Annotated in this window: 101 protein-coding genes and 1 tRNA gene (2 of these 102 only partly in view); 43 read left to right on the forward strand and 59 right to left on the reverse strand. The window is 43.9% G+C overall.

The genetic code is table 11. The features are described 5' to 3' along the window. Together QEP06_RS02115 and QEP06_RS02120 are read left to right on the forward strand one after the other, a co-directional pair. A protein-coding gene (locus tag QEP06_RS02115) for a hypothetical protein (RefSeq protein ID WP_285268871.1) crosses the window boundary here: on the forward strand, positions 1–476 show its 3' portion. Its footprint begins 127 nt before the window's first position; 476 of the gene's 603 nt are visible here — the last part of the coding sequence; the start codon falls outside the window, past its left edge; it ends in the stop codon at positions 474–476. Further along, positions 466–1,200 carry a DUF72 domain-containing protein gene (locus QEP06_RS02120; protein ID WP_285268872.1) on the forward strand — a complete coding sequence of 245 codons (735 nt, stop codon included), beginning with the start codon at positions 466–468 and terminating at the stop codon, positions 1,198–1,200. The genes QEP06_RS02115 and QEP06_RS02120 overlap by 11 nt, the downstream gene beginning before the upstream one ends. Here QEP06_RS02120 and QEP06_RS02125 read toward each other — a convergent pair. The 7 genes from QEP06_RS02125 to QEP06_RS02155 form a co-directional block, all read right to left on the reverse strand. Then, positions 1,197–2,174 carry a polyprenyl synthetase family protein gene (locus QEP06_RS02125; protein WP_251833295.1) on the reverse strand — a complete coding sequence of 326 codons (978 nt, stop codon included), beginning with the start codon at positions 2,172–2,174 and terminating at the stop codon, positions 1,197–1,199. The genes QEP06_RS02120 and QEP06_RS02125 overlap by 4 nt on opposite strands. 106 nt (positions 2,175–2,280) lie before the next feature. Further along, a complete protein-coding gene (locus QEP06_RS02130) occupies positions 2,281–3,159 on the reverse strand; it encodes a hypothetical protein (protein ID WP_285268873.1) in 879 nt (292 codons plus the stop codon). Then, a complete protein-coding gene (locus QEP06_RS02135; RefSeq protein WP_285268874.1) occupies positions 3,152–3,874 on the reverse strand; it encodes a YoaK family protein in 723 nt (240 codons plus the stop codon). The genes QEP06_RS02130 and QEP06_RS02135 overlap by 8 nt, the downstream gene beginning before the upstream one ends. Continuing rightward, positions 3,874–4,908 carry a dual-specificity RNA methyltransferase RlmN gene (gene rlmN / locus QEP06_RS02140; RefSeq protein ID WP_251833292.1) on the reverse strand — a complete coding sequence of 345 codons (1,035 nt, stop codon included), beginning with the start codon at positions 4,906–4,908 and terminating at the stop codon, positions 3,874–3,876. The genes QEP06_RS02135 and rlmN overlap by 1 nt, the downstream gene beginning before the upstream one ends. Before the next feature lie 88 nt (positions 4,909–4,996). Then, on the reverse strand, positions 4,997–6,046 hold the full coding sequence (queA, locus tag QEP06_RS02145; protein WP_251833291.1) for a tRNA preQ1(34) S-adenosylmethionine ribosyltransferase-isomerase QueA: 1,050 nt from the start codon (positions 6,044–6,046) through the stop codon (positions 4,997–4,999). Between the two features lie 99 nt (positions 6,047–6,145). Continuing rightward, positions 6,146–6,619, reverse strand: a complete 474-nt coding sequence (locus QEP06_RS02150; protein ID WP_285268875.1) for a hypothetical protein — start codon at positions 6,617–6,619, stop codon at positions 6,146–6,148. A 158-nt stretch (positions 6,620–6,777) separates the two neighbouring features. Continuing rightward, on the reverse strand, positions 6,778–7,266 hold the full coding sequence (locus QEP06_RS02155; RefSeq protein ID WP_285268876.1) for a DNA-deoxyinosine glycosylase: 489 nt from the start codon (positions 7,264–7,266) through the stop codon (positions 6,778–6,780). Positions 7,267–7,336: 70 nt separating this feature from the next. On the opposite strand from QEP06_RS02155, the gene QEP06_RS02160 reads away from it, so the two are divergent. Continuing rightward, positions 7,337–7,885 (forward strand): hypothetical protein, encoded by a 549-nt coding sequence (locus tag QEP06_RS02160; RefSeq protein ID WP_285268877.1) that lies wholly within the window; start codon positions 7,337–7,339, stop codon positions 7,883–7,885. 58 nt (positions 7,886–7,943) lie between these two features. Here QEP06_RS02160 and QEP06_RS02165 read toward each other — a convergent pair whose 3' ends face one another. After that, positions 7,944–9,938: a S9 family peptidase gene (locus tag QEP06_RS02165; RefSeq protein WP_285268878.1), complete on the reverse strand. Its 1,995-nt coding sequence runs from the start codon at positions 9,936–9,938 to the stop codon at positions 7,944–7,946. Between the two features lie 241 nt (positions 9,939–10,179). Next, positions 10,180–10,527 carry a phage holin family protein gene (locus QEP06_RS02170; RefSeq protein WP_285268879.1) on the reverse strand — a complete coding sequence of 116 codons (348 nt, stop codon included), beginning with the start codon at positions 10,525–10,527 and terminating at the stop codon, positions 10,180–10,182. Positions 10,528–10,740: 213 nt separating this feature from the next. Between QEP06_RS02170 and QEP06_RS02175 the strand changes: the two genes are divergently transcribed. After that, complete coding sequence (locus QEP06_RS02175) at positions 10,741–12,291, forward strand: M20/M25/M40 family metallo-hydrolase (protein ID WP_285268880.1); 1,551 nt, start codon at positions 10,741–10,743, stop codon at positions 12,289–12,291. A gap of 72 nt (positions 12,292–12,363) precedes the next feature. On the opposite strand, the gene xth is transcribed toward QEP06_RS02175, so the two are convergent. After that, entirely contained in the window at positions 12,364–13,134 is a 771-nt protein-coding gene (gene xth, locus QEP06_RS02180; RefSeq protein ID WP_285268881.1) for an exodeoxyribonuclease III, read from the reverse strand. A 72-nt stretch (positions 13,135–13,206) separates the two neighbouring features. Here xth and ku point away from each other — a divergent pair, with 72 nt between their 5' ends. The 8 genes from ku to QEP06_RS02220 all read left to right on the forward strand — a co-directional run bounded on the left by ku (position 13,207) and on the right by QEP06_RS02220 (position 20,170). Further along, positions 13,207–13,986, forward strand: coding sequence for a non-homologous end joining protein Ku (gene ku, locus QEP06_RS02185; protein WP_285268882.1), 780 nt, complete (start codon positions 13,207–13,209; stop codon positions 13,984–13,986). 21 nt (positions 13,987–14,007) lie between these two features. Next, the gene (ligD, locus tag QEP06_RS02190; protein WP_285268883.1) at positions 14,008–16,560 is read left to right on the forward strand and encodes a DNA ligase D; all 2,553 of its coding nucleotides are present in this window, start codon (positions 14,008–14,010) and stop codon (positions 16,558–16,560) included. A gap of 71 nt (positions 16,561–16,631) precedes the next feature. Then, on the forward strand, positions 16,632–17,069 hold the full coding sequence (locus QEP06_RS02195; RefSeq protein ID WP_285268884.1) for a DUF6526 family protein: 438 nt from the start codon (positions 16,632–16,634) through the stop codon (positions 17,067–17,069). A 30-nt stretch (positions 17,070–17,099) separates the two neighbouring features. Continuing rightward, positions 17,100–17,264 (forward strand): phosphatidate cytidylyltransferase, encoded by a 165-nt coding sequence (locus QEP06_RS02200; protein ID WP_251833280.1) that lies wholly within the window; start codon positions 17,100–17,102, stop codon positions 17,262–17,264. Between the two features lie 5 nt (positions 17,265–17,269). After that, positions 17,270–18,127: a glucose 1-dehydrogenase gene (locus tag QEP06_RS02205; RefSeq protein ID WP_285268885.1), complete on the forward strand. Its 858-nt coding sequence runs from the start codon at positions 17,270–17,272 to the stop codon at positions 18,125–18,127. A 31-nt stretch (positions 18,128–18,158) separates the two neighbouring features. Continuing rightward, positions 18,159–19,265 (forward strand): DNA topoisomerase IB, encoded by a 1,107-nt coding sequence (locus QEP06_RS02210; protein ID WP_251833278.1) that lies wholly within the window; start codon positions 18,159–18,161, stop codon positions 19,263–19,265. A gap of 35 nt (positions 19,266–19,300) precedes the next feature. After that, a complete protein-coding gene (locus QEP06_RS02215) occupies positions 19,301–19,588 on the forward strand; it encodes a hypothetical protein (protein WP_251833277.1) in 288 nt (95 codons plus the stop codon). 75 nt (positions 19,589–19,663) lie between these two features. Then, positions 19,664–20,170, forward strand: coding sequence for a YcxB family protein (locus QEP06_RS02220; RefSeq protein WP_285268886.1), 507 nt, complete (start codon positions 19,664–19,666; stop codon positions 20,168–20,170). 4 nt (positions 20,171–20,174) lie between these two features. On the opposite strand, the gene QEP06_RS02225 is transcribed toward QEP06_RS02220, so the two are convergent. The 8 genes from QEP06_RS02225 to mnmE all read right to left on the reverse strand — a co-directional run bounded on the left by QEP06_RS02225 (position 20,175) and on the right by mnmE (position 28,445). Beyond that, a complete protein-coding gene (locus QEP06_RS02225) occupies positions 20,175–21,005 on the reverse strand; it encodes a hypothetical protein (RefSeq protein WP_285268887.1) in 831 nt (276 codons plus the stop codon). 145 nt (positions 21,006–21,150) lie between these two features. Next, positions 21,151–21,831, reverse strand: coding sequence for a DedA family protein (locus QEP06_RS02230; RefSeq protein ID WP_285268888.1), 681 nt, complete (start codon positions 21,829–21,831; stop codon positions 21,151–21,153). A 169-nt stretch (positions 21,832–22,000) separates the two neighbouring features. Beyond that, a complete protein-coding gene (locus tag QEP06_RS02235) occupies positions 22,001–22,609 on the reverse strand; it encodes a DUF4142 domain-containing protein (protein ID WP_285268889.1) in 609 nt (202 codons plus the stop codon). A gap of 316 nt (positions 22,610–22,925) precedes the next feature. Beyond that, positions 22,926–24,671, reverse strand: a complete 1,746-nt coding sequence (locus tag QEP06_RS02240; protein ID WP_285268890.1) for an endonuclease — start codon at positions 24,669–24,671, stop codon at positions 22,926–22,928. A gap of 14 nt (positions 24,672–24,685) precedes the next feature. Continuing rightward, positions 24,686–25,288 (reverse strand): tRNA methyl transferase PRC-barrel domain-containing protein, encoded by a 603-nt coding sequence (locus tag QEP06_RS02245; protein WP_285268891.1) that lies wholly within the window; start codon positions 25,286–25,288, stop codon positions 24,686–24,688. A 142-nt stretch (positions 25,289–25,430) separates the two neighbouring features. Beyond that, entirely contained in the window at positions 25,431–26,519 is a 1,089-nt protein-coding gene (locus tag QEP06_RS02250) for an ATP-grasp domain-containing protein (protein WP_285268892.1), read from the reverse strand. A gap of 44 nt (positions 26,520–26,563) precedes the next feature. Then, on the reverse strand, positions 26,564–26,998 hold the full coding sequence (locus QEP06_RS02255) for a DUF1810 domain-containing protein (protein ID WP_285268893.1): 435 nt from the start codon (positions 26,996–26,998) through the stop codon (positions 26,564–26,566). A 64-nt stretch (positions 26,999–27,062) separates the two neighbouring features. Then, positions 27,063–28,445, reverse strand: coding sequence for a tRNA uridine-5-carboxymethylaminomethyl(34) synthesis GTPase MnmE (gene mnmE / locus QEP06_RS02260; RefSeq protein ID WP_285268894.1), 1,383 nt, complete (start codon positions 28,443–28,445; stop codon positions 27,063–27,065). 243 nt (positions 28,446–28,688) lie between these two features. Here mnmE and QEP06_RS02265 point away from each other — a divergent pair, with 243 nt between their 5' ends. The 4 genes from QEP06_RS02265 to QEP06_RS02280 are packed head-to-tail and all read left to right on the forward strand — an operon-like array spanning position 28,689 to position 32,150. Further along, complete coding sequence (locus tag QEP06_RS02265) at positions 28,689–29,021, forward strand: hypothetical protein (protein WP_285268895.1); 333 nt, start codon at positions 28,689–28,691, stop codon at positions 29,019–29,021. 19 nt (positions 29,022–29,040) lie between these two features. Then, the gene (locus tag QEP06_RS02270) at positions 29,041–30,507 is read left to right on the forward strand and encodes an MFS transporter (protein WP_285268896.1); all 1,467 of its coding nucleotides are present in this window, start codon (positions 29,041–29,043) and stop codon (positions 30,505–30,507) included. Between the two features lie 23 nt (positions 30,508–30,530). Beyond that, the gene (locus tag QEP06_RS02275) at positions 30,531–31,694 is read left to right on the forward strand and encodes a M20 aminoacylase family protein (RefSeq protein WP_285268897.1); all 1,164 of its coding nucleotides are present in this window, start codon (positions 30,531–30,533) and stop codon (positions 31,692–31,694) included. A 24-nt stretch (positions 31,695–31,718) separates the two neighbouring features. Next, positions 31,719–32,150, forward strand: coding sequence for a phage tail protein (locus QEP06_RS02280; protein WP_251833258.1), 432 nt, complete (start codon positions 31,719–31,721; stop codon positions 32,148–32,150). A gap of 49 nt (positions 32,151–32,199) precedes the next feature. On the opposite strand, the gene QEP06_RS02285 is transcribed toward QEP06_RS02280, so the two are convergent. The 3 genes from QEP06_RS02285 to gyrA form a co-directional block, all read right to left on the reverse strand. Further along, positions 32,200–33,972, reverse strand: a complete 1,773-nt coding sequence (locus tag QEP06_RS02285; protein WP_285268898.1) for an aminopeptidase P family protein — start codon at positions 33,970–33,972, stop codon at positions 32,200–32,202. Between the two features lie 144 nt (positions 33,973–34,116). Continuing rightward, positions 34,117–35,505, reverse strand: coding sequence for a tetratricopeptide repeat protein (locus QEP06_RS02290; protein ID WP_285268899.1), 1,389 nt, complete (start codon positions 35,503–35,505; stop codon positions 34,117–34,119). Positions 35,506–35,558: 53 nt separating this feature from the next. Next, positions 35,559–38,183: a DNA gyrase subunit A gene (gene gyrA / locus QEP06_RS02295; RefSeq protein WP_285268900.1), complete on the reverse strand. Its 2,625-nt coding sequence runs from the start codon at positions 38,181–38,183 to the stop codon at positions 35,559–35,561. 147 nt (positions 38,184–38,330) lie between these two features. Here gyrA and QEP06_RS02300 point away from each other — a divergent pair, with 147 nt between their 5' ends. Then, positions 38,331–38,645: a DUF4286 family protein gene (locus QEP06_RS02300; RefSeq protein ID WP_285268901.1), complete on the forward strand. Its 315-nt coding sequence runs from the start codon at positions 38,331–38,333 to the stop codon at positions 38,643–38,645. An 11-nt stretch (positions 38,646–38,656) separates the two neighbouring features. Here the strand turns inward: QEP06_RS02300 and QEP06_RS02305 are convergent, their stop codons facing one another. Continuing rightward, positions 38,657–39,691, reverse strand: a complete 1,035-nt coding sequence (locus QEP06_RS02305; RefSeq protein ID WP_285269365.1) for an aldehyde dehydrogenase family protein — start codon at positions 39,689–39,691, stop codon at positions 38,657–38,659. 51 nt (positions 39,692–39,742) lie between these two features. Then, positions 39,743–40,234, reverse strand: coding sequence for a CinA family protein (locus QEP06_RS02310; protein ID WP_251833252.1), 492 nt, complete (start codon positions 40,232–40,234; stop codon positions 39,743–39,745). Between the two features lie 92 nt (positions 40,235–40,326). Here QEP06_RS02310 and QEP06_RS02315 point away from each other — a divergent pair, with 92 nt between their 5' ends. From QEP06_RS02315 to QEP06_RS02355, 9 genes are all read left to right on the forward strand, one after another. After that, positions 40,327–41,844: an FAD-dependent oxidoreductase gene (locus QEP06_RS02315; protein WP_285268902.1), complete on the forward strand. Its 1,518-nt coding sequence runs from the start codon at positions 40,327–40,329 to the stop codon at positions 41,842–41,844. 22 nt (positions 41,845–41,866) lie between these two features. Next, positions 41,867–42,064, forward strand: coding sequence for a hypothetical protein (locus QEP06_RS02320; RefSeq protein ID WP_285268903.1), 198 nt, complete (start codon positions 41,867–41,869; stop codon positions 42,062–42,064). A gap of 125 nt (positions 42,065–42,189) precedes the next feature. Next, positions 42,190–43,593: an exodeoxyribonuclease VII large subunit gene (gene xseA, locus QEP06_RS02325; protein WP_285268904.1), complete on the forward strand. Its 1,404-nt coding sequence runs from the start codon at positions 42,190–42,192 to the stop codon at positions 43,591–43,593. Further along, positions 43,577–43,771: an exodeoxyribonuclease VII small subunit gene (xseB, locus tag QEP06_RS02330; protein ID WP_251833248.1), complete on the forward strand. Its 195-nt coding sequence runs from the start codon at positions 43,577–43,579 to the stop codon at positions 43,769–43,771. Before xseA ends, xseB begins: the two co-directional genes overlap by 17 nt. 126 nt (positions 43,772–43,897) lie before the next feature. Next, positions 43,898–44,248: a 4Fe-4S binding protein gene (locus QEP06_RS02335; RefSeq protein WP_251833247.1), complete on the forward strand. Its 351-nt coding sequence runs from the start codon at positions 43,898–43,900 to the stop codon at positions 44,246–44,248. 74 nt (positions 44,249–44,322) lie between these two features. After that, a complete protein-coding gene (gene serC, locus QEP06_RS02340; protein ID WP_285268905.1) occupies positions 44,323–45,378 on the forward strand; it encodes a 3-phosphoserine/phosphohydroxythreonine transaminase in 1,056 nt (351 codons plus the stop codon). Between the two features lie 24 nt (positions 45,379–45,402). Further along, on the forward strand, positions 45,403–46,362 hold the full coding sequence (locus tag QEP06_RS02345; RefSeq protein WP_285269366.1) for a D-2-hydroxyacid dehydrogenase: 960 nt from the start codon (positions 45,403–45,405) through the stop codon (positions 46,360–46,362). Between the two features lie 7 nt (positions 46,363–46,369). Beyond that, complete coding sequence (locus tag QEP06_RS02350) at positions 46,370–47,614, forward strand: DUF1015 domain-containing protein (RefSeq protein WP_285268906.1); 1,245 nt, start codon at positions 46,370–46,372, stop codon at positions 47,612–47,614. Between the two features lie 115 nt (positions 47,615–47,729). After that, positions 47,730–48,083: a diacylglycerol kinase family protein gene (locus QEP06_RS02355; RefSeq protein ID WP_251833244.1), complete on the forward strand. Its 354-nt coding sequence runs from the start codon at positions 47,730–47,732 to the stop codon at positions 48,081–48,083. Positions 48,084–48,148: 65 nt separating this feature from the next. Here the strand turns inward: QEP06_RS02355 and QEP06_RS02360 are convergent, their stop codons facing one another. The 6 genes from QEP06_RS02360 to QEP06_RS02385 all read right to left on the reverse strand — a co-directional run bounded on the left by QEP06_RS02360 (position 48,149) and on the right by QEP06_RS02385 (position 55,824). Beyond that, a complete protein-coding gene (locus tag QEP06_RS02360) occupies positions 48,149–50,092 on the reverse strand; it encodes a S9 family peptidase (RefSeq protein ID WP_285268907.1) in 1,944 nt (647 codons plus the stop codon). Positions 50,093–50,182: 90 nt separating this feature from the next. After that, complete coding sequence (locus tag QEP06_RS02365) at positions 50,183–50,761, reverse strand: hypothetical protein (RefSeq protein WP_285268908.1); 579 nt, start codon at positions 50,759–50,761, stop codon at positions 50,183–50,185. Between the two features lie 2 nt (positions 50,762–50,763). After that, on the reverse strand, positions 50,764–52,155 hold the full coding sequence (gene lpdA / locus QEP06_RS02370; protein WP_285268909.1) for a dihydrolipoyl dehydrogenase: 1,392 nt from the start codon (positions 52,153–52,155) through the stop codon (positions 50,764–50,766). 62 nt (positions 52,156–52,217) lie between these two features. After that, complete coding sequence (locus QEP06_RS02375; protein ID WP_285268910.1) at positions 52,218–52,844, reverse strand: DUF305 domain-containing protein; 627 nt, start codon at positions 52,842–52,844, stop codon at positions 52,218–52,220. Positions 52,845–52,932: 88 nt separating this feature from the next. Next, positions 52,933–55,362 carry an alpha-ketoacid dehydrogenase subunit alpha/beta gene (locus QEP06_RS02380; protein ID WP_285268911.1) on the reverse strand — a complete coding sequence of 810 codons (2,430 nt, stop codon included), beginning with the start codon at positions 55,360–55,362 and terminating at the stop codon, positions 52,933–52,935. Positions 55,363–55,593: 231 nt separating this feature from the next. Further along, complete coding sequence (locus QEP06_RS02385) at positions 55,594–55,824, reverse strand: hypothetical protein (protein WP_285268912.1); 231 nt, start codon at positions 55,822–55,824, stop codon at positions 55,594–55,596. Between the two features lie 537 nt (positions 55,825–56,361). Between QEP06_RS02385 and QEP06_RS02390 the strand changes: the two genes are divergently transcribed. Beyond that, positions 56,362–57,735: a helix-turn-helix domain-containing protein gene (locus QEP06_RS02390; RefSeq protein WP_285268913.1), complete on the forward strand. Its 1,374-nt coding sequence runs from the start codon at positions 56,362–56,364 to the stop codon at positions 57,733–57,735. Positions 57,736–57,867: 132 nt separating this feature from the next. On the opposite strand, the gene QEP06_RS02395 is transcribed toward QEP06_RS02390, so the two are convergent. The 3 genes from QEP06_RS02395 to amaB form a co-directional block, all read right to left on the reverse strand. After that, complete coding sequence (locus QEP06_RS02395; RefSeq protein ID WP_285268914.1) at positions 57,868–58,113, reverse strand: putative signal transducing protein; 246 nt, start codon at positions 58,111–58,113, stop codon at positions 57,868–57,870. A 102-nt stretch (positions 58,114–58,215) separates the two neighbouring features. Next, positions 58,216–59,550 carry an L-lysine 6-transaminase gene (gene lat / locus QEP06_RS02400; RefSeq protein ID WP_285268915.1) on the reverse strand — a complete coding sequence of 445 codons (1,335 nt, stop codon included), beginning with the start codon at positions 59,548–59,550 and terminating at the stop codon, positions 58,216–58,218. Between the two features lie 36 nt (positions 59,551–59,586). Beyond that, complete coding sequence (amaB, locus tag QEP06_RS02405; RefSeq protein ID WP_285268916.1) at positions 59,587–61,170, reverse strand: L-piperidine-6-carboxylate dehydrogenase; 1,584 nt, start codon at positions 61,168–61,170, stop codon at positions 59,587–59,589. Positions 61,171–61,277: 107 nt separating this feature from the next. Between amaB and QEP06_RS02410 the strand changes: the two genes are divergently transcribed. Then, positions 61,278–61,439: a hypothetical protein gene (locus QEP06_RS02410; RefSeq protein ID WP_251833233.1), complete on the forward strand. Its 162-nt coding sequence runs from the start codon at positions 61,278–61,280 to the stop codon at positions 61,437–61,439. A 1-nt stretch (position 61,440) separates the two neighbouring features. Here the strand turns inward: QEP06_RS02410 and QEP06_RS11650 are convergent, their stop codons facing one another. The 4 genes from QEP06_RS11650 to QEP06_RS02430 all read right to left on the reverse strand — a co-directional run bounded on the left by QEP06_RS11650 (position 61,441) and on the right by QEP06_RS02430 (position 63,846). Further along, positions 61,441–61,764 (reverse strand): GNAT family N-acetyltransferase, encoded by a 324-nt coding sequence (locus QEP06_RS11650; protein WP_341850003.1) that lies wholly within the window; start codon positions 61,762–61,764, stop codon positions 61,441–61,443. Next, the gene (locus QEP06_RS11655) at positions 61,733–61,999 is read right to left on the reverse strand and encodes a GNAT family N-acetyltransferase (protein ID WP_341850004.1); all 267 of its coding nucleotides are present in this window, start codon (positions 61,997–61,999) and stop codon (positions 61,733–61,735) included. The genes QEP06_RS11650 and QEP06_RS11655 overlap by 32 nt, the downstream gene beginning before the upstream one ends. Positions 62,000–62,050: 51 nt before the next feature. Beyond that, entirely contained in the window at positions 62,051–63,094 is a 1,044-nt protein-coding gene (locus tag QEP06_RS11660) for a bifunctional transcriptional activator/DNA repair enzyme AdaA (RefSeq protein ID WP_341850005.1), read from the reverse strand. 152 nt (positions 63,095–63,246) lie between these two features. Beyond that, positions 63,247–63,846: a DUF2911 domain-containing protein gene (locus tag QEP06_RS02430; protein WP_285268917.1), complete on the reverse strand. Its 600-nt coding sequence runs from the start codon at positions 63,844–63,846 to the stop codon at positions 63,247–63,249. A 296-nt stretch (positions 63,847–64,142) separates the two neighbouring features. Between QEP06_RS02430 and QEP06_RS02435 the strand changes: the two genes are divergently transcribed. Then, the gene (locus QEP06_RS02435) at positions 64,143–71,354 is read left to right on the forward strand and encodes a T9SS type B sorting domain-containing protein (protein WP_285268918.1); all 7,212 of its coding nucleotides are present in this window, start codon (positions 64,143–64,145) and stop codon (positions 71,352–71,354) included. 546 nt (positions 71,355–71,900) lie between these two features. Here QEP06_RS02435 and QEP06_RS02440 read toward each other — a convergent pair. Further along, on the reverse strand, positions 71,901–72,062 hold the full coding sequence (locus QEP06_RS02440; protein WP_285268919.1) for a hypothetical protein: 162 nt from the start codon (positions 72,060–72,062) through the stop codon (positions 71,901–71,903). 279 nt (positions 72,063–72,341) lie between these two features. Between QEP06_RS02440 and QEP06_RS02445 the strand changes: the two genes are divergently transcribed. Further along, positions 72,342–72,998: a WYL domain-containing protein gene (locus QEP06_RS02445; RefSeq protein ID WP_285268920.1), complete on the forward strand. Its 657-nt coding sequence runs from the start codon at positions 72,342–72,344 to the stop codon at positions 72,996–72,998. 1 nt (position 72,999) lies between these two features. Here the strand turns inward: QEP06_RS02445 and QEP06_RS02450 are convergent, their stop codons facing one another. The 4 genes from QEP06_RS02450 to QEP06_RS02465 form a co-directional block, all read right to left on the reverse strand. Then, entirely contained in the window at positions 73,000–73,893 is an 894-nt protein-coding gene (locus QEP06_RS02450) for an AlbA family DNA-binding domain-containing protein (protein WP_285268921.1), read from the reverse strand. 1 nt (position 73,894) lies between these two features. Next, entirely contained in the window at positions 73,895–74,110 is a 216-nt protein-coding gene (locus tag QEP06_RS02455; RefSeq protein ID WP_285268922.1) for a hypothetical protein, read from the reverse strand. 76 nt (positions 74,111–74,186) lie between these two features. Further along, positions 74,187–74,879 (reverse strand): metallophosphoesterase, encoded by a 693-nt coding sequence (locus tag QEP06_RS02460; protein ID WP_285268923.1) that lies wholly within the window; start codon positions 74,877–74,879, stop codon positions 74,187–74,189. 48 nt (positions 74,880–74,927) lie between these two features. Continuing rightward, the gene (locus tag QEP06_RS02465; RefSeq protein WP_285268924.1) at positions 74,928–75,467 is read right to left on the reverse strand and encodes an HNH endonuclease; all 540 of its coding nucleotides are present in this window, start codon (positions 75,465–75,467) and stop codon (positions 74,928–74,930) included. 104 nt (positions 75,468–75,571) lie between these two features. Between QEP06_RS02465 and QEP06_RS02470 the strand changes: the two genes are divergently transcribed. Next, positions 75,572–76,216 carry a hypothetical protein gene (locus tag QEP06_RS02470; protein ID WP_285268925.1) on the forward strand — a complete coding sequence of 215 codons (645 nt, stop codon included), beginning with the start codon at positions 75,572–75,574 and terminating at the stop codon, positions 76,214–76,216. Between the two features lie 261 nt (positions 76,217–76,477). Here QEP06_RS02470 and carB read toward each other — a convergent pair whose 3' ends face one another. The 4 genes from carB to QEP06_RS02490 form a co-directional block, all read right to left on the reverse strand. Next, complete coding sequence (carB, locus tag QEP06_RS02475) at positions 76,478–79,657, reverse strand: carbamoyl-phosphate synthase large subunit (RefSeq protein ID WP_285268926.1); 3,180 nt, start codon at positions 79,655–79,657, stop codon at positions 76,478–76,480. Positions 79,658–79,691: 34 nt separating this feature from the next. Then, on the reverse strand, positions 79,692–80,051 hold the full coding sequence (locus QEP06_RS02480; RefSeq protein ID WP_285268927.1) for a four helix bundle protein: 360 nt from the start codon (positions 80,049–80,051) through the stop codon (positions 79,692–79,694). Then, positions 80,044–81,150 carry a carbamoyl phosphate synthase small subunit gene (locus QEP06_RS02485; RefSeq protein ID WP_285268928.1) on the reverse strand — a complete coding sequence of 369 codons (1,107 nt, stop codon included), beginning with the start codon at positions 81,148–81,150 and terminating at the stop codon, positions 80,044–80,046. Before QEP06_RS02485 ends, QEP06_RS02480 begins: the two co-directional genes overlap by 8 nt. Before the next feature lie 172 nt (positions 81,151–81,322). Continuing rightward, positions 81,323–82,213 (reverse strand): aspartate carbamoyltransferase catalytic subunit, encoded by an 891-nt coding sequence (locus QEP06_RS02490; protein WP_285268929.1) that lies wholly within the window; start codon positions 82,211–82,213, stop codon positions 81,323–81,325. 242 nt (positions 82,214–82,455) lie between these two features. Here QEP06_RS02490 and acs point away from each other — a divergent pair, with 242 nt between their 5' ends. From acs to QEP06_RS02515, 5 genes are all read left to right on the forward strand, one after another. Further along, a complete protein-coding gene (acs, locus tag QEP06_RS02495; RefSeq protein WP_285268930.1) occupies positions 82,456–84,363 on the forward strand; it encodes an acetate--CoA ligase in 1,908 nt (635 codons plus the stop codon). 74 nt (positions 84,364–84,437) lie between these two features. Then, the gene (gene fsa, locus QEP06_RS02500; protein WP_251833223.1) at positions 84,438–85,091 is read left to right on the forward strand and encodes a fructose-6-phosphate aldolase; all 654 of its coding nucleotides are present in this window, start codon (positions 84,438–84,440) and stop codon (positions 85,089–85,091) included. Between the two features lie 141 nt (positions 85,092–85,232). After that, on the forward strand, positions 85,233–85,865 hold the full coding sequence (locus tag QEP06_RS02505; RefSeq protein WP_285268931.1) for an NAD(P)H-dependent oxidoreductase: 633 nt from the start codon (positions 85,233–85,235) through the stop codon (positions 85,863–85,865). Positions 85,866–85,884: 19 nt separating this feature from the next. Continuing rightward, positions 85,885–86,319, forward strand: a complete 435-nt coding sequence (locus tag QEP06_RS02510; RefSeq protein WP_251833221.1) for a MarR family winged helix-turn-helix transcriptional regulator — start codon at positions 85,885–85,887, stop codon at positions 86,317–86,319. Between the two features lie 5 nt (positions 86,320–86,324). Beyond that, positions 86,325–86,747: an organic hydroperoxide resistance protein gene (locus QEP06_RS02515; RefSeq protein WP_285268932.1), complete on the forward strand. Its 423-nt coding sequence runs from the start codon at positions 86,325–86,327 to the stop codon at positions 86,745–86,747. A 76-nt stretch (positions 86,748–86,823) separates the two neighbouring features. On the opposite strand, the gene QEP06_RS02520 is transcribed toward QEP06_RS02515, so the two are convergent. The 4 genes from QEP06_RS02520 to QEP06_RS02535 form a co-directional block, all read right to left on the reverse strand. After that, a tRNA-Arg gene (locus QEP06_RS02520) sits at positions 86,824–86,897 on the reverse strand. 22 nt (positions 86,898–86,919) lie between these two features. Continuing rightward, positions 86,920–88,698 carry a TonB-dependent receptor gene (locus QEP06_RS02525; RefSeq protein ID WP_285268933.1) on the reverse strand — a complete coding sequence of 593 codons (1,779 nt, stop codon included), beginning with the start codon at positions 88,696–88,698 and terminating at the stop codon, positions 86,920–86,922. 48 nt (positions 88,699–88,746) lie between these two features. Then, on the reverse strand, positions 88,747–91,707 hold the full coding sequence (locus tag QEP06_RS02530) for a tetratricopeptide repeat protein (protein WP_285268934.1): 2,961 nt from the start codon (positions 91,705–91,707) through the stop codon (positions 88,747–88,749). Positions 91,708–91,867: 160 nt separating this feature from the next. After that, positions 91,868–95,416 (reverse strand): T9SS type B sorting domain-containing protein, encoded by a 3,549-nt coding sequence (locus tag QEP06_RS02535; protein ID WP_285268935.1) that lies wholly within the window; start codon positions 95,414–95,416, stop codon positions 91,868–91,870. Positions 95,417–95,546: 130 nt separating this feature from the next. Here QEP06_RS02535 and QEP06_RS02540 point away from each other — a divergent pair, with 130 nt between their 5' ends. Continuing rightward, complete coding sequence (locus tag QEP06_RS02540) at positions 95,547–97,235, forward strand: amino acid permease (RefSeq protein ID WP_285268936.1); 1,689 nt, start codon at positions 95,547–95,549, stop codon at positions 97,233–97,235. Between the two features lie 7 nt (positions 97,236–97,242). Next, positions 97,243–97,554 carry an Mpo1-like protein gene (locus QEP06_RS02545; protein WP_285268937.1) on the forward strand — a complete coding sequence of 104 codons (312 nt, stop codon included), beginning with the start codon at positions 97,243–97,245 and terminating at the stop codon, positions 97,552–97,554. Between the two features lie 32 nt (positions 97,555–97,586). On the opposite strand, the gene QEP06_RS02550 is transcribed toward QEP06_RS02545, so the two are convergent. Next, the gene (locus QEP06_RS02550) at positions 97,587–98,261 is read right to left on the reverse strand and encodes a hypothetical protein (protein WP_285268938.1); all 675 of its coding nucleotides are present in this window, start codon (positions 98,259–98,261) and stop codon (positions 97,587–97,589) included. A 109-nt stretch (positions 98,262–98,370) separates the two neighbouring features. Further along, positions 98,371–99,303 carry an SPFH domain-containing protein gene (locus tag QEP06_RS02555; protein ID WP_251833213.1) on the reverse strand — a complete coding sequence of 311 codons (933 nt, stop codon included), beginning with the start codon at positions 99,301–99,303 and terminating at the stop codon, positions 98,371–98,373. A gap of 362 nt (positions 99,304–99,665) precedes the next feature. On the opposite strand from QEP06_RS02555, the gene QEP06_RS02560 reads away from it, so the two are divergent. Beyond that, positions 99,666–102,503 carry a S8 family serine peptidase gene (locus QEP06_RS02560; protein ID WP_285268939.1) on the forward strand — a complete coding sequence of 946 codons (2,838 nt, stop codon included), beginning with the start codon at positions 99,666–99,668 and terminating at the stop codon, positions 102,501–102,503. A gap of 2 nt (positions 102,504–102,505) precedes the next feature. Beyond that, positions 102,506–104,293: an amidohydrolase family protein gene (locus tag QEP06_RS02565; protein ID WP_285268940.1), complete on the forward strand. Its 1,788-nt coding sequence runs from the start codon at positions 102,506–102,508 to the stop codon at positions 104,291–104,293. A gap of 1 nt (position 104,294) precedes the next feature. Here QEP06_RS02565 and dgt read toward each other — a convergent pair whose 3' ends face one another. Next, on the reverse strand, positions 104,295–105,650 hold the full coding sequence (dgt, locus tag QEP06_RS02570) for a dGTP triphosphohydrolase (RefSeq protein ID WP_285268941.1): 1,356 nt from the start codon (positions 105,648–105,650) through the stop codon (positions 104,295–104,297). A 78-nt stretch (positions 105,651–105,728) separates the two neighbouring features. On the opposite strand from dgt, the gene QEP06_RS02575 reads away from it, so the two are divergent. Further along, positions 105,729–106,463 carry a DNA-formamidopyrimidine glycosylase family protein gene (locus QEP06_RS02575; RefSeq protein WP_285268942.1) on the forward strand — a complete coding sequence of 245 codons (735 nt, stop codon included), beginning with the start codon at positions 105,729–105,731 and terminating at the stop codon, positions 106,461–106,463. Positions 106,464–106,565: 102 nt separating this feature from the next. Next, positions 106,566–107,486: a T9SS type A sorting domain-containing protein gene (locus QEP06_RS02580; protein WP_285268943.1), complete on the forward strand. Its 921-nt coding sequence runs from the start codon at positions 106,566–106,568 to the stop codon at positions 107,484–107,486. A gap of 75 nt (positions 107,487–107,561) precedes the next feature. On the opposite strand, the gene gcvP is transcribed toward QEP06_RS02580, so the two are convergent. The 7 genes from gcvP to tpx all read right to left on the reverse strand — a co-directional run bounded on the left by gcvP (position 107,562) and on the right by tpx (position 114,352). Next, positions 107,562–110,420, reverse strand: a complete 2,859-nt coding sequence (gene gcvP, locus QEP06_RS02585; RefSeq protein WP_285268944.1) for an aminomethyl-transferring glycine dehydrogenase — start codon at positions 110,418–110,420, stop codon at positions 107,562–107,564. Positions 110,421–110,711: 291 nt separating this feature from the next. After that, positions 110,712–111,362, reverse strand: a complete 651-nt coding sequence (locus tag QEP06_RS02590) for a J domain-containing protein (RefSeq protein WP_285268945.1) — start codon at positions 111,360–111,362, stop codon at positions 110,712–110,714. Positions 111,363–111,432: 70 nt separating this feature from the next. Beyond that, complete coding sequence (locus QEP06_RS02595; RefSeq protein WP_285268946.1) at positions 111,433–111,873, reverse strand: SRPBCC family protein; 441 nt, start codon at positions 111,871–111,873, stop codon at positions 111,433–111,435. 31 nt (positions 111,874–111,904) lie between these two features. Next, positions 111,905–112,765, reverse strand: a complete 861-nt coding sequence (locus tag QEP06_RS02600; RefSeq protein ID WP_285268947.1) for a VOC family protein — start codon at positions 112,763–112,765, stop codon at positions 111,905–111,907. 26 nt (positions 112,766–112,791) lie between these two features. After that, positions 112,792–113,205, reverse strand: a complete 414-nt coding sequence (locus QEP06_RS02605; protein WP_285268948.1) for an SRPBCC domain-containing protein — start codon at positions 113,203–113,205, stop codon at positions 112,792–112,794. A 72-nt stretch (positions 113,206–113,277) separates the two neighbouring features. Next, the gene (locus tag QEP06_RS02610) at positions 113,278–113,706 is read right to left on the reverse strand and encodes a VOC family protein (protein ID WP_285268949.1); all 429 of its coding nucleotides are present in this window, start codon (positions 113,704–113,706) and stop codon (positions 113,278–113,280) included. Between the two features lie 148 nt (positions 113,707–113,854). Then, positions 113,855–114,352, reverse strand: coding sequence for a thiol peroxidase (gene tpx, locus QEP06_RS02615; protein ID WP_285268950.1), 498 nt, complete (start codon positions 114,350–114,352; stop codon positions 113,855–113,857). 158 nt (positions 114,353–114,510) lie between these two features. Between tpx and QEP06_RS02620 the strand changes: the two genes are divergently transcribed. Then, on the forward strand, positions 114,511–115,343 hold the start of the coding sequence (locus QEP06_RS02620) for an NADP-dependent isocitrate dehydrogenase (protein ID WP_285268951.1). 1,387 nt of this gene lie beyond the right edge of the window; only the first 833 of its 2,220 coding nucleotides appear in the window; the start codon lies at positions 114,511–114,513; its stop codon lies beyond the right edge, outside the window.

A 115,343-nucleotide genomic window follows, 5' to 3' on the forward strand; every position in this document is an offset into this window, starting at 1 on the left:
ACTCCTGGGAGCTCTATGCAGGTGAGGAAAAAGCTGAATTTTCGCTTCGTGACGGTAACGGTGAAATCCTCCTTGAAGAACCGAAAAGAGGGGACTATTTTTGCATCAAAACTCCCGGATTACACAATAAGACGGGTGACGGTTATGATTGGGTACAGATCGAGCATATCGAAGAAGAATCTGATGCGCATAACGAGTGTGTGTACATCCGTGTCCGCCCCTGCGCAAACCCTACGAAACCGGATGACCACGTCGCACATTTCTTTGACCCGAAAGCCACATCAAATTTCCTTATAAAACGCATAGGTCGCGAGGTGATTGCAGAAGTTCACGGCCGTAACGAGGTGCCGAATAATAATGATGTGGGTATGATTGAAAAAGTCCGGAATAATATCGTCGCACTTGGCGGGATGCTGATTGCCAGTGAATTGCAATGGAAGGCGCTGACATCAGGCATCATTAAATATGAAGAGTAAAATATATGTGGGCTGTTCCGGCTTCACAGGTCGGGACTGGAAAGGATTTTTCTATCCGGAAAACCTGCCGGGGAAGGAACAGCTCACATTTTATTCTACAAAGTTCAATGCTGTAGAGATCAATTCAACATTCTATCGGAAACCGCGGCAACGAACGCTTGAAAAGTGGCGCACAGCCGTACACGATGATTTCCGTTACTTCATTAAAATTCCCAAAACCATTACGCACATCCTGAAACTCGAGAATACCATGAAGGAAGTTTCAGCTTTCTGCGATTATATTTCTGAAGGGTTGGGGGAAAAACTTGCGGGATTTCTGTTTCAGTTGCCTCCGTCATTTCATTACAGTGAAGAAAATCTTCAGAAAGTTCTCGAAACCGCTGATTCCCACTATCTGAATGTTATCGAATTCAGGCACAGCAACTGGTGGTGCGAGGATATATTTGAAATATTAAAACAAAACAATCTGGTATTTGCAGGCGTGAGCTATCCAAAAGGAATTAGTGATGAATTTATTACAAATCACGAAAAAACAGCTTACTATCGCCTGCACGGCGTTCCGGTAATGTTTAAATCTGAATATTCTGAAATCGAATTGCAGAATCTAGCCGAAAAAATCAAAGGAAGTGACCGCGATGTCTATGTCTTTTTTAATAATACCTGGGGAACAGCCGCGCTGAAAAATGCGCAGTACTTGCAGAAGTTACTGATAAAGAGTAATTAAAATTTACGTTCAATCACATAATCGAGCATAAGCATCAACGATTGTTTCGCCTCACCATCGGGAAATTCATCCAGAATATTCTTTGCCCGCAACTGGTAATTTTTCATCACATCGACCGCATAATCGAGCCCTCCGGACGATTTCACGAACGCAATAAGTTCCTTTACACGTTTCGTGTCATTATTATAGCGGCGGATTGTATTTAAGTAATATTTCCTGTTCTCGGGAGTTGCATTACTCAATGTATAAATGAGCGGTAACGTCATTTTCTGCTCTTTGATATCGATGCCGACAGGTTTTCCAATAAAATTTGAAGTGAGATAATCGAAAAGATCGTCTTTGATCTGGAATGCCATGCCTGTGAGTGTGCCGAATTCCATCATTTTTTTGCCTAAAGCTTCATCTACACCGTTTGATAACACCCCAATCTCGCAACATGCAGCAATCAGCGTAGCGGTTTTCTGCCGGATGATTTCGTAATAAACATCCTCAGTAATATCAAGCTTTCGGGCTTTTTCAAGTTGCAGAAGCTCACCTTCCGCCATTTCCCTGATCGTGCGCGAAATCACCGCAAGCAAATCAAAATCTTTATGGTCTGTAGACAGAAGTACGGCTTTTGACAGCAGATAATCTCCAACTAAAACCGCAATTTTATTTTTCCATAAAGCATTGATCGAGAAGAAGTTCCGACGTTTGAAGCTTTCATCCACCACATCATCATGTACCAGTGTTGCGGTGTGAATAAGTTCAATCATAGAAGCGCCCCGAAAAGTTTTTTCATTCACCTCTCCTACCAGTTTTGCGCACAAAAACACGAACATCGGGCGCATCTGTTTGCCTTTCGTGGTCACAATAAACCGCGTCACCTTGTCGAGCAACGGCACATTACTCTTCATGGATTCGTAAAACTTCTGCTCGAAAAGTTTCATTTCCGCAGCAATGGGCGTTCGGATTTCTTCTACGGTATTGGCCACAAAATGTCTGGTAAAGAGGGTTTATTTAAAAATGAAGACAAATATAATTAAAATCAAGTCAGCTGAAGACTTTTTAAGATCAAAGCAACCCAAATGCCATCGCAGCTTACCTCAGTTTTTCATGCGGTACAAAATACAACCGAGGCTTCACCTTTCCCAGCGGATGCCGGAATTCTTCGCCGGAAATATAAAGTCCGTGGTCATCAGCTGCAATACCTTCAATTTGTCCTAAACTTACTGAGGAGCCGAGATAATATTTCTTTAAAAGTTTGTCGAAAAATACGCCGGGTTGAGATTCTTCAAATATCATGAGGTAAACTTCAGTGGATTTTGTATAACCAATGAGATACAGCTTGCCTTCGTAATAGTCAGCGTCAGTCACCACAAAACCGGTGTTGTACGATTCAGTTTTCTGGGCTGGCTGGGAAAACTTTAAAGTGGGATCGATGATGTAATGACTTGTCGCCCTGGAAGCCCATTCTTTCGTAAAAATGTGGATTTTACCGTTAAGATAAATCATCGCTTCAGCATCATAATCATTGCTGATGATACGCCTTGTAAAATCGGTCTGTTCGGGGTAGTAATAGCTAATGTTTTCGGGCTGATAATCGGTATTCCGCAGCAGACTATCGGCCTTAAATCTGTAAATCTTTAGATCTTTCCGTGTGCCCGCATTGTTACCGAAATCACCAACATACAAGGACACAGAATCGCTCGCAATGGCCTCCCAGTCCAGGTTTTTTACTGATGTTTGAAGGCTGTTTTTAATTTTTGCGGACTTTGGATCAATCTCAAATATCTCGGAAGCATTACCGCCATCATTGATGGTGAAAAGTTTACCATTAAAGAAGCTCAGACCCGAATTTTCCTTTAACGCGTCACTGAAGACCGCAGTTTGATACTTTTTAAGTTTAAAAAATTCGGTCTGTTGTGCCGTGAAACTTTGTAGGAGAAAAAGGGACGAGAAAATGAACAGTCTATACATTGTTTGCATGTCTTCTGAGCAAGATACGGATTTTAATAAAATCGAGAAGAAGGCCGGCTAACAGAAGAAATGCACCGAACAGAAGCGCGTTTAATCCGAATTCGGAATGCAAATAACCGCCCGCGATGCCACCTGCAAAAAACATCCAGATGATTGTGAGACGCAGCCGGATCGATTTTAAAAGTTTAACGCGGTTTGCACGGTCCCGGTAAAAGAAAAGTTGGGAAAATTCTATGCCCATATCGGTGAAAAGTCCCGTGAGATGGGTTGTTCGGACAACTGCATTCGAAATGGTGGTCACCAGTGCATTCTGCATTCCCATCGCGAATAAAAGCGCAAAAGCCACAATATCCGGATTGTTTTCCACCAGCCAACTGCCCGACAGACCGAAGCCAATTAGAATAAATGCTTCAACAAGTGTAGGAATTACGTACATTAGATTCTCACGCCGGCGGAGATAAATTTCTACGACGAAACTTGAGAAAAATGCGCCGGCGAAAAAGGAAAAGACGTAAAATGCGGCGTTAAATGCCAGATAGATATTCCTGTGAAAAGCTTCATCAACAAAAAATGCGAAATGACCGGTAACGTTGGTTGTGAGCGTATTTACAGAGAAGAAACCGACAACATTCACAAGCCCGGCCACAAAACTTAAAAGTGAAGCGATCGCCAGATTATGCTTTTCTGTGCGGGTTTTACCCTTGTGCGAAAACATCAGTCACCTGCTTTATTGGCAAGCTGTCCGCATGCCGCATCTATATCGCCACCGCGGCTGCGGCGCACAAGCACGTTGATTCCTGCGTTTGAAAGTTCGCGGACGTATCTTTCTTCGGCTTCCACACTTCTGTGATCAAATTTTCCTTCACCAATCGGGTTATACTGAATCAAATTTACTTTTGACGGTACTTTTTTAGAATACCTGATCAAGGCTTTAATGTGTTCGTCATCATCATTTATTCCACCCCAAACGCAATATTCGTAAGTGACCGGATTGCCGGTTTTTTGATACCAATACTGCAATGCCTCCATGATTTCCGTCAGTGGAAACTTTTCAGAAAAAGGCATTATTTCGTTCCGGGTTCTTTCGATAGCAGAATGGAGTGAGAGTGCCAGGTTCACACGCAGATTTTCGTCCGCTAGCATCTTTATCATTTTCGGTATGCCCGAGGTTGACACCGTGATCCGTCTTGGTGACATGCCTAAACCTTCGGGTGTAGTGATTTTCCTGATGGCTTCCACCACGTTTTTATAGTTCATCATAGGCTCGCCCATGCCCATAAAAACGATATTGGAGAGCGGCCGATCAAAGTACATTTTGCTTTGCTGATCGATAAGTGCGACCTGATCTACGATTTCCGCAACTTCCAGGTTCCGCATCCTTTTCAGTTTTGCAGTAGCGCAGAATTCACAGTTGAGCGAACATCCCACCTGTGATGAGACACAAGCAGTGGTGCGCGTTTCTGTAGGGATGAGAACAGATTCTACCAATAGACCGTCGTGAAGTTTCACGCCGTTTTTAATGGTTCCGTCCTTGGATTTTTGCAGAAGGTCAACCGAAATCGGGTTGATGGTATATTCAAGCGCAATTTTCTCCCGCAACTCTTTCGAAAGATTCGTCATCTCCTCGATGGAGTGGAGATTCTTACTCCACAGCCAGTCATAAACCTGCTTCGCACGGAATGGTTTTTCACCGAGCGTTACGAAATATTTCTGTAAATCTTCGAGAGATAAGGTGCGGATGTCCTTCAAACCTGATTTTAGATTTTAGATTTTAAATTTTGGATTAAAAAGGTCTGTTCCTTTAATCCAAAATTTAAAATCAATAATTTATAATTTCTTAAAGAATCAGCATTGCATCACCGTACGAGTAAAATTTGTACTCGTTTTTGATGGCTTCTTCGTAAGCATGCATCAGGAAGTCTTTCCCCGCAAACGCAGCAATCATCATCAGCAGCGTAGATTTAGGCGTGTGAAAGTTCGTTATCATTGAATTGGCTACACCAAAATCATGTGGTGGGAAGATGAATTTGTTCGTCCAACCGTGGTAAGGCCCGATTTTCTTATTTGATGATACCGAGGTTTCCAGTGCGCGCATCGTTGTAGTTCCCACGGCACAAACGCGTCGCTGCTCAGCTACTGCATTGTTGATGATATCCGCATTTTTCTGGTCGATAATCGCTTCTTCCGACTCCATTTTGTGCTTGCTCAGGTCTTCAACTTCAATTGGATTGAAAGTTCCAAGACCAACGTGAAGTGTCACTTCGGCAAAATCGATTCCTTTTATCTCAAGGCGCTTCATCAGGTTTTTCGAGAAGTGAAGCCCGGCCGTTGGCGCAGCTACAGCACCTTCATGCTTTGCGTAAATTGTTTGGTAACGCTCTGCATCTTCCGGTTCTACGGCTCTTTTTATATATTTTGGAAGTGGAGTTTCACCTAATTCTTTCAGTTTGGTTCGGAATTCCTCATAAGATCCGTCGTAAAGGAATCTTAAGGTACGTCCACGTGAAGTTGTGTTGTCAATAACTTCCGCAACAAGCGATTCGTCTTCAGTAAAGAAAAGTTTGTTCCCGATACGTATTTTGCGCGCCGGATCTACCAAAACGTCCCAAACACGGGTTTCGCGGTCAAGCTCACGAAGAAGGAAAACCTCGATCTTCGCGCCGGTCTTTTCTTTGTTTCCATAAAGTCTTGCCGGGAATACTTTGGTATTATTAAAGATAAAAAGGTCTTTTTCCTCGAAATAATCTACCACATCACGGAAATATTTGTGCTCGATGGTTTCAGTTTTACGGTCCAAAACCATCAGTTTTGCGTCGTCTCTGTGTTCAGAAGGATGTTCGGCCAGAAGCTCTTCCGGCAGGTGGAAGTTAAAATCAGATGTCTTCATTTTTTTAAATTACGGTTTAAAAATTAGTGCCCGAAAGGAAAATTTTCGGCCTGCAAAGATACGGTTTTGAAAGAGGAAAGTCAAGTTTTTGAATTCTGCCTAGAATTTAAGTTCTGTAGGCAGCGTCAATACAAGGTCAACATTCATATATTCATCGAGTACGACTTCGCAATTCTCCTTGCCTTCAGTTATTTCGGCGCGGGTTACAATATGGTTCCCCGGATAATTGATTCCGTAGTCAACCTCGCTCGAGCGGCTGATGCTGTACATTCGGAAGAGGTTCTTATTGGCAGGACTTAAAGTTAGCCGTTCCTCGGACTCTGGTTTTTTGGCTTTTTTTGAGGTGTATTTCTTCATCAGGACCTGGTGAGTTGAACCCGGGACCTCCATAAATTCAATTCTTTTTTCAGTCTCTTTTGATCTACCATTCAGTTTAAATGAAGAATCGTACGTGAAGCTAAAATATATTTCGCCCTTTACCTTACTTTCTGTAACGGTAAAGCGATGTGCGAGCATTCTTCCTCTGTCGGTTAATAATGCACGGAAAGAATCCGGACCTTTCACTAAATGCATATAATAAGCGAAATCATCAGAATTAAAATAATTTACCGATTCCCCTTCGTGTTTTGGATCTTTAGTTTTCAGCTAATATTTAGTGAGAAAATCGAATGCGTAGGTTTGTGCATTTATGCCTGCACAGAATAACATTAATGATACAAGTAAAGATTTTTTCATAAAAATGTTTTAATGACTTTCCACGCTTCCAGTTTCTTCTCAAAACCGATGGTATGAAGCGGACTTGTAGAAGGCAAAACCCCAAACGGAATTTGCGAATCCTTTCCTAGTATTTTCTGAACTTCTTTCGACGATTTTTGCCCGTTGCTGAAAACAGCTTTTATATTAGGATAATCGGAAATAAGCTGAAGTACGTCATTATGTTCCTCTTTCCGGATTTTCGCATCCGAACTTCCCTCACGCTCGCAAGAATCAATGACGTCCCAAAGTGCAATGTCATATTTGGCTAAAAGCTGCTTTCTGGCGTCGTAATCATTCTGAAATTCTTCCTCAAATAAGTGAAACAGGATCTTCCAAAACTGGTTTTGCGGATGCGCATAATATTGCTGCATTTGAAGCGATTTTACTCCAGGCGCGGAACCGAGAATCAGCACCTTGGAGGTTTCGGAAATGATCGGAGGAAAAGATGTGATGCGGTTCGCCATATATTTTTAAATCAGAATAAAAAAAAATGGAATGATAAATGTAAGACCTAAAAATATAAAAATTTATGTTATGAAAAAGTTATCACTGATCTTCGGATTATTCGCCATGCTGATCGTGAGCAGCTGCCGCGATATCGTAAATACCGTTCTGGACGCTCTGCCACCGTTTGACGTGCCGTATTCCACTAATGTTCCCGTGCCGCTTGCGGCGGTGAGTACCACCACATATACACGTACACCGGAAATCCCGATGAACATCAATCTTGATGCAAAAATTAAAGAAAACAACCCCAACTACTCTATCAACAACCTGAAATCGGTAAAACTGAGCACACTGAAAGTTGACTTTGTAAGTTCAACGCTTGATACAAGATTAAATGCCATCAAAAATGCAAGAATCTATGTGAAAGCGCCCAATCAACCGGAAAGGTTGATCGCTACTGCCTACGACAACACAAATCCTGATACCATCACATTCACGGTCGTGGATGAGGAACTGATCAATTATTTCAGGACCAACGAAAACTCACTCATCTTTGAAGTGATGGCTTCCACGCCCACTGCAGACCAGCTGACGGTGCGTATCTCTTCAGGATTTAAGATTAGAGTACAGCTATAATTTTAAATATTTCGCATAAAAAAATGGCTTTTGAAATCTCAAAAGCCATTTTTTGTTTTTAAAGTGTTTCTTTCAGCCATCCGAAGAATTCGCGTTGCCAAACAAGTGCATTGTGCGGATTCAGCACCCAGTGGTTCTCATTCGGGAAATACAGGAATTTCGCTTTCAGACCGTGCAGTTTTGCCGCCTGGAAAGCTTCCTGGCCCTGCTCGTAAGGCACACGATAATCAATTCCACCCTGAATGATCATGATAGGTTTGTTCCATTTATCCACGAAATTGATCGGATTAAAATCGGTGAAGGCTTTCGGCAAAGGTTTGTCCGTGAGTTTTCCGATATCCCAGTTTGCAAACCAAAGCTCTTCAGTGGTCAATGCCCAGGATTGCATATCGAAAAGCCCGTCATGCGCGATGAAAGTCTTGAAACGGTTCTCGTGGATACCGGCCAGCATAAACACGCTGTATCCGCCGTAACTTGCGCCCACGGCACCCATTCGGTCACCATCCACGTAAGGAAGTGTTTTGGCGTAATCTGTAGCTGCCAGATAGTCCTGCATTACCTGCCCGCCCCAGTCCTGAGAGATCTGTTCGTTCCATTTCGTACCCCAACCTGGCATTCCGCGACGGTTAGGTGCGACGATGATGTAATCGTTAGCGGCCATCAGCGCAAAATTCCAACGTGTGCTGAAAGTCTGCGTAAGCGCAGATTGAGGTCCGCCCTGGCAATAAAGCAAGGTTGGATATTTTTTTGAAGCATCAAAATTCGGTGGGTAAATGAACCACACGCCCATTTCTTTACCGTCCGTGGTTTTCACCATTTTAAGTTCGGTTCGTGAAGGTGTGATCTTTGCGTAATTCTCTTTATTGATGTCCGTCGCACGCACCATTTCACCATTTTTCAAATTTACTTTGAAGAGATCAGCGTTATGATTCATGTCTGTTCTTCCTACCAGAAGCGAGTTTTTGTCCTGCGCATAAATTTCGGTAACATCAAAGTCTCCTTTCGTAATCTGCTGGATCTTTGCATTTTTCGGATTTAATGAAAACAGCTGGCGCGTTCCACGAAATGCGGTCGTGAAATAAATTGTTTTCGAATCTTTTGTCCAGAAAACATCGCCAACTACACTTTCATCCCAGTTTTGCGTGAGATTCTGCACTTTGCGTGTCTTCCAGTCCATGATTTTCACGTCATTTTTATCAGCTTCATAACCGTCGCGCGCCATAGATTGCCACAAAAGCGTCTTGCCGTCGGGCGAAAATTTCGGCCCTACATCATAACCTTTGTTATCGGCTGTCAAATTGGTCGTGATACCGTTCGCCAACTCATAGACGAAAATATCGGTATTGGTCGATTTCGCATATTCAGCGCCGCTTAAAGGTTTGGTTACATATAAAAGCTGCGCTGAATCCGGACTCCAGATGAAATCTTCAGCGCCACCAAATGGCCGTTGCGGTGCATCCCAGGGCTTTCCTTCGAGCAAATCTTTAGCTGAAGACACATCATCAGCCACATTCACCACAAAAACATGGTTGTATTTTCCTTCATTGAAATAATCCCAATGGCGGTGATTGAGGTCTGTGTAGATGTGCGCGGTAGATTTCGGAACGTCCTTGTATTTGTCTTTCCCGAGGACGGTCTCAACGAGAACCTGCTTGCTGAACGCTACCTTCTTCCCATCGGGAGAAACTACGATGTTATCCACATCGCCAATATTGTAAAATTCATTCCACGTCTTTCCAGCATCTTTAGAAATGAAAATCTTACCACCTTCTGAAGCATATAAACCGTTTGCATCCCACTGTATCAGCGATTTTTTGCCTAAATCAAGTGAGGTAGTTTCCGCACTTTTAATGTTAAAGAAAAAATTAGTCTTATTGTTTTTTTCCGTTTTCAAATCGGTCTTCCCAACGGAATAGATCAGTGAAGAATGATCGGGGGAAACGGCGCTGACGCCAATCTTGTTAAGTGTCCACAAAGTTTCGGGCGTCATCACATTCTGTGCGTTCATTAGAAAAGGCGCGGCCAGCGCGAGCAATGAGTTTTTAAAGTTCATAAAGGATATATTAAATGATGAAGTGCTGCATAGCACGACGGTGCTGCACAAAGATAAAAAATTAAGGTACACCTAAAATCGGTGTGCGCAGAATCTCGGGAAACATCTCATGTTCCCGCGGGAAATGATGTTAAACTTTCAACTCTTAGAAAGTGGCATGGAAGCAAAGCAAGCATAGAAGCTCACCACATGGTTACACCGCGCGATTTTCAGGTTAAATCTTAATATTTAAATATTTGATTTAATCATCTGATGACCCGGCGATCCCGCCAAGCAATGACGTAATCAGCGAAAGTGCGATACTGAATATCAAAGCCCACCAAAAGCCGTCAACCACCATTCCGTCAATGAAATAATCGGCGATCAGAATCACGATAGCATTGATGACGAACGAGAATAATCCAAGTGTGATGATTGTCAACGGCAAACCTAAGATGCTCAGGATCGGCTTTACGATAAGGTTTAAGACACCGAGAACGATTGCAAACACAATCGCGGTAGAAAATCCTTCGAAATGTACACCGGACAGAATTTTAGTCAGAAAGAACGCTACAACAGCCGTAATCAGAAGTCGGATAATTAAATTCATAGCTTAATTTTTAATTAAAGATTATTATTGAAAGGTTTGAAATTAGTCATTTCCTTTAAGATTACAAAAATTCAAACACAGCGAAACGTATGCCTTTATGGAAAAAATACAGCACGATTAGCTTTAGGAAAGCCTTTCCAGAACCGATTGCAGCACAACTTCGTTTTAAAACGTGGCTTAAATTTATTATCTTCATCGCAAAAATTATTAATAATGAGACATTACGTTAAAGCAATGATGCTTTCTACGGTGTTTGCCGCAAACCTGAATGCGCAGACCACCGATCCGATGGTGAAGAAAATCATGAATGAGACTTACCAGAATTCGCAGCTCGAGCAGCTTGCGTATGAACTTCTCGATGGCATTGGGCCCCGTTTGGTCGGTAGCCCGAAAATGCAGCAGTCGCACGACTGGGCGGTTGAAAGATTTAAAAACTGGGGCATCGACGCCAAAAACGAGCAATGGGGTGAATGGAAATCCTGGGAAAGAGGAACTTCCACTATCGAAATGGTAGCGCCACACAACCGTTCTATTGAAGGAATGCAACTGGCCTTCAGTCCGGCAACCGGATCAAAAGGCGTTACAGCGGACGTAGTGATGTTGCCAGAATTTACCAGCGCAGAACAGTTTCAAACCTGGCTCCCAACCGTTAAAGGCAAATTTGTAATGGTTTCTCAGTATCAGTCTACGGGACGCCCGGAATATAACTGGAAGGAATTTGCCACACCTGAATCATTTGAAAAAATGAAAAAGGATTCTGAAGCAGCTTCTGAAAAATGGCAAAACTCAATAAAAGCTACTGGAGAAACTTCTCGCACGCTGAATGCTAAGCTTGAAGCAGCCGGCGCGGCGGGAATCATTTCCTCGAACTGGTCCAGAGGTTTTGGCGTGAATAAAATTTTCTCCGCGGGCACAAAAAAGATTCCGGTGGTTGATATTTCGCTTGAAGATTACGGACAGCTTTACCGGATGATTCAGCACAAAACCACACCGAAACTTAAAATCACAGCCAATTCCAAAGACCGCGGAACGGCGCCGACTTTCAATACCGTGGCGGAAATCAAAGGTTCGGAAAAGCCGGATGAATACATCATTCTGTCCGCTCACCTCGATTCGTGGGACGGCGGTACGGGCGCTACCGACAACGGAACCGGAACTATCACAATGATGGAAGTGGCAAGAATTCTTAAAAAACTGTACCCAAATCCCAAGCGCACCATCATTGTAGGCCTTTGGGGCAGCGAGGAGCAGGGATTGAACGGCTCACGCGGTTACGTTTCTGCACATAAAGACCAAATGCCAAAAATCCAGGCGGTTTTCAATCAGGATAACGGTACGGGGCGTATCGCAAATATCAGCGGACAGGGTTTTTTACACGCTTATGATTATTTAGGACGATGGCTGAACGCAGTACCGAAAGAACTCACAAAAGATATAAAGACTACATTCCCAGGCTTTCCGGGTGGTGGCGGATCAGATCACGCGTCGTTTGTAGCGGCAGGGGTTCCGGCGTTTATGCTCGGGTCGCTGAACTGGAGCTATGGAAATTACACCTGGCATACCAATCGCGATACGTATGATAAGATTGTTTTTGATGATGTGAAAAGCAACGTGGCGCTTATCGCGATCCTGACTTACATGGCAAGTGAAGATCCCGAAAAAGCATCCGGCGAGAAGATCAAACTTCCGGTTGACTCACGTACTGGCGAGCGGATGAAGTGGCCCGAAGTGAAAGAGCCAACCAGAAAAGGTGGTTTGGATTAAGATTTTTGATTTTAATTGAAAGACGTCTCCCACGAGGAAGACGTCTTTCTTTTTTATTTAAATTTAATAATTTCATTTAAGTTCGATCCACACTGGCCCATGATCACTGGATTTTTCCCAACCCCGGACATCGGTGTCAACACCAGCCTTTTTGAGTTGGGGCAAAACCTCAGGCGAAAGCAGGAAATGATCGATCCGCATGCCGGCGTTTCGCTGGTAAGCATTGCGGAAATAATCCCAAAAGGTGTAGATCGTTTCATTCGGATACAGATGCCTGATCGCATCCGTCCAGCCCTGACCAATCAGATTGTGAAACGCTTCGCGAACTTCGGGTAAAAACAAGGCATCGCTTTTAAACTTTTCCGGCTTGTACACGTCGTTTTCGGTTGGTATCACATTAAAATCACCTGCGAGTACCACTTTCTTACCGGAATTGATCAGCATTTCCGCATGGGCGTCCAGCCGTTCAAACCAATGCAGTTTGTAATCGAATTTCGGACCCGGCACAGGGTTTCCGTTCGGCAGATAAAGACAGCATATAATTAAATCTTTCACTTTCACTTCAAGATAACGGCTTGCTTCGTCCGAATCATCGCCGGGAAGAGACGTTCTGGACACCTGGGGTTTCCCGATCTTCGAAAGTACAGCCACACCATTCCAACTTTTCTGGCCGAGCCAAACTACTTCATAACCCGCTTCGAGGATTGCTTCCTCAGGGAATTTTTCCTGTGGCGCTTTCAGTTCCTGCAGACAGGCAATATCCGGCTGTGTTTCACTTAGCCAACGCAGCAGTACGGGCAACCTGCCATTCACACCATTTACATTATAAGTTGCAATTTTCATTTGACGATTGTTTAAAGTTTTTTCGTTTTTTGATTGGAAGAGTTTTTGATACAGCCATTCAAAACCACGAGTATGAGAGCAATTTGGAATGGAGCCATCGGCTTCGGATTGGTAAATATCCCTATCAAACTTTACACCGCAACCGGCGAAAGCAATCTCGACCTTGATATGCTCGATAAAGATGACCTTTCAAACATCAATTTTAAACGCGTAAATGCAACCACAGGAAAAGAAGTGAAATACGCAGATATCGTGAAAGGTTACAAACTCGAGGACCGGTATATCGTGCTGACGCCGGAAGATTTCGAACAGGTGAATCCGGAAAAGAGCAAATTGCTGAACATCAAACAGTTTGTGGATATAAATGAGATTGACAGTGTTTACTTCGAGTCATCTTACTTTCTGGAACCGCAAAAAAATGGAGAAGATGCGTACAAACTGCTGCTGAATGCCATGATCAAAACGAAAATGGCCGGCATAGGAACATTTATTTTAAGGGAAAAAGAAATCCTCTGTCTGGTAAGACCCTATGAAGATAAAATCTTGATCCTAAACCGGATGCGTTATCCCGAGGAGATCCGGAGTTTTGAAGACCTGAAGGTTCCTTCTGCGAAAAAACCCAATAACGATGAGTTGGAAATGGCAGAATCGCTGATCAAACAGCGCGCGACAAAATTCGATCCGAAAAAATTTAAAAATACCTATAATGAGGACTTGATGAAGATAATCGAAGCCAAATCAAAAGGTAAAACCAAGAAAATCGAGCCGAAAGAAGAAGTTTCATCAAAAGCGACAGATCTTATGGCACAGTTGAAAGCCAGTCTTGAAGCGGGAAAAGCAAAGGCCGGATAACTGGAATAGATTCATAATGCAATGAAAAACCTCGAAGAATACAATAAAAAGCGCGACTTTTCGCAGACCAGCGAACCGGAAGGCGAACTGAAAAGCTCGAAAGGTAAACTGAAGTTTGTGGTGCAGCGTCACGCCGCAAGCCGACTTCATTATGATTTCAGGCTGGAAATGGATGGCGTCCTAAAAAGTTGGGCCATACCGAAGGGTCCATCGCTTGACCCAGAAGACAAACGTCTGGCGATGATGGTGGAAGACCATCCTTTTGATTACCGCACCTTCGAGGGCACCATTCCAGCCGGAAACTACGGCGCGGGCGTGGTGGAAATCTGGGATGAAGGCACTTACGAACCATTAAAAAAGATCAAAAATAAAAGTGATGATCTGGTGATGCAAGGCGAACTCGAAAGCGGCTCGATCAAGATCGTCATGCATGGCAAAAAGTTGCATGGCGAATTTGCACTGGTGAAAATCAAGAATTCGGAAGAAGGAAATCCGTGGCTGCTCATCAAACATAGAGACGAATTCGCTACCGATCATTACGACGCGGAGGAAAATACGAGCCCTGACTCAAAAGTCTCTGAATATCTTCAGAGCAAAAAAAAAAGTCAAAGCGGTAGTGAAACGCACAAATTAAAAGGTTTTAAAAACTATACACCTGCCCTCGCCGGCGAAAAAAAACTGAAAAATTTCATCACTCCGATGTTGTGCGGAACCACCGAAAAGCCCTTCAGCTCACCTGAGTGGGCTTTTGAGATTAAATGGGACGGATATCGCGCCATCGTTGACCTACGAGATGAAATTCAGATTTACTCCAGAAACGGTTTATCTTACACCGAAAAGTTTAGAAAAATCAGCAATTCGCTTAAGCTTCAGCAGCATGAAATGATCCTGGATGGCGAACTGGTAGCCTACGATGATAAGGGAAAACCGAATTTCCAGTGGCTGCAGCGCATCGGGGAAAACCCCAATTTGATCGTCATCTATCAGGTTTTCGACCTGCTTTGGCTTAACGGGCATTCTACGGAAAACATGACTTTGCTGCAGCGGAAAGAGTTGCTGAAAGAGGCATTGGTGGAAACTGATGTCATTAAATATCACGATCACGTCCTCGAAAAAGGCGAAGATTTTTATCGGCTTGTGGAAAGCCTGCAGTTGGAAGGGATGATCGCCAAGAAAACGGACAGTACTTATCAGCGCGGCACCCGAACAGGCGACTGGCTCAAGATTAAAAGCATGAAAACTGATGAAGTCTTGATTTGCGGTTTCACAGCGCCAAAAGGTGGACGGAAGAAATTCGGTTCGCTAATATTAGGCCGGTATTCCAATGGTGAACTGAAATTTTGCGGTCACACCGGAACCGGCTTCAGTGACAAGACGCTGACTGAACTGCACAAAAAGATGGAGCCGCTGATCACTGCAAAATCACCTTTTTCTGAAGTACCGAAAACCAATGATACCGCAACCTGGCTCAAACCAGAACTTATTGCTGAAATTAAATTTACCGAAACTACCGAGGAGCATATTTTCAGACATCCGGTTTTTTTACGCTTGCGGGAAGACCTTAGACCTGAAGATTTAGACACCGCTAAACCTGAGGAAAAATTAAAGACTGAAACTGAACTTCCAGACAGTGTCCCAATAAAAAATACACCGAAAAAGACAGCGGAGGAACTCACCAATTTTGGCGACGAGAAGGTGAGGCTTACCAACCAAAATAAGATTTATTTCCCGAAAGATGGCATTTCGAAAGGTGATTTGATCGCCTATTACCAAAGCATGGCGGAGTACATCCTACCCCATCTCAAAGACCGGCCACAGTCGATGAACCGTTTTCCTAATGGGATTGATGGCATGAGTTTCTACCAAAAAGATGCATCAGATGAAACTCCGTCCTGGATTGAAACGCAGAAAGTCTATTCAGAATCTAATGACAAACTGATCAATTATATCCTGTGTAACGACCGAGCTACGCTTGCTTATCTGAACAATCTCGGTTGCATCGAACTGAATGTTTGGACGAGCCGTGCGAGCACTTCAGACCAGCCAGATTATCTTGTGCTTGATCTGGATCCGTCTGAAAACAACACCTTTGAAGAGGTCATTCTCACGGCGCAAACAGTGAAAAAAGTCCTCGATAAAGGTGGAATTGAAGGTTTCTGCAAAACTTCCGGCTCCAGCGGAATTCATATTTATGTACCAACCGGTGCACAATATACTTTTGAGCAGGTGAAAAATTTTGCACATCTGATGATGCAGATGGTTCAGCAGGAACTGCACGAAATCACCACCCTTGAACGTGCACTTCAGAAACGCGACAAAAGCAAGATCTACCTGGATTATCTTCAAAACCGCCGCGGCCAGACGCTGGCAAGCGTTTACAGTCTGCGACCCAAAAACAGCGCGCCGGTTTCTATGCCGGTTGAATGGGATGAACTTAAGTCAGGTCTTTCGCCCACCGATTTTAATATTGAGAATGCCCAGGAACGCGTTCAGGCCAAAGGCGACCTGTTCAAACCTGTACTCGGGCCGGGTTTTGACATGCTGAAAGCGATCGGTTTACTTGCAGAATCTTGAAATTTGCTTCGGAATATTCTTCAAATCATGTTTTACAGTGGCTTTGGAAGCATTTTTGATAATGCATCAATATGCAGACACAGAACTACAACAACCACAAAAAGTACTACGCGCCACACCATTTTATTTTCCTGCCGCTGCTGATGATTTTGCTGATCGTAGGTGTATGGAATATTTTTACTGATGAGGATAACCAGTTGATTTGGATCTTATTTTCCGTGGTTGTATTTCTCATCTCATATTTGGCAATCATGCTGCGCCAGCATTATGCACTTGGAAATCAGGACCGCATTATCAGGCTTGAATTTAAGCAACGTTACTTTGAAATTTTTGGCGAAAGGTCGGATGAAGTTGCTGAAAAACTCAATTTCCTTCAAATGGCCGCACTGCGTTTTGCGTATGATGAGGAATTTAAGGTTTTGGTCAAGCGCGCGCTTTCGGAAAATATCTCTGGCGATGAAATTAAAAAAGGCATCACAAAATGGCGGCCGGATAATAATCGGGTATAAAACAATAAACTAACATTAAAAAAATAGATTATGAAAAAGTTCACATTATTCAGTTTAATGACAGTAGCATTAATGACTTTAACGGGTTGCGATGTCATAGGAACCATCTTCGAAGCCGGTATGTGGTGGGGAATTATACTTGTAGTTGCAGTGATTGGTTTAATTCTTTGGCTTTTTACTAGAAATAGAAATTAATTGCAATGCAGAAAGATTCAAAAAAGAAAATCCGTCCCGAGCAGTCGCAGGCTAAACCGGGTTTGGAAAAAAACCTAAAACCCAAACCTAAAAGTCAGCCTGCGCTTGCGGGCGATAAATTATCGGGAAAAGTTGCTCTCATCACAGGTGGTGACAGCGGCATCGGACGTGCGACTGCACTGCTGTTCGCAGAACACGGCGCTGATATTGCGATTGCTTATTTGAACGAAACTGCAGATGCCGAAGAAACGAAGAAAGAAATAGAGAAACTCGGTCGTAAATGCCTTCTTATCGAAGGTGATTTGGGCAACGAAACGCATTGTAAAAAGGTGATCAGTAAAACCTTAAAAAAGTTTGGTTCACTGGATATCCTAATTAATAATGCGGGAACACACTGGGAAGCTGATTCCATAGAAGATATCACCACAAAACAGTTGATGATCACGTTTAATGCTAATTTTTTCTCCATTTTCTGGCTGACCAAAAATGCGATGCCACACCTGAAAAAAGGCAGCAGTATCATCAATACAACGTCGGTTACCGCCTATCGTGGAAGTGACCATCTGATTGATTATGCCGCAACAAAAGGCGCGATTCTTTCCTTCACGCGCAGTCTTTCCGCGAATCTTGCGGAGAAGGGAATTCGGGTCAACGCGGTAGCACCCGGCCCTATCTGGACACCGCTTATTGCCTCCACGTTTTCAAAAGAGGCTGTGGCTGAATTTGGCAGTGATGTGCCGATGAAGCGCGCCGGTGAGCCACGCGAGGTGGCCACTTGTTTCCTGTTTTTGGCAAGTGAAGATTCGTCGTATATGACCGGCCAGGTTTTGCATCCGAATGGAGGTGAAATTGTGGGAAGCTAAGTTTCGGGATTGTGAATAACAAATTAAAATAATGAACACCCCTGAAACTGAAATTGTAAAATCGCTTACACCGGCGAAAATCGTGAAGATCATGAAAGACCCGGTGAAATCGGCGAAAGCCGTGAGTCTTGTCTATACCACAGACCGCGACAGCGCGGGCATCGTACGAAAAAAAAGCGGCAAGAAGTACGCTTACTTCATGGATGGTGAAAGAATAAAAGACAAGGAAGAAATAAGCCGGATCAATAAACTGGCTATTCCGCCGGCATGGGAAAATGTTTGGATTTGCGGCTTACAAAACGGTCACCTGCAGGCTACCGGACTTGATGCCAAAAAACGGAAGCAATACCGCTACCATCCGGTTTGGAATGCATTGAGAAACCATACTAAATTCTACCGGATGGTGCATTTTGGATATGCACTGCCAAACATCAGGCTGAATTTGGAAAAAGACCTTTCGCTTAAAACTTTAGAAAAAAGAAAAGTACTGGCCGTGGTGGTAAGCTTGATGGAGAGGACGAATATCAGGATCGGCAACAGTGTGTATGAAAAGCTGTACGGGTCATTCGGGATCACCACGCTGAAGGACAAACATGTGGAGATTAGCGGACAGAAGATCCATTTTTCATTCAAAGGAAAAAAAGGAATCTATCACGATATAGATTTGAGGAACAGAAAGCTCGCAAAAGCCGTTCAAAACTGTAAAGACATTCCCGGGAAAGAGCTTTTCCAGTATTATGACGACGAAGGAAAACGGCATCCGATAGATTCCGGAATGGTGAATGAATATATTAAGGAGATCAGCGGTGAAGATTTTACGGCAAAAGATTTCAGAACCTGGTCGGGAACGGTGAACGCGCTGATCGCTTTTAAAGAAATAGAGGCCGCAGAAAATGACAGTACCTACAAATCCAAAGTAAAAAAGGCATTGGAAATGGTGGCTGAAAACCTTGGTAATACGCCAACCGTTTGCCGGAAATATTATGTACATCCACTGGTCATCAATCTTTACGAAAATAATTCGATCCGGAAATATCTGGATGAACTCGACGCGATTGAAGTTGATGACGGCAAAGCCGGATTAACGAAAGAGGAAAAAATCGTAATGAAAATTCTGGAAACAGAGAAGCCCAGATGAATTTAAAAATTAAATAAACATTAAATAATACTATTATGAAAATCGAGATTCAGGAAAACGAGATCAATCTGCTCCGTCTTGGCGAAACAAGATCTGAAGCAGAGACTGTGAAACGCGAGATCTTTTTTGAAATTCAGGGAAAGGAATATACAATTTGGGTGATACTTGACCGTAACAATACGGGTGAAAACTATGATGACCCCGAGAATTTCTATATGATGAACAAGGCGATGGTAGATGCGGCACTCGTCACTTTTCTCTCTGAACATCATTTCTACAACCATCGCGACGCAGATGGGGACAGGGCCTCAAACAGTATTTAGTACAATCCCACGAAGCCTGAAACTATTGATTTCAGGCTGTTTTTTTTATGCGTTAATATTTCAAAATCAATTTTGATGACAATAAAAACCCAGGTTTCATTCCGGCAATATGTGAGATTACTGTTTGGCCTTACCTACCAGCGTCCGGTGCTGAAACTTCTTCTTGGTCTGGCCGTTCTGCTGATTTTGTGGATTACGTTCTATTATGCAGGAATTCTGGATTTGCCCAAACCCATTATCTATCAGTACATCACACTTGTGCTGATCCTTGTAGCGCAGCCGATCGTGATTTTCACCACCATCTATACGGTCTATCATTCCAGTTTTCAGATTTGCGAACCGCTTGAAATGGAACTTTTACGCGATGAGATACAGATTCGCGGCAATTCGTTTTATATGGAAGTGAAGTGGGAGAAACTCTTTAAAATCATTGAGAAGCGCGACTGGTTCCTGATCTATCAAAATAGTTTATCCGCCATCATCATCGCTAAAAAAGATATGGAACATACTGAAATCACCGAATTCCGCAAGATATTGCAGGACCTCAAAAAAGTTCCTGTGCAGCTGATGGATCAAATTTAAATTTTTAAATGATGTCCGAAATATGCGCCACCACGTCCACCGGATGTGTCCCGTGCTGCAGACTGTCCATCGCAATGCCGAAAGCCAGGATTTCCTTGCTCAGTTTTTTCCCGAAAGTGTCGATTAAATCCACCAATTCGTCCCTTGTGGCGTCAAGTCCGTTGGCTGCAAAGGTTTCTTCCAAAGACTCTGCGATGTCCTCTTCGGGCTCACCATAGGCTTTCCGCGCAATGACATACAACAGGACGTGATCATCTAAAAATTCCGGTGTCGCTTCTGCGTAGGTCATTAGGAATTCCTCATAATCAAACTTTTGCTTGGCACTGTTGAGCACATAATCTACCACGAGATTGAGTTCTTCATCGCTGAAATCTCCCATTTGGTTTGAATTTTCACCTTCATAGTCGTCATCTTCTTCGAAATCGTCCTCATCGAAATCATCTGTGCTCAAAAATTCATCCTCATCACCCATCACATCCAATTCATCATCAGTTAAGCCGCTGTCAAATTCTGTGGTTTCTGCGGCGTTAAGATCGGTTTCGGCAGGATTTCCATTGGCGGTTTTCTGCATTTCTTCCATTACAAGTTGGTGAAAATAAGCAAACCTGTAGCCGTACGCTTCTTCCAAGTCATTCAGTTCTGTCTCTACTTCATCAAGCAGTTCAGCATCTTCCTCCCCTATTTCTTCGGGCGTAGCAACGTGATTCAGCCAATATTTGTCGCGCTGCAGGATGCAGTATACTTTAAAGATGGCTTTCTCAGCCTCGATTTTGTCGGTTTCGATCAGTGTATCAAAAGCCGTAAGGTTTTCAAGGTAAAAATTCTTATCGATCATGGTATGGACGTTTAAAATTAAAAGGAATTGAAATAAATTGCCGGCGCAAACTTAGCTAAAATAGCTTATTTGATAATATATAAATCGGTCTAAATAAAAATGCCGCGTTCTTTTTCGCGGCATTTTTTATAATGTTCAGAACTGATTATTCTGCTTTGTTTTTCTTAATTTTTGCACTGATGAATTCCCAGATCATTGGCAATATGGAGATCACGATGATACCGATAATTACGGTCTCAAAATTTTCCTGCACCACCGGCATGTTTCCGAAGAAATAACCAAGCAATGTAAGGCCGAAAACCCATACAAAACCGCCGATCACGTTATATTTAATGAATGTTTTATAATTCATCGAACCAATTCCGGCCACAAAAGGAGCAAATGTTCTCACTATCGGGACAAACCGCGCAATGATGATTGTTTTAGGACCATTCTTTTCGTAGAATTCCTGGGTTTGAGCGATATATTTTGGGTTTACGAGCTGCTTCTCACCAATTTTCCAGCCGAGGATTTTCAAACCGATATTTTTCCCCAAATAATAATTTAAAGAATCGCCCAATACTGCCGCAACAAACAACAGTCCCAAAACGAGCCACAGATTGAGGCTGGCCACATCACCCGACGCGCTGACGACACCCGCACAGAAAGTACCCGCGGCAAAAAGCAAAGAATCGCCCGGCAGGAAAGGCATCACTACAAGCCCGGTTTCTACGAAGATGATGAGGAAAAGGATGAGGTAAATCCACAAACCGTAATCTACAATCATAGTGAACAGATGCTTGTCGAGGTTTAAGAAGAAATCGAGGATGCTTTGAATTAATTCCATAATGAGAAATGTAAGTTTTAATGGCAGCAAAAATAGTCTAAAGAAATGGGATTTGAAAAAGTGGGGAAAATCTGTTGCAGATGCTTAAGTTTTAAGGTTTTTCTTCGGAATTAAAAAAAATCCTGCGGACGGATGTGGCAGGATTTCGGTGCAATAAAGGAGGTAAAAATTATTTCACTGCTTCACGCAGTTCCTTTGATTGGGTTAAATGCTGCTCAAGCGTAGGAAGCGTCTTTTCTGCAAACTGTTTCAGTGCAGCATCACTACCCTGCGAAGCTTGTTTTTTGAAGAGATCCACGGCTTTCTGATGATCAGAAACCATCATTTCCGCGAAAGCCCTGTCGAAATCCGCACCTGTTTTAGCTTTCATATCGTCGTGCATTCGCTGCTGTGAGGCGTCCGGAGTGGTTGGCAGAGTAAGTCCGGCGGCGGTTGCGAGGCTTTTCAGTTCATCATTGGCTTTTGTATGGTCGCGGACCATCATCTCACCAAAACTTTTCACTTTCGCGTTGTTACCGTTGGTGGCAGCCAACTGTCCGTGCATCACCTCCATCATCCCGCTTTTAGCGGCTTCCATCGCGAAGGTTCTGTCCTGATCATTTAAGGTACCGCTTTGCGTTGTATCACCTGAAACTGCCATGCTGTCCTGAATCATTGCGGTGTCAGCCGGCATGTTCATCTCCAGACTGTCTGTTGACATTTCGTTGGTAGTGGTTTCATTCTTTTTGCAGGCTGTAAGAGCTACAGCGCATACAATTGCTAAAAGTGACTTTTTCATCTTTTTTATTTTTTAATGTTAACGTAATTGATTATCAATACGCTAGCGCTACAACTATTTTGCCAAATGTGTCTGGTGGCTTCTGAGAAGGCTTGAAATAAACACACTAAAAACCTCTCGAAAGGATAAACGACCAAGCTTCATAGCCCCGGCTGACGCGGCATCCCCCGCGCGAGGCGTAAACCGAGCGCGGGGATACAGCAGAAGACGGGTCTGCCTGTGGAAAGATGCACCCAATGTGTTGCTTCTAAAAAAATTAAAATCAAAAAAAACGCGGACCATAAATGATCCGCGCATATATAAAATGAAATTTAGATTACTTAACAATCAATTTTGCTGATTGCGTTTTTGTGGTTACAAAATACAAGCCTTTCGGAAGATTCTTAAGTGAAATCTGTGTATTATTGGTCACATTAGCAACAGTCTGTACTACCTGGCCAGCCGCGTTGTAGATCTTCACTGTTTCCGTGCCGCTAAGTCCGCTGATGAATACAGCCTGAGTGGTTGCAGGGTTGGGGTAAAGTGTGATTTTCTTCGGTGCGATGGCCTGAGAATCTGTTCCTAACGGCGCATAACAAGACCAGGTAAGGTCATCAAACGACACACGGTTTTGTGTTACGTCATCAACCAGCTCGATGGTAAAGTTACCTTCTACATCAATATTCTGGATGGTAGTGGATTTTGCAGTTTTAGAATATGGAATCTGTCCTTTTACCACACCATTGATCTTCAGAGTATAGCTTCCGTCTGAATCGCTGAACGGCAAATAGGTCTTTACAGTAAGCGAACTGATACCGCCGGAAATAGTGCTCGACTTCAGGCTGCCTTTTCTGATGCAGATTGCGCGGCTTGCACCGTCAATACTGATCTGTCCGTCTGTACGTGCATTGGTGGCGGTCCAAACGATCGATTTACTGCTCCAGGTTCTGTCTGCATAAGATGAAGACGCACTTGGGAGGTTTTCGAAATCCTCAGTTCCACAGCTCGTGCCCGAGCCTGTAGAAGCTGGTTCTGTAGTGCCCTGAACGGTTGCGCTGCTGGCAGAGAGGTTTCCGCTGTTGTCTTTAGCAATCACGTGGAAAGTATACGTCGTGGCAGGGTTTAGTCCTGTAACGGTGGTCAACGGATTGAAAACGGTAGCTTTCAGCACATTGTCTGCATAAACCTCGTAGCTGCCTACTGCATTGTTGTCTGTAGACGCCGTCCAGGCCAGAGAAATACTGTTCGATGTCTTCGCAGTCACCGCCAGGTTGGTAGGTGCAGTAGGCGCTTCTGTGTCGCCTTCCGTACCGCCGCTGAAAGTATCAGGCCAGTTGTTCTGCGCCTGTGGGCCACCCCAGATTACAGTCGCAAGATATGGGTTATCAATAAATGGATTTCTGTTTTTCTGTGTCGCAGCTACCACATTGTTGCGCTGGATTTCGAATGCTGAAACAGGGTCTTCCACATTCCATTTAAGTAGGATATCCGGAAAATCTGATGAGTAGGTACTCGGATTCATCGTAATGTTAAGCGGAAGGCATCGGCCGCCGTAACGAACGTACATGTACATAAGAATTCTAGCCACATCTCCTTTCCATTCGTTTCCTGGGTACCAACCACCACGTGATGTTTTGTACGCCGTAGCGCCTGTTCCGTCGTCGAATAAAAGACTTCCGCGGGTGCTGTTCAGGGTGTTATCGGCCGGTCTCAGGTGATGTCCGTCAGCTCCGGGTCCTGAAGTGCCGAGGTTTGGAGTTCCCTTAGATTTCGCATACACGTGTTCACGGTTCCATGTACCGCCTACGGGACGGCTTCTCTGGTGCGTGCCGGATGCCTGAGATCCGTAGATCAGCAACAGGTTGCCCGGAACGGCCGGATCCACATCGCTGGTTTTCATCAAAGTCTGAAGTTCACTGTAAGAAATTACTTTAGTGTGCGTGTTGGTGATGAGGGTTGCCAGGTCACCTTTCAGGGCGTTACCTGTTTTGCTAAAATTTACTGAGTTGTAATACGCGGGAGCGCTTTGGGCGTGAAGTAAGAATGAAAACAAACTTACCAATAAGGATAATTTAAGCTTCATAATGCATTGAATTTTTATTTTTTGTCTAAAGTGTAAATTTTATCTTGGTAAAAAACCGTCACATTTTCGTCCCGCATTGTCAGCGGAAATAACGTTTGGCCTTGTAGAAAAAGTACGTCCGGGAAAATATATAGTTGTGCCTGAACTGCTTTTTGCAGGGAGTTTGACGACACCGATACCTGCAGTGGAGAATCCGTTTGAATATTGTTAAAAGCATCAAAGCCTGGATTTAACGGCCCGAAAGCCAGCACTTCAGTCCACAGACCCGGATGTCCGCTTCCCTCCCCTACGAAAATACGGTTTTCCTGCTCATCAATGCCGATGACATAAAGCGGTTGATCTTTACCACCTACGCTGATGCCTTTGCGCTGGCCAAGCCGGAAATTCCCGAAACCGGTATGTGCTCCCACCAAAAATCCATCAAACAGCGAATACGCGTAAGGCTTAGCACTGGCATAAAGTTTCTCTTTCAGCGGTAAATCTGCAGGTATGGTTTGGCTGTATAGCGGCGATACTGCGGGAATCTCGACTAATTGTCCTTGCTCATTTATCATTAAAAACCGAAAAACGCCGCGTATGATGATCAGGGTGAAATAACGGGCAGCTAAAGTACCCATTTTTAATTAATATGCAAATGACAGAACTCACATTCTGCCAAATCACGACCAATAGCTGATAAATATTATCAAATAAAGAATTTTTTCCGGCGTAAGAAATCCAAAATTGGCACGAATTAACTCCCAGAAATGGGGTCTGTTATCAAAATTCCGGGAAATTGGCATCGATTTTTTTCAGCTCATGGAAATATTTTCTGCAGTTCCGCATAGTTTTCCAACCTTGATTAAACCGGTAGTAGCGCACACCACGTTTTCGGTGTTCTTTTGAAATTTGATAAAGAATGTTCCAGTGACGCGCGAGGATGCGGCAGGCTTCGAAAAGTGTATTACCATTTCCATAGACGTGATGAGGCTCGGCACCGCATCCGTTGTATTCAAGGATTGAAAAATTTTTACCCTGCTTTAAGTCTTCGATCGAAGCACATTTAATATCATAACGGCCATAATAAAGGGTGTCGGAATACGAACTGATCTCATCAAAAATGGAGACCAGACGAGCATCAATCTCCTGATCAAGACTTTTAAGTGAGCATCCACGACTCAGGTTCAGCGCATTGCTCATGCAGATGCGTTCGCCATTTTGTAACACAAAATGCAGTCTGTCTGCGTGTTTTGCCCGCATTTCTGGAAGCCTGAAGCGTAACTTCGGACACGCTGTCATCAGTTCATATAATGTCGAAGTGCCATCACCTACCACATCAAGGAATTCTTTCCGAACAAAACCGGTAATGGTCCCTTTTGCCTCATTAGGAAAGCGATAATAGAAGACACTCACCTCCAGCGGATACGTCACAAATTCCTGCACCACATAGTTTACAAGCATCGCCTCATGATACAATCTGAGCTGTGCCGCGTTGCTGATGATCCTGAACATGAAACCCATCCGGCCCACATCGGGTTTTACAGCGAACGGATACTGAAAAGTTTCGGAAACTGTCTGTTCCAGCTCACTGAACGGAATATTCGCCTTCACGCCTACTGTTTTTGGATAGGTTGCGGGCGGCAAATGCTCATAAATCGACAATTTGGTCACCCCTTCGAATCCGCCGAATTCAAGTTTGGGATTTGATGGTGTGAAAAACCACCAGGAGCGCGCACGGAAGCAGTTCCAGACCCATATGGGAACAATCGGGACGTATTTTATACGCCAGTCCCAGGTCTCCCAGTGCGCGATTTTGTGTAGAATGGGTCTTAGCTGCATACCAATCGTAAAGATAAATAAAGCAGCCATTTCCACTCATGTTTTTGCCTGGACTTGATACTTTATTTAAACAATTAACTCCGATCCGACTGATTATAATTTAAAATTTCAAGGGTGCGCTGGTCTTGTTCAGAGTTAAAAAATTTTGCAAGTGCATCTGTGAAAACCGACTCAACACTTCCATCTGCAAGAGCAAAAAGCGTAAGACTCGATTGCAGTTTGAGGTCATCCGGACTACCGAAAACAGAATGAGGATCACTATCGGACTGGCCGTTCAGAGCAGAAGTTATCTCTTTAAGCCGCTGGCCTAAGATGGGATGTTGTAAGAAATCACGTGCTTCCTTGAAATCCTTTATACCATAATAATTTGCGGTTTCACTGCGGCCCAGACCTTTCAGTTGCGGAAATATAAACCACATCCAGTGCGATTGTTTCTTTCCGTTGCTGATTTCGTTAAGTGCATCAGCGTAGGTATTGTTTTGGGCATCGATAAATCTTTGGAGTGACATCTTAATTTTTTCGGATGCGCAGCAAAAGCCGTTCCCGAAGATTCTGAACAGGATGAACGGTGATTTACTTTCCGATACAGAACTTCGAAAAAATATTTCCAAGCACTTCATCATTGGTGAATTCACCGGAGATTTCGCCGAGGTATTCCAGTGCGTTGCGCAATTCGTAAGCAAGAAGTTCAGTTGTAATTTTTTCTGTAACCGCATCCTCCACTGCCTTTACTGCCTGAAGCGACTTCTGCAAAGCTTCGAAATGGCGCTGGTTCGTGATGACCACATTTTCGTCAGTTTTTAAGCTTTCGACAAAGTGAGTAAGTGAATTTTTAAGCTCGTCCAGATTAACATTTTCCTTAGCCGAAATTTCAAGGAATTTTAAGCTCTGCTGGCCGGTTTCCGCTTTAATTTTCTCTTCAAATGAATGTGTGGCTGCCGAGTTTTTGTCCATTTTTGTAAAGCAGATGACGGTCTCCAAATCATCACGCAACAGGCTTTTCAGCATCGCGATATCTTCAGAAATGTCGGTTGAAGCTGCATCCATTAAGTAAATAAGGATATCAGCTTTGTCAGATTTCTCTTTGGCCTTTTCTACCCCAATTTTCTCGATTTCATCTGTAGTTTCACGCAAACCCGCCGTGTCAATAAGTCTGAACGCATTTCCTTTTATATGAATCACTTCCTCGATCGTGTCCCGCGTCGTTCCGGCAATGTCGCTTACAATCGCGCGTTCTTCATTTAAAAGTGCGTTCAGCAGCGTAGATTTTCCCGCATTCGGTTTCCCGAGAATGGCGACCGCTACCCCATTTTTGAGCGCATTTCCGTACGTGAAACTTTCAATCAGGGATTTTAGTTTTAATTCGATTTTATTCAGCAGCGCCGTCAGCGCCGTGCGGTCTGCAAATTCTACGTCTTCTTCGGCAAAATCCAGTTCAAGTTCTACCAACGACACAAAATTCAGCAAATCAGTTCTCAAAATGGAAATTTCATCCGTGATGCCGCCCTTAAGCTGTTTGAGAGCGACTTTTCGCGAAGCTTCGTTTTCAGACGCAATAAGGTCTGCAATAGATTCGGCTTGGCTTAGGTCAATCCGTCCGTTCATGAATGCGCGCATGGTGAATTCGCCTGCTTTGGCCATGCGTGCGCCGTTTTTCAGCAAAACTTCGAGGATCTTTTTACCGATAAAAGGAGAGCCGTGGTAGGAAATCTCAACGGAATTTTCGGTGGTAAACGTTTTCGGCGCCAAAAAGACCGTAACCATTACTTCATCAATGCTTTCATTGCCGTCTTTTATAAATCCGTAGTGAACGGTGTGCGACTTCACTTTCGCGAGATTTTTACCTTCGAAAACCCTGTTAGTTATTTCCACCGCGTCATCGCCCGAAAGCCTGATGATGCCGAGTGCGCCCATACCGTTCGCTGTCGCGATCGCACAAATCGTGTCTTGCTTCATACCGCAAATTTACGGATTTGGTTTGAGTAGTTTAAAGTTTTAAGGAAAAGAGACTACGAACCGCCGAAACCCAACGGTAGGTTTTCGTGAGACCGTTCAGGAATCAACTTATATCATTCTTAGCTTAAGATATTGTTAATTTTTATATAAATAATTAAATCCACCACTTCCGATTTACACTAAAAGACGTAATTTCATATTGGCATTGAGCAGTTTACAGCCTCTCATCAAAATCTGAATTTTATGGAAAATCCAATACAGGGCACCGACCGGATACTTACCGGTTTCATTCAGGCAGTGCTAACGTTCTACCTTTTCGTCAATTCGATTCTCAATATTGCGCCGCTCGTGAACCGAGATCTCGGTATCGGTGCCAGCTCAATAAATATTGCGGTGTCCCCAGTTGCACTTTTTCAGAAATTCTCGTTGTGGTTTTCGGCGGAATGGCGATCAGACGAGCCGCGCAAAAATTCTCAGAACAAATCTCTGTCTCAATACAATCGGCTGAGCTTTCAGGTGCTGTCAGCGCTCACGGCCCGCAATAAAACACCTGAGAACGGTGGTAAATTTAAATAAGACTTTAAACTAAACTAGCATGGAAAATTCAAGTCAAGTTCACACCTTCCGCGGTAATGACCGCCTGCTGTACGGCATTATACTCGGCGTCCTGGCATTCTGGCTTTTTGCGCAAACAACGCTCAACATTAACGTCGGGATGGCAAAAGACCTCGGAATGGAACAAAACGCAATGAACATCGCGGTCTCCATCACTTCATTATTTTCCGGGATCTTTATCGTTGTATTCGGCGGTTTGGCAGACCGCGTCGGACGCGTCAAGATGATCCAGATCGGTTTTATTTTCAGTATTATCGGTTCAGCACTGGTGGCACTCACGCCTGCAGGTTCTTTGGCAACTCCGGTTCTGATGACCGGAAGGATCTTCCAGGGTCTTTCGGGCGCAGCGATTATGCCGGCGAGTTTAGCCCTCGTGAAAGCGTACTGGGACGGCGCGGCAAGACAACGGGCAGTGAGCTTATGGTCAATTGGTTCGTGGGGAGGTTCAGGCTTCTGTGCATTATTTGGCGGATTGGTTGCCTCTAACCTTGGCTGGCGCTATATTTTCTGGGCCACAGTAGTGATTTCTATAATTGGATTTTTAATGGTAAAAGGTACGCCCGAAAGTAAAGGCGAACCCAAACCCGGCTATAAATTTGATCTTGCAGGCATCATTACATTTATGATTTCCATCATCGCGCTGCAGATTTTGCTTAGCAAGGGAAGTGATTTTGGCTGGACAAGCCTGTTATCGCTAGGTCTTCTATCTGGTTTCGTGATTTTTGGTTTGATTTTCTACAAAATTGAAAGCGGTAACGGTAATGCATTTGTAGATTTTAAATTATTTAAGAATTCAATTTACACCGGCGCCACCAAATCAAATTTCCTGCTTAACGCCACAGCCGGCATCCTGATTGTTTCGCTTTCGCTTGTACAGCTCGGCGCGGGATTAAGCTCCCAGGAATCTGGCTTGCTGACATTGGGATACGCGATCGCAATAGTAGCGTTCATACGTGTTGGCGAAAAGCTTCTGCAGAAATTTGGGGCACGCAAACCTATGATTTGGGGTTCCTTGATTGTCGGATTATCAATCATTTTGCTGATGCAGACACAGGTTATGACGGAGACCTATAAGATTCTGGCGATCATCGCCTACACCCTTTTTGGCCTTGGTCTGGCCTTCTACGCAACACCCTCGACAGATGCTGCTCTTTCTAACCTTCCTGATGACCAGGCAGGTGCAGGTTCCGGGATTTATAAAATGGCTTCCTCACTTGGCGTGGCCTTAGGCGTGGCTGTCTCTGCCGCCGTATTTACGGCTTTAAGTGGCCAAACCGGCCCTATCGAATGGATGGACGGATTGATTAACTTCGCTGGACGCCAGCATAATCTGGCACTTCGGCAGGGCGCATTGGTTGCTTTGGGACTTAATTTATTGATGGTAATTCTGGCCATTATATCAATCCTGATGACCGTTCCAAAACATGTGAAAACCAATAACAATTAATTAAAATATTTAAAATCAATAAAATGGAAACAGCTGTTTTAGACAGAATAAAAGAGGGAAAAGAAATGCTTACCTCATGGATGAACCACATGCACCAGACACCTGAACTGGCGATGACTGAAACCAATACATCAAAATTTATTGTCGAAAGACTTCGCGAAATCGGTGGTTGGGAGATTGCTGAAGGCATCGGGAAAACCGGGATCGTAGCTTCAATGACAGTGGGTAATGGATCAAAATCAATTGGATTACGGGCAGATTTTGACGCGCTCCCAATCGAGGAAACCAATGAATTGCCTTATAAAAGCACCATCCCGGGTAAAGCGCATCTTTGCGGACACGACGGGCACACGACCATGCTTTTAGGAGCAGCCAAATATTTAGCCGAAACTAAAAATTTCAGCGGTACCGTACGCCTTATCTTTCAGCCCGGTGAAGAAACAATGGAGGGTGCGCCCGCCATGATTGCGGACGGGCTTTTCGAAAGCTTTCCCGTGGACGCGGTATTCGGGATGCACAACATGCCCGGATTGGAGCTGGGTAAATTCTATTTCAACACAGGAAAATTCATGGCTGCGGTAGACAACTGGGAAATCGAGATTACGGGGAAAGGCAGCCACGGCTCGATGCCTGAACTCGGTATTGACCCGATCGTGTGTGGTTCATCGCTCGTGTTGGCGCTTCAAACCATCGTTTCCAGAAATCTTTCGCCCTGGCATAATTCCGTAGTGAATGTCGGCTCCTTTCAAGCGGGAATTGCCGGTAATGCCGTTCCGCAGAAGGCTGTGCTTCGGCTAAGTATACGAAATATGGATCCACAAGACCGTAAAATGGTGCTTGATAAGGTGAGGAAGATCACAAAAGCCCAGGCCGAATCTTTTAACTGTGAAGTGGAAATCCGCGAAGGTATTCCCGGAACTGTGCTGGTAAATGCTGAGGAAGAAACGCATTGGGCTGCCGAAGTGGCGAAAAAGACTTTTGGCGCAGAAAATGTGATTACAGATGCGCATCCGTACATGGGAAGTGAAGATTTCGCCTTTATGCTTGAAAAGAAAAAAGGAAACTACTGCATGGTCGGGAACGGTGACACCTATATGGTACATCATCCACAGTATGTTTTTGACCAGCAATTGCTGCCACTGGGCGCGCGCTACTGGGTGGCGCTGGTGGAGAATTATCTTCAGTAAAAAAATTCAACCAAAACTAATACCATGGCTCCTCTAAAAACAATCAACCGCTATCACTTCCTTGCTGAATGGGGTGGCAACCGCGTCGAATTCACTGAAATCAGCGGCCTCGAAATTTACATTGATGTCGTAAATATGCGAAATGGAAGTTCGCCGGAAAATTCAGAATTAAAGATTCCAGGCCTCACAAAGTTCGCCGATGTAGTACTCAAACGGAATATCGTGCAGGGTGACCAGCAGTTCTACGACTGGATCAGGACAAACAGCTTCGGTAATGTGGAACGGCGCGACGTCACCATCCGATTGCTCGATTACCAACATCAGCCCGTGATGACGTGGCGCCTGCGAAATGCTTTTCCCTCACGCTATATCGGGCCAGTGCTGATGTCCGGCGACAGCCATTTGGCTACGGAAAGTCTGGTACTTTCACACGACGGACTAGACCTGATGAAATAAAGAAGCGGCTGCAAATCAATATGCAGCCGCTCCTGTTTAATCAAAATATTTACAGTGGTTTCACCTGTTCAAGGAACCAGGTTTTCACTTCTCCTTCCAAATCTTTTTCAAGTTTCTCACGGCACCAATCGTGGTATTCGTTCAACCACATTTTTTCAGGTTTCGTAAGCAAATCTACTTCGATTACGTTGCGGTCAAACGGACAAACCGTCAGAGTTTCGAACGCATAGAAAGTTCCGAAATCGGTTTTTTCAACTTCCTGGACTGCGATCAAATTTTCATGACGTATGCCGTAATGATTTTCGAGGTAAAATCCGGGTTCATTAGACAGCACCATTCCAGGGATTAAATCCTGAAAATTCATGTCTTTTCGGATGTTTTGCGGGCCTTCATGTACATTCATAAAACTGCCCACGCCGTGTCCGGTACCGTGATTATAGTCTTTCCCCTCCATCCACAGCGCGAGACGCGCAAAAGCATCAAGTTGAACGCCGCGCGTACCTTTCGGGAATTTAACCATGGACAACTGGATCAAACCTTTTAAAGCTAATGTTGAATTTCGCTTAAATTCGTCAGAAGCAGTTCCGAGTGCAAATGTTCGCGTGATATCGGTGGTTCCCTCAAGGTACTGTCCGCCAGAATCAACCAGAATCGTGTCTTCATTAGTAACCTCTTTGCTGCCCTCTTTCGGTGCCGAATAGTGCATGATGGCGCCGTTTTCTTTAAAGCCGACAATACTGCCGAAACTTTCGCCGACGAAATTTTGACCTTCAGCACGGAAACCGCGGAGTTTTTCACCGATGGAATACTCATTCATGGCTTCTTTTCCGGCTGTGTGGGTAAGCCAATACAGGAATTTCACCATAGCCACGCCGTCACGCTGCATCACCGTGCGGAAACCTTCGAGTTCGGTCTCATTTTTAATGGCTTTCATCAGATTGCCCGGAACCGGAGCTTTAATGAAAGTATTGTTGTTTTTCAACGCTTCGAAAATCGACTGGTTGCTGTTAGGTGAAATAAGAATCTTTTGCTCTTTTATTTCATTCAAATAACCGAAAAATGCATCATAATCCATCACTTTTACCGATGATTCCTGCATTTGCTGAATTGCGTCATCATCAAGTTTTTCCTGATCAATGAATAAGACAGCATCATCCATCGAAAGAACGATATAGCCTAAAAAAACCGGATTCGACTGTACATCGCTGCCGCGCAGATTCAGTGTCCACGCCACATCATCAAGACTTGAAATGATATGAAGCGAAGCGTTCTTTTCTTTCATTTTCGAACGTATGTCACTGAGTTTTTCCTTCACAGATTTGCCCGCTCGCTCAACAGGATGTACGAATACAGGGTTTTTCTTCTTATTTTGGGATCTTTCGAGCCATACTTCTTTAAGCAAAGGCAGATCTACCAGCGTAATATTTTTTGCAGCCAGTTTTTGCTCCAAAGTTTCCCAGTTGGTGTTGGATGTGGCGAGTGCGTTTACGGCGACTTTACCATTTTCGGGCGTTTGCGAAATGATCCAATCAATATAATTCGGTGTAGACTCCTCACCTTCTTTCATCAGCACGATCCCTGAACCTTCAAGTTCTTTCGGCGCCTGTACAAAATAGCGCCCATCTGTCCAGAGACCTGCTTTTTCCCGCGTAACAACCACGAAACCTGCCGAACCCGTAAAACCCGAAAGCCACGAACGCTCCTGCCACTCATCAGGTAAATATTCGCTCATGTGCGGATCCGCAGAATAGACAATGAAAGCATCAACATTATTTTCAAGCATTTTCTGGCGCAGCGCCGCTATTTTTTCAGATGAAGTCATATTTAAAATATTTTAATGTGAATGTACGAAGAAATGGGATTTTAGAAAACCTAAAAGACCTAAAAATCGCTTCTCAGTAGTTTTAGAATAAAAAAAGCACCGGATATTTCCGATGCTTCTGTATTGGTCAAATATGAATTCCAATTATTTTCCGGCAGCCTGCATTGCGGCTTCTTTTGCTTTGAATTCCTGGAATTTCGCTTCTTTTTTGTTTGACATGTACAAACCTTTAAGCAAGCTTACAGCATCAAGGCTTTGCTGGTCGTTCTCGTACCATTTTTCAGCATAAGGCAGCGCGGCAGCAAGGCGTGCACGTCTGGCTTCGATAATTTTGTTTGCCTGCTCGGTTTTACCGGCTTTGCGGGCAGCATTGTAATCATCGATAGCTTTCGCATCATCACCCATCGTAAGGTATGTAAGGTTTTGCCAAGCCTGCGCAAAATCTGGTTTTAACTCAACAGCTCTCTTGTAAGATGCTTCCGCATCAGCTGTTGTAGCAGGGTCTTTACTTTGAAGGACACCGAGGTTATACCAGTTGTTTGCATCGTTCGGACTTTTTTGAGTCAGGACTTTCAAGTTGGCTACAAACTCATCCATCTTACCGGATTTGTAATAAGCCGTTCCCTGAAGTTCTGTGAGTTTTGCGCTAGACGGGAACTTTTTAATCCCTGCTTCGATCAGTTTCAAAGCCTCGTCGGTTCTGCCAGCCTCCACTAGAAGTGCAGCATTGGTCTCATACAGCTCCAGTTCGATACTTGGCGATGTTTGGGTTTTAAAATCAGAATATTCTGACGTCGCACCCAGTTTTTTGTTGAGATCCCAGGTTACTTTATCCATTGGTTCCAACTCACCTGTTTTCTTATTTGTCGCAGAGTAAGTTGTCTGAACACCTGTAAAGCCAGATTGGATAAGATCGCTGTAAATATCGATCGCTTCCGTTTTCTTGTCAGCTAATGCATAATTAAGCGCTGAATAATACAGATATTGCTTGTTATCCTGTCCACCTGCTTTGAGTAAATCGTATACTTCTTTGAACTTCGGAGCGGCAGTAGCATAATTCTTTGCCGAATATGCATCCATCGCTGTTTTATTGGCTTTCTCGATCATCGGATTGATTGTATTTCCGATTTTCGAACTTAATGTAGGGGTGTAAGTTTCTTCTTTCAAACCCTGGATACCGGATTTATCAGCTTCAGCTTTACCAACAAAATAGACGCGGTTTTTCGAACTGTCACGACCTGTGTAAATCTTATTTTTACCCAAATCGCTCATTTTAGCTAAATAAGCTGCGCCTTCAGAATTTTTTCCGGCTTTGAGCAAAGACAAACCTTTAGCATAATAGTACTGTTCTAAAAGTGCAGGCTCCAGCAAATAAGTTTTGTCGCCTATCACAGATTCTGCAGCAGAAATCTGCGACTGCGCCGCTGCCAGGTCACCGGCATCTACAGCCTTCACAGCTGCAGCAACTTCTTTTTTCTGTGCGAATGCAAAGGCTGTAGAAACCAATGCAATGCTTAAAAATATTTTTCTCATTAAAGTAAAATTAAAAATTAGTATTCTTAATCCGCGCTGTCTACATCATCCTTTTATTCGCGGTTTTCTTTTTCTTCATCTTCCTCGATTTTTTTCAGCGTTTTTTCATCACCTAAATTGGTGAATGCATTATCTCCGGTTTTTGGAGTCTCGCTGAATTCGGGAAGGTCACTGTTTACGGAAGCAGGAAGTTCATCGGTAGTTTCTTCCGTTTCATCCTCTACATCGTCATCTTTTTCCACTTTTGCGATGGCTGCAATAGAATCATTCCCTTTCAGGTTGATCACTTTTACACCCTGCGTATTTCTACCCATAACGCGAAGTTCGGTCATGCTCATACGAATGGCTACACCAGATTTATTGATGATCATCAGGTCATCTTCATCAGTCACATTCTGAATCGCGATCAGTTCACCGGTTTTTTCGGTGATGTTCAGCGTAATCACACCTTTCCCACCGCGATTGGTGATCCGGTAATCTTCAACGGCTGTACGCTTGCCATAACCTTTCTCGGAAACTACCAGAACGGTCTCATTTTCAACGTCATTGACAACTATCATACCAATAACTTCGTCATTATCTTCAAGTGAGATACCCCGAACACCGATGGAACCACGGCCGACGGCACGAGCCTTCTCTTCAGGGAATCTGATACATTTACCATTTTTCGTAGCAATCATGATTTCAGAATCACCTTCCGTAAGTCTTGCCCCTAACAGTTGGTCATCTTCACGGATCTCGATCGCATTTACACCATTAGTTCTTGGGCGGGAATAGGCTTCAAGCGACGTTTTCTTTATGGTACCGTTCTTCGTAATCATCACCACATTCATGCGGTTTACATACTCGGTATTTTTCAAATCATCTGTTCTGATGTATGCTTTGATCTTGTCATCAGGCTCGATATTGATGAGATTCTGTACGGCGCGTCCTTTTGAAGTTTTAGATCCTTCCGGAATTTCAAATACACGCAGCCAGTAACATTTTCCTTTTTCAGTAAAGAAAAGCATGTACTGGTGATTCGTAGCAGCTACGATATACTCGAGGAAATCTTCGTCACGTGTTGTCGCGGCGCGGTTTCCTACTCCCCCACGGCTCTGAACCTTATATTCTGAAAGTGACGTACGTTTGATATAACCTGCATGCGAAATGGTAAGAACTACCTTTTCATCCGGAATAAGGTCCTCAATTGACATCTCACCACCGGAATAATCGATTTCAGAACGGCGGTCGTCACCGTACTTATCTTTCATCTCCAGCATTTCATTTTTAATGATTTCAAAGCGACGCTCTACTTTTGCGAGGATGTCTTCCAAATCATTAATATAATTCATGATCTCTTCATACTCAGCGCGGATCTTATCGAGTTCCATACCCGTAAGACGCGCAAGTCTTAGATCAAGGATTGCCTGTGCCTGAACTTCTGACAGTTCGAATTCCTTCATCAAGCCCTCTTTCGCCTCTGCGGGATTCGTACTGTGACGGATGATGTGGATCGCCTTATCAAGGTCATCCTGCGTTCCGATCACTTTCATGAAACCTTCAAGGATATGGGCGCGTTCTCTGGCTTTCTTCAGCTCATATTCCGTTCTGCGGATCACTACTTCATGTCGGTGATCTACAAAATGATGGATGATATCTTTAAGGTTAAGCTGTTCCGGACGGCCTTTTACCAGTGCGATATTGTTTACACTGAAAGACGTCTGAAGCGAAGTGTACTTATAAAGCATATTAAGCACCACATTCGGAATCGCATCGTTTTTAAGTTCGTAGACAATTCTAAGACCCTGACGGTCAGATTCGTCACGAATTTCGTAGATGCCCGGAATTTTTTCCTCTTTTACGAGTTCAGCGGTGCGCGCGATCATCTCGGCTTTGTTGACCTGATATGGAATCTCAGTCACGATGATTGCATTTCGGTTGCCAACCTCTTCAAAGTTTATTTTCGCGCGAAGCACGATTCTGCCTCGGCCTGTATGGAAAGCGTCACGTACCCCATCATACCCATAAATGATCCCCCCAGTAGGGAAATCGGGCGCGATGATGTGCTTCATCAGCTCATCTATCGTGATCTCATTATTATCGATATATGCGACGATGGCATCTATACTTTCCGAAAGGTTGTGCGGCGCCATATTGGTCGCCATCCCCACTGCAATACCCGAGGTTCCGTTTACCAAAAGATTTGGGATCTTCGTCGGCATTACGGTAGGTTCCGTGAGTGAATCATCAAAGTTATTCTGGAAATCAACGGTATCCTTATCCAAATCTGCGAGGATCTCATCCGAAATCTTTTTAAGCTTGGCTTCAGTATATCGCATCGCTGCAGGCGGATCACCGTCCATTGAACCGAAGTTACCCTGCCCGTCAACTTGCGGATAACGCAAGCTCCACGGCTGGGCCATACGTACCATGGCATCATAAACCGAGGAATCGCCGTGCGGGTGATATTTACCCAAAACGTCTCCTACGATTCTGGCAGACTTAAGATGTTTTCGGTTGGAAAAAACGCCGAGCCCGTACATACCGTACAAAACCCTTCTGTGAACCGGTTTCAGACCGTCTCTTACATCGGGCAACGCTCTGGATACAATTACCGACATCGAATAATCGATGTAAGAGGACTTCATTTCATCAACAATATTGATGGGAATTAACCTTTCTCCTTCTTTTTGCATAATTTTTATTAATATAATGACAGCCAGACCTTTATGGTGGCCATCTGCCGCTCTATTTACTTTAAAATTTAGAACGTGCTAATTTACGAAAAAATTACCGATTTTTGCGCCTATAATTAAGTACAAAACTTACAAAAAAGCATAGCGATGAGCATTCTAAGTGTGACCTTTCATTCCCCTCTGGACCAGCTGGAAGCCTGGCAGGAGTATTCGAAAAACGTACTGCCCGAAATGATTGCAAATCTGATGGACGTGGAAAGATATATGCTGTCTGATGTGGAAAGCGAAATGATCAACGAAGGTCACAATACGAACCTCCTGCTGATATTCGACAGTGCAGAAAAGCGCAAAGACTTCGTCGAAATCGAACTGCTGAATATTTCAGAACTGATAGAACAAAAGTTTGGTGACAGCATCATGATTTTCACCACCTATTTGAATCCGCAGATTAATAAACTTTAAAATTCCGGAAACTAAATCACCTCGAGGAAGCGCATCGTGTCCACGTGATCTGCATACGTAGAGAGCGACGGATGCTGGGTTTCACCAAAATTGATCGATGCAAGACCAAGTTTGGGTTTTGCAACAACGGTTTGGATGTTTTCTGAATTTTCTGCCAGGAATTTTTCGACTTCCGCAATGTCGTAATAACGTGAAACATTAATTACAGAAAGCGGTGAGAACAGATTTTCGTCCTCTTTCAGCATTACAAAATTGTTGTCCCAGAATTTTTCCTGATTAAGCAGGTAAATAGCGCGGTTATACTCATAGTTGTTCGCGTATTTGTTGTGATTAATGACATCTTTAAAGCTGATAAAACTCTCAAATAGCCGGTCAATCAGGAAATCTGCGGGCAAAAAGAGGCGCGTCACGTTTCTGCAGCCCAACCCGAAATAGCGGAAAATATCTTCAGCAAGTAGTTCCAGTTCGGCCTCGCTCTCATCGCCGCGCAATACGGCGACGGAAGTCCTGTTTTTGCGGATAATGCTCAACTGATCCTTAAAGTAATATTCCAGATAGCGTGCGGTATTATTGCTTCCGGTGGCAATTACGGCATCAAAACCCGCAAGACGTTCAGCAACTTCAAATATGATATTCCCGCCCGAAAATTCATCCCATTTATTTAGTAAAAACGGGAGCAGGCGAATGTCTTTGGATGAAAATTTAATCATTGGGATGTGACCGCTCAGGATAACCGAAACCACATCATGAAAGCCAACCATCGGAATGTTTCCGGCTAAAATCAGCCCTACTTTCTTCGGATTATTGGTAACTCGGTATTGATTGAGCCAGTTTTCAAGATTCTCAGTCGTGAGCTGTTCTGCCCATTCTTGCAGTGCATATCTTTGGTTTTCGATCGTAAACCAGGGATTTTCGATTTCTGAACGCTTCAGCGTCGCGTAGAAAAGCCCGTCGTCGTCAGAATATTCGTGTTCTTCTTTCGTCAGGAAAGCTTTAATATAATCACTTAGTTTAGAAAGTCCCTCGACCTGCGCCTTTTGGTTCATTGCGTAATTTTGCATCGGTGCAAAAATACAAAATCCTTTCTGCTTCTATTGTTATTTGCCGAGCAAGTTGATGAGTTCGAGCAGGATCTTGTCTGCATAGATCTGTTGGTTCGCGGCGAGCCCTAAGTTTTCCTTGCCATAGATTTTTTTTGAAAGAACGGTTTTCCCATGCAGGGTTACCGCGATGTACGCAAATGACCGTTCTATCCCATCCTCGGGAACCGGCTGCGCATATCCCGTAATAGCTACGCCCATTTCAGCGTTGAATTTTTTAGCGATTTCAAACGCCATCTTTTCGGCAATTTCATTAGAAACCGAATTGCACTGCTCTGCAAATACCGGATTTATGTATAAATGCTTTGCTTTCTGCCCCGAATTATAGACGGTCATCCCGCCCTGGAAGATGGTCATGGCATCTTCGGCAAGGGAGAAAATATTCTGCAAAAGTCCGGCGGTACAGCTTTCCGCAAATGCAATGGTCAGTTTATTTTTAATAAGTAATTCAGCTACTTGGGCAAGGTTTTTGTTAGTTTCAGTTTTCATAAGTGATAGTCTGTAGATGCGCTGTAGAAACGCCATTGACGGTACTTCGTCACTATTTTTAATAAAAAATAAACTAACAAAAATAATTCCAAATGAACAGGGACGGCAACAACCAAAGTATTTGGGAAAATGAGATTTTTCCACATGAAACATTTAAAGCTATCACAGACAAATTTGATACAGTAATTGTAGGTGCAGGAATCACAGGCATTTCGTTGGGCCTCGAACTTCAAAACCGCGGCCACCGATGTCTGATTCTGGAACAGGGCAATATCGGTTTCGGCACTACAGGCGGCACCACAGCTCATATCAACAATTTTTTTGATGAATCATATGACCGTTTAATCAGCAAATTTGGCGAAGACAAAGCCCAGACAATTGCTGATAACGCGATGAAAGTTTCGACGATGGTTCGCAACAATGTTCAGGATTACAATATAGACTGCGATTTCGCCGAATGCAAATTTTACCTGTTCAGTGCCGAAAAGAAACAGGATAAGCAGCTTGAAAAAATTCTTGATGCGCATCAGCAACTCGATGTTCCTACACGCGAGGTAGATAAAATTCCTTTTGACATCAGTTTCAGGAAAGCTATTGAAATAGACGGCCAGGCACAGTTTCACCCGCTCAAATATATCAACGCATTAGCAAAAGTCTTTGAGGAAAAAGGTGGCGTTATCTTGACCGGAACTCAAGTTACAGAAGACGACCACAGCGGTGAAAACATTACGCTGAAGACCCAGAATGGCGAAACTTTCACGTGCAAAAATCTGGTTTGGGCCACACACATTCCGCCCGGGATCAACAGATTCAGCATGCTGAATGCACCTTACCGAAGTTATGCTTTAGCAGCCCGTTTAAACTACACACCTGAAAAGATGGCGCAGTCGGCGGATCTTTACGATCCTTATCATTATTTCCGGTATCATCAGTCGGGAAATGAAAACTACCTGATAATCGGTGGTTTTGATCATAAAACCGGGCATGAAGATGACACCCATCAGCCATTTGAAGATCTCATACAGTATGCAAAGGAGAATTTCAGATTCGAGGAAATTGTTTCCAAATGGTCCGCGCAGTTTTATGTACCTTCCGACGGTTTACCGTACATAGGTAAGATGCCGGGCGAACAAAACGTGTACATCGCTACCGGGTACAACGGAAACGGAATGACCTGGAGTACTTTGGCAGCAGAAATTCTGGCTGATACAATTGATGGAATCGAAAGTGAGCTTGGAGAAATAGTAGCGCCGTCGCGAATTGAGATCATGGCCAGCGCGCAGGAATTCGTGAAAGAAAACACGGACGCAGTTTTTCATCTGATTGCAGATCAGTTTACCGCAGATAAAAAAACCGAACTCGAGGAACTGAAAGCCGGTGACGCGAAAGTGATAGAACATGAATCGCAAAAAGTGGCGGCCTACAGAAATAAATCCGGAGATCTCGAACTTGTATCCGCTATTTGTCCGCACATGGGTTGCGTGGTGAATTTCAACACTGCAGAAACCACTTGGGACTGCCCTTGCCACGGTTCACGTTTTGACACGCAGGGAAACCTGCTTACCGGACCTTCATTAACAGGATTAAAACGACTTGACAATGCAAAATAATGACCAACAAACCCCACGCGGCATGTCCACAGTCATCCCGGGGAAAACCACAACCGTGACGCACAATCTTGGCAGTATAGATGTAATTGTTGCACTTTACAATGTCGCCACCGGTAACGAACTGAACGCTGGTGTTACCATTCTGGACGAAAACTCATTAATGATTACAACCGCCAGTGGTACGCCGGAACAGATTCGAGTGGTGATCATGGCGCTATAAGTATTTAAAAATAACAACACCTTTTAGGCCGCGGAAATTTCCGTGGCTTTTTTAGGATGATTAGATTCAAAACCACTATCAGCACTCAAAATAACGTACATTTATTACTTGAAAAACCGTTTTTAATGGCTCCCGACAAGACCGTCAAAATATTTCGACTCTCGCAGGTAACTGCGAGCATCCAGGCTACGATACAGAAAAGGTACAGCAGCCATTTTTGGGTGACGGCGGAGATCAACAGGCTTAATCATTACAGCCATTCGGGACATTGCTACCCTGAGCTTGTGGAAAAAGAAAACGGAAAGATTCGGGCTGAGATCCGTTCTGTGCTTTGGAAAGATGATTTTGCCAGGATCAACCAGCAGTTTATTACGCAACTTCAAACTCCGCTGAAGGATGGAATCAAAGTCTTGATGCTGGTAAAGGTTGCTTTCAATCCCATCTCCGGAATTCAACTTCAGATAAAGGATATCGATCCTGTTTTCACTCTCGGTGATCTGGAACGCGAGAAAAATGAGTCGGTTGCGAAGCTTAAATCTGAAAAAATTTTTGATTTAAATAAATCAAGACCGCTGCCTTTACTTCCGAAGCGGATCGCCATCATTTCGGCTCAAACAAGCAAAGGTTACAGTGACTTCATTAAAATCCTTGATACCAATCCACACCGTTTTACTTTTTTCCACATGCTCTTTCCGGCGTATCTGCAGGGCGACAGATCTGTTGATTCGATTGTTTCAGTGCTGCAAAAGCTGGAGAAGGTAAAAGACCATTTTGATGTGGTGGCCATCATTCGCGGGGGCGGCGGCGATGTGGGATTGTCTACATTTAATAATTTTGAACTCGCAAAAGCAATTGCCACATTCCCTTTACCTGTCATCACTGGCATCGGACATGCGACAAACGATACGGTTTCCGAGATGGTTTCCTATTATAATGCCATTACGCCAACCCAATCTGCAGGATTTTTAATAAAAAGATTTGAAGAATTCTCCGTTCCGGTTGAAGAAGCCGTCAAAAAAATCCAGCGCGAGGCAGAACTGAAGCTGTCCCGGAATAAGGAATTGATTCGCCAGTCTGTGGGATCACTACAATCTAAAACCAGAACGGCTGTGCGACGCAATAGTGAGTCGCTGATGTCTGAGCAGAAACAGATCGCGCAGGCTACACGCTTTCACATTAGATCCGCTTATGAACGCCTCCAAAGCTTTCAAGAGAGAACTTCAGCAGCGTTCAGTCAGAGAATTTCAGCTACGGCGGGTAATCTTACGAAAATTTCCGAAGTTTTAAAGTCAAAATCATTAGTTACCCTAAATGAGCAAATTATCAAACTAAACACGACTGAAAACCAGCTGCGCGCCCTTGATCCCGAAAACGTCCTGCAGCGCGGTTACAGTATCACCAAACACAATGGCTCGGCTGTTTCATCATTAAGAAATGTGAGGAGCGGCGATACCATCGAGAGCATTTTACTTGATGGAACCATAAAAAGTAAAGTAACAGAGAAAATTACAGATGGAAGAAAACATTAATTATACAGAGGCGTTCCGCCAACTCCAGGAGATTGTAGCGGAAATCGAATCCGGTGAAATTTCTGTGGACGAATTAGCCATAAAAGTGAAAAAAGCCACAGAACTGATTAAAATTTGCCGAAAAAAATTATATAGTACTGAAGAAGATGTAAATAAAATTCTGGAAGACCTCGAATGATTGTGGATACCACAATCCACAAAACTTCCTGAAAGCGCCGATAATATTGCATACATGGCAGCGCAACGCTTTAAGGTGCACGGAATTATTTGTAACTTTGCGCAAATTTAAAATAACGACATAGCAATGGCTATCAAAATAACAGACGAATGTATTAACTGTGGAGCTTGCGAACCGGAGTGCCCCAATAATGCAATATATGAAGGAGCCGTAGACTGGAAGGCTTCAGAAGGAACCGCGCTGAAAGGCCGCGTGGTGATGAAATCTGGTCTTACGGTAGATGCTGACGAGCCACAGGAACCTGTGAGTGATGATATCTACTTCATCGTAACAGATAAGTGTACCGAGTGTATCGGCTTTCACGAAGAGCCGCAATGCGCGGCGGTCTGCCCGGTAGACTGTTGTGTTCCGGATGAAGACCATGTAGAATCTGAGGAGAGCCTGCTGATGAAAAAAGCTTTTTTACATGGCGAATAAATAAGACGCTCACATTATTGTGGGCGCTTTTTTTTCACAATTAAGTTAGTCAATTTAACATTAAGAATAATCTCATGAGTAAAGTTCACAATTTTAGCGCCGGTCCGTGTATCCTGCCGCAGGAAGTTTTCGAAAAATCTGCCCAAGCCATCCTGAATTTTAATGATATCGGTCTTTCGATACTTGAAATTTCGCACCGCAGCAAAGATTTTGTCGCAGTGATGGATGAAGCGCGTGCCATCGTGAAAAGACTCATGAAACTTGGTGATGATTATGAAGTGCTGTACCTCGGCGGAGGCGCGAGTTTACAGTTCTTAATGGTTCCTTTTAATCTTTTAAAGACCAAAGCTGCCTATCTGGATACCGGAACCTGGGCTGCAGGCGCTATAAAAGAAGCGAAAATGGTCGGTGAAGTAGATGTCATCGCTTCTTCAAAGGCTGATAATTACGCTTACATTCCGAAAGATTATGTGGTGGGAAGTGAATATGATTATTTCCACTGTACATCAAACAACACGATCTACGGAACCCAGATGAAATCTTTCCCGAAAGTGGATACGCTGATGGTTTGTGACATGAGTTCTGATATCTTCTCGCGGGATATTGATTTTTCGCAATTTGATCTGATCTACGCTGGCGCTCAAAAAAACATGGGTCCTGCAGGCGTTACACTGGTCGTGGTGAAGAAAAGCATTTTGGGCAAGACCGACCGCGTGATTCCGTCTTATCTGAACTATCAGCAACATATCGATAAAGAATCAATGCTGAACACGCCGCCGGTATTTCCGGTTTACGCGTCACTACTCACTTTGCAGCATCTCGAGAAAAACGGCGGAATAGCCGCTGTCGAACAGCGGAATATCTCTAAGGCCCATTTGCTTTATGACGAGATTGACCGCAACCCAAATTTCGAAACCTTTTGCCGCGCTGAAGACCGCTCGCTGATGAATATTTCATTCAAACTTACCGATCAATCTAAAAAAGATGCTTTCGATGCAGCCTGGAAAGCGGCTGGAATCAGTGGATTGAACGGTCACCGCAGTCTTGGCGGCTACCGCGCGAGTATGTATAACGCGATGCCGATCGAAAGTGTGCAGGTGCTTGTGGACGTGATGAGCAGTTTAAAATAAATCCAAAAGCAAATAGACAGTATGATGAAAGTTTTAGCCAACGACGGAATTTCAAAATCCGGTGCTGATGCCCTTGCAAAAGCGGGCATAGTATTGCTGGACGCAAAAGTTTCACAGGAACATCTAACGGCTTATATCAACGAAAACAATATCAACGTACTGCTTGTGCGCAGTGCCACAAAGGTCAGCCGCGAACTTATTGATGGCTGCCCGGGTCTGCAGATCATCGGCCGTGGCGGCGTCGGGATGGATAATATTGATGTAGAATACGCGATTGATAAAGGAATTTACATCATCAATACGCCAAAAGCTTCTTCGCGGTCTGTGGCCGAAATGGTTTTTGCTCACTTTTTCTCACTTGCCCGATTCCTGCATGAATCGAACCGCCTGATGCCGCTTGAGGGTGAAACGCACTTCAGTGCGATGAAAAAATCTTTTTCGAAAGCAATAGAACTCGAGGGTAAAACCTTGGGCGTGATCGGATTCGGCGGTATCGGACAGGAAGTCGTGAAAATGGGCATTTCACTAGGAATGAAGATCAAGGTCTTCACACGAAATATTAAAACTGAAACTTTATCCCTGAATTTCTATGACGGTCAGAGCGTCCGCTTCCAGATTACCACAGGCAATGACTGGGATGAATTCTTAACCGATACCGATTTCATCAGCATCAACACGCCTAAATCTGACGGTTACATCCTCGATACACCACAGTTTATGAAGATGAAAGATGGTGTATTCATCGTAAATACAGCGCGTGGAGGCGTTTTAAATGAAGTGGCACTTATCGATTTTATCGACAACGGCAAAATCGCCGGCGCCGCATTAGATGTTTTCGAAAGTGAACCCACACCTGAACTTCCGTTGTTGATGAACCCTAACCTTTCGCTTTCACCGCACCTTGGCGGCAACACAGTAGACGCACAGGAAAAAATAGGTGCCGAACTTGCCGCGCAAATCATAGAATTAAAACACAAACTTTAAATAATTTATGCCAACTTTTAAGCCTTTCCGGGGAGTTCGTCCCAGCGAAGATTATGTAGACGTATTCCCAACTCACCCACTCGATAACTTTTCACAGGACGAAATCAACAAAAAAGCACAACTCGAGAGTTCTTATATACAGATGATCAAGCCTTACGTGGTGAGCAAATCTAAAGATCTCGACAGGAATCTGCGAAAAATCCGAACCAATTTTGAAGAACTTTTAGACGATAAAACCCTTGTTCAGGACCCTTCAGCCTACTATTTGTACGAACAGGTTCTGCCAAATAAAATGGTGCACCGCGGTCTGCTTGGCCTGGTGAGTGTGGATGATTTCCGAAGCGGAAAGATTAAAAAACACGAGTCCACGATCACACATAAAAAGGAAAAACTGGCTTATTATCTCGAGAAAGTGAACATACAGGCCGAACCGGTTCTGCTCACTTATATGGCGAATCCTAAGGTGGAAATGCTGCTGAACCATGAGGAAAAAAATGTTCCGATCCTGAATTATCTGGATGACAGCAAGGTTCGACACAAAGTTTGGCGGATTGATAACCGCCTGAAAATGCAGCAGTTTAAGGAGGTTTTAGAGCAAATTGACTCATTCTACATCGCTGATGGCCACCACCGGATTGGTTCAACTGCGCTGAATGCCGAAAACATGCGTGAAAAGAATAAAAAACATACGGGCGCGGAGCATTATAACTATGTCTTCAGCTTTCTGGTTTCAAACCAAAGCATTAAAATTCACGATTACAACCGGATTCTTCAGGATCTGAACGGGCTTTCAGAAGAAGAGTTCCTGAACAGGATCAGCGAGAACTTTTTGATTCACGAGAAAGGCGAAACGCCATATTATCCGTCTCAGAAATTCCATATCTCAATGTATCTGGGTGGAAAATTCTATTCGCTGCATGTAAAGCATGACCTGAGAAAAAAGCAAAGCGAGCTGAATGACCTTGATCACTTTTTGCTTGAAGAATTTATCTTAAAGGATATTTTAGGGATTGAAGATGCCAAAACCACCGATAAAATCACCTATGTGAAAGGTAATTCATCGGTTGACGGCATTCATCTGCTTAAAGAAAAAGTAGATTCCGGCGATTTCAAGGTCGGTTTCGGGATTTATCCGGTAAGTTTCAATGACCTGCGTAAAGTCTCGGACAAAAATATCAAGATGCCGCCAAAATGCACGTATATAGAGCCAAAACTCGTAACGGCACTGGTAATGTATGACATGAAGCAATAAATTTTTATTTAAAAACGGTACTTTTGAATTGAAATCTATATTTTTTTTTAAATGACTCTTAATTTCATAAAAATACCATGGCGCAACTGATCTATATGATCGACAAAAACCGGTAATGAGAAAACCGCCATTTTACAAAAGTGTGCTGAATTCCCTGCGGGGATTGGTTTGGATGCTGAAAAATGAACGCAATTTTCAGCTGGAACTTTTAGCTTTAATAATCAATATCATTTTAATATTAATTTTACAAGTTACCGCTGCAGAAGCAGCACTCATTATAATGCTGTGTGCCACCGTGTTATGCGCAGAGATTTTAAATACAGCCATTGAAAAAATCTGCGACATCGTTAAACCTGATTACGATGTGCGAATCGGTATTATCAAAGATATTTCAGCCGGCGCAGTTTTGTTGTTGGCCATGGGTGCAGTTGTGGTTGGAATTTTAATCTATCCTAAATATGTTTTGTGAGAAATAAAACATTTACATAAAAACAAAAGCCATTTCAAGTTATGAAATGGTTTTTATAGTTTTTATTATTTCAGAAGATATTCTTCCATAAAGCGGATCACCGCAAGTCGCTGAAAATCTATATTTTCCTTTTTCCGGAAGCCGTGGCCTTCATTTTTCGCTTCGAGATACCAAACGGTATTTCCCTGTGTTTTCAGTTTGTCACGCATTTGTGTAGCCTCTGTCACCGGAACGCGCGGGTCGTTTGTACCCTGAATAATAAACATCGGTTTCCTGATTTTGTCTGTATTGTGAAGCGGTGCAATCTTGGTAAAGAATGCGCTCATTTCCGGGTCGCGCTCGTCGCCATATTCTACACGGCGCAGGTCACGGCGGTATTCCTCCGTGTTTTTCAGGAAAGTATTGAAATCTGAAATCCCCACGATGTCAACCGAGCAACGGATCTTGTCAGCATACTCATAAGCGGTTGCCAACGTCATGAATCCACCATAACTGCCACCCATGATCATGATCCGGTCTTTGTCGAGTTCGGGTTGTTTTGCGATCCAATCCAGCAAAGCTCCAATGTCTTTTACAGAGTTCATCCGGTTAAAACCGTTGTCGCTTGCGATGAAAGTCTTGCCGAAACCTGAGGAACCGCGGACATTCGGATAGATCAGTGCCACGCCCATCTCGTTGGTGTAATAATTTCCCGAATCTAAAGATGACGCCATCGACTGACCTTCAGGACCGCCATGAATATTGATCAGCACAGGACGTTTGCCCGTAAATTTTTTCGAAACCGGATAGTAGAAACCCGTAATTTTCATCTGATCGAAACTTTTCCATTCGATGAGTTTCGGTTCAGACATGTCAGATTTCAGCATTCCGCCCTGCTCGCTGTCTGTCCAGCGTTCGGTTTTCCCGGAGGCCAGATCGAGTTTATAAATATCTGCGGAAGAATCGTAGGTTGACTGCGACATGAACAGCGACTTTCCGTCCTTGGTAAATTCAAAATTATTGATCAGTCCGCTCGGCAACGTTTTTACTTCGTTGTACTTTTTTGAATCCGCATCCATTAAATACAGCTTGTTGAGGCCGCTTTCATTGGTTTCGAAAGCAATTTTCGATTTGTCTTTTGAAAGTTCGTAGTCCGAAACTTCCCACGGAATTGCGGACGTGAAGTAACTGATCTTTCTTGTCTTAAGATTAAGCGTAGCTAAACGGTCAAATTCGTTATCGCGATCAGTAACGTACCAGATTTCGTCTGCATTTTTGCTGAATTTTGCGCTGCCCTGAACCACCTTTTTTTCATTTCGGTCGGTGATGCTTTCAAGCTTGCCTGTCACGGTATCAAACAGATAAAGGTAAGAGTCATTGGCCGAAACGTATTCACCGATCAGCAGTTTTTTACCGTCATCCGAAATATCATTGATTCCCCAGCCGCCGCCTTTCAGTTCGAGAACGAGTTTTGCTTCCGAAGGCTTCAGCGGATTCATGAAATAGATATCGCGGTCACCGCCGTTCCTTTTTGTTGACGAAAAATAAAATCCTGAACCGTCCTTTTTCCACATGACGCCACCGTTCTGCGATCTGCGGCCATCCGTGAGCATCGTAGATTCCATCGTTTTGAGGTCGAGCCGGAAAAGCTGCCCGAATTCATTTCCGCCAATATCTTTGGAATAAATCAGATATTCGCCTTTTGTAGGTTCATAGGTCGCGAAGTTCACAGGTTCATCAAAAAAAGTAAGTTGTTTTCTCGCGCCCATCGGCCGTGAAAGTCTGTGCAGCTGATTGGTGGATGCAAAACGCGTCACCATAATAATTTCACTTCCGTTCGGATGAATCGCACTGAAATTTGCACTGCGGCTTTCGGAATATTTTTTAATCTTTTCGCTCAAACTTTTGGGAATAGGTGCGATATTTTCGGCAATCAGATTCTCATTAGGCAAAATAAGGTCGATTTTTTCCTGGGCAAAAAACAAGGTTCCGGAAAAAATCAGCGCCGGAACGAGAAGGCTGTATTTCATAATTATAATTTTTATGAAGATATGAATTTTTACGAATGAAAAAACCACTGCAGAAACAGTGGTTTAGAATTATCTTTTTCAGAATAATTTTTATTTCTGATCATATAATTTCAGAATATTTACAAGATCTTCACGTGTTTTCATTGTATCAACCAGCGTCAAAAGATCCGGATAATCAGCGAATCTCTCTTTCAGTTTTTTCCCGGAAGCGTTGAAAAGACCGCTCTTTATTAACTCTTTATTATCTTCAACCAAATACTCCGTAGAGCTATAATTACCGTACAAATTGGTAAAATAGTAATCTATAAAGTAGCTCATTCGGCCTTTGTGAAGCGATTTTACAAGACCCAAATCCAAATGGTCAGGCGCTGCCACAAAAACATGTTTTAAATCTTCTGTGTCTGTAAATTCGATATAGGCAACATCGTTTTCTTTTAGATTAAACTTCTTGCCGAAGTCGTCAATCATGTAAAGTTTCTTTATGACTGTAGCCGGTGAATATGTGGAAAGCTTAAACGCACCCATATTCTGAATGTGACTTTGCACGGTATCAGTAGATTTTTTCAAAACATATCTGGCCGGAAACTGATGATCCTTAAACTGATGTGTTTTTTGTGCAAGAAGCATTACTGAGAACACTAAACTTACAAATAGCGCAAACTTTTTCATTATTATATATGAATCACTTCACCGTAAGCAGCCGCCGCAGCTTCCATAATTGCCTCAGAAACCGTTGGGTGCGGGTGAATAGATTTAATGATTTCGTGACCGGTAGTTTCAAGTTTACGTGCAACGACAGCCTCGGCAATCATATCGGTAACGCCTTCGCCAATCATGTGGCAGCCAAGCCATTCGCCGTATTTAGCATCGAAAATCACTTTCACAAAACCGTCTGTATTGCCGTTTGCAGTTGCTTTTCCACTTGCAGAAAGTGGGAACTTCCCTACTTTCACTTCGTAGCCTTTTTCTTTTGCCTGCTTCTCCGTAAGACCTACCGATGCTACCTCAGGATGACAGTAAGTACAACCCGGAATGTTTGCGTAATCAATCTTTTCTACGTGAAGACCTTTGATTTTTTCAACACACGTGATACCTTCAGCAGACGCAACGTGCGCCAGTGCCTGCGTTGGCAGGATATCGCCAATCGCATAATAGCCGGGAACAGAAGTCTCATACCACTCATTCACAAGAACGCGGCCTTTTTCAACCTGAATTCCAATTTCTTCAAAGCCCTGTCCTTCCACATTGGCAGCAATTCCAACTGCTGAAAGAAGGATGTCTGCCTCAAGTGTAACGTTGCCGTTGGCCGTTTTTACATTGGCCTTCACACCCGCACCGCTTGTATCCACTGATTCTACAGACGAATTCGTCATGATTTCAATTCCTGATTTCTTAAGCGATTTTTCGAGGTGTTTTGATACTTCTTCATCCTCCACCGGAACGATATTCGGCATAAATTCTACCACCGTCACTTTCGTCCCCATTGAGTTGTAAAAGTCTGCAAACTCAACACCGATAGCACCAGAACCCACAACGATCATCGATTTTGGAAGTTCCGGAAGCGCCAATGCCTGGCGGTAGCCGATTACTTTTTTACCATCCTGAGGCAAGTTCGGAAGTTCGCGTGAACGCGCACCGGTTGCGATAATGATATGATCAGCACTGTAATCTGTAGCTTTACCGTCTTTGTCCGTAACCGATACTTTTTTGCCTTTCTGCACTTTGGCAGTACCCATGATGACATCGATTTTATTCTTCTTCATCAGAAATGAAATCCCGCCGCTCATCTTCGTGGCAACGCCACGGCTGCGCTGAACGACTTTGGTAAAGTCGAATCCCGGATTTTCAATTTTATTAAGACCGTAATCTTCGGTATGCTTCAGATAATTAAAAACATGCGCAGATTTCAGCAATGCTTTGGTTGGGATACAGCCCCAGTTGAGACAGATTCCGCCCAGATTTTCTTTTTCGATGATGGCAGTTTTGAAACCCAGCTGCGAAGCTCTGATAGCGGCAACATATCCGCCGGGACCACTTCCGATGACAATAATATCGTAGTTCATGTGTTAAAAAAATTTAGTGCGAATTTACGAAAAATTCGCGTCTAAGCGGTGCCGTGGGTGCGTTAGTTTTTATTCAGCCAATCTTTTAACTGAGTAATTTCAGCGTTTTGCGTTTTCACGATATCTTCTGAAAGTTGCAGCAGTTCCTTTTCTTTGCCATATTTTAGATAAACTTTAGCCATATCCACCGCACTCTGATGATGCGGAATCATCTGCTGTGCATAATCTTTATCGATATCATTGTGAACCGGTATATTTTTATCCATCATACTGGACATCGACTGATTGAGTGCCTGCACGAATTCTTTACTGTCAGCTGACGCATCTTTTCGGTCCTCATACTTTTTCATCAGGTGGATTTCTTTATTTTGGGTTTCGGTCACTTTTCTTGCAAAGGACTTCAGCTCCTCATCTTTACCTTTTTCGAGCAGCAGTTCGGACATGTCTACCGCGCCTTCATGATGTTCCTTCATCATCCGCGAAAAATCTGCGTCATTGTTCCCGGTAATTGCATTGCTGTGCATCTCTTCCATCATGTCTTCCATCTCCGCAATCATTTCATTCTGCTGCACGGGCCTGTTTTCTGTCATGGCGGTATGTTCGGCTACCGCAGTATTGGTTGGGTCTTCTTTCTTACTGCACGACACTGCTAAGGCAGCAACTAACAGCGAAACGACAAGTTTATTCATAATTTTAATATTTAAAAAAAACCATGCAACCTCTCTGCCAGAAAAAAAGCAAACCGAAGTTTGCTTTTTATTTTAAGTTTTCTGAAAATTAAATCTGCGGAAATTTCGCGGGATCGCTTTCATTGAATACCGCATAGACCTTCTCCACGATGTCGTCCACACTCGGTTTGCTGAAGTAATCGCCGTCACTAGCATACGCCGGACGGTGGTTTTCGGCACTGATCGTGAGTGGATCTGAATCCAGATAACGGAAAGCTTTCTGCTTTTCAAGGATTTGCTGAAGGATGAAAGCGGATGTTCCACCTTCCACGTCTTCATCGATTACGACAAGACGGTTGGTTTTCTTCACGCTTTCAGCAATTTCGTGAGTCAAATCGAATGGGATAAGTGACTGCACATCGATCACTTCCGCCGAAATCCCAATTTTCTCAAGCTCCGTAGCGGCTTCCATTACCAGTCTCCAGGTAGAACCGTACGTTACTAACGTGACGTCTCTGCCCTCTTTCGTAATTTCGATTTTTCCAACCGGAACGGTGAATTCGCCGAGGTTTTCAGGCTGTTTTTCTTTAAGACGGTAACCATTGAGACATTCCACAATAAGCGCGGGTTCGTCACTTTGCAGCATCGTATTATAGAATCCGGCAGCCTTTGTAAGGTTCCGCGGAACCAGGATCAGAATTCCTTTTGACAGATTGATGATTCCGGCCATCGGTGAACCTGAATGCCATACACCCTCGAGTCGGTGTCCGCGCGTGCGGATAATAACAGGTGCTTTTTGTCCGCCTTTCGTTCTGTACTGAACGGTTGCCAAATCATCGCTCATGCCTTGCAGGCAGTAAAGAATGTAATCTAAATACTGAATTTCGGCAATTGGTCTAAGGCCTCGCATCGCCATACCGATACCCTGACCGAGGATGGTTGCCTCGCGGATCCCCGTATCAGCGATACGAACGTCACCATATTTTTCCTGCAATCCTTCAAGTCCCTGGTTTACGTCACCGATATTTCCGGCGTCTTCACCAAAAACTAAGGTTTCAGGATATTTTTCAAAGATTTTATCAAAATTATTCCGAACAACTACACGTCCGTCCACAGTCTCCGAATTATCGCTGTAAACTGCCGGAACTTCCTGTACATTGGTAGCTTTCAGCATCGATTGCGAGTAGAGATGTGAGGAGTAATTGTCCTTTTCTACAGCATAGATCTCATCAAGTTTGGCTGCAAGTGCCTGTCTGTCTGCTGAATCGTTATCACGGGTCAGTAGAAGCGTTTTTCTCGCCAGATGGAAGATATCTTTCTTGGCTACGGCAATTATTTTACTGAATTTTTCAATTTCCGATGATACCTCCGGATTCGCTTCCTTTAATTTTTCTACAAGCGGTAGGATTGTGTTTGTAAGGTCGCTAATGGGCTTCTGGTAATTTTCCCAGGCTTTTTTCTGCCCTTCTTTTACGAATCTTTTCGCCTCATTATCAATTGCATCGAGCTCTTCTGCAGTGGCAAGGCTTTCGTCTTTTCCTTCGATTTCGATCGCATAGTCTAAGATCCACTCGCGGAACTTCGCCAGGCCATCAAATTCACCTTCCCATTTTAATCTCTCTTCATTTTTATAACGCTCATGTGAACCCGAAGTTGAATGCCCCTGCGGCTGCGTAACTTCTATCACATGCACGACTACCGGAACACTTTCGGTTCTTGCAAAATGTTCTGCACGTGCATAAGCATCGAGCAATGCAGGATAATCCCAAGCTTTTACCTGAATGATCTCACAACCTTGGTTCTCGCCTTCTTTTCTTTGAAAACCCGACAGCATTTCAGCGATGTCGGCTTTTGCACGCTGATTTTGTGTCGGGACAGAAATTCCGTATCCGTCGTCCCAGATCGATACAATCATTGGCACCTGCAGCGCACACGCGGCATTTAGAGATTCCCAAAAATGTCCTTCCGCAGTGGATGCGTCACCTATAGTACCGAATGCGACTTCATTTCCGCCGTTAGAAAATTTTTCAGAACCTTCAAACTTTACACTCTTATATATATTGGAAGCCAATGCAAGCCCAAGCAAACGCGGCATCTGTCCGGCAGTTGGGGAAATATCAGAAGAAATGTTTTTCTGCTGCATCAGGTTTTTCCAGGAACCGTCTTCATTAAGACTTCTTGTCGCATAATGCCCATTCATCTGGCGGCCGGCCGAAGCCGGCTCCCGGTCTACGCTCGTGTCAGCATAAAGCTGAGCAAAGAAACTTTCGACGCTTACAGCGTTGATCGCCATCGCAAAAGTCTGGTCACGGTAATAACCTGAGCGGAAATCTCCGTTTCGGAAAACTTTAGCCATTGCCAATTGCGGCAACTCTTTACCGTCACCGAATATTCCAAATTTTGCTTTTCCGGTAAGAACTTCACGGCGGCCCAGATAAGACATCTCGCGGGATATTCTGCCGAGTCTGTAATCTTCAATCACCGAGTTTCTGAAATCGCGGAAGGAGACTTCCTGTGTTTCTATATAAGGGGCTTCCATATGAATCTTCGTTTTTACAAATATAAATAAATGATATGGTTTGCCACAGCCCAATTCCCAATTTTACGGAAATAATAATTTAACAGGGTAAAAATTATCATTATGGAATGTTTATTTTTGCAGCCAACAAAACGCCCGTGGTGTACAGGTTGGTATAAAAAAGATTCTTCCGCGACAAGCGCGGAAGAACCAAACACAAATGATGAAAAAAAAAATATATAGATTAGGGGGTTACTTTTTTGGAGGTGGAATAATTTCCCCATCGACTTCAAGATTTGAAGTTCCTGCTGGTTCTGTATTCGTACCCTGTACGTTGTGACTGTCGTCTAATTTACTTGTAGAATCCTGTACTATTTTTAAAGTGGCGGCCTCTGTTGGTGATAATGCTTCGTCTGGCTGTCTGCAAGACTCTAATGTATAGGTAGTGAAAACTACGGCTGCGATAAGTGCAAATTTTTTCATGCGTTTTATTTTTGACAAATGTAGGACAGCCACCAGATGCACCGCAAGTTTTGCAACCGTTAGTTTATAAAAAATAACAAGTAATTCATAAAATTGATGGCGGATTTTAAAAAAAATAGCAGTATTATTGTAAAACAAATGATGAAAAATGATTTATCTACCTGCTAATCATTTTATTACGGTTTTATGCTGTTGAAGTTTTTCCGCCTTGTAATTTTTCTTTTCTGCATCACCTTTTGCATAAATATTTATGCACAAGACACTAAATATGCTAATCTGAGCAATGAAGAAATAGAAAAATTGATTGATTCGAACACAAATGATTCGGATAAATTGTGGCAACTTATAAATATTTACATAGAAAAGTCATTAAAGGAAAAAAATAATGAATCGCTATTCTATGCTTATCGGTATGCCAGTATCAATAGTAAGTATCCTCGCAACTTAGAGTTTGCTGATCGCGCGCTGGAAACGGCAAAAAACTCCGGAATAAGTAAACTCCAACTTGACGCATACTTAAATCGGGGCATTATTCAAATGTCTGAAGAACTCTACCAACAGGCATTGAGTGATATTTTGATTGCTAATAAACTTTCTCAAACTTCACAGGACGAATACATATATAATAAGACGATCTATTTTATCGGACAAAACAAGATATATCTTGGGCATTATGAAGATGCAAAGAAAGAACTGGAAACATGTGTTAGTTTTTTCAAAAATAATCTTCAAACAAAAACCTCACTTGGAAAGAACTACGAAATTTACTACCTATACTCTCTACTAAGCTTAATTGATTCCAACACCAGGCTTGGCGGATTCACTGAAAACAAAGTATTATTAGACGAAGCCTTTTCTTACATTCAAGAAAACAAGCTTGATCAATATTTACCATACTTCATCTCCTCTGAAGGTACTACCGCTTACTACAAGAAAGATTACGAAACCGCCATCTCAAAACTTTCCGAAGCCATCCGGCTCTACAACGACCAATGGCCGCATAACACCGAAGTCTATTACCTCGGTCTTTCCTACTGGCACACGGGAAAGCAGAAATTGGCAATAAAATACCTCGAGGAAATCGATAAACATTATACCAAAACTAAAAAACTGGATCCGCAGTTCCGTTCGGCCTATGAAATTTTAATTACCTACTATAAAGCCGCCGGAAATACTGAAAAGCAGCTCGAATACATTGACAAGCTGATGGTACTCGACCGTTCCTACGAGAAAAATTATAAGTACCTCTACCAAAGAATCGTAAAGGAATATGATACGAACAAACTGGTGGCAGAAAAAAACCGGATTGAGAACACCCTGCAGAAACAGCGGATCATGTTCGTGGGACTTGTCGCACTGCTCATCGCTGGTTTTGTGTTTTTTGGTTTCAGGATTTATAATGAAAAGCAGAATTACAAGAAACGCTTCGAAGAGATCTTGGCTCAGCGGGATGATCACCCCGCCGAAGTGAGCGCAACGGTGATTGAAGACGGAAAATTCGAAGACCAACAGAAACTGGATTATGATTTTTACAACAAAATTCCGGGGCTCAACCCAATTTTTGTAGAAAACATCCTGCAACAACTTGAAATTTTTGAGAAGGAAAACAAATTCCTCGATTCTCAGGTTTCGCAAAAGCTGCTGAGTGAGGAGCTTGGAACCAATTCCACTTACTTTTCAAAAATCATCAATACCTACAAAGGCAAAAACTTCACGCTTTACATCAACGATCTGCGACTCGATTATATCATTGAGCACCTGAAAACCGACGTGAAATACCTGAATATGGATGTGAAAGAACTGGCGTCAATTGCCGGATTCTCCAGTGCCGAAAACTTTTCGGATAATTTCCGCCGCAAGTTCGACCTGAAACCTTCTGTATTCATCAAGATGATGAAGGAAAAATTGTAGAGATACTTTAATCCAAATATTTTGCTCTGCAATTAATTAACTCCAAAAACACATTTCCCAATAAAAAACCGGAACTCAAATAGTTGAGCTCCGGTTTCTGTAAAACGTAAAATTTAAATTATGAATCTATAATTAGGGGTTAGTATTCATTTTAGTGTCTGAATTTTTCAAAAATTCATCGATGATTTCAAAGGCTTTCTGCTCATCCGTGAGGTTTACCATAAGGCGGATCGTATTAGCAGTAGGCGTCGTAGTGAAAGACATATATTTATCATTTACAAATACGGGGATTTCCTGATTTTCCAGTTTTGACCTCATTAATTGGATTTCCGACGCATTTTCACTTTCAAAAACCGATACCCTTGTCTCTCTTTCCATACACTACTCTATTTTTGAATTCTAAAATTACAATTTAAATCTTGAAATAAATGTTAAAGTAATATTAAATTACAAAAAATTTAAAATTTCTTTAATCATAATTTAAATTTTCTCAATATTTGCTGCCATTTTATCCAATGCAATCTGAATTTCATTTGTTTTTACATTCAGGTGAGGACGGAAGCGCACAGAGCGGTCGCCGCAAGCCAACAGAATTAACCCGTCATCGTAAAGAATCTCTCTAAGGCGGTCACGCATCATCCCGGTTGGCAAATCGATGGCGCACATGAGACCGCGGCCACGCGCGTTCGAGAAAGTCTGCGGATATTCGGCCGCTAATTTCTGAAGGCCATCCAGCAAATATTCACCAACAATTCTGGCGTTCTCTACGAGGTTTTCTTTCTCAATAACTTCCAAAGTCAGTTGAAAACGCAGCATGTCCACAAAATTACCGCCGAATGTGGAATTGATTCTCGAACTTTCGCGGAATACATTCTGTGGTATTTCATCAAATTTCTCTTTGTTGGCCAAAACCCCGCAAACCTGTGTCTTTTTCCCAAATGAAATAATGTCAGGTTTAGCCGTGAAATGTTCGAACGCCCACATTTTACCGGTGATTCCGATTCCGGTCTGCACTTCATCAAAAATCAACAAAACCTCATTTTCGTCGCAGATTTCACGCAAGCCGGTGAAAAACTCGTCGCGGAAATGGTGGTCACCACCTTCGGCCTGGATAGGTTCAATAATGATGCACGCCACCTGATTTGGGTTACTGATGATTGCTTCCTGAATATGCAGCAGCGCAAGCTGTTCGTTCTTGATGGTTTCTTCCAAATTCTCCTCGGTAACCGGGAAAGTGAGGTGCGGATTCGTGATCCTTGGCCAGTCGAATTTCGGGAAATACTGATGTTTACGCGGATCCGACGTGTTTGTTAGGCTTAATGTATAGCCACTTCGCCCGTGAAAAGCTTGCTTGAAATGGATGCAGATTCCGGCTTCCAGATCGAGACCTTTCTCAAAATTCTTGCGCGTCTTCCAGTCAAAACACGCTTTCATCGCATTTTCGACCGCTAAGGCGCCGCCTTCGATAAAAAAGGTGTACTGTAATTCTTTAGGAATGGCAACGCGCGAAAACACGTCCATAAAATCTGCAAATTCCTGCGAATATACATCTGCAAGCGTGGGTTTGTTCACGGCAAGTTTGCCGAGCCACGCAGATCTTTCCATTAAATAAGGATGGTTGTAACCGATGGAAGCCGAGCCAAACATTGAAAACATATCCAGGAAATCCCGGCCGCTCAGGCTGTCGTGAATCCAGCTGCCCTTAGATTTTTCGAAATCCATTACGAAATCGAAACCGTCTGCAAGCATATGTTTGCCAAGTGTTTCCTTTACTTTATTGGTAGTTTGAGGTGAAGAAGCGAGTACGTCGTTCATAGCTGAAAATTGAATTAGTTAGATGAAATAAAAGGATTAAACAGCGTCTGTTTCGTTCTTCGCGTCACCGCTTAAGTCGAATTTGATTCCCTGGGCTAAGGGCAGGCTGGCTGTATAATTAATGGTATTGGTCTGGCGTCTCATGTAATATTTCCATACATCGGAACCCGATTCCCGGCCACCTCCGGTCTCTTTTTCACCACCGAATGCACCGCCGATTTCAGCGCCTGAAGTCCCGATATTTACATTGGCTATACCGCAGTCTGATCCGGCGTGGGATAAAAACAGTTCAGCTTCGCGGAGGTTTTGCGTCATGATAGCCGAACTTAATCCTTGCGGAACATCATTCTGAAGTGCGATCGCCTCTTCGAGCGTTTTGTATTTAATTAAATACAGGATCGGAGCAAAGGTTTCGTGCTGCACGATCTCGTACGAGTTTTCAACTTCTGCAATGCAGGGTTTCACATAACATCCGGATTCATAGCCGTCACCTTCCAGCACGCCGCCTTCTACGATAAAATTTCCGCCTTCTTGCTTGCATCTTTCTATTGAATCAAGGTATTGCTTCACCGCATCTTGGTCGATAAGCGGACCTACATGATTGTTTTCGTCCAGTGGATTCCCGATCTTCAACTGGCCGTAAGCCTGTACCAGACGGTTTTTCACTTCGTCATACACAGAATCATGGATGATGAGCCTTCTTGTCGAAGTACATCTCTGCCCTGCAGTGCCTACTGCGCCAAAAACAGCGCCAATAATCGACATATCCAGATCGGCATTTTCGGTAATGATGATTGCGTTGTTTCCGCCAAGTTCTAAAATTGATTTGCCGAATCTTTCCGCCACGTTTTTTCCGACAGTACGACCTACTTTGGTAGATCCGGTGAAGGAAATAAGTGCTACATTCTTATCACTAACAAGCATTTCACCGATTTTATGGTCGCCCACAATCATCGTAGAAATGCCCTCAGGCATATTGTTCTCTTTTAATACTTCATTGATGATATTTTGGCAGGCGATGGCGCAAAGCGGAGTTTTTTCTGAAGGTTTCCAGATGGTGACATTTCCACAAATCCACGAAAGCGCCGTATTCCAGGACCAAACAGCCACCGGGAAATTAAAAGCCGAGATAATACCGACAATTCCCAGCGGATGATACTGCTCGTACATGCGGTGGCCGGGACGTTCGGAATGCATAGTGTAACCGTGAAGCTGCCGCGAAAGTCCTACCGCAAAATCACAGATATCGATCATTTCCTGCACTTCACCCAGACCTTCCTGCAAGGACTTCCCCATTTCATAGGAAACGAGTTTTCCCAAATCATCCTTGTACTCACGGAGTTTCAAACCGAACTGACGAACCAGCTCCCCTCTTTTCGGGGCCGGAACCATGCGGAATTCCTTGAAAGCAGATTTTGCTTTCTCAATTACTGTTTGATAATCCTCAGGATTGGCAGTTTTAACTTTAGAAATCAGCTGTCCGTCAGTTGGCGAAAAACTTTCGAGCATGTCGCCCGTGGCAAAAAAAGCTCCGCCAGCAGAGACACCATTATTTTCATTTGAGATTCCTAAATTTTTCAGCATTTGCGGAATACCGTAATCCGTGGTTTGTTCGGTCATGTTTAATTTTATTTTAAAGATGCCCTAATTTACAAATTTTTGCCAAACGGGAAAATTTAAATGAACCTTAAAAATATCATTTTATCTTTGCCGCAGAAAATTTAAAAATGGAGAATCAGCAACAAAACGGCGACACCAATTCGAAAATGAAAATATGGCTAAAACGCGTCGGGATTGGCGGCCTGATCTTTTTCACCCTGAAAGGCATCGCCTGGCTTTTCATCTTTTATTACGGTGCTGAATTTTTGCAGCAGTGTTCCGCCAAATAATTCAATGCAGATTGGGCTTGGTGAGCCAGTCTTCTTTAGAAATCCAGTATTCTACATTTTTACGGTCGGGTTCGCCGTGGTAGGCCACCACTATTTCGCCCTTCAGCTCTGCACCAAGTCTTTCCATGGCCGTTCGCGAACGCCAGTTTTCTGCTCCGACGTGGAATTTAACCAATCGCACATATTTGAATATATAATCGAGCATCAGTTTCTTGACCTTCGGATTGATTTTGGAGCCCCAAAATTTTGTGCCGTAAAAGGTATAGCCAATGAATATTGAGTTTTCTGCTTCATCAAAATCGTAAAACCGGGTACTGCCGGCCACTTCCCCCGCTGGTTTTATCGAAAATTAAAAATGCACCGCAGGAAAGTATCGCACCTTCAAAGAACTTTTTAAAGACCTCGCGTTCGTAGCGGTTTTTATTGGGATGCATTTCCCAGACTTTCGGGTCAGAAGCTACTTCGTACAACATTTCAAAATCAATTTCCTGAAGCGGAACAAGTTTTACCTCCTCATTTTCAAGTGTTGGCTGCAGAAAGTTTTCCATACCTTTTTTCATTAAAGATAATGATTTTGACAAATCCTTTTGGACAGAATTAAGCAGTTTGCCTTAGAAAAGCAAGGCTTGCTCGAGCTCAAGCAATTTCTGCTTGCGCCAGATGCCACCGCCGTAGCCGGTGAGCGTACCATTGGTCCCAATCACGCGGTGACATGGGATGATGATTGAAATTTTGTTCAGGCCGTTTGCATTCGCCACGGCACGCACCGCTTTCGGATTGCCTAAAATATTTGCCTGCTGTTGGTAGCTTCTGGTGGTCCCGTACGGAATTCCGCGAAGTACTTCCCATACTTTCTTCTGGAATTCTGTACCCACAAGGGAAAGCGGCACGGTGAAAATCTGTCTTTTGCCTGCGAAATATTCGACAAGTTCCTGTTCTAAAATTTTAAAATGTGGATTTTCACCCTGAATGATATTCGCATTAAAATGTTTTGAAATCTCCTTTAATTCTGTGGGCAGCGCTTTTCTGTCGGAAAACTCGAGCATGCAGATTCCGTTTTCATCAGCGCACGCGATCATGGTTCCAAGCGGCGTTTCGATTCTTTTCAAATCGACAACCTTCTCACTTTTTGAATTTTTCGGCGACACGCCAAAGATGTTTTTAAAACTGTCATTAAAACCGCTCAGACTTTCATAACCACTATCAAAAGCCGCAGCGGTCACATTGTCGCCGGAATTCAGTTTTTTAAAAGCCGAATTCAGCTTAAACATCCGCTGAAAGGCGTGAAAAGTGATTCCGTGATGTTTCAGAAACCAGCGGCGAACCGTGGCGGGCTCCAGACCTCTTTCCACCAGATTATAATCTTTAAACTTCAAGGACGGATCAGCCGCCAGTTCATTTAGTAAACTTTGGATTCCGACCGGGGTCTCGTCGGGATTTTCTAGAGGTTTACAGACTTTGCATGGCCGGTAACCTTTCAGGATGGCCTCTTTGGTCGTATTGAAAAATTCCACATTTTCAAACTTCGGTTTGCGCGCGGTGCACGTTGGCCGGCAGAAGATTCCGGTGGTTTTCACGCCCATCCAAAAAACGCCTTCAAACTCGGGGTTTTTGTTGAACGAGGCCTGATACATTATTTCGTTTGAAATTTCCATCACGTAAATTTAAAGCAAATTTAAGCGCGCGGAAAAATCTTTACAACCGAAAACTGAACAGGTATTTTTTTAAGATTAAATAAAAAAATGTCCCAAAAATTCGAGACATTTAAATTGAAATTTAAGTTGGTAAGCTAGGGAATATATTCCGTTTATTTCTTAGCTGCCGCATCACGTTCAATCTGGCGGATTTCTTTCAGCTTTTCAACCACTTTTGCCACCGCATCAGGATTTGCCGCTTTCACAGGAACCGTTACCTTAGTTTGGTCCCATTTCACCACCATATCTACAGAATTGTCGTCCATGGGAGTGAGTTCGATACCGAACCACTCCTGCTTTTCCGCGAGTTTCTGTACAGGCACGGTAATTTCGGTGACATTCAGTTTTTCGTCATAGGCGTATGCGCCCCACTGCTGCGCATCTTTGTTCAGGATGACTTTCCACTCCTTTTCTGTAGGAATCACGAACAAACCGTAAGTTCCGGCCGGCACCGTTTTTCCGCCGAAGTTGACAGGCTGTGCAAAGGTAATTTTAGTAGAACTGTTGGCACCCGCTCTCCACACCTTATTATAGGGTACCAGGTCGCCGAAGATCTTTCTGCCTTTTACACCCGGCCGGCCATAATCTACTGAAATCTTGGTGGTAGAAAACTGCTGTTCTACTGACTGTCGCGGGCTGGCTGCCGGCAGATTGTGCTGCGCGAACGCAAACAGCGAGGATGAGATTAAAGCTGCAATCAATAGTTTTTTCATGGGATTTTTTTTTAAAGATAGAAATTTTCAGGCATACACAAGTGAATTTTTACATGTGCTTTGGTTTGAATTTTAGGCTTAAGGGAATTGTTCATTTCATCTGAAGGGATCGTAAAGTTTCAGAAATCTGCCCTAAACTTATTCATTTTTTGTGGTATTCCGTTCGGATTCAGATTATTAGAAGACCGTGCGATATGAATTAATTCATACAATTACCTGTTCCAAATTTGTATATATTAGCGTCCGATATTTTAAGATTTTTTTAACATTTAATGTTCCATTTGTAAACACCGCTGATGAGGAATTTTTACCTGTTCGTTTCACTTCTCTTATTTCAAATTACTTTTGCTCAAACCACTTCGTCCAACGACCTTCGACAAGGAATTTTCGAAGATTCGAACGGCAAAATAATAAAAGGTACCGCTGCTCAGGAAAAATTCCTGAGAGAAAGGGCTGCAAAGGTTCAGCAGGAACATTCTCATCTGCACAAAGCGACCCAAACAGCGGTGGAAATGTGTACGAACGGCGGTTTCGAGCAGACAGAAACTGTAGGTGGCACGCAATATATAAAGAATTTCCTTTACAATATCGGTCAACCGCCGGGTCCCACGCAGTGCAAATCGATATCCAACAGCGCGATATCTTATATCCCGCAGTACAGTCCGGGAAATACCCAGCTGATGGCAACGTCTGTACCTTCCAATCTTATCGATGAGTTCATGGGCGATATCAAAGCCTTTGACCAGTATGCTTTAAAGATCAATCACACCAATTCGAGCACCTACGGTTCGATTGTTCAGGGCAAAAGATTTAAAACCAACAATGAGAACCAGTTAAAGTTTAATTACAAGGCGGTACTACAGTCTGTATATGACAGTAGCCATACCGATAACCAGGCCTACTTCAAAGCCAGAGTGATAAATAAAGACGGCATTGTGGTGAGCGAATTCTGTCTGGTGGGCGATGAGAAAAACTGTATTTTCACCAAAGTTCCTTCTGGCGGCTACGGCTATGTCACGCTGTACACCGCAAAGTGGCAGTCCGGAATTCTGGATATTTCCTCCATTCCCAACAATGAAGAGTTCACCGTAGAATTTATGGCGTCGAGATGCGGCCTGGGCGGACATTTCGGCTATGCTTATGTGGATGATATCTGCATGCTGCAGTCCACTGAAAGCTTCGTAGGCTCTGTGGAAACCGATCCGCTCTACAAAATCTGCCCGGCTTTGCCACTGCAGGTTTGCGGCAGCTATACGCTTCCTAATTCGGGTGGTGTTGCGGCCACTTTGAAAACACTTACGCTGAAACTCCTCGATCCGGCCGGAAATGCAATTTACACGACCACCGCACCCACCACACTGGATACGGTGAATAAAAAGTTCTGTTTTACGCTATTGCCGCAGAATTTCCCCAATACCGCGAACGCAAATTACAATGTGAGCGTCACCGCAGATTTCGATGTGGCAGCATCAGGCGGCGGAACGGGCTGTGGAAGCAGTGCGGGCAATACGGCAATATTTGCATCAGCCACCGATTCGGATGCCAATCCGGGTTGGGACATCAGTTTCCTCAACTGTTCCGGTGGCTGCGACATCGCCGTAACCACCGCAAAACTTTCAAAATGTGACAGTGATCATAACGGCAGCGAAAACTTCAACCTCAATGACCTGAACGCGCTGATTGTGCCCGCCACCAGCGGTCTGACCTTTACCTATTTTACAGATTACAATGGTGCCTTTAACAATACCGGTGCAATTTCAAATTTCACCAACTACAGTTCTGTTTCTGCGGTACTGTATGCGAGAGTTACGAAAGATCCCGGCTGTTATAAAATCATTCCGGTAAACCTTGAAGTCAAAAACCCTACCGCGACCATCACCGGAATCCTCAACGTATGTTCGGGAAGTACGGTCCTGAAAGCTTCATCGGGCGCTACATACCTCTGGAGCACGGGTGAAACCACACAGAACATCACCGTTTCAGCTACAGGAATTTATTCGGTTACTGTAACCGACAGTTTTGGCTGCTCTAGCACGGCACAGGTGAGCATTGAGCCGAGCCAGACGGCGGTGAGCCCGACGCTGGAGATTACCCAACCTTCCTGCTTTGTCACCAGCGGAACCATTAAAGTGACTTCACCTGCCCTGCATTACAGTTTCGACAACGGGAACACCTGGGTAAACAACCCTGTAAAAACAGGTTTATACCCCGGAACATATAAAGTGATGATCAAGACAGCTACCGGATGTACCTCCTATGCGCAGGAAGCAGTCATCACGCCCGTTCTTACCGCTTACCCGAGCTGCAGCGCAGTGCAGCCTAAATTTTGTGGTGATAAAGGCACGATCACCGTAAGTAACTCTGCGGCATATTACAGTTTCGACAATGGTGTGACCTGGGGAACCAGCTCCACGGCAACCGGCCTGGCACCGGGAAATTATTCGGTGCGCACCAAAGATATCTCGGGATGTATTTCAAATGCACAGGTGGTCAATATTACGAGCAACACACTCGGAAATCCGGATTTTACAGTAACTGAACCGGCGTGTTCAGTACCAGGTTCGATTACGATCAACACGCCTGCAGATTTTTATACGTTTGATGCGGGACAAACATGGGTTACCAGCAATACACTTTCGAACCTGATGTCCGGCAACTTCTCGGTGGGCATAAAGAACAGCCTGGGCTGTACTTCTTATTTCTCAAGTATCTATCTAAGGCCGTTTCAAAACACTTCTGCACAGTACAGTGTGATCCAGCCTACCTGCGGTGCCGACGGTACGATCTACATCAGCACCGAAGCCGACATGTACAGTTTCGATAACGGTGCAACCTGGACGACCAGCAATATGAAAGACCTGCCGGCAGGCACCTACCGGATTAAAATTAAAAATGCGGCGGGATGCGTTTCGCAGACCTCGACAGTATATCTTTATGAACCTCAGATCGAGAGTCCATATTATACCGTGGTTCACCCGAGCTGCGGCGTTAGCGGAAGCATCACGATCAATTCAGTTTCAGATTTCTACAGCTATGATGGCGGTGTGACATGGGAAACAGCGAATACCAAAACCCTACCAGCGGGAAGTCACCAAATCATGGTGAAAAACAGCCTTGGCTGTAAATCTTCCGGTGCCTGGGTCTACCTTCAGGAAGTAAAACTGCCACAACCCGATGTTACTTTTGTTTCTCCCACATGTACCACCCCGGCAAGCATCACGGTAAATACACCGGCCGCGTTCTACAGCATCAATGGCGGAACCACATGGTCTGCCTCCAATGTGTTTACAAATCTTACAGGCAGCAGTTATCAGGTCATGATTAAGAATGCACAGAATTGTGTCTCAGATGCTAATTATATTTACTTTTATCAAACCTATCTTCCACAACCTCAATATACAGTGGTGAATCCAAGCTGTGGTAATGTGGGAAGCATCACATTCACTTCTCCGGCGGCGTTTTACAGTATCAACAGTGGAACTACGTGGACCACTAATCCGGTATTCACCGGTCTGGCGCCGAATGTGACTTATTATCTGATGACAAAAAATGCAGCGGGCTGTACTTCTCAGGTCATTTATGTCTCGCTTAGCGATACAGCGCTCGCGAGCCCGGACGTTACCGTAATCCAGCCTTCATGTGGAGTTAATGGCAGTATTACTGTTAAGACGCCAGGTACATCGTACAGTTTTGATGGCGGCTACACGTGGAGCACTTCGCCAATCAAAGACAATCTCACTTCCGGTTATTATTATGTGATGATAAAGAGCGGAACCTGCATCTCAAGCAGTACATCGGTCAATATCAAGCAGTTTTACCTGCCAAATCCCACATATACCCTTGTACAGCCAACCTGTGGCACGGGCGGTACCATCACATTTACCACCCCTTCCGCACAGTACAGCATCGATGGTGGCCAGACCTGGAGCAGCAATCCTGTCTTCACAAACCTCACTGACGGGTACTACTCACTGGTGATCCAGAATGCCCAGGGATGCAAATCTGTTTCATACGGTGTCTCGGTCAGCCTACAGAAATATTATCTTCCGAAACCCAATGTAAGTATTGTGCAGCCAACGTGTACCATAAAGGGAAGCATCAAAATCATGACGCCGGCGGCGATGTACAGTTTTGATGGCGGACAGACCTGGGGAACCTCGAATGAGATTAACAATCTTACCTCCGGTTACTACAGAGTGGTCATAAAGAACGCGCAGGGTTGTACCTCAAATCCGTACGATATGAGTGTATCGATCACTCAGTTTTTCCTCCCGAATCCATTTGTAAAGACCGTGCAGCCTACGTGCGCAGATTCCGGCAGTATTACTGTCGTGTCCCAGGCCGCGCAATACTCGTTTGACAATGGCACCACCTGGGTTACAAGCCCCGTAATGCTTAATCCTGCACCGGGCTATTATAATATTAAGATTAAAAATTCGGCAGGATGCATCTCCACAGCAACATCAGTTTCAATTAATAAATTTTTCCTTAATCCGCCGAGCGTTACCGCCATACAGCCTACCTGTGCAGTTCCGAAAGGAAGCATTTTCATCAATACCATTGCAGACCAGTACAGTTTCGACAACGGGGCTACCTGGACGACCAATCCGGTGAAAGACAACCTCAGCGCGGGCAGCTATAACGTCCTCGTGAAAAACACTTCGGGCTGTGTCTCACAGAATGCATATGTGTATATCAGTTCGGCACCGAATACGCCTCCAACCCCTCAGTTTACGGTTTCCCAACCCACGGCCTGCGATGCGACCGACGGAAAAATCACCATCAGCACTACCGGCATCAGCTATACCTTTAACGACGGTGCCAGCTGGACTACCGATCCGGTAAAAAGTAACATCGGTGCGGGCACTTATATCATCCGGATAAGGACGAGCACCTACGGCTGTGAATCTGCACCGGTGGCCGTTACGCTGAATTCGGGGACAACCATCGCCGCACCTGCGGTTACAGTGACAAATCCTACCTGCAGCGTCGCGACAGGAACTGTTACAGTCACGACCGGCGCCGCCACGTACAGCTTTGATGACGGACTCACCTTTGTCTATTCAAATACAAAAAGCGGCCTTGCACCCGGAGTTTATAAAATTAAAATCAAGAACGCCGCCGGATGCCTTTCGGATGTAACTTCGGTAACTGTAAGTCCGCAGGCACCACTGCCTGCTCCGGCATTTACGATACAGCAACCCGACTGTGGCAATGCATTAGGCTCGCTGCAGATCACCACACCGGCAGCAGAATACAGTTTTGATAATGGCATCACCTACGGAACTTCGAATACCAAAAGCGGTGTGGCACCCGGAACTTACAGCCTGATGATCAAAGATGCTGCGGGATGTATTTCCGTGGCCGGAATTGCAACTGTGAATACGCAGCCGATTACACCTGCAGCGCCGCAGATCGCGGTTTCGGCGCCTTCCGGCTGTGCCGTATCCAACGGTACAGTTTCTGTTATTTCTGCGGCCGCACTCTACAGTTTTGATGATGGAGCTACGTGGGTTTCACAGTCTTCGGTCAACCTTGCGCCGGGTGTTTACAAGGTGCGAATCAAGCTGTCGTCAACGGGATGTTCTTCACCGGCAACACTTGCCACCGTGGCCCCTCCACCCAACGCGCCAACTCTTCCGCTGTTTGCAGTAGTTCAGCCAGTATCGTGTACCAGTCCGTTTGGTACGGTGACCATCACTTCAACAGAAAATCAGTACAGTTTCGACAATGGCGTGACCTATTCGGGCAATCCTGTCTCAGGACCGCTTGCACCCGGAACCTACAGCCTGAAAGTGAAGAACAGTGCGGGATGCGAATCGGGTGCAGTATCGGTAACGGTGAATGTACCTTCAGACACGCCACCACTGCCAAGCGCAATAGTCCAGCAAATCGACTGTGCAAATCCGTCAGCCACCATCGTGGTCAATCAAAGCGCTGCCCAATACAGTAAAGATGGCGGACTGACCTGGCAATCGGCCAATACCTTTACAGGATTGACACCCAATACATACCCGATTAAAATTAAAAACAGCCTGGGATGCATTTCCGAAACGAGCCTTATTACGGTATCTCCATTCAGCAATCCGACGCCGAAACCTCTCGTCAGTGCAACTCAGAATTTCTGCGTCCAGCAACAGGCTACAGTAGGTAATCTCACGGCGAGCGGAACCCAACTGAAATGGTATTCATCTGCCGTTGGCGGCACAAGTTTGCCTGTGACCACTACCCTTGTAGATGGGGCGACCTATTATGTGACTCAAACGCTCTCATCATGCGAAAGTGAAAGGGCTCCGGTAAAAATCATCATTTACAGTACCCTCGCACCCACAGGGCCAGCCGCACAGGTCTTCTGTGTGAGTCAGCTGGCAAAACTATCAGACCTGAACGTAACCGGAAGTCTGATAAAATGGTTCAGCAGTCCGACCTCCTCTACGCCGTTGCCTGCCAGTACGCTGCTGCAGGATGGTACAACATACTTTGCCACGCAGACTGAAAACGGCTGCGAAAGTATAAACCGGCTGGCAGTCACGGTATCACTTGTGGTCACCAATATTCCGGCAACAGACTACCTGGCCCCCTCCGACTGTGCGGATGAGATCGGGACTAAAAAGACAGATCTGAAACAGTATCAGGGGAACTTGGTACCAAACGCGGCAGCCTATACTTTCACCTATTATGACCGGAATAATATGCTTATTAACAATCCTGGGCAATACACCCTGTCGGTGGGGCAGAATATCGTGTATGTGGAAATCAAATCGGCTGCCGGATGTGCCGCGCGGGCTAAACTCACGCTTCCGCTGAAAGCTTCGCCCATCGTCAACCTGCCGCCAGATGCAGAATACTGCCCGGGCAGTTTTGTGAAGTTAGATCCGGGAAATCAACCGACCGGAACTACGTTTGTCTGGACTTATAATGGCACAGCACTAAGCAGTCAGCAGACCGTAAACGCAGACCGTACCGGAGTCTATACCCTTACAGTGACTAATGCAGTGGGTTGCAGCACTACAAAATCGGTGAATGTAAAACAGGTCGAACTTCCGGTCATCAGCGACATTAAGATTGAAAACACAACGGTCCATATCATCGTGGCCGGAAACGGAATGTTTGAATACTCCATCGACGGCATTAGCTGGCAGGCATCAAATACATTCCATAACGTTCCTGCCGGCAATCACACTGCTATTGTAAGAAGTGGCACCCAGCCCTGCGCGACGGCGCAAAAAGCCTTTACCATCTTTATCATCAGCAACGTGTTCACACCGAATGCCGATGGTATTAATGATAACTGGGTCGTTGAAGGCATCGAGAACTATCCGGGAAGCCACGTGCGGGTCATCGACCGTTTCGGCACCGTGGTGCTCGACCAGAAAGTGAACGGCGCATTCTCCTGGAACGGCCGCCACCTTAGCCGCCACCTTCCGACCGGAAATTACTGGTACTATATTGTGGTTTCAGACGGCCGCATCCTGTCGGGTTATGTGATGATAAAAATCCGCAACTGATGTGTTAATACTACTCTTCAAGTATTTTTAAACTATAAACAAGACGCTCTTTCAGGAGCGTCTTTTTTTAGGACCAATTTAGACTTGAATAACCGATTACTTTTATTTAAAAGGCATGCGCGGATTCGGTATTCAATTTAAATGGTTTCGTAATTGAACCACGAGCTTAGATTTGACAACCTTGTAAAAAAAGAACTTCTTTTATTCTTCGGCTTCGCTCAGAAACCACCTTAAAGGTGGTTTTTCTTTTACTTATGAAAGTTTTCCGGATTTTCCGGTGGCTTAAATGGAAGCTATTGAAGTCGTGGAAAAGAGGCTCTGCCAAAACCCAAACTTCCCTTTTGGAAGGTTCATGATTTACAATGACAAAAAAAATTTGGCCAACTGGCTCTTCTCATGCTAACCCCCGCGCTCCGACCCCCGATGGATCCGATGCCTGAGGCTCTCGAGGGCCTCGAAGGCCTCGGGGCCACCCAACGCCCAAAAAACGCGCCCTCCCCGGTGCGTCTTCATTTATAAAGATCCAGATTTTACATCTGCTCCATTTTAAAACTCATACTCTCGATCACTTTTTAAAATAGCTTCTACCGTATCCATCGAAGTCAGGCACGGAACACCGTTCTCTACCGACATTCGGAGGATCTGGAAACCGTCTCTTTCGGATTGTTTTCCTTTGAAATCGTAAATTTTGTGACTATTTTTGAGCAAAGCACTTTTATGTCAATAAACACCTTTCAGAGGCAAATTTTTATTCTTTCCCTCATCCAGGAAAAAAACCGGCGGAATATTTTTCCATCAAGAAATCAAATTATTGAAAAGGTTGCACAGAAATTCGATGTTAAAATTTCTGAGAACACGCTTGACAGAGATATTGATTTTATTAAAAATGAAATTGGTGCACACTTAAAATTCGTTCGTGGTAAAGGATATAAAATTGACAATCTTTCAGAGCTTGACAATACTTTTATTAATGATTTTTCCCGGAGTATGGCTTTAATATTAAGCCAGAATTCTGAAACCATCTTGCCTGAAACGATCATTTATGAAAGCCGCAATTTCACGGGAACCGATTTTTTCCAGGATATCCTTAAGGCGTGCGAAGGCTACCTGGAATGCAGGATAACTTACTATAATTATGAAAATCAATCAGAAAAAAATTATGAGATTCAGCCGTATAAAATGAAGCTTAAAGATTTCAGATGGTATATTTTGGCTAAAGACAAAGATGTTCCGGAAACTGACTTTAAAATTTTTGCGCTTGACAGAATTCAAGATTTTAAACTTACGAATAATACCTTCCAACCTGAAAATATCAATTTTGAAAGACCTTTTGAACATGCTTTCGGAATGTTCACCCAGTATCAGGACGCAAATGGAAATTACTCACAAAGCCAACCCCAAAAAGTGGTTTTGGAATTTGACCTTCGCGATGGAAATTACATTAAATCAAACCCGATTCATCATTCGCAGATTATCGTGCAGGAAACCGCAACAGCAATACAAATTGAACTGTATATATTGCCGACTTTAGATCTGATGAAAGAACTGCTTTCCCGAAGCTGGTCGCTAAAAATTATTGAACCTGATACTTTAAGAATGCAGTTTATAGGTTATTGGGAAAATGCCATCACCCGGAATTCCTGAATCAATCCGTCCTATCGAAATCACGCACATTTCCAGCGAGATTACGGTAATAAAAATCGCACCCATCTTTATCTGACAGAAAGGCTGGAGTTGCGGATTTTTCGATTTTAAGGTAGTAAAATAATGTTCCGTTGATCTGCTTTGTATCAAATTCTATCATTTCTGTAAAGTTTGAAAACATCGTAAAGACGGTTGTGGAAAAAACATCTTTATATTTTTTAAATTCGACATTGGTCAAAAATCCTGTCGGCATCAGATGTTCGTCTTTTCCAATAACGATTTCGCCACCATCAGTATTCAGGAACGCACAAATACTTTCGGGAATCAGCTCTATTTCATCAACACTTTTAATCAATTGCATCGTTGCAGAATCAGCTAATGAAATTCTTTCCAATAATCTGGTGTCTCGCAAATCTTTTTTAATGCCCTTTCTTACCAATAAATCATTGATTGTAGATTGCTGACCGAATTTTGATGAACTCTTCTTATTCCAAAATTGCTGTTCGATTTTCTTAGCTGTAAACCTTTTGACCGCAATATGCTTGTCCAGATCGCAAAAAACATTGATAAGAAATGTTCTTCCTGCATGGTAAACATTCCCGCTAATGACTGCATCAGTGTTTAAGCGCAAAAAAATCGCCACACCTCCATTGAAAGCTTCGGGATCCTTATAGACAATCTTCTTCTTTGAATACGTATCCGATTTGTGCACCAAAATTTCTTTCGTATCCGCTAAACATTCGATTGCCGCATTATAATATTCTACGGCATTATTCTTTGATATTCGTGGGTCTTCATCTGTAAAAACTTCTTTGTGAAGATAGCGCAGGCCTTCACTGTTAGTTAAAAATCTGGTCGTGACAATGTAGCTGATTAGGGGTAGTTTTGGTTTCATATTATATTATCTTAAAGACTTCTAACATTTCTATAAGTTCATCTTCGGTAAAGATCTCTACGAACTCCTCTGTCCCCGCAGTGTTTTTTCGAGAAATTCGATATTTCACCATTTCGTCTTTTACACCATCGGTTTTTGGGAGTTTTAAAACAGTTAAACCCGTTTTAATTAACTTAAGTAATGCCTCCCGGCTAATTTTTTCTTGCTGATGCTCCATTTGTCTGAATTTATTAAGGCAAAGTAAAAACTCCACAACTGCAATTTGTGGGGTTTGTAAGAAGATTATCAGAAATTTATAATTGCAATGTACCAGTTCCGCTGTTTAGTGTGTCGGTAAAATACACATTCCCGATCTTCGTTATTACTTTTTGTTGCGTGTGACCCACTACCTGTGTGATAGGTAAGAGATTCTGCAGAAGACTGAAAGGCCGTATCCAACAGGGACCTTCCTTCTCGGATTCGCCACTTAAATCACAGTCATCCTCTGAATGCAGGTATTCAAATACCTCTGGGTGCTTCCAAAAAAGTAGATTTATGAGGTTTTCCATCTCTGAAGGATTATATAATTCATTTCCGAATAAATTCTCAAACCAAAGTCTTGAAATGCCCGCGTGCGAAAACATTGTTTCTGTATGAGAATCGTAGTGGGTCATTTTTAAGATTTGTGATTCGTATAGGGGCTGCAATACCGCATTGATCTTTTCCGAATGTTCCGGCTGGTATCCACTGGACATGCTGAAGACTCCGCTTAGATAATGAAGGTCGTGGTTTCCGCACAGCATAATCACTTTATCCGAATTTTCTTCTCTGAATTTGAGTATTTCTGCAAAATTGTTCAGTTCGGCATCAATGCCAATATTAAAATTGCGGCTGTCGAAATAGTCTCCCAGAAAGACTATTTTCCTGTATTTTTTTTGGCTGACAATTTCTTTCCATATGGGATTTCCGTGGAGGTCTGGAATTACAATTAAAGTTTCTGTTTGCATGATACAAAAATAAAAACCCACAACTGCAAAATGTGGGGTTTAATTATTTTATTCCAATGCTTTCTTAATTTTTACGATTTCTTCATCTGCTTCCTGCATTAACCTAAAAATCTCTTTCTTTATTCTGTCCAAATTTTTTAAGTTACCTGCAATGACACTATCTGAAAAATTGCTTGGTGATATTTTGTAGTGGTCAACATATTGTTCCAACTGGTCGGTGATCTTCAATTTGGATTCGTCATCTATTGCTAGTCCCTTCACAAACTTTCTCCAATCCTTATTACCTTTTGCACTATTGCATTTTTTGCACGCCGGGACCAGATTACCGAGCACATTTCCAAAACCTCCATATTCACCCTTCATAACTAAAGCCTGTAAATGGTCCCACGTTTCTGCCTTTTTATTACAATAGACACATAAAATTCTTGATGGAACCTGGCCAAGTAATTTTAAAGCTTGTTTAACATCACCTTCATCATAGATCCCGTTTCTGGCCAGACCATTTGCGAATGCATGATTGATGGTTGTTTTCCGATTTTCGAATATGGAGTATGGCTTTAAAAAATTCTTAATGGTATTGATCTTCATAATTTTACTATTAGCTAAATTTTGTGCTTCAGTACAGCTAAAATAAAACCCCACAACTGCAAATAGAGGGGTTAAAAGATGTATTTTTGGGAAAAATAATAACTATGGGAATATTTACAGGAACTATTGAGGATTTTGACAAATACATCGGTCCCAGAATGAGAAATATCGTTCAAACTTCAATTGGCAAAAAGTTTAAATTACAAACTGGAGAATGTGAATTTTGTGGCACTCGGGACAATTTAGAGCTAGCAAATATTAAAGGAAAAGACAGAAAAGCACTAATTAAATTAGCATCCAAAGAATTTCTAAATGGTGATATAATATATGAATTAGACTTAAATAAATATGAAACAACTTTCAGGAATCTACATTTCCCTTTAGATGAAACATTTAAGATATTTTGTAAAAAGCATCATAATGAATATGATAGAACTGAAATTATTGAAATTCCTGAAGAATTTATTGAGGACAAAATCAACACACCTAGCGACATATCAGATGTAGAATTCTATTCCAGTGGTAATGATAAACTGCCAATCATTTTCTATCCGAAGGATACTACTGAGTTTAAGGAATTGTTATTGCAAAATAAGTCTGCATATATAACAATATTTTTTAATGATGGAACTTCTGAGAAAAAGGAATGGGTAGCCAATCGCTTTAGTGAAAATTCTGACCTGATTAGAAATATAAGAAGTCGAAACGAATTCAGGCAAGGAAATTGGCAAAAAAGAAATATTCAATAAATAGAATTAGAAATCAATTACAAATATTAGTTAGATGCTACTTTATGTAACATTTTTGATATACTTTACTTTTTAGACCTCTTCACAAACACCATAAAAACCTTACGGTGCCGGCTTTTATAACTAGCTGATGAGTTAATAAAATTATATTTTAAACTAATATGTGGATTTTCTATAATTCTTATAAATAATTCTACCTTTTAAATTCCAAAGAAAAAACGCGCCCTCCCCGGCGCGTCTACATTTATAAAGAACCAGATTTTACATCTGCTCCATCTTAAAACTCATGCTCTCAATCACTTTTAAAATAGCTTCTACCGTATCCATCGAAGTCAGGCACGGAACACCGTTCTCTACAGACATTCGGCGGATTTGGAACCCGTCTCTTTCAGCCTGTTTACCTTTCGTGGTCGTGTTTACCACGTACTGCACTTTTCCTTTTTGGATGAGGTCGATGAGGTTCACATCTTCTTCACCGATCTTGTACCCGATTTTCACCGGAATTCCCTGCTCTTCGAAGAATTTTGCCGTTCCTTCCGTAGCCCAGATTCTGAATCCCACTTCGTGGAAACGTCTGGCCATTTCTGAAGCTTCTTCTTTATGCTTGTCAGCCACAGTGAAAAGAATGGATCCGTGCGTCGGCATTTTGCGGCCGGCTGCCACAAAACCTTTGTAAAGCGCTTTTTCGAGCGTCGTATCTTTGCCCATTACCTCGCCGGTCGACTTCATTTCAGGGCCGAGGGATGTATCTACTTTAGTGAGTTTCGAGAAAGAGAACACCGGAACTTTTACGAACACACCCGGCTTCACAGGCGCCAGTCCGTTTTCGTAGCCTAAATCTTTCAGTTTCTGGCCGAGGATAGCTTTCGTAGCAAGGTTAGCCATAGGAATTTCCGTGATCTTGGACAGGAAAGGTACGGTTCTCGACGATCTCGGGTTCACTTCGATTACATAAACTTCACCGTCAGAAAGCACATACTGGATGTTCATTAGTCCGATCACATTCAGACCTTTTGCCAGTCTTTGGGTATAATCAACCAAAGTGTCGATCTGCTTTTGCGTAATATTCTGTGGCGGATAAACCGCGATGGAATCTCCGGAGTGAACGCCCGCTCGTTCGATATGTTCCATAATTCCCGGAATCACCACGGTGTGGCCATCAGAAATAGCATCCACCTCCACTTCTTTTCCGGTTAGATATCGGTCAATCAAAATAGGATGTTCGGAATTTTCTTTCACCGCATTCGTCATGTAATGCGCCAAATCTCTTTCGTCGTACACGATTTCCATGGCCCTGCCGCCCAAAACGTAACTCGGACGAACCAAAACGGGATAACCGATTTCCTTTGCAATCACCAATGCTTCTTCTTTGGTGAAACATGTTTTACCTAATGGCTGCGGGATTCCCAATTCCTGCAGGGCGGCTTCAAATTTATTTCGGTTTTCTGCGCGGTCAAGGTCTTCCAGGGAAGTTCCCAGGATCTGAACGCCGTGCGCGGCAAGTTTATCTGCCAAATTAATGGCGGTCTGTCCGCCAAACTGCACCACCACACCTTTGGGTTTTTCAAGCTCGATGATGTTCATCACATCTTCTTCCGTCAGCGGCTCGAAATAAAGTTTATCGGAAATGGAGAAATCTGTCGAAACCGTCTCCGGATTATTGTTGATGATGATCGCTTCATAACCCAATTCTTTAATGGCCCAAACGGAATGCACCGTCGCATAGTCAAACTCCACTCCCTGCCCAATTCGGATAGGTCCGGAACCCAGGACGATGATTTTCTCGCGCTCTGAAGGCACACTTTCGTTTTCCTCTTCGTAAGTTCCGTAGAAATAGGGCGTCTCACTTTCAAATTCCGCGGCACAGGTATCCACCATTTTATACACCGGCATCACGCCGTGTGTTCTTCTGAACTCGAACACCGTTTTCTGGTCAGATTCCCAAAGATGCGCGATATGCAGGTCTGCAAAACCGAGTTTTTTGGCTTCCAGTAATGTTTCTTTATTGAATTTATTATCGGCAATCACCTTTTCAAAATCAATCAGTTTCTTGATTTTCCAGATGAAAAACTTGTCGATTTTGCTCCATTCCACGATCTGCTCCCAATCATAGCCTCTTCTTAAAGCGTCACCGATGATGAAAAGTCTCTCGTCATCACAAACGCGGATTCTTCTTTCAATTTCAGCATCGGTCAGAGCTTCGGCGTCTTTGGTTTTTAAACCGATATGTCTCAAACCGGTTTCAAGAGAACGGATGGCTTTCTGAATGGATTCTTCAAAGTTTCTTCCGATGGCCATCACCTCACCTGTCGCTTTCATTTGGGTTGAAAGTCGGCGGTCGGCGGTTTCAAATTTATCAAATGGGAATCTTGGGAACTTCGTTACGACATAGTCAAGAGCAGGCTCAAAACATGCGTATGTCTTTCCCGTCACCGGGTTCATAATTTCATCTAAAGTCAAACCGACAGCAATCTTCGCCGCGATCTTCGCAATTGGATAACCTGTCGCTTTACTCGCCAAAGCCGATGAGCGCGATACGCGCGGATTCACTTCGATAATGTAATAATCAAAAGAATTCGGATCCAAAGCCAGCTGAACATTACAGCCACCTTCGATGCCGAGTGCACGGATAATTTTTAAGGATGAATTTCTGAGCATCTGGTATTCTCTGTCTGAGAGCGTCTGCGACGGCGCTACTACGATGGAATCTCCGGTATGTACCCCGACAGGATCGATGTTTTCCATATTACAAACTACAATCGCGTTGTCGTTTTTATCGCGCATCACTTCATACTCGATTTCCTTGAAACCGGCGATGGATTTCTCGATCAGACACTGCGTTACAGGCGAATATTTTAACCCGAAGCTTGCAATCTCTTTCAGTTCCTCGTCGTTGTGCGCAATTCCGCCTCCGGTACCGCCCATAGTAAATGCAGGACGAACAATCACCGGGTAACCGATGTTATGCGCAAATTCCAATGCGCCCTGAACGGTGTTTACGATATCTGAATCCGGCACCGGTTCGTTGAGTTCGCGCATCAGTTCACGGAAAAGGTCGCGGTCTTCCGCCTGGTTAATCGCAGAAAGTTTCGTTCCGAGAACCTCCACTTTGCATTCTTCCAGAATCCCGGATTTCTCCAGTTCTACTGCCATGTTCAGACCGGTTTGGCCGCCCAGTGTCGGCAGAAGCGCATCCGGCCTTTCCTTTCGGATGATGTGGCTCACAAACTGGAGCGAAATGGGTTCGATATACACCTTATCGGCAATCTCAACATCCGTCATGATCGTCGCGGGGTTGGAGTTGATCAAAATCACTTTATAGCCCTCTTCCCGCAAAGACAGGCACGCCTGCGTGCCCGCATAATCGAATTCAGCCGCCTGCCCGATGATGATTGGCCCGGAGCCGATGACGAGGATTGTTTTTATGTCGTTTCTTTTCATTTTTATAGTAGATTCAAGAATCAGGAACCGAGATTCAAGATTTTTTTACAAGGTTGTTTCTAAAGGAATAAATCATTTTTTGAATTTCAGACACATCGGCAATCAGGTCATTAGCAGAAACATCGTCCAAAAGTTCAAGTTCTTTAGATAAAATTAACTGTGTCTGAAGCTCAAATGCAGATCCCAGTGCGATTGCGAGGAAATGATTGAATTCTTTTTCGCTGTTCCGGCCAGAACCTTCAGCAATATTGGACGGGATCGAAACTGCGGATCTTTTCATCTGAGAAATCAAACCAAATCTTTCATCAGATGATATTTTATGAGAAATAAGATAAATTTTCTTTGCAAGATGAATTGATTTCTGCCAGAAAAGTAATTTTTCAAAATTATGCATAGTCTTGGCTCTCGATTCTTGACTCTTGGTTCTTAAACCCTTCCATTAAACCAATAAACTCATCAAACAGATAATTCGCATCCTCCGGGCCCGGGCTCGCTTCCGGGTGATACTGAACGGAGAAGCACGGGTGGATTTTATGTTTCAGTCCTTCGTTGGTTCTGTCGTTCAGGGCGATGTGGGTTTCTTCCAGATCGGTGTTTTTGAGGGATTCTTGGTCCACTGCGTAACCGTGATTCTGGGAAGTGATGGCAACTTTATTGGTCTTTAAGTCCAACACGGGATGGTTTCCGCCGCGGTGACCGAATTTAAGTTTGAATGTTTTAGCACCGCAAGCCAACCCGATCAGCTGGTGTCCAAGGCAGATTCCGAAAATGGGCACTTTACCGAGCATACCGTTGATGAGTTCTGAGGCACCTTTCACATCTTCGGGATCACCGGGACCGTTGGAAAGCATGACACCATCAGGATTTATCAATAAAATTTCTTCGGCAGTGATATTTTGCGACACTACGGTTACGTCGCAATCACGTTGGGTAAGTTCGCGCAGGATGCCGAGTTTAGAACCGAAATCTACCAGAACCACTTTTAATCCGCGTCCCGGACTGGCGTACGCAGTTTTTGTAGAAACACTTTCGACCTGATTGGTTGGAAAATCAGTAGTTCTTAAAGATTCGATTACTTCGCTTTCATTTGCATCTGCAGGAACAATTTTACCTTTTACAACGCCTTTGCTGCGTAAAACACGGGTCAATCTTCTTGTATCAACTCCTGAAATACCAGACAGTTTTTTCTTCTGGAAAAATTCGTCAAGTGTCAGTTGGTTCCTGAAGTTGGACGGATAATCGCACAGTTCCTTTACGATCAGTCCCTTGATTGCGGGCTCAATACTTTCATAATCATCGCGGTTGATGCCGTAATTTCCGATAAGCGGATACGTCATGCAGACGATCTGTCCGCAGTAGGACGGATCAGAAATAAGCTCCTGGTAACCCGTCATTCCGGTATTGAAGACCACTTCCCCGCCCGTTTCAAGGTTAGCGCCGAAACCTTCACCATGGAAAACGTCACCGGTTTCTAATATTAATTTCTTTTTCATTCTTATTTTAAATTTTAGAATCAAGAACCAAGAATCAAGAATCAAGATGCAAGACTCCGCTCTGGAGATTATACACCGATCATGTGTTCTCGACTCTTCTTTTTAGCTCTCGGCCCCTGACTCTTGCCTCTCGACTCTCGACTCTCGACTCTTGGCTCTTGACTCTCGACTCTTAGTCAAACTGAAAACCTTCCGCTTCCAGCGCATCTTTTAAGATTGCCATCCGTGCAAAAACACCGTTCTGCATTTGTTTAAAAATCCGTGAGCGACCGCATTCCACAAGGCTATTGGCTATTTCAACACCACGGTTGATCGGTGCGGGATGCATGATGATCGCCTTTTCTTTCATCATTTTCTCGCGGTCAACTGTCAGACCGAATTTGCGGTGATAACTTTCGAGTGAAATCTTCATCTTTTCGCCGTGCCTTTCATGCTGAATTCTCAGAAGCATCAAAACATCCACTTCTTTCACCAGATCATCGATGGACAGATAGGTTCCGTTGATGATCGTGCCTTCGTCAAACCATTTTTCCGGACCTGAAAAATATACCTTCGCACCCATTTTGCGAAGCGCTACGGCGTTAGAGTTCGCTACTCTGCTGTGCTTCACGTCACCTACAATTCCGATTTTCAAACCCTTAAAGTGACCGAATTCCTGACGTATCGTCATCAGGTCAAGCAGATTCTGCGAAGGATGGTTTCCGGTACCGTCCCCACCATTGATGAGGGGCAAATCAATGGATTTCAGTTCTTCGTAAAATTTGTCTTTGGAATGCCTCACCACGGCCAGGTCAATGCCTAAACTTTTTAAAGTCTTCACCGTATCATACAGCGATTCTCCTTTGTTGAGGGAACTGGTAGTGATATCAAACGGCACTACCTGAAGACCGAGTTTGCGCTGGGCAATATCAAAACTGGTTTTTGTGCGCGTGCTGTCTTCGAAGAAAAGATTGGTAACAAATACATCCTGCGTAGCACGCTGGATCTTGCCGTTCGCGAATTCGTCAGCTGAATCGAGCAATGAATTGATTTTTTCAATGGAGAAGTCGGTGATTCTTAACATAGTTTTTAGATTTTAAATCAAAAAAAAACGAAGCCAAAAAAGCTTCGTTTTAAATAAATATTGTTTTGCCGGCATCGCTGCCTTTGTGTAGATCGTCTAATGGAAATGTACCTTTCATTAGGCGCAAATGTACGAAATATTTTATTTCCTGCGAAACTGTGAAACCAATTTCTGCTAAAAATGGTTACAGCGTCATTCTGTATCCTTTTTATTTTTAAATTTAAAGATAAAATTAATGTGGAATGAAAAACTATTATATAGACAGTCTTCCCGACTATTTCAAACAGTATAAAAAATCAATTAAAAACCCCAAAAAGTTCTGGGACAAAATTGCTGACGAAAACTTTGTTTGGTACCAGCGCTGGAGCAAAGTGGTGGAATATGACATGCAGGAGGCGAAAATCAAATGGTTTAAAAACGCCAAACTGAACGTCACCAAAAACTGTCTGGACCGCCATCTGGCCCTTCGTGGGGATAAAACCGCCATCATCTGGGAACCCAACGATCCGGGCGAGGAGGCGCAGTATATCACTTACGCCGATCTGCACGCGCGCGTCTGCAAAATGGCGAACGTGCTGCGTGACCTTGGCGTGAAAAAAGGAGACCGCGTTTGCATCTACCTTCCTATGATTCCGGAGCTTGCGGTGACCATGCTGGCGTGCGCGCGCCTCGGCGCCGTACATTCCGTGATATTTGCGGGTTTTTCCGCTGCGGCAGTCACCTCACGGGTTAATGATTGTGAAGCAAAATGGATCGTATGCTCAGACGGAAGTTACCGAGGGAACAAAGCCATCGACCTAAAAGGCATTATCGATGAGGCGGTGGAAAACTGCCCAAGTGTAGAAAAAATTCTGGTGGTGAAACGCACCGGCGGCGAGGTGACCATGAAGGAAGGACGCGATTTCTGGCTGGAACCGTTGTATGAGAAAGCGCCCTCAGATTTTATTTCGGTAATTATGGATGCCGAGGATCCGCTGTTTATCCTTTACACGTCCGGATCTACAGGCAAGCCGAAAGGTATGCTTCATACCACCGCGGGGTACATGGTCTACACGGCATACACCTTTAAAAATGTTTTTAATTATCAGGAAAACGATATTTATTGGTGTACGGCAGATATCGGCTGGATCACCGGACACTCATACATCCTCTACGGACCGCTCGCAAACGGTGCTACCACAGTGATTTTTGAAGGTGTACCCACTTATCCTGAACCTGACCGTTTCTGGGAAGTGATTGAAAAACATAAGATTACACAATTTTACACCGCGCCCACTGCCATCCGTTCACTCGCGAAAGAATCTTATGAATGGGTTGAGAAACATGACCTCTCGAGCTTGCGCGTAATCGGTTCTGTGGGTGAACCTATTAACGATGAAGCCTGGCACTGGTACAACGATCATGTAGGCAAGAAAAAATGTCCGATCGTCGATACTTGGTGGCAAACAGAAACCGGCGGCATCATGATTTCACCGATACCGTTTGTTACTCCCACAAAACCAACGTATGCTACACTTCCGCTTCCCGGGATTCAGCCGGTTTTAATGGACGACAAGCGGAATGAGATTACGGGAAATCAGGTTGACGGTAACCTCTGCATCCGTTTTCCCTGGCCCGGAATTGCGCGCACGATCTGGGGCGATCACCAGCGGTACAAAGACACCTACTTTACGGCTTTCCCGGGCAAATATTTCACCGGCGACGGCGCACTTCGGGACGAAGTTGGCTATTACAGGATTACGGGACGTGTAGATGATGTGATCATCGTTTCGGGTCACAATTTGGGTACGGCACCAATCGAAGACAGTGTAAACCAACATCCGGCCGTAGCAGAATCAGCGATTGTAGGTTATCCGCACGACATCAAAGGAAGTGCACTTTATGGTTATGTTATTTTAAAAGATGTCGGTGAAAGCCGCGACCGTGAAAACCTGCGAAAGGAAATTAACCAGGTCATCAGCGACACCGTGGGACCTATCGCCAAACTCGACAAAATACAGTTTGTGTCGGCGCTGCCGAAAACACGTTCAGGAAAAATCATGCGTAGAATCCTCAGAAAAATTGCGGAAGGCGATTTTAGTAATTTTGGCGATACTTCTACCCTCCTGAACCCGGAGATTGTGGATGAAATCAAGAATGAAAGGGTTTAATTTGAGCACATTCGGGAGAAAATCACTTTCGGCTTGACGCTTAATATCTTATCTTTGCCCAAACAATTTTTAATATGAAGTTTTTCATCGACACGGCCAATCTCGATCAGATCAGAGAAGCACAGGACCTCGGAATTTTAGACGGCGTAACCACCAATCCATCACTGATGGCCAAAGAAGGCATCAGCGGCAAGGAAGCAATCCTTACACATTATAAAACCATCTGTGAGATTGCAGACGGCGATATTTCAGCGGAAGTTCTTAGTACAACCTACGAAGAAATGATTGCGGAGGGTGATGAACTGGCCGCCATTCACCCAAACATCGTGGTAAAGATCCCGATGATCAAAGACGGCATCAAAGCGCTCAAATATTTTTCAGACAAAGGCATCAAGACCAACTGTACGCTGATTTTCTCTGCCGGACAGGCTTTGCTGGCCGCTAAAGCAGGTGCAACCTACGTTTCACCTTTCCTTGGAAGACTTGATGATATTTCGGTTGACGGCCTGAACCTGATTGAGGAAATCCGGATTATTTTTGATAACTATATGTTCGATACTGAAATCCTCGCCGCCTCTATCCGTTCGCCCATGCACATCATCAACTGTGCAAAAATTGGCGCAGATGTAGTGACTTCACCGCTTGGATCTATTTTAAATTTACTCAAACACCCTTTGACAGACTCCGGTCTGGCGCAGTTTGTAGCTGACGCGAAGAAAATGGGTTAACGATATTTTTACTTATATGAGACCGTTTGCTGACCGCAAGCGGTTTTTTTCTGCTTTAATACTAAACAATTTTAAGCAATCATATTGTACGCAATATAATTTTGCGTATCTTTGATGTCAGAAAATTAAAACAAAAGCAATATGTCTTTAATAGAAAACTTAAAATGGCGCCACGCCGTGAAAGCTTACGATTCAACAAAAAAGGTAAGCGAAGAAGATTTAAATAAAATTTTAGAAGCTAGCCGCCTGGCACCTACCTCTTCAGGCCTTCAGCCTTTCCGTGTGATTTTGGTGGAAAATCAGGAACTGAAAGAGAAATTGGTACCCGGAGCATTGAATCCGGAAGTGATGCGCGACTGTTCGCACGTCCTCGTCTTTGCAGCATGGGACAGCTACTCCGCGGAAAAAATTGATAAAGTGTACGATTACCACACCGATGTCCGTGGGTTACCAAGAGGACGCTTCAGCAGTTACACAGACCAGCTTAAAGTAATTTATGGTGCGCAGACAGCCGAAGAAAACTTCGCGCATACGGCCAGACAAACTTATATCGCATTAGGTTTGGCGATGGCGCAGGCTGCGGAACTGAAGATCGACAGTACACCTGCGGAAGGTTTCAGTACCGAAGTGGTGGATGAAGTGCTTGGTTTAAAAGAACTTGGGCTGAAAAGCGTTACTTTGCTCTATCTTGGCTACAGGCATGCCGAAAACGACTGGCTCTCAAACATGAAAAAAGTACGGATTCCAATGGAGGAATTTGTAATTACCAAATAATTTATTAAAATTCTTCACCATGGATCAACCGGATACGCCGAAAATTGAAAACCAGCTTTGCTTTCCGTTTTACGTGATCGCCAAAGAAATCACGGGCATGTACCGTCCTTTTCTGGAAGAGCTTGATATCACCTATTCGCAGTATCTGGTGATGATGGTTTTGTGGGAATATGAGCGCCTTACCGTAAACCAGATCGGTGAAAAACTGTATCTGGACAGCGGCACACTTACACCACTGCTCAAAAGGCTGGAAGCCAAGAACTACATCGTGAGGCACCGTAAAAAGGAAGATGAACGTGTGGTGGAAGTTTTTTTGACGGAGGAAGGAAACTTGCTGCAGAAAAAAGCATGTGTTATTCCCGGAAAGATGCAGCAAAAGCTGAATCTATCCGCTGAAGAACTCAGTACGCTGAAAGAGACACTGAACAAATTATTAAACAAAATCGAAAATTAAAAGATATGAAAACATTGTATACGACAAGCGTTACTGCAAAAGGCGGCCGCGACGGACATGTAAAAAGTGAGAATGGAATTCTCGAACTTGATGTCAGAACTCCAAAAGCACTCGGCGGCAAAAGCGATGACTTTGCCAACCCCGAAATGCTGTTTGCGGCAGGCTACGCCGCGTGTTTTGACAGTGCGCTGAATCTGATGATAAGCAAATCCAAAACTGAAACCGGCGAAACCACGGTTACTGCCGAAGTAAGCATCGGGCAGATTGAAAACGGTGGATTCGGCCTGGCTGTACAGCTGAACGTGAACGTTCCGGGCGTATCGCAGGAGGAAGCTGAGTCTTTGGTAGAAAAAGCCCATCAGGTGTGTCCCTACTCCAACGCGACGCGGAATAACATCGATGTAACGCTGAACGTAACGAATAACTAAGGTGGATACACACAATTGAGCTTTGAAAGACGTAAAATGAAAAGCGGCAAACTGTAAAAAGTTTGCCGCTTTTTTGTGACCCGGAAGGGACTCGAACCCCTAACCCTCAGAGCCGAAATCTGATATTCTATCCAATTGAACTACCGAGCCATTAGTAGCATTTCGCTACGCTTTAGAAACTGATCTTCACGCCTCCCAGTATCTGTGCTCCCAAAACTTTATAACCTTTGAAAGTTTGATAGTTGCTGTTCAGCAGATTGTTTCCGAGTGCGAAAATACTGAAATTTTTGTGAACTCGGTACTCCGCAGATAAATTTAAATCGGCATAACCGCCAACTTTATCATCGTTGTTTTCAGTCGAAATAAACACGTTCGGCTGGCTTCCGCTTTCCCTGATTTCAAACGAATTGGTTGTCAGGTCGGTAGAGAAAACAGCATTGGCGCCAAGGTGCAGTTTCTTGTTCAGCATCGAATATTTTGCACCGATCCCGGCTTTCAGCAAGGGCACATTATAGATATGCTCATAGTTCTCAAGATCGTATTTGGTAAACTGTGCTTCTGCATCAAGCGTAAGGTTGGCCAGCGGAAAATACTGTACACTCGCCTTCACCTCGCTCACATTTCCGTTGTCGTACACCGCGGAAAAAGAATTCGCATAATCGTAAGTCGCGCGGTTCCCCGAAACCGACGTATCAAACAGATCATTCGCACGGAAGAATACCATATCGTTGATCTTGCCGAAACCTGCACGGAAATCGTATTTAATCTGTTGGTCTATGTCACCACGAAGACCTACATAACCTTTGTATTTCGTTTCCGTCGGTCGCAGTTGCTGGTCAGAAAGCAGATAAGGATTGGTCTCAAGGAGATTCGCGAACGAATTCAATTGCAGGCCGCCCGTCACACCGGCATAAAACTTAAACTCATCAGCAGCCGCAAACTGAAGTTCAGCTTTTGGGAACCAATAGGTCCTGTTTTCCTGCACCTGATCAGTAGTGGCAGTGGCATTTTTAGCATTTAAAAATGAAAAATCCGAACCGAACATTAGGTAACTTTCGCCGTTGAAGAAGGTAACCTGTGGCGCCACGGTCGCATTTAAAAATTTAGAAGAATTCTCCTGCAAAATGGCGAAATCTGTATTTAAAGTTTCAAGGTTCAGCCCTAAATCTGCATTCAACACCACATCATTCCCAACCGGAAGCTCTACACCGTGCTTTGAAAGATTGACCCTGATCTCTGCCTGAGATTCTTTTGCATTGAAATAATCGCCCAAAAACGAAGTTTTAAGCCGGACGTCATTTAATATTTCGTTGCTGTAAAAGTCGTAGTAGCCGTTTACTTTGAAGCGGTTGGTTCTCTGCTTAAGATCGGTGTCTGCGTCTGGCTGCAATGCGTAAATTCCGTAAAGGTTATAATCGTTCAGGCCGTAATCTGCGATTACATTGAATTTGCCTTTTTCACCGTTTGCATTCAGATAAGCCGCCACATTGCCGACGTTTTGTTTAGAATTCCACGGATATTCTTTTTTGAGCCCGGAAGTTGAAAGTACATGGAAATCTGCGCCCACCTCTATTTCGTTTTCAAGCTTTGTCCCGATATTTCCGTCGGCCAGTATGCGACCGAAATTTCCCATTCCCAACTGGAAATAATTGTTCAGGTTCTCCGCCTCGAATTTGGGTGAAATGTCTTCGCCCTGTATAGTTGACGTCTTGAAATCTGACGCCGCCGGCACGTCGGTGACCGTATACCGCAGGTTCAGCGAGTCTTCAATCTTCTTTTCTCGCGGCGGATAGTTTTTTTCGGCTTCTACAGAAGTTTTCTTCTTTTCTATTTTCTTGATTTCCGGTTCACGCTTGCGGTCCAGGATAAGTTGTTCTTCTTTGATTTGCGCAAAGGCACTCTGAGAAAAACCGATCATTAGGAGTGAAAATATGGGGATTCTGAAATTCATGTTTTCTTTTTGAGATTAGCTAAAATTGACTTTTAGGAATTTTGGACACTACTTGATTTGTTTTTTCACCTCTTTGGCTTCGGCCACAATCTCCGGGAAATCCTGATAATTCGCGATGATTTGGTCTACCGTGTAGCTCGCCTGGTACTTGTCTTTGAGGCCGGTGTAGTTTCGGGCCATAAGAATAAGCGATTTTGCACCCCAATATTCCTCTGAGGCGTAGTTATTAGCCAATTTGAAAATAGTTTCGTTTGAGTTTTTAAAGGCTTTGGCCTTATTCTGATAAAATGCTTTTGCATAAAGTGCCTCCGCCGCCACTTCCGTATTCGACGACTTTTCAAGCGCCGAATAAGCCGTTTTCGCCTCATTGTCGCGGCCTTTGTTCATCAGGCTGCGCGCTTTGATGACACGCGCCTGCTCTGTCACGGATGCCGGATTTTTGGTATTTGCCAACACATTATCCGCGAATTTTTCGGCTTGTGCAAAGTTCTTCTCTTCGGCAAAAATCTTCATCAGTTCAATATTTGCGAAATTCTTCAAATTCGAATTGGTAGAATTTGCCAGCGGTTCGAGGAATTTCTTAGCTTCTGCCGTATTGTTTTGCTCCAGATAAATTTGCGCCAAACGTGTCTGGGCATCCTGCTGATAGTCATTCTGCACGTTTGCCACTTCCTGCAGTACCAAGAGTGCTTTCGATGCGTTTTGGGTCTGGTAATAGCTCTCGCCCAATTCATACTGAGCCTGATAAAGCCCGTCACCGGTTGGGTTTTGCGTCAGATAACGCTCATAAAGCGGAATGGCTTTGGCGTAATCTTTTGCTGCATAATAGTTTTTAGCAGTAGTCAGGTTGATTTCATCGAGTTCCCTCGCATCGATCCGTACACCTACACTTTTAGCAAAACTTTCGTAACCTTTAATGTCGCCGTTTTTAATGAAAATCGGACGCGAGGCCTGCACGATCTTACTTGCATACGCGGTGTTGCGGTATTGGTTGGCCAGCGATTTCAGCTCAGCCAAAGCTTTTTCTGTCTGGTTTTGGTCGATGTAATTCTGCGCACGGTAGATTTGAGCATTCGCGACCAGATCCTTGTCCGGACTGTTTTTGATAACCTGCGAAAAGTAATCGTTTGAGCTGCTGTAATCGTCATTCGCGGCATAGGCGGTCGCTATTTCGTATTGCGCATCGTCGGTATATTCAGAATTTTTAAACTGAACAAGCAGTTTTTTAAGTTCGGAAATCTTCGCCTCTGTATCACCTTTGAAACCAAGCGCCATCGCTTTCTGGAATAAGGTGTAATCGTCCGCATTCTCGGTCTTTTCATAGATTGAGATGGCCTCATTCAGCTGATTATCTGCATAGTAGGTATCCGCCAAACGCAGCTCCGCATCATTCTTGAAGTCAGCTTTTGGGTTCTTCAGATATTCCTCGAAATACTGTTTGGCCTGTGAGAACTTTTTAGATTTAAAATAAGCATATCCCAAATCATAACTAAGCTGCTGCTTCTCCGGGAAGTTTTCATTCGCAATCCTTTCATAACGCACGATAGCGGAAGGATAATTGCCTTTCTGGTAGTAGGTTTGGGCCAGCCAATAGGTAGCGCGCGTATTGAATTCTTTATTGATATTGAATTCCAGACTGCGCAGGAAATAGCGTTCGGCCGCATCAAAATTACCTTTGTTAAATTCTTCAGTCCCGACTAAAAACGAAACTTCCTGATCGATTTTATTGAGCTCAGGCGTAGAATTCGGCATTTTATCGATTGCGCTCAGCGTGCCTTTGTAATCGCCCGAATACAGATAAGATTTTACGAGCAGAGACCTCATTTCGGCAGCCTCCGCACTTTTCGGATATTTATTGATGTAATTCTGGATGACTACCGGTGCCGACTCAAACGGGTTTCCGACATCGTAGCTAAGCTTTGCGTACTGAACGTGCGCCAACTGCTGAACTTTCGGATCATAACTCATTTGGTTCGCCGAACGGAAAGCCGACAGCGCTTCCTGCTTTTTGCCCACGGCCAGATACGCGTTACCCAATTGATAATACGCATTCTGGGAAACCGATGAATTACTGTTAATCAGTCGGTTGTAGTAGGATACCGCTTCATCATATCTTTTAAGCTGAGCCGAGACAAAACCCATTTCATAAAGGTCACTTTCAGATGGTTCAGACTTGCTTTCAAGATAGTTTTTAAGATGTGGATACGCCGATTCATAATCACCTTTCATGAAATAACTTTCCCCGATAATCTTGTGAACTTCGGCTTTATAGTCAGCTGAAATAGACTCGCCAAGCAGTGAATTCCCTTCCTCGATCGCGCGGTCAAAATCCTTATCGTTAAAATACATCTGCACGTAGTAAGGCTTTACAAGTCGCGCATATTTTTGGTCTGCCTTGATTTGGTCAAAGAACGAAAACGCTTTTTCATTCTGGCGGTCCGCGTAATAAAGATGGCCAAGCATGTACGCAATATCCTTTTGGTCACTGCCCTGCGCATTTTTGTACGCTTCTTCCAGGGCTTCTATTGCACCGCGCGAATCGCCGGTCATGAATTTGGCATAACCCAATTTCATCACATACTGCGTATTCTCCTCCTTTGAAAGCTGGTATTGATTAACATTATTTAATGTTTCAAGGGCTTTATCGAAATCTTTCTGCGTCAGATAATAATCGGCCAACGGCAAATTCGCCTGTGCAAAATAAGCGGAGTTCGGATATTCTTTAATGAAGGCTTCCAGACCTTCTTCCGCATGGTTTTTCCGGAGGATGACGCCAATAACATTATCAAAGAACTGCGCAGCTTCTTTTCGCGACTGTGAAAGGTTTTCATTGTAAAAATATTGCCGTGCATATTCGAACTGCGCGGCGCCATAAATTTTGTTCTGATAAAGATTCTCAGCGAGACCAAAGCGGTAATTTTCGCGGTCGCTGAAGAATTGGGATTGTTGTGCTTCGGAAAGGCCGTAAGTAAAAAGAGCGGCCGCAATAAGAATTTTTTTTGATTTCATTGAATCCTGGATTTCGTGGAGTTTCTGCGGATTGCGTTTCCACTATCAATCAACGAAAATATAAAAAACTTATTGCCTGCACAAACGCGTAAAGTGCCTGCGAAAGCACTTTACATGAATATTTAAGCATTATTTTCTGCTAAAAAGTAGCGCGGCTAAATCAGTTTCTGTTTTTAAGTAAAATCCAGCCCTGGCGCTGCTCGGCTTTCTGCGTCACTGCGTCGTAGAAAGTGAGCGTGTACCAATAGGTAGACGAAGGTACTTTTCGGCCGCCCGAGGTACCGTCCCACTCCACTTTGTCTTTATTTTGGGATTCGAAGACTTTGTTTCCAAAACGGTCGACGATCACCAGCGAAACATTCTCCATTTTATCGAGGTTCTCAATCTTCCAAACGTCATTTTTTCCGTCGCCGTTCGGCGTGAACGCGTTATGGATCTTGATGAAATAAACCGTTTTTGGAGGCCCAAAACAACCTGTGGCAGACTGTACCTGGATTTCATAATACGGCGCTGTAGGATTCATCAAAATATTCGAAGGTTGCTGAATGCCGTTAAAATAGTATCGGTACGGCTGCGCACCACCGCTTGCCACCACCTCAATTGAGTTTGAAGTTTGGTTTACCACCTCGATTTTTGGTTGGTTTTCATCTGAAATGATGAAACTGTGCGTGTACGGACAGCCATTCGGGCCGTTTTTAAGCACAACCGAATAAGTTCCGGGCGCTGTGAAATGGGCAATTTGGGTTGTTTGGCCGTCGCTCCAGCTGAAAATGCTGTTTTCAGGACCGGCATCGATTGCCAGAGTTTCACCATAACAGATGAAATATTTGTCAACCAAAGTGCTGGAAGGTACCGGCGTCTTCACCTTTAAATGGATCTTTGCCGATACCGGACACTGCCCGGGAGAAGTGATCCGCACATATACCGTCTGTGCAAGCGGAGTTTCGTTGGTGAAATTCGACGGAATGTTTTCGGTGAACGCGGCATCTTTAAAATATTCAAATACCGCTGCAGGATCCCCTGAAAAATCCGCTTTCTTTGAATCTAAATTGAATGAAGTCTTGCCATCAAAGTCTCCGTCACATAATTCGTAGTCTGTTCCATTGCTCAAAATTGCCGTGGGCGTTCCCTGTGCAAAAGTGATGGACTGAAGATCTGAGACGCAACCGGTGCTGTTGTTTTTAATATAGAAGCGCACAATCAGCGGTAGTGTAGCCAAATTAAAGCTGTTCGGAAGCGGGTTGCCAAATTCATCAGTGAAAGTGTGCTGTGACTCATTTGCGATGGCTTTATCTTTAAAATCCTGCAATGCATAGGTGGTCTCGCCACAAACCGGGATTTGGGAAATGAGCGATACAGGTTTCGGATTATAATTTAAATTAAAACTCACCACGTCACTGCAAGTGGGATTGTACACAACCTTGATGTATGGAGCCGCGCCATAAACTGATTCATCGTAGGCTGCAACCTGCGCCGCGGTAAGTAAGGCGCCGGAAGGACTATAATACTGCAGCGTTACCGTCACCGCAGAATCCGCATTTACAAGATCCGAAACGTTCTGCGTCAGATCGAAAACCGTATTTCCCTGACAGTTTGTAAGCGAGACATTACTTTTAAGCAATGTAGGTTTGCTGTATACCAAAAAAGAAATATCGGGATTGTTTTGGGCAACACATCCCGTCACATTATTAACTACTCTAATGTACAAAGTCGTAGTTCCTATACCGCCACGAAAATTGAGGGAAACAGGACTGTTACCCGATTGCGCATCCTGTAAACTCCGATGGAAACTTACAGTAACATTCGGATCTGCGTTGATTTCCGGAATCAGCGAGGCCAGATCAAAGGTTTCGGTACCATTTGCGCATTGGGGCGGAAGCTGCGTTGCAGGTGTATTCGCCTGAACCGGCGGATGAAAATCAAAATTCAACTTCACGATGCTTTGGCAGGTGAAATTTGGGTCGGTAATTTTAACCCAAACACTTACGTTTGTCTGTGGATTGACCGGTGATGCACTAAAAGTAGTGCCGTCCGTCGAAAACTGAATCTGAAATGTGGAACCGGTGAAAAATTCAGCTTTAAACTGCGCGGCTGTATAAGAACTTACATCATCACAAAGTTTTGAAGTTGTATAGGTTTTATTGTTTGGCGGAAAAGACAGGTAGGCGATGCTGAAATTTTTAGTGAAAGTACAAAAAGGACTTACGCCGGCATTCGTGGTTACTTTAATGCTGAAAAGTTTGGTTTGACCGGAAAGCACAGTGGCCGTTGTAATCGGTGTTGAAGATCCGGCTTCGAAATATTCGATGGTATAATCGCTGCCAATAGGATATCCGGTGACCGTGGCAAGATCAAAAACACGCGATGGTTGGTCTGCATTATCACAGAATTTAAGCGTTTGGTCCTCGTGCACGAATATCGGCAGACTTGAGGAGATATTCACAACCTGGCTCGCAGATTTTACAATACACGTGCCGGCTGTATTCCTCACCTGAACATAATAGCTACCGTTTCCGACCAGAATGCTGGTGCCGGTTTGGCTGAAACCCGCATCAGTATCAGAGCGCCATTCGTATACGAGATTCGGGTCCGGACTTATGACGTGAAGTTCCGCAGGGCTGCCACAACCAGTTGCATAATTTGGTGCGGAAATCTGCGGGTTTTGCAGTAGATTGAATTTCACCTGATCCGATGCCACAGCACCCACCTGCGTACCGCTGGGATCATGATAGGTGACGTCAATTCTGAGGATATCGCCTGCATTCGGCGTGAAATTATTTAAAGTATCGCCGTTTTCGCCCGGGATTTGAACACCATTCCGGAACCATTTAAATTGAGGCGTAAGGTTCTGTGACGGTGTAAGAACCCAGGATTTGGCGCCGTTATCACTCCATTTTCCGTTGTTATATGGTGACGTGGGTCCTGAATCCGGCGGCCATCGGCCAAGTGTTCCATCCTCATTCTGCACGCCGATAATGGCATTTTTAGAGGAATCTGCTTTCACTACTCTGATGATGATGCTGTTATCCGCAAATATCACCACTTGGCTCGTAATAGTCGCGCTGTAACCGCCAGCCGCAGTTCTCTCCAGCACCTTGTCAAAACTGATGCTGAGACCCGCCACACCATTATAAGTTACGTTGCCGTATTTTAACTTGTCATAATAGTTCGGGTCATAATATCCGATATCTGTATATCCAAAGAAGATCTGCGCGAAATTGAGCGATCGCGTAAAGTCATTGGAATCAATCTGATTATAAGCGTCATTCGGAATTTTGATGTTCGTTGAAGTGGCATCGTTACCAGAATGCATTTTGTCTACATACCGGCTGGTGTGAAGGTTGGCGAAGTCGGTTCCGGATCCGAAAAGCAGCCTGCCATTAGAACCCACCACGAGCTCTGTATACTGCTTACCGTAAAATTCAAAGGTAAAAGGTATCGGAATCGGACGGCTGAAATGATCATTTCCAACCTTATTGCTGAAAGGTATATTGTTCGCTGGCGGTGTTATCGTTATTTGTGGCTGAGTAATAGAATAATCGCCCGTTGAAGTGGCTACTGCATCCACCTTCAGATTAAATTTCTCTCCCGTGCAAAAGTACTGCTCAGCGCCATATGCAGGACCGGAAGGCGGCGTGTACAGACTTACAGACTGCGCATAGCCCAACACGCTGCAAAACGCGATCAGTACTGTATAAATTTTCTTCATCAATAGAAATTTGACCAAAAATACTGTTTTATTTAAAAACCGCGTCGCTGCGCTTTTTCGTATGGCGGTTTTAATAATTTTTAACACTTTCTTAATTTTTCTGCTAAATTTGTCAAAAACAAACTTGAGTATGAATCAGCTTTTCAGAAGAAAGCACTACAACGAAAGTGACCAGCCCTCGGGCCTTCTCCGCGTTTTGGGTGTTTGGGATATCGTATTTTTCGGCATAGCGGCAATCATCGGTGCGGGCAGTTTCAGCAGCCTGGGCGAAGCCATTTTCAGGGGCGGTCCGGGTGTCATCATTCTGTATCTGATCTGCGGCTTCGCGTGTGGATTTACCGCACTTTGCTACGCCGAATTTGCAAGCAGAATCCCAACAGCGGGTTCTGCCTATACTTATGCCTACGCCAGTTTTGGTGAGTTGATTGCCTGGATCATCGGTTGGGCACTGATTATGGAATATTCATTTGGAAATATTTACGTCGCATTTTCCTGGAGTGATTATTTCACGAGTTTTATGGAACGTATCGGCATTCATATCCCCGATTATCTGAGCTGCAGCTATACCGAGGCTAAAAAAGCGGTTTTGGGTGGCTCGGAAAACAAAGAACTTCTGAACGCGTGGGCAAGCGCTCCTGTAGTCGGAAACCTGAAAATCATTTTCGATTTGCCCGCGCTGGTAATCAACGGGCTCATCACATGGCTTTGCTATGTGGGCGTAAAAGAATCGAAAAATTTTAACAACATTTTCGTACTACTGAAACTGTTTATCATTCTACTTGTAATTGCTGTGGGTATCGCGTATATCAATACAGACAACTGGTTTCCGGTAAGCGCGGTAACCGGCGAATCATCCTTCATGCCGACCGGCTTCTCCGGCGTGATGAGTGCAGTTTCGGGTGTTTTCTTTGCCTATATCGGGTTTGATGCATTGAGTGTACTTTCTGAAGAAACCAAGAATCCGCAGAAAAATCTGCCACGCGGAATGATCTTCTCACTCGTTTTCTGCACGATAATTTATATCATTCTTACACTCGTTCTCACCGGAATGATTGATTACCGCAGATTTGACGGTGTGGGAGACCCGCTTTCCTTTATATTTGAAACTTCTAATGCCAATATTCCGTGGATGGAATTTGTAGTTTCACTCGGCGCGATAGTAGCAATCACGACGGTTTTATTGGTTTTCCAGATGGGCCAGCCCCGAATCTGGTATGCAATGAGCCGTGACGGCCTGATGCCGAAAAAATTCATGGAAATTCATCCAAAACACAAAACACCGTCCTTCGCTACCATCATTACCGGTCTCGTAGTGGGTGTTCCGATCCTTTTTACTGACAAATCATTCATACTTGATTTCACCAGCATCGGGACGATCTTTGCCTTTGTGCTTGTTTGCGGCGGTGTGCTGCTGCTTCCGGCGAAGGAAAAACTGAAAGGAAGATTTCATTTGCCGTACATCAATGCGCGCTTTATTTTTCCGGTATTTATCCTCGGTGGCCTGGCGTTTTTCTACTTCTGGCAACCGGCTTTCTTTCAGAACCTACTCGATTGGAATGACGTAAATGAAGGCGAGTTCCGCATGTCTGTAACCTTCTTCATCTTAATAAATCTCGTACTCTGCGTGATGGCCTTTGCACGGAATTTATCATTAATTCCGCTCATGGGCCTCAGCTCATGCCTTTATCTGCTTACAGGGATGAGCCACAACAACTGGTTTTGGTTCCTGCTTTGGTTTGGGATTGGTATGATTATTTATTTCTCTTACGGGTTCAAGAACAGCAAACTGAACAAAGAACTCAATGGGGATTTAGATTAAATATTAAATGAAGGAGCGGATCCAAACCTATTCAGAATTTTACACGTACTACCTGGCAGAGCACCGAAAGGTCGGTACGCGCATCTTACACTTTGTGGGAGTACTTGTCATACTGTTTGTATTGGCCTATGTGATTTCAACCGGTAAAGAACGGTTTTTGTGGTATATCCCGATCGTAGGATATGGTTTGCCACTGCTAAGCCATTTTATCTTTGAGCGAAACCGGCCAACTTTTTACAGTTATCCGATGTGGACACTCATCTCAGATTTCAGGATGTCTTATGAACTGATCACGGGAAAACAAAAATTTAAGTTATAAAAAAACTCCCTTGCGGGAGTTTTCTGTTGCTACTATTTATATAATTCTTTTTCGGTCTCTTTTGCACTGTTTAGTGCTTCAGAAATTTTCGAGATTGCATTTTCATAGTTGGGCGGCGTATTCCATTTTCCTTTGATAATGGCGGTTTTCACATTGTCATTCGCAAAATAAAGCGTATTGTCGGAAAGGTTTACGATTCTGTTATCAATATAAGTATAACCCGCGCGGCCGGTCTCAATCATACTGTAATAGCTGATCATCACTCCCCAACTAACGTTCACGAAATTTACTTCATCAATGTTATATTTAGCCTTAAGGTAGCGGAAATCATAGTTCGAATACTTTTTGCCTTCAATTTTGTCGCCTTTGTATTTTTCAGCGGTTTTAGGATCAAAGGAATCAGTAATGATCACCACTTCCTTTCCTTTCGCACGTAGAAGCTCCGAATATATATTAATCAGGTCCTGTTTAGGGTCCAAATTGGTTTTTGCAAGGTCAAGCAGCGGCTGGTACTTATCACCGGAAGTCACTGCCATATCCAGAAGGCCCTGAGATCCTTCGCGGTACTTTTGCGGTTCTGTAACATTTACAAATAATCCTATTCTGGACGGTTTTGAGAAATACTCAGCGCTCATAGGAACCTGAACCTGGCAGGATATCAGAATAAAGAAAATGGCAATCAGCCCAAGAAAATTGATTTTTTTCATTTAAATTATTTTTTGCTAAAACTAAGGAAACTTTAGGTCTAATCAAGCATTAAATCGCTGACTGTTATCAACAAAAAATCCCGAAAAATATTTTCGGGATTTTGTTTTTTTAATGCAAATGCTTACCGGTTGGCGGCGGATAATCGCCTTTGCCCGTTTCTTCCATTTTTTGCGTCGCAGCCATAGAAACCACCAGGTCATTCAGCATAGAACTTGCTGCACTTGGCGAATTCGGCAGTAACACAAGGTTACTTCGGTTGTTCGCACCGATGGAATGCAGGGTGTCGTAATGCTGTGTAACCACGATCAGGGCAGAAGCTTCCTGCGAACTGATGCCCGCTTCGTTCAGCATTTTCACAGATTCTTCAAGACCTTTGGCGATTTCGCGACGCTGGTCGGCGATACCCATACCCTGAAGTTTTTTAGATTCAGCCTCAGCTTTCGCCACAGCTACGATACGGATTTTCTGTGCTTCAGACTCGTATTCAGCGGCCGTTTTTTCACGCTCGGCAGCATTGATCCGGTTCATCGCATGTTTCACCTGCTCGTCGGGATCAATATCCGTTACCAAGGCTTTGATGATGTCGTATCCGTAACTTTGCATCGCGTCCTGCAGCTCACCTTTAACGGCGATTGCAATATCGTCTTTACGTACGAAAACGTCATCCAGTTTTAGCTTCGGAACTTCCGCACGCACCACATCGAAAACGTAGGAAGTAATCTGGTTTTCCGGATTTTCGAGTTTGTAGAATGAATCTGCCACCTGCTCTTTGATGACCTGATATTGTACAGAAACCTTCATTCTGATGAATACGTTATCGAGTGTTTTTGTATCGATGATCACGTCGAGTTGCTGGATTCTGAGATTCATCCGTTTCGCAACCTGGTCGATAAACGGGATTTTTAGGTGCAAACCGGCATGGCGCACTGAGTGAAACTTACCAAGTCTTTCCACGATTGCAGCTGTAGCCTGCTTCACCGTGAAAAAGGAGGCAAAAAGGACGATGAGTCCCAGAAAAATAAGAAAGCCTAAAATTGCCATTGTTTAATTTTTGATGGTTATGATTGATTAATAATAGTAAAAAGTAGATTTCTATAAAGATAATGTTTTTTTGTCTAAAAATGCCAGTCCGCAAGTCAATCCCATTAAAATAATTCCATAGTGCACTGTATTTTAAATAATTAGTATATTTGATTAAACTAATAATCCAAACACAAAAATGATGAATCTGCCTTTCCCTGAAACTTTTACGTCTACGTAGTCACTACGCTTTGTTATGCTGCAATAACGGCGGTGAGGTACCTTAACTCATCCCTTTTGTCGGCACCCTACCCGATTTCAAGATCCGTCCGCAAACGGAAAATTTTGCCCTGTATTTTAAATTTAAGTTTTAAATAATGGCCATGCAGAAATTAATCAACGATATTTCCTTCGAACGCTTCCGCGATGCCAGTGAGCAGATCGATGCTGTGAAAAGAGGGATCCAACACAACCGTCTCGGCGAAGCTACGCTTACCGAGATCCAGACAGACAGCGACCGTCTCTCCAAACGAATCGCTCGTGAAAACATGCCGATCTCTGCCGCGCTGGAACGGATCAATGGTGTGCCGAACTTTCAGGACATCCAGGTATTGTATAAAATTTTGAAAATTTCAGAATCTGTGGGCCGAATCACCATCAAGACACGCTACGGCAATTCAGGGTATGGTACGGGATTTTTAATTGCACCGGGAATTTTGATTACCAACAATCATGTTTTCGGCGATGCCGAAACCGCGAAAAATTCTGTGGTTCAGTTTTATTATGAACTTGATGACAGGAACGAATCCAAAAAAACGCAGACATTCGGTTTTGTGCCGGAAAAACTCTTTTTTACGTCCCCTTTTAAGGTTGAAACCGGTAAACCTGACAGCGGACTGGATTTTACGATCGTGGCAGTATCTGAAAAGTCAAAAGAAGGCAAGAACATCGCTGAGATTCCGCACACGGTACTCGACGAGAATGCAGGTAAAATTATCGAAGGTGAAAACTGTGTCATCATACAACATCCAAAAGGCGACTATAAGAAGACGGTGATGAAAGACATCCGGATGCTCACGCTGAAAGATGACTTTTTGATCTATGAGTCAGATACATTGCCGGGCTCTTCTGGTGCGGCCGTCATTGGACTTGGAACCGGCGAGGTGGTGGCGCTTCATCACAGCAGTATTCCGAATAAAAACCCGCACGGACAGTGGCTTCGGAAAGACGGCGGTGTGTACAGTGAGGGCGATGCAGATGAAACCATAGACTGGCTTGGGAACGAAGGTGTGCGCGTAAGTTCACTGATCCGCGCAATAAAGAATGCCGTGCTTCCGGACGAAATGAATGCTTTTAAAAATTCAATTTTTGGCAGGATAACAGACACGTCTGATGATCAGAAAGATTCAAACTCCACCCAAACACCAGCCCATGTAATGAATAATTCAAATCAAAGCGTCGTAAATGAGGCCATCAACAAGATTCAAAACAATACACTGAATGTGGATGCACCTCTCCAATATTTTGAAATCGAGCTTTCAAATATAGTTATTATGCAGGATGACTGGAGATATAACTATAAAGCACTGGTTCCTGAAATCATGACATCTGAACCACTTTTTCCGATGTCTACCATTCCTTCTCAAAAAGCCATGCACTACATTACCCTGCGCTCACACCTGAATCCCTGGGAAATGGCGGCCAAACTCGAAGCATTACCGCAAATAAAAACCGCCACGCCGGATCTGGAAATGGAAACGGACCTTCAAATAAGAACCGATAGTTACGGTCGGCTTACGGAATCTGATATGCTTGAAAGTATGAAAACAAGCCATGCGGTGGGCCGGCAGGATGATTTTAAAAGCAAATGGAGCGCGTCCACGTATTTTAATTTAGACGATGCTGATGAGTTGCGCCAAAGAATATGGAACCGGACTGCCGTAGGCTTGGATCTGATACCGGGACAACCGACGGACGTAGTATCATTAATTAAAAAAAACCTTGGCGGTTCACCGGCAGATAATGCCACAGAGGCTGAAAACACCGATGACCTCGCCTCAGAAATACTTAATAATTTAAAGAACATACAGCTCGTACAGCTTGATACGGGCTATACCGACCACGCGAAAATAAAAGGCCGTTTTAATCTGAACTGTGATGAAGATTTCATCGATGGTTCAGATGCTCGCGATGTCACACGGAATGGTTTCCTACGGCATCCTGGTCATGGCACCAGAACCGCCAGCATCATCACCGGGGGCGAAATGAAAGACATCTACAAAAATGACGGCAACTACGGAATCCTTTGTGATGCTGAAAAAAATCCATTGCTGAGCATCATTCCGTACCGTGTTTCAGAATCTGTAGTTCTGATAAGCCGAGGAAAAAACGTCGTAGACGCCGTAAACCAGGCAATCAATACCAATGCAGACATCATGTTCATGTGTATGGGAAGTTACCCGCGGCCGATGTTGGCTGAAGCTGCGAAAGCCGCTTACGACAACGGTGTCATTTGGGTTTGTGCAGCCGGCAATGAAGTGGAAATGGTAGTTTCGCCCGCACTTTATCCGGGAACGATCGCCGTTGCCGCAATCAATCCGAACCGGAAACCCTGGCGTGGCAGCAGCTACGGCAGCGAAGTTGACATTTCAGCGCCGGGTGAAGACGTTTATGTGCCTTCGATTGACGAAAAATATAACGAAATTATGGTGTACGGCAGCGGAACAAGTTATGCCACGCCACATGTTGCTGCGGCTGCGGCGCTCTGGAAAGCAGTTCACCACGACAAACTTATGGAGAAATACCGTTTCCCGTGGCAGATTGTGGAAGCTTTCCGGTGTTGCCTAAAACAATCGGTTTCCAAACCCGCAACTTGGGATAGTGAGAATTATGGAGCCGGCATCCTGAATATCCCGGCACTACTCTCCACCGCATTGCCGGAAATCGACCAAAGTACATATGCGTACCGAAACGACACCAGGCAGGAGTGGGACCTCGGCGTCCGTGAGGGCATACACTTTCTCTGGAAAACAGCACTGCGCAAGACAAATCTGACTCACGAGAGTTTTTCGGAGTTTGAACTTACCGAACGTTCGCGGATCGCCCTTTCGGCAATGACTGGCAACACCACGTCGAGCATATTTGAGTCTGAAAGCATCACCGCACGTGCAGATTCTGAGAAAATCCTGAAAATGTATTTTGACAGCTACAAACACAATTAGCGATGAAACAGAAATATTTTGACCTGCACCTGCATCCGCTTTTTAAAAATTTTCTGAGTAAATATGACACACTCGTGCCTTTGCCACAGAAAAAATTCGATGACCTTGCACAGCCGGTACGCATGTCTAATGCGGTCACCAATCTGCTTGATGAGCTATTCATTCACATTCTTAAAAGCCAAAGCAGTGTGAGCCAGTGCCTGCAGGGGAATCTGCATTTTGCCGTTGCGTCCATAGTCAATCTTGAATATGGCTTTGCGGACAGCCGTGGATTTTTCAGCAACATCCTGAAAAGCAAATTCTCTAATCCGCTCGATAAAACATTTTTTGACAAAGTACGCAGCGGTGAAATCTCCTATTACCGCCTGATGCTGATGGAACTGAATCTTTACAAGCAGCTTCGTGACATGCCCGAAAGCCAGGTCAGCATTCTGTCCAGAAATGTAGGGAATAAATCGGCGCCAAAAAAACTCAACATTATCTTAAGCCTTGAAGGATCGCATAATTTCAGCAAGCTGATGATCGGGAATCCTTTGAAAACCGATTTTGTTCCTGACAGATTTATCGATATACAGAAAACCCTAAAACTTTCCAAAGTTGCGGACAGTCTGTGGCGCGAGATAATAACAGATAGCAGCAATGATTCAGTGCCAGACAATTATAGCCAAAACCCGGCAAGAAATTTTGAACGCTTCTATAAAAGTCTCGCACGCGAAAAAATGGATCTGCTGTACCTTACACTCACCCATCTCACGCACATCAACGAACAGTTTCTCGCAACGCACGCGTTCGGAATGAAAATGCTGAAACATCCGTCTTTTTACCCTTTCGGAAATGGAATTACCAATCTGGGCCTGGAAGTGATAAGCACCTGTTACAGCATGCGCAACCATAAGGGCGAACACCGGCCTATTCTCATAGATATGAAACATTTGGGTTTAAAATCCAGACAGGATTATTACAGTTACCGTAAAACATTACTTGAGAAAAACCCGGCTTACGAAAAAATACCGATCATCGCTTCGCACGTCGGTGTTACCGGATATACTTATAACGAATGGAAAAATGCCCTGAAACGCGATACCTGCACGGTTTACAACTTTGAGGGTGCACGCGCCGTTTCAATCGAGATGCAGCGCAAAAATTGTGGCAAATGGGGTTCGTTCGTCAATAATGATTTCAGTTTCAATGCGTGGTCAATTAATTTGATGGATGAAGACATCACAGAAATCCTAAATAGTAACGGGCTTATCGGCATCAGCCTCGATGTGCGTATCTTAGGTTTCCAATCGGAATTTGGCATTCAACTTACAAGTGACAATGAATATTTAAGTACAGCCGATTTCCAGACGCATTTTCCACAGATCACCGTAAAGAATCTGCCGACCAACAATCTGGAATCAATGATTTCTGAGAATGAAAGCTGGCTGATACCAACAAAAGAAGACCGGCATCCGCTGGCTTTCTGTTTCAATATCATCCATATCATTCAGGTAGCTTTGCTCCGAACGGAAATCGGCGAGCCGTGGAAACACATCTGTATCGGCAGCGATTTTGACGGACTGATAGAACCGCTGAAAGTATCGCCGCAAGTCACCTCGCTCGATGAACTGGAAGCCAACCTGATCAAATGGCTGGCAGTAGCGGAAGAGGCGTACGTAAAAGAAAACGGCGGTAAATGCGTGCTCTCAAAGAAATCTACCGCAGAGCTGAAGACTATTGTTCGTGGAATAATGTTCGAAAACGGCCGCGGTTTTATCGACCGCTGGCTTGCCAATTTCGGGATTTGACCTACATTGTCATGCCAATTTCGATCCCTTTGATTTTGCGGTAAATATCGGTCGCAAAATTATCGGTCATGCCCGAGACAAAATCTACCACACCCAGGACCTTCTGGTAATCGGTTCCGTTTTCGTACAGAAACTGCTGCGGAAGAAGTTTCAGAGCCATCTTATCGTAGGATTTACGTTTGTCGGCAGTCTTCAGAATTGGCGGAATAAAATGGTCTAAAAGTTCATACATCACGTTGTAGCCGGCATTTTCAATCTCTACAACGGCTTTATGATTGTAGATTTTCTCTCTCGAAAAACTTTCGATTTCCTGCAGAGAGCGGTTTCCGTCCTTATAAATATCGAGCAGCGACCTGTTTAAAGAACCATTTAAGATCGATTCAAAATTACTTTCGTAAAGCGCTATCGATTTGTTGATGAGTGCATTGATCACTTTTGCACGCAGATAAGAGATCCTCTCGTTGGCATTGCCGAGAGCCGCAAGCTTATCTTCTACTCTGCCTGTACTTTTGTTTTCTGATTTTATGAGTTCAAAGAAGAGATTTTCGCAGTCGCTGGTGGAGACAATGCCCAGGCGGTGTGCATCTTCCATGTCGATGATGTTGTAGCAGATATCATCGGCTGCTTCTACAAGCCAAACGAACGGATGTCGGCGGAATGCCGTTGGCTCATCAGCGTCCTGCAGCATCTGAACAGATTCCGCAATGCGCAGAAAAGTATCTTTTTCGTTTTGGAAAAACCCAAATTTCTTTCGGTGAATACTCGCTTTATCTTTAGCAACAGCCTCGCACGGATATTTGGCGATGCTCGCCAGCGTGCTGTGCGTAAGTTGCGTTCCGCCATCGTCCTTACCGTTTTGCTGATGCGTTAAAACCCGGATCGCGTTCGCATTTCCTTCAAAATTGACCAGATCTGCCCACTCTTTGGGGCTGAATTTTTCTTTCAAACCCGATTCATTCTTTTCGAAATAACTTGCGATCGCATCTTCGCCGGAATGTCCGAACGCAGGATTACCTACATCATGGCAAAGACAAGCCGCAGCTATCACGTTCTGAAGATTATGCTGATAAAAACTTTGAGATTCAGGTGACAGTTCTTTTCCGAAATTATTAAAGATAAATTCACCGGCTGCACTGCCAAGACTTCGGCCAACCGATGAAACCTCCAGCGAATGCGTGAGACGGTTGTGCACAAAAACACTGCCCGGTAGCGGAAAAACCTGCGTCTTGTTTTGCAGTCTGCGGAAAGCCGCTGAAAAGATGATGCGGTCAAAGTCCCGCTGATAATCTGTTCGCGAAGCTTCGGTAGCTACGCTCTTGCCGGTACGCTGGTTGGTGAAGATTCTGTTTAAATCCATGCGCCAAAAATACATTAATTATCCAGCTTCCTAAAATGGTTTAAGATTTGGACTTTCAGATTTCAAACTCCCTGAACCATGCCCGAAGGTCCGTCAATATTAATTTTAAAAGAGGCAGCACAAAAATTTATTGGGCAGACCATCGTCTCCGCGAAAGGTAATGCCAAGGTGGACATGCATCTTCTTACCGGCTCCACTTTTAAAGAATACCGCATTTACGGAAAGCAGTCTTTCCTGGTGCTGAATAAAGCTGTGATCCGTATCCATCTGCTTCTTTTCGGCTCTTATTCGGTGGACGAACAGACAAAACCTGACCGACAGCTTCGGCTGCATCTCAAATTTGAAAACGGAGACCTTTATTTCTATTCGTGCTCGGTGAAAGTTTTAGAAAAGAAAATTTTAAAGGAAATCGATTGGCAGGCAGACGTGTTAAGTGATGAATGGAAGCCTGCAAAAGCAAAAAAGAAGCTCAAAATACTTCCGAAAGAAATGGTTTGCGACGTATTGCTCGATCAGAGCATATTTTCCGGTGTGGGCAATATCATCAAAAATGAAGTTCTGTTCAGGATCGGTGTGCACCCTGAAAGTCTGGTCGGAAATTTACCGCCGAAAAAACTCAACGCTTTGATTTTTGAAGCTAGAAATTACAGTTTCGACTTTTTACGATGGAAAAAAGAATACGTCCTGAAGAAAAACTGGCTTGCACACACGAAAAAAATTTGTTCTAAATGCGGCGGACCCATTACAAAAAAACATACGGGAACTACGAACCGGCGAAGTTTTTTCTGTGAAGAAGACCAGAAGCTTTATTAGCTTTCTGAAACCGTACTTAGATAGCCCTTCAAAATTGTTTTGATTTCCGTCCAAACCTTTTATCTAAGGCCAATATTGGTTATCATTGCAAAAATTTTTTTAATGAAGAAGATCTATTTTATTGCAGCCATGGTGGCTTGCGCAACAGTTTCAGCACAACAGACAATTACCTTTGAAAGCTCCGAAGGCTTTTCCTTAGGGAATATCAATAACCAAAATGGCTGGACTGTTACCGAAACCAGCGACGGACTGCTGACTAATCAAATTGTAACGGATGAAGTATCAAAAAGTGGAACGCAATCCTTTAAAAACGCCCATGTTCCGCAGTATTCCGATCAGTGGTTCCCTATTTTTGGTGCGGAAAAATCCATTTCACCGCCATCCGCTTACCAAAATACGACAATTTCCTATGATTTCTACTCGCCTAGTCAGCTAGGCTCCGACTTTGAATTTGCACTTTACAGTATAAACCAGGTAACTGAAGAATATGATATTGTACTTGCAGTAGGATTTGAAAACCGTGGTTTTATCTATATTTATCCGGAACTGAACTTTGGAGGATTTAGCTATGCAGAACAGAAGTGGCAAACCAACACATGGTATAATGTGAGAATTGAGATTAAAGAAGAAACGATCAGGTTCTTTCTGGATAACGAGTTGATGCTTGATGCACCGAATAACAGCAAAGTGAACATTAACGGCATGACATTGCTACACAACAATTTTGGTGGAGATGCATACTATGATAACATCAAGATCAACGAAGCCGTCCTGGCAGTAAACTCTGTGAAAAAAGGAAAAATGAGCGTTTATCCAAATCCTGTGAAAGACGTGCTTCACGTGCAACTTCCGGCAACAGAAAAAGTTGCAACCATCGCCGTGCACAACCTGGTAGGACAAAAAATTAACGCTGTAGATTCAGCTGGTGAAATCAACGTTCAGAACCTGAAAGCGGGAACTTATGTGATCACGGTGACCGATACGAAAGGTGTTTCTTACTCCTCGAAATTTGTAAAGCAGTAACATTCTGTACTTTCAACCAAAAGAAATTCCCAAACTGTTAAGTCTGGGAATTTTTTTATTTAATGATTTCAAGTTTTACATGTAAGACTCAATAGGCTCACATGTACAGATCAGGTTTCGGTCTCCGAAGGCCTCGTCAACGCGCGCTACAGAAGCGAAGAATTTATGCTCACGAACCCACTCCAGCGGATACGCTGCTTTTTCGCGCCCGTATGGCTTGTCCCATGAATCTGAAATCACGAGTTGCTCCGTATGCGGTGCGTTTTTCAGCACGTTGTTCGTTGCATCTGCGGTACCGTCAGCTATTTCATCGATTTCTTTTTTAATGGAAATAAGTGCTTCAGCAAAACGGTCGATTTCTGCTTTACTTTCAGATTCCGTAGGTTCAATCATCAGCGTACCTGCAACCGGGAAACTCACCGTAGGCGCGTGGAAACCATAATCCATAAGTCGTTTGGCTACATCCGCCACCTCAATACCGACAGCCTTGAACTGACGGAAATCTACAATACATTCATGGGCAACCCGTCCGTTTGCATTTGCGTACAGAATCGGGAAATGTTCAGCGAGGATTTCCTTTAGATAGTTGGCATTCAGTATCGCGTGTTCAGTAGAGGTCTTCAAACCAGCTGTACCAAGCATTTTCACGTATGCGTAAGAGATATTTAAAACAAGTGAAGAACCGTAAGGTGCCGCAGAAACCGCAGCGATCGCTTCTTTCGCACCTACTTTGATCAGTGGATTAGAAGGTAAAAATTTCACCAAATGTTCAGCCACACAAATCGGTCCTACACCAGGTCCGCCGCCGCCATGAGGAATAGCAAATGTTTTGTGAAGATTCAGGTGGCACACATCCGCGCCAATCGCTCCGGGTGAGGTGTAGCCGCACTGCGCGTTCATATTCGCGCCGTCCATGTAAACCTGTCCGCCAAAATCGTGAACTACTTTAATGATTTCCTTAATGTTTTCATCAAAGAAACCGTAGGTTGAAGGATACGTAATCATCGCGGCTGAAAGGTTTTCCGCGTGCTGCGTTGCTTTCGCTTTCCAGTCTTCGATGTCAATTTCGCCGCTGGCAAGGTTTTTCACGACCACAACTTTCATCCCGGCAATCACTGCAGAGGCAGGATTTGTTCCGTGCGCAGACTGCGGTATCAGCACAATGTTCCGGTGTTTGTCGCCGCGTGAGTGGTGATATTCGCGGATCACCATTAAACCTGCATATTCACCCTGCGCACCAGAGTTTGGCTGAAGGGAAGTGCCTGCAAAACCGGTGATTTCGGCAAGGTCTTTTTCAAGTTCTTTAATCAGCATCTGATAGCCACCTGCTTGTTCAGTCGGCACGAATGGATGTACATTACCCCATTCCGGCCACGTGATCGGCAGCATTTGTGTTGCGGCATTCAGTTTCATCGTACAGGAGCCAAGCGAAATCATAGAATGCGTCAGGGACAGATCTTTTCTTTCCAAACGCTTGATATAGCGCATCAGTTCAGTCTCCGTATGGTATTTATTAAAAACTTCAGCTGTAAGGATTTCATCAGTTCGCAGTAAATTCGCCGGAATCTGCATCTCTTCTTTGATTGAAAGTTTAAAACTTTGCTTTTCCTTGAATTGTGCAAACGCATCAAACAGAACCTGCAGTTTTTTTTCCGTCGCTGTTTCATCTATCGCGATGCTCACCACTCCTGCGCTGAAGTAATTAAGGTTGATTTGACGGTCAGACATAAGCTGACGAAGCGAATTTTTCTCTTCCTCATTCATCCTGAATTTAACGGTATCAAAGATCGGCTCTTCTACCACGTCGTATCCTAACAGTTTTAGTCCATCGTGAAGCGCATTGGCTTTAAAGTGAATTTGTTCAGCTATGAAAGCCAAACCTTTCGGCCCATGATAAACTGCATACATACCTGCCATTACGGCCAATAAAACCTGAGCAGTACAGATATTGGATGTTGCGCGCTCTCTTTTGATATGCTGTTCGCGGGTCTGAAGCGCCATTCTAAGAGCTCTGTTCCCGTTTGCATCTTGCGATATACCGATTATTCTTCCCGGAATATCACGTTTGTAATCTTCCTTACATGCAAAAAATGCCGCGTGAGGCCCACCGTAACCCATCGGGATACCAAAACGCTGCGTAGTACCCACGGCACAGTCAGCGCCCATTGTTGCAGGGGACTTTAATTTTACAAGTGCGAGCGGATCACATGCCACAGCAACCTGAAGATTGTGCGATTTGTATTCTTTAATATTTTCCGTATAATCGTGTACCACGCCGTTTTTACCCGGATACTGCAGCAAAACGCCAAAGTAGGAATTATCGAATGCGTGCGTCTGATGATCACCAACTATAACATCGATGCCAAGACCTTCAGCTTTGGTTTTCAGTACTGCGAGTGTTTGTGGCAAGACCATATCCGAAACAAAAAACTTAGCCGCACCAGATTTTTTCTGGTCTTTATTTCTGGATTCATAGAACATGTGCATGGCTTCGGCCGCTGCCGTAGATTCATCCAACAATGAGGCGTTTGCAAGTTCGAATCCTGTGAGGTCGCAAACTACAGTTTGGAAATTCAGCAGGGCTTCCAGCCGACCCTGTGCAATTTCAGCCTGATAGGGTGTGTAAGCCGTGTACCAGGAAGGATTTTCAAGGATATTGCGCTGTATAGGGCTCGGAAGTATGGTATTGAAATATCCGAAACCAATGTAGGTATCAAACTGCGCGTTCTTTGAGGCAAGTTCTTTGGAATGCGCAAGCATTTCGTACTCTGACAGTGGCTCCGAAATATTAAGTTCTTTCTCAAGACGGATGGAATCTGGAATGGTCTGGGAAATCAGTTCTTCAATTCCGCCAACGCCAATACGCTGCAGCATTGCATCACGATCCGCCCCGTCCCGTGAAACATGGCGATTTACAAACTTTGTGGTGTTCATTATTAAGGGTAAATTTTGGTGAAAACTAATGTTGTAAAAATACAACTTTAAACTTACAGCCACAATTTCAGGCCGTGAACAATATTTACAAGCACGACTTTATTTATAATTATTCTAAATTATGTATATTCGCGGCATGATTTCACCCATCATCCCTTTTAAGGTCGCACCACTGCCAAGTTCTTCTTCACATGAAGAAATGTTTTGTGATAAAAAGAAATGCTGCAAAAAATTTAAGAAAGGAAAACGCTGCAAAAAGTGTCCGGGTCGGCTTAAATTAGCCTGACTTTCTTAAGAATTAAACGTTTTGTAGAGTAGCAAAACCGCGATAAGTACGAAAACCAGCGCGAGCACGAGCCGGATAATTCGCGGCTGACCGCCAGGGTTCGTGCGTGAAGGTTTTTGGGGCTTAAAAAGTTCTTCCACCTCATTCCGGAACTTCTCTGAGTCATTTTCGAAAACTTCAGTAATTGTAAGCGCACGGACAACCGTTTTATTCAAAAGCGAATTGGTTGCGTGAAGCAAAAGTTGAAACTCGCCGTTCTTGAAGTCGGTGATTTTAAAAGCACGTTCGCCATACCCTTTTTCAAGCCCAAAAGGAATGATTTTTACGATGTCGGCATTGTTTGTCTGCCATTTGATGATGATCTCCTCCCCTTTTTGTGCCCTGATCTTATTTGAAGAAAAACTTTTGATTGCTGGCGGCAGTGTAGGCCGGTAACTGCGCTGCTGATGACTCAGGTTTTCATCGTAGATTCGCCTTTTCTCGCTGTCACCCAGCACATCGTACGCCTCCTGAACTTCCATAAAACGTTTGGCGAAAAAAGCGTCATTTTCGTTTTTATCCGGATGGTATTTCACCGAAAGCTTGCGGTAGGCCTTTCTTATTTCCTCATCGCCTGCATTTTCTTCTACGCTGAGAAAATAATAGTAGTTTTTCATTTGGCTGGAACTTTCGCGCAAAAATAAGGATTATCTGAAAGTTGGGCGGAAAGTGTCTTATTTTAAATATTTACTTTTCCGCAAGATTTTTGAGGACTTTAAAACCTTCATTGAAGCCACGGTTCATCATCCCCTCCATTTCGCCGGTAGCGTGCACTTCCGCACGAAGTTCCGTCGTATTTGGACCTATTTCGCGCAAGAAATATTTTTCTTCGGCACCGCTCCATTCCAGCTGATTGATTGTCGCTGTATCCACTTCACCGTTCCTTACCATTCCGAGGTGGCTGAAGATCACTTCTTCCGGTTCATTGACTGAACGGATCGTGGAGAACATACCGTTCCCTTCGCTGTCCATAAAATAAGTTTCGCCGCCAACTTCCCAATCGGTCTTAAATTGGCTTCCGGCGGAGAAAAACTGCGTCCATTCGCCATAGGTATCTTCGCCCCAAAGCAGATCCCACACTTTTTGGATGGGTGCATTGATTATAATTTCGTAGTTGAAGGTCGCCATAATGTTTATTTAAAATATTTTTTTTTAAAATCTAAGAACTGTACGCTTTTTCGAGCTGCGCGATGTCAATTTTCTGCATCGTCATCATCGTTTCCATCACCTTTTTACCCTTGAACGGATCGGGATCATTCATCAGCTCAATAAGTTTCTTTGGGACAATCTGCCAGCTCAGTCCAAACCTGTCTTTCAGCCAGCCGCACATCGAAGCGCGCCCCCCATCAGAAGTTAGCGCATTCCAAAGTTGATCTGTTTCTTCCTGATCATCGGTCATTACAACGATAGAGACAGCTTCATTAAAATCGAACTGGTGATCATATGAATTGTCCATACACGCAAGCGTATAACCACTTACGGAAAATTGAGCGAAATTAATATTTCCCGCGATTTCATGCGCATCACCACCTTTTTCTCCATATTTGGAAATGCTTTGGATCTCTGAATTGGGAAATAAATCAGTGTAGAAGCGCATCGCGTCCATCGCTTTACCATTATTCTGATGGATGAACATCAACACCGGAACTATTTTCTGTGCAATTGCCTTTTCTGTGAACATGATTTGCCACGTAACACCATATTTGTCCTCAACCCAACCATATTTCCTGCTCCACGGATATTCGCCGATATCCATCAGCACATTACCGCCATCGGATAACGCAGACCAATATTTTTCTACTTCCTGCTCACTGTCACAAAACACCATAAAAGAAACGGACGCATTTTTCTTGAATTGCGGACCGGCATTCAGGATCATCAGGCGCTGCCCAAACAGTTCAAAATTGATCACACTTGGCGTATCTACGGTGATTTTGCCACCGAAGGTTTCGACATAAAATTTTGCTGCTTCATTGCCGTCGCCGTCAAACCAGAGACATGGAAATATTTTGTTGGTCATTTTTAAATTTAAGAAAATGAGAAGTTCTAATTGTTTTCAGCGTATTTATGAAAATTGTTCAGGATCGCATACCAACCTTCACGCTGCATCTCGCGTGAATTCTGGGTTTCAGGTTCAAACGTTTCGATGATTTGAGTAGTGCCGGGATCTACAGCATTGAAAACAATTTCTACCGTGCGGCCGTCTTCCAGGCGGTAACGGATCAGCCTTTCCGGCTGAATCTCTTCATACACCGCTACATAATCGAAACCAAAACTTTTGTCTTTCGCCTCCATGCGGGTTCTCAGGGTGCCGCCGACACGCAGGTCATTTTCAGCTTTCGGGCAGTGCCATTTGTCATTGGCAAAATTCCACTTGGTAATATGTTTGGGGTCATTCATAAATTCCCAAACCTTATGCACAGGTTTTAGAATTGTGATTTCAATCTTAATTGGTTCCATAAAAGTTATAATTTCCTCTAAAAATAAGGAAAAAGATTGTTGTAAACAAGGTGACGGGGCTGACGCGGGCAACTACGTGTAGGCTTCATTGAAATTAATCATCCAGAAAATCCCGAATTTATCCTGCAGACTGCCGAAATAGTCGCCCCAGAATTGGTCTTCCATGGGCATCTCAACTTCTCCGCCCTCTGCCAGCGCGGTAAAGATCCGGTCTGCATCAGCGCGGCTGTCCGTATGCAGCGAAATATAATTACTGTTGCCGGTCTGCAGCTTCTGACCCATTTCGGGAACGATGTCTGAACCCATCAGAAGATTATCCCCAATCGGTAGTGAAACGTGAAGTACACGGTTTTTCATTTCGTCTGAAAGATTTTCAGCACCTGGCGCGGAACCCATTTTCATGATCCCTCCTGCGAAATCTCCGCCCAATACCGAGCGGTAAAATAGAAACGCTTCTTCCGCAGTGCCATCAAAGTTCAGGTAAGAATTTACTTTTGCCATGGTTTTTATTTTTATCAGTTTTTATCAAAGTTAAAAGCAAAAATTTAAAAACGCAACAATTGTTGTCACAACTTTTTTTGCATCTAAATAATTGCAAACCGGCGCATTAAAGCAAAAAAACGCAAAATGAATTGCGTTTTTTTATTGATTAAGCAAGAGCGGCGAGCGCATTTTGATAATCTGGCTCCTGCGCGATTTCGGGCACCTGTTCGGTATAGATCACCTTGCCGTTTTCATCGGCCACAATCACCGCGCGGCTTAGCAAGCCCTGCATTGGCGAATCTTCCATCTCAACACCGTAATCATCACCGAAAGTTCCGCGGTAATCTGAAAGCGATTCTACATGATTTAAACCTTCTGCCGCACAAAACCGACCCAATGCAAATGGCAGATCTTTCGAAACGTTGATGACAACCGCGTTATTCAACGTTCCGGCTTCTACGTTGAATTTTCGGGCAGATTCTGCGCAAATTCCGGTATCGATGCTCGGAAAAATATTAAGGATTATCCTTTTTCCGCTGTAATCGCTTAGCGTTTTTTCCTCAAGTTTCTCATTTACAAGTTTGAAGTCTTTCAGGTTATCGCCAATTTGGGGCAGGTTGCCCACCGTCTTCACTGCGTTTCCTTTCAAAGTGATATTTGCCATAATAGTTTTGTTTTTTGTTCCTTCCAAAAGTAGCCAATATAGGGCAAGGTTAGGATATGTTTTAGGTTAAAATAATCTTAAAACTGCCGGTTGCAGTTATTTCACAGTCCTATTAATTTGCCTAAATTTGTTTCTTTAAATTTTTTAAATCATTAATAATGTCAGATAAATCTAAAATCGTCTATACCTGGACAGATGAAGCGCCGATGTTGGCCACCCATTCTTTTTTACCAATCGTAGAAGCATTTGCAAAAACTGCTGATATCGAGATTCTTCCGAAAGATATTTCGTTATCGGGCCGGATCCTCGCAAACTTTCCCGAATACCTTAAAGAAGACCAAAAGGTAGAAGACGCTCTGGCAGAACTTGGCCAATTGGCCACTACCCCTGAAGCTAATATTATCAAACTTCCCAATATTTCTGCATCTGTACCGCAGCTTGACGGTGCGATTGCCGAACTTCAAAAACACGGTTTTGCCGTTCCGAATTATCCTGCAGAGCCTAAAAATGATGAAGAAAAAGCCATCAAAGCAAAATATGCAAAAGTACTTGGCAGCGCCGTGAATCCCGTGCTGCGTGAAGGAAATTCAGACCGCCGCGCACCAAGAGCCGTAAAGAATTACGCAAAAGCAAATCCTCACAGAATGGGTGCCTGGAGCAGTGACTCGAAGACTAAAGTTGCGCACATGACAGACGGCGACTTTTACGGAAGCGAAAAATCGGTAACCGTAGAGAACGCGACTCAATTTAAAATAGAATTTGTCGCTAAAGATGGCGCCGTAACGGAACTAAAAGGTTTATCACCATTGAAGGCCGGTGAAATCATCGACACTTCAGTTTTAAACCTTAATGCTTTGAAATCTTTTGTAGCAAATACCATCGAAGAAGCCAAAGCAGCAGGTGTTTTGCTTTCCGGACACCTGAAAGCCACGATGATGAAAATTTCAGACCCGATTATTTTCGGGGCGATGGTCGAGGTTTATTTTAAAGA

The organism is Kaistella rhinocerotis (assembly GCF_030243905.1).
In the GTDB taxonomy this organism is placed as follows: domain Bacteria; phylum Bacteroidota; class Bacteroidia; order Flavobacteriales; family Weeksellaceae; genus Kaistella; species Kaistella rhinocerotis.

Excerpts from the sequence above, each read along its gene's own strand:
- QEP06_RS02120 (WP_285268872.1), top strand. The coding sequence starts at position 466 with ATGAAGAGTAAAATATATGTGGGCTGTTCCGGCTTCACAGGTCGGGAC.
- QEP06_RS02130 (WP_285268873.1), bottom strand. The coding sequence starts at position 3,159 with ATGTATAGACTGTTCATTTTCTCGTCCCTTTTTCTCCTACAAAGTTTC.
- QEP06_RS02135 (WP_285268874.1), bottom strand. The coding sequence starts at position 3,874 with ATGTTTTCGCACAAGGGTAAAACCCGCACAGAAAAGCATAATCTGGCG.
- queA (WP_251833291.1), bottom strand. The coding sequence starts at position 6,046 with ATGAAGACATCTGATTTTAACTTCCACCTGCCGGAAGAGCTTCTGGCC.
- QEP06_RS02150 (WP_285268875.1), bottom strand. The coding sequence starts at position 6,619 with ATGCATTTAGTGAAAGGTCCGGATTCTTTCCGTGCATTATTAACCGAC.
- QEP06_RS02155 (WP_285268876.1), bottom strand. The coding sequence starts at position 7,266 with ATGGCGAACCGCATCACATCTTTTCCTCCGATCATTTCCGAAACCTCC.
- QEP06_RS02160 (WP_285268877.1), top strand. The coding sequence starts at position 7,337 with ATGAAAAAGTTATCACTGATCTTCGGATTATTCGCCATGCTGATCGTG.
- QEP06_RS02165 (WP_285268878.1), bottom strand. The coding sequence starts at position 9,938 with ATGAACTTTAAAAACTCATTGCTCGCGCTGGCCGCGCCTTTTCTAATG.
- QEP06_RS02170 (WP_285268879.1), bottom strand. The coding sequence starts at position 10,527 with ATGAATTTAATTATCCGACTTCTGATTACGGCTGTTGTAGCGTTCTTT.
- QEP06_RS02175 (WP_285268880.1), top strand. The coding sequence starts at position 10,741 with ATGAGACATTACGTTAAAGCAATGATGCTTTCTACGGTGTTTGCCGCA.
- xth (WP_285268881.1), bottom strand. The coding sequence starts at position 13,134 with ATGAAAATTGCAACTTATAATGTAAATGGTGTGAATGGCAGGTTGCCC.
- ku (WP_285268882.1), top strand. The coding sequence starts at position 13,207 with ATGAGAGCAATTTGGAATGGAGCCATCGGCTTCGGATTGGTAAATATC.
- ligD (WP_285268883.1), top strand. The coding sequence starts at position 14,008 with ATGAAAAACCTCGAAGAATACAATAAAAAGCGCGACTTTTCGCAGACC.
- QEP06_RS02195 (WP_285268884.1), top strand. The coding sequence starts at position 16,632 with ATGCAGACACAGAACTACAACAACCACAAAAAGTACTACGCGCCACAC.
- QEP06_RS02200 (WP_251833280.1), top strand. The coding sequence starts at position 17,100 with ATGAAAAAGTTCACATTATTCAGTTTAATGACAGTAGCATTAATGACT.
- QEP06_RS02205 (WP_285268885.1), top strand. The coding sequence starts at position 17,270 with ATGCAGAAAGATTCAAAAAAGAAAATCCGTCCCGAGCAGTCGCAGGCT.
- QEP06_RS02210 (WP_251833278.1), top strand. The coding sequence starts at position 18,159 with ATGAACACCCCTGAAACTGAAATTGTAAAATCGCTTACACCGGCGAAA.
- QEP06_RS02215 (WP_251833277.1), top strand. The coding sequence starts at position 19,301 with ATGAAAATCGAGATTCAGGAAAACGAGATCAATCTGCTCCGTCTTGGC.
- QEP06_RS02220 (WP_285268886.1), top strand. The coding sequence starts at position 19,664 with ATGACAATAAAAACCCAGGTTTCATTCCGGCAATATGTGAGATTACTG.
- QEP06_RS02225 (WP_285268887.1), bottom strand. The coding sequence starts at position 21,005 with ATGATCGATAAGAATTTTTACCTTGAAAACCTTACGGCTTTTGATACA.
- QEP06_RS02230 (WP_285268888.1), bottom strand. The coding sequence starts at position 21,831 with ATGGAATTAATTCAAAGCATCCTCGATTTCTTCTTAAACCTCGACAAG.
- QEP06_RS02235 (WP_285268889.1), bottom strand. The coding sequence starts at position 22,609 with ATGAAAAAGTCACTTTTAGCAATTGTATGCGCTGTAGCTCTTACAGCC.
- QEP06_RS02240 (WP_285268890.1), bottom strand. The coding sequence starts at position 24,671 with ATGAAGCTTAAATTATCCTTATTGGTAAGTTTGTTTTCATTCTTACTT.
- QEP06_RS02245 (WP_285268891.1), bottom strand. The coding sequence starts at position 25,288 with ATGGGTACTTTAGCTGCCCGTTATTTCACCCTGATCATCATACGCGGC.
- QEP06_RS02250 (WP_285268892.1), bottom strand. The coding sequence starts at position 26,519 with ATGGCTGCTTTATTTATCTTTACGATTGGTATGCAGCTAAGACCCATT.
- QEP06_RS02255 (WP_285268893.1), bottom strand. The coding sequence starts at position 26,998 with ATGTCACTCCAAAGATTTATCGATGCCCAAAACAATACCTACGCTGAT.
- mnmE (WP_285268894.1), bottom strand. The coding sequence starts at position 28,445 with ATGAAGCAAGACACGATTTGTGCGATCGCGACAGCGAACGGTATGGGC.
- QEP06_RS02265 (WP_285268895.1), top strand. The coding sequence starts at position 28,689 with ATGGAAAATCCAATACAGGGCACCGACCGGATACTTACCGGTTTCATT.
- QEP06_RS02270 (WP_285268896.1), top strand. The coding sequence starts at position 29,041 with ATGGAAAATTCAAGTCAAGTTCACACCTTCCGCGGTAATGACCGCCTG.
- QEP06_RS02275 (WP_285268897.1), top strand. The coding sequence starts at position 30,531 with ATGGAAACAGCTGTTTTAGACAGAATAAAAGAGGGAAAAGAAATGCTT.
- QEP06_RS02280 (WP_251833258.1), top strand. The coding sequence starts at position 31,719 with ATGGCTCCTCTAAAAACAATCAACCGCTATCACTTCCTTGCTGAATGG.
- QEP06_RS02285 (WP_285268898.1), bottom strand. The coding sequence starts at position 33,972 with ATGACTTCATCTGAAAAAATAGCGGCGCTGCGCCAGAAAATGCTTGAA.
- QEP06_RS02290 (WP_285268899.1), bottom strand. The coding sequence starts at position 35,505 with ATGAGAAAAATATTTTTAAGCATTGCATTGGTTTCTACAGCCTTTGCA.
- gyrA (WP_285268900.1), bottom strand. The coding sequence starts at position 38,183 with ATGCAAAAAGAAGGAGAAAGGTTAATTCCCATCAATATTGTTGATGAA.
- QEP06_RS02300 (WP_285268901.1), top strand. The coding sequence starts at position 38,331 with ATGAGCATTCTAAGTGTGACCTTTCATTCCCCTCTGGACCAGCTGGAA.
- QEP06_RS02305 (WP_285269365.1), bottom strand. The coding sequence starts at position 39,691 with ATGAACCAAAAGGCGCAGGTCGAGGGACTTTCTAAACTAAGTGATTAT.
- QEP06_RS02310 (WP_251833252.1), bottom strand. The coding sequence starts at position 40,234 with ATGAAAACTGAAACTAACAAAAACCTTGCCCAAGTAGCTGAATTACTT.
- QEP06_RS02315 (WP_285268902.1), top strand. The coding sequence starts at position 40,327 with ATGAACAGGGACGGCAACAACCAAAGTATTTGGGAAAATGAGATTTTT.
- QEP06_RS02320 (WP_285268903.1), top strand. The coding sequence starts at position 41,867 with ATGTCCACAGTCATCCCGGGGAAAACCACAACCGTGACGCACAATCTT.
- xseA (WP_285268904.1), top strand. The coding sequence starts at position 42,190 with ATGGCTCCCGACAAGACCGTCAAAATATTTCGACTCTCGCAGGTAACT.
- xseB (WP_251833248.1), top strand. The coding sequence starts at position 43,577 with ATGGAAGAAAACATTAATTATACAGAGGCGTTCCGCCAACTCCAGGAG.
- QEP06_RS02335 (WP_251833247.1), top strand. The coding sequence starts at position 43,898 with ATGGCTATCAAAATAACAGACGAATGTATTAACTGTGGAGCTTGCGAA.
- serC (WP_285268905.1), top strand. The coding sequence starts at position 44,323 with ATGAGTAAAGTTCACAATTTTAGCGCCGGTCCGTGTATCCTGCCGCAG.
- QEP06_RS02345 (WP_285269366.1), top strand. The coding sequence starts at position 45,403 with ATGAAAGTTTTAGCCAACGACGGAATTTCAAAATCCGGTGCTGATGCC.
- QEP06_RS02350 (WP_285268906.1), top strand. The coding sequence starts at position 46,370 with ATGCCAACTTTTAAGCCTTTCCGGGGAGTTCGTCCCAGCGAAGATTAT.
- QEP06_RS02355 (WP_251833244.1), top strand. The coding sequence starts at position 47,730 with ATGAGAAAACCGCCATTTTACAAAAGTGTGCTGAATTCCCTGCGGGGA.
- QEP06_RS02360 (WP_285268907.1), bottom strand. The coding sequence starts at position 50,092 with ATGAAATACAGCCTTCTCGTTCCGGCGCTGATTTTTTCCGGAACCTTG.
- QEP06_RS02365 (WP_285268908.1), bottom strand. The coding sequence starts at position 50,761 with ATGAAAAAGTTTGCGCTATTTGTAAGTTTAGTGTTCTCAGTAATGCTT.
- lpdA (WP_285268909.1), bottom strand. The coding sequence starts at position 52,155 with ATGAACTACGATATTATTGTCATCGGAAGTGGTCCCGGCGGATATGTT.
- QEP06_RS02375 (WP_285268910.1), bottom strand. The coding sequence starts at position 52,844 with ATGAATAAACTTGTCGTTTCGCTGTTAGTTGCTGCCTTAGCAGTGTCG.
- QEP06_RS02380 (WP_285268911.1), bottom strand. The coding sequence starts at position 55,362 with ATGGAAGCCCCTTATATAGAAACACAGGAAGTCTCCTTCCGCGATTTC.
- QEP06_RS02385 (WP_285268912.1), bottom strand. The coding sequence starts at position 55,824 with ATGAAAAAATTTGCACTTATCGCAGCCGTAGTTTTCACTACCTATACA.
- QEP06_RS02390 (WP_285268913.1), top strand. The coding sequence starts at position 56,362 with ATGTCTGAAGAACTCTACCAACAGGCATTGAGTGATATTTTGATTGCT.
- QEP06_RS02395 (WP_285268914.1), bottom strand. The coding sequence starts at position 58,113 with ATGGAAAGAGAGACAAGGGTATCGGTTTTTGAAAGTGAAAATGCGTCG.
- lat (WP_285268915.1), bottom strand. The coding sequence starts at position 59,550 with ATGAACGACGTACTCGCTTCTTCACCTCAAACTACCAATAAAGTAAAG.
- amaB (WP_285268916.1), bottom strand. The coding sequence starts at position 61,170 with ATGACCGAACAAACCACGGATTACGGTATTCCGCAAATGCTGAAAAAT.
- QEP06_RS02410 (WP_251833233.1), top strand. The coding sequence starts at position 61,278 with ATGGAGAATCAGCAACAAAACGGCGACACCAATTCGAAAATGAAAATA.
- QEP06_RS11655 (WP_341850004.1), bottom strand. The coding sequence starts at position 61,999 with ATGAAAAAAGGTATGGAAAACTTTCTGCAGCCAACACTTGAAAATGAG.
- QEP06_RS11660 (WP_341850005.1), bottom strand. The coding sequence starts at position 63,094 with ATGGAAATTTCAAACGAAATAATGTATCAGGCCTCGTTCAACAAAAAC.
- QEP06_RS02430 (WP_285268917.1), bottom strand. The coding sequence starts at position 63,846 with ATGAAAAAACTATTGATTGCAGCTTTAATCTCATCCTCGCTGTTTGCG.
- QEP06_RS02435 (WP_285268918.1), top strand. The coding sequence starts at position 64,143 with ATGAGGAATTTTTACCTGTTCGTTTCACTTCTCTTATTTCAAATTACT.
- QEP06_RS02445 (WP_285268920.1), top strand. The coding sequence starts at position 72,342 with ATGGCTTTAATATTAAGCCAGAATTCTGAAACCATCTTGCCTGAAACG.
- QEP06_RS02450 (WP_285268921.1), bottom strand. The coding sequence starts at position 73,893 with ATGAAACCAAAACTACCCCTAATCAGCTACATTGTCACGACCAGATTT.
- QEP06_RS02455 (WP_285268922.1), bottom strand. The coding sequence starts at position 74,110 with ATGGAGCATCAGCAAGAAAAAATTAGCCGGGAGGCATTACTTAAGTTA.
- QEP06_RS02460 (WP_285268923.1), bottom strand. The coding sequence starts at position 74,879 with ATGCAAACAGAAACTTTAATTGTAATTCCAGACCTCCACGGAAATCCC.
- QEP06_RS02465 (WP_285268924.1), bottom strand. The coding sequence starts at position 75,467 with ATGAAGATCAATACCATTAAGAATTTTTTAAAGCCATACTCCATATTC.
- QEP06_RS02470 (WP_285268925.1), top strand. The coding sequence starts at position 75,572 with ATGGGAATATTTACAGGAACTATTGAGGATTTTGACAAATACATCGGT.
- carB (WP_285268926.1), bottom strand. The coding sequence starts at position 79,657 with ATGAAAAGAAACGACATAAAAACAATCCTCGTCATCGGCTCCGGGCCA.
- QEP06_RS02480 (WP_285268927.1), bottom strand. The coding sequence starts at position 80,051 with ATGCATAATTTTGAAAAATTACTTTTCTGGCAGAAATCAATTCATCTT.
- QEP06_RS02485 (WP_285268928.1), bottom strand. The coding sequence starts at position 81,150 with ATGAAAAAGAAATTAATATTAGAAACCGGTGACGTTTTCCATGGTGAA.
- QEP06_RS02490 (WP_285268929.1), bottom strand. The coding sequence starts at position 82,213 with ATGTTAAGAATCACCGACTTCTCCATTGAAAAAATCAATTCATTGCTC.
- acs (WP_285268930.1), top strand. The coding sequence starts at position 82,456 with ATGAAAAACTATTATATAGACAGTCTTCCCGACTATTTCAAACAGTAT.
- fsa (WP_251833223.1), top strand. The coding sequence starts at position 84,438 with ATGAAGTTTTTCATCGACACGGCCAATCTCGATCAGATCAGAGAAGCA.
- QEP06_RS02505 (WP_285268931.1), top strand. The coding sequence starts at position 85,233 with ATGTCTTTAATAGAAAACTTAAAATGGCGCCACGCCGTGAAAGCTTAC.
- QEP06_RS02510 (WP_251833221.1), top strand. The coding sequence starts at position 85,885 with ATGGATCAACCGGATACGCCGAAAATTGAAAACCAGCTTTGCTTTCCG.
- QEP06_RS02515 (WP_285268932.1), top strand. The coding sequence starts at position 86,325 with ATGAAAACATTGTATACGACAAGCGTTACTGCAAAAGGCGGCCGCGAC.
- QEP06_RS02525 (WP_285268933.1), bottom strand. The coding sequence starts at position 88,698 with ATGAATTTCAGAATCCCCATATTTTCACTCCTAATGATCGGTTTTTCT.
- QEP06_RS02530 (WP_285268934.1), bottom strand. The coding sequence starts at position 91,707 with ATGAAATCAAAAAAAATTCTTATTGCGGCCGCTCTTTTTACTTACGGC.
- QEP06_RS02535 (WP_285268935.1), bottom strand. The coding sequence starts at position 95,416 with ATGAAGAAAATTTATACAGTACTGATCGCGTTTTGCAGCGTGTTGGGC.
- QEP06_RS02540 (WP_285268936.1), top strand. The coding sequence starts at position 95,547 with ATGAATCAGCTTTTCAGAAGAAAGCACTACAACGAAAGTGACCAGCCC.
- QEP06_RS02545 (WP_285268937.1), top strand. The coding sequence starts at position 97,243 with ATGAAGGAGCGGATCCAAACCTATTCAGAATTTTACACGTACTACCTG.
- QEP06_RS02550 (WP_285268938.1), bottom strand. The coding sequence starts at position 98,261 with ATGAAAAAAATCAATTTTCTTGGGCTGATTGCCATTTTCTTTATTCTG.
- QEP06_RS02555 (WP_251833213.1), bottom strand. The coding sequence starts at position 99,303 with ATGGCAATTTTAGGCTTTCTTATTTTTCTGGGACTCATCGTCCTTTTT.
- QEP06_RS02560 (WP_285268939.1), top strand. The coding sequence starts at position 99,666 with ATGCAGAAATTAATCAACGATATTTCCTTCGAACGCTTCCGCGATGCC.
- QEP06_RS02565 (WP_285268940.1), top strand. The coding sequence starts at position 102,506 with ATGAAACAGAAATATTTTGACCTGCACCTGCATCCGCTTTTTAAAAAT.
- dgt (WP_285268941.1), bottom strand. The coding sequence starts at position 105,650 with ATGGATTTAAACAGAATCTTCACCAACCAGCGTACCGGCAAGAGCGTA.
- QEP06_RS02575 (WP_285268942.1), top strand. The coding sequence starts at position 105,729 with ATGCCCGAAGGTCCGTCAATATTAATTTTAAAAGAGGCAGCACAAAAA.
- QEP06_RS02580 (WP_285268943.1), top strand. The coding sequence starts at position 106,566 with ATGAAGAAGATCTATTTTATTGCAGCCATGGTGGCTTGCGCAACAGTT.
- gcvP (WP_285268944.1), bottom strand. The coding sequence starts at position 110,420 with ATGAACACCACAAAGTTTGTAAATCGCCATGTTTCACGGGACGGGGCG.
- QEP06_RS02590 (WP_285268945.1), bottom strand. The coding sequence starts at position 111,362 with ATGAAAAACTACTATTATTTTCTCAGCGTAGAAGAAAATGCAGGCGAT.
- QEP06_RS02595 (WP_285268946.1), bottom strand. The coding sequence starts at position 111,873 with ATGGCGACCTTCAACTACGAAATTATAATCAATGCACCCATCCAAAAA.
- QEP06_RS02600 (WP_285268947.1), bottom strand. The coding sequence starts at position 112,765 with ATGACCAACAAAATATTTCCATGTCTCTGGTTTGACGGCGACGGCAAT.
- QEP06_RS02605 (WP_285268948.1), bottom strand. The coding sequence starts at position 113,205 with ATGGAACCAATTAAGATTGAAATCACAATTCTAAAACCTGTGCATAAG.
- QEP06_RS02610 (WP_285268949.1), bottom strand. The coding sequence starts at position 113,706 with ATGGCAAAAGTAAATTCTTACCTGAACTTTGATGGCACTGCGGAAGAA.
- tpx (WP_285268950.1), bottom strand. The coding sequence starts at position 114,352 with ATGGCAAATATCACTTTGAAAGGAAACGCAGTGAAGACGGTGGGCAAC.